109 protein-coding genes, 2 tRNA genes and 1 pseudogene (1 of these 112 running past the window's edge) are annotated in these 112,265 nt (G+C 63.9%); 31 read left to right on the forward strand and 81 right to left on the reverse strand.

Features of this window, described 5'->3' with window-relative positions; translation table 11 throughout:
* From RTQ83_RS10905 to RTQ83_RS10950, 10 genes and pseudogenes are all read left to right on the forward strand, one after another.
* Positions 1 to 455 (forward strand): annotated as a pseudogene (locus tag RTQ83_RS10905) (hypothetical protein); the annotation flags it as partial.
* 103 nt (positions 456 to 558) lie between these two features.
* Positions 559 to 957, forward strand: coding sequence for a hypothetical protein (locus RTQ83_RS10910; protein WP_312514269.1), 399 nt, complete (start codon positions 559 to 561; stop codon positions 955 to 957).
* Between the two features lie 12 nt (positions 958 to 969).
* Positions 970 to 1,656, forward strand: a complete 687-nt coding sequence (locus RTQ83_RS10915; RefSeq protein ID WP_312514271.1) for a C39 family peptidase — start codon at positions 970 to 972, stop codon at positions 1,654 to 1,656.
* Positions 1,657 to 1,667: 11 nt separating this feature from the next.
* Positions 1,668 to 2,216 carry a hypothetical protein gene (locus RTQ83_RS10920; RefSeq protein WP_312514273.1) on the forward strand — a complete coding sequence of 183 codons (549 nt, stop codon included), beginning with the start codon at positions 1,668 to 1,670 and terminating at the stop codon, positions 2,214 to 2,216.
* A 30-nt stretch (positions 2,217 to 2,246) separates the two neighbouring features.
* Positions 2,247 to 3,851: a hypothetical protein gene (locus tag RTQ83_RS10925; RefSeq protein ID WP_312514275.1), complete on the forward strand. Its 1,605-nt coding sequence runs from the start codon at positions 2,247 to 2,249 to the stop codon at positions 3,849 to 3,851.
* A gap of 204 nt (positions 3,852 to 4,055) precedes the next feature.
* Entirely contained in the window at positions 4,056 to 4,262 is a 207-nt protein-coding gene (locus tag RTQ83_RS10930) for a cold-shock protein (protein WP_312514277.1), read from the forward strand.
* 193 nt (positions 4,263 to 4,455) lie between these two features.
* The gene (locus tag RTQ83_RS10935; RefSeq protein WP_312514279.1) at positions 4,456 to 7,176 is read left to right on the forward strand and encodes a type VI secretion system Vgr family protein; all 2,721 of its coding nucleotides are present in this window, start codon (positions 4,456 to 4,458) and stop codon (positions 7,174 to 7,176) included.
* Between the two features lie 20 nt (positions 7,177 to 7,196).
* On the forward strand, positions 7,197 to 9,362 hold the full coding sequence (locus RTQ83_RS10940) for a hypothetical protein (RefSeq protein WP_312514281.1): 2,166 nt from the start codon (positions 7,197 to 7,199) through the stop codon (positions 9,360 to 9,362).
* Between the two features lie 29 nt (positions 9,363 to 9,391).
* Positions 9,392 to 10,867 carry a hypothetical protein gene (locus RTQ83_RS10945; RefSeq protein ID WP_312514283.1) on the forward strand — a complete coding sequence of 492 codons (1,476 nt, stop codon included), beginning with the start codon at positions 9,392 to 9,394 and terminating at the stop codon, positions 10,865 to 10,867.
* A 16-nt stretch (positions 10,868 to 10,883) separates the two neighbouring features.
* Positions 10,884 to 11,147 (forward strand): PAAR domain-containing protein, encoded by a 264-nt coding sequence (locus RTQ83_RS10950; RefSeq protein ID WP_312514285.1) that lies wholly within the window; start codon positions 10,884 to 10,886, stop codon positions 11,145 to 11,147.
* A gap of 42 nt (positions 11,148 to 11,189) precedes the next feature.
* Here the strand turns inward: RTQ83_RS10950 and RTQ83_RS10955 are convergent, their stop codons facing one another.
* From RTQ83_RS10955 to RTQ83_RS10975, 5 genes are all read right to left on the reverse strand, one after another.
* The gene (locus RTQ83_RS10955) at positions 11,190 to 11,645 is read right to left on the reverse strand and encodes a DUF971 domain-containing protein (RefSeq protein ID WP_290418595.1); all 456 of its coding nucleotides are present in this window, start codon (positions 11,643 to 11,645) and stop codon (positions 11,190 to 11,192) included.
* Positions 11,646 to 11,659: 14 nt separating this feature from the next.
* Entirely contained in the window at positions 11,660 to 12,094 is a 435-nt protein-coding gene (locus RTQ83_RS10960) for an HIT family protein (RefSeq protein WP_312514289.1), read from the reverse strand.
* The gene (locus RTQ83_RS10965; protein WP_312514291.1) at positions 12,091 to 16,104 is read right to left on the reverse strand and encodes a DUF3683 domain-containing protein; all 4,014 of its coding nucleotides are present in this window, start codon (positions 16,102 to 16,104) and stop codon (positions 12,091 to 12,093) included. The genes RTQ83_RS10960 and RTQ83_RS10965 overlap by 4 nt, the downstream gene beginning before the upstream one ends.
* Before the next feature lie 223 nt (positions 16,105 to 16,327).
* Positions 16,328 to 16,939, reverse strand: a complete 612-nt coding sequence (locus RTQ83_RS10970; RefSeq protein ID WP_312514293.1) for a flavin reductase family protein — start codon at positions 16,937 to 16,939, stop codon at positions 16,328 to 16,330.
* 92 nt (positions 16,940 to 17,031) lie between these two features.
* Entirely contained in the window at positions 17,032 to 17,535 is a 504-nt protein-coding gene (locus RTQ83_RS10975) for a YqaA family protein (RefSeq protein ID WP_312514295.1), read from the reverse strand.
* A 182-nt stretch (positions 17,536 to 17,717) separates the two neighbouring features.
* Here RTQ83_RS10975 and ilvA point away from each other — a divergent pair, with 182 nt between their 5' ends.
* The 5 genes from ilvA to rapZ all read left to right on the forward strand — a co-directional run bounded on the left by ilvA (position 17,718) and on the right by rapZ (position 22,925).
* Positions 17,718 to 19,256 carry a threonine ammonia-lyase, biosynthetic gene (gene ilvA / locus RTQ83_RS10980; protein WP_312514297.1) on the forward strand — a complete coding sequence of 513 codons (1,539 nt, stop codon included), beginning with the start codon at positions 17,718 to 17,720 and terminating at the stop codon, positions 19,254 to 19,256.
* A gap of 21 nt (positions 19,257 to 19,277) precedes the next feature.
* Positions 19,278 to 20,105: an NADPH-dependent 7-cyano-7-deazaguanine reductase QueF gene (gene queF / locus RTQ83_RS10985; protein WP_312514299.1), complete on the forward strand. Its 828-nt coding sequence runs from the start codon at positions 19,278 to 19,280 to the stop codon at positions 20,103 to 20,105.
* A gap of 365 nt (positions 20,106 to 20,470) precedes the next feature.
* Positions 20,471 to 20,953: a PTS sugar transporter subunit IIA gene (locus RTQ83_RS10990; protein WP_312514301.1), complete on the forward strand. Its 483-nt coding sequence runs from the start codon at positions 20,471 to 20,473 to the stop codon at positions 20,951 to 20,953.
* 44 nt (positions 20,954 to 20,997) lie between these two features.
* Entirely contained in the window at positions 20,998 to 21,933 is a 936-nt protein-coding gene (gene hprK / locus RTQ83_RS10995) for an HPr(Ser) kinase/phosphatase (RefSeq protein WP_312514303.1), read from the forward strand.
* Positions 21,934 to 22,046: 113 nt separating this feature from the next.
* Positions 22,047 to 22,925: an RNase adapter RapZ gene (gene rapZ, locus RTQ83_RS11000; protein WP_312514305.1), complete on the forward strand. Its 879-nt coding sequence runs from the start codon at positions 22,047 to 22,049 to the stop codon at positions 22,923 to 22,925.
* 28 nt (positions 22,926 to 22,953) lie between these two features.
* On the opposite strand, the gene RTQ83_RS11005 is transcribed toward rapZ, so the two are convergent.
* The 9 genes from RTQ83_RS11005 to RTQ83_RS11045 all read right to left on the reverse strand — a co-directional run bounded on the left by RTQ83_RS11005 (position 22,954) and on the right by RTQ83_RS11045 (position 30,804).
* Positions 22,954 to 24,024: a DUF5694 domain-containing protein gene (locus RTQ83_RS11005; protein WP_312514307.1), complete on the reverse strand. Its 1,071-nt coding sequence runs from the start codon at positions 24,022 to 24,024 to the stop codon at positions 22,954 to 22,956.
* A gap of 87 nt (positions 24,025 to 24,111) precedes the next feature.
* Positions 24,112 to 25,197, reverse strand: coding sequence for an enoyl-CoA hydratase/isomerase family protein (locus RTQ83_RS11010; RefSeq protein ID WP_312514308.1), 1,086 nt, complete (start codon positions 25,195 to 25,197; stop codon positions 24,112 to 24,114).
* A gap of 133 nt (positions 25,198 to 25,330) precedes the next feature.
* Entirely contained in the window at positions 25,331 to 25,684 is a 354-nt protein-coding gene (gene hpf, locus RTQ83_RS11015; RefSeq protein WP_312514310.1) for a ribosome hibernation-promoting factor, HPF/YfiA family, read from the reverse strand.
* Positions 25,685 to 25,758: 74 nt separating this feature from the next.
* Entirely contained in the window at positions 25,759 to 27,234 is a 1,476-nt protein-coding gene (locus RTQ83_RS11020) for an RNA polymerase factor sigma-54 (protein ID WP_312514312.1), read from the reverse strand.
* 14 nt (positions 27,235 to 27,248) lie between these two features.
* On the reverse strand, positions 27,249 to 28,016 hold the full coding sequence (gene lptB, locus RTQ83_RS11025; protein WP_312514313.1) for an LPS export ABC transporter ATP-binding protein: 768 nt from the start codon (positions 28,014 to 28,016) through the stop codon (positions 27,249 to 27,251).
* On the reverse strand, positions 28,013 to 28,573 hold the full coding sequence (lptA, locus tag RTQ83_RS11030) for a lipopolysaccharide transport periplasmic protein LptA (protein ID WP_312514315.1): 561 nt from the start codon (positions 28,571 to 28,573) through the stop codon (positions 28,013 to 28,015). Before lptA ends, lptB begins: the two co-directional genes overlap by 4 nt.
* 52 nt (positions 28,574 to 28,625) lie before the next feature.
* The gene (lptC, locus tag RTQ83_RS11035) at positions 28,626 to 29,231 is read right to left on the reverse strand and encodes an LPS export ABC transporter periplasmic protein LptC (protein ID WP_312514317.1); all 606 of its coding nucleotides are present in this window, start codon (positions 29,229 to 29,231) and stop codon (positions 28,626 to 28,628) included.
* A 9-nt stretch (positions 29,232 to 29,240) separates the two neighbouring features.
* Entirely contained in the window at positions 29,241 to 29,780 is a 540-nt protein-coding gene (locus RTQ83_RS11040) for an HAD family hydrolase (RefSeq protein ID WP_312514319.1), read from the reverse strand.
* Position 29,781: 1 nt separating this feature from the next.
* Entirely contained in the window at positions 29,782 to 30,804 is a 1,023-nt protein-coding gene (locus tag RTQ83_RS11045; protein WP_312514321.1) for a KpsF/GutQ family sugar-phosphate isomerase, read from the reverse strand.
* 133 nt (positions 30,805 to 30,937) lie between these two features.
* On the opposite strand from RTQ83_RS11045, the gene RTQ83_RS11050 reads away from it, so the two are divergent.
* Positions 30,938 to 32,917, forward strand: coding sequence for a cation:proton antiporter (locus RTQ83_RS11050; RefSeq protein ID WP_312514323.1), 1,980 nt, complete (start codon positions 30,938 to 30,940; stop codon positions 32,915 to 32,917).
* 59 nt (positions 32,918 to 32,976) lie between these two features.
* Here RTQ83_RS11050 and RTQ83_RS11055 read toward each other — a convergent pair whose 3' ends face one another.
* From RTQ83_RS11055 to RTQ83_RS11075, 5 genes are all read right to left on the reverse strand, one after another.
* Positions 32,977 to 34,122: a sensor domain-containing diguanylate cyclase gene (locus RTQ83_RS11055; RefSeq protein ID WP_312514325.1), complete on the reverse strand. Its 1,146-nt coding sequence runs from the start codon at positions 34,120 to 34,122 to the stop codon at positions 32,977 to 32,979.
* A 146-nt stretch (positions 34,123 to 34,268) separates the two neighbouring features.
* Positions 34,269 to 35,114, reverse strand: coding sequence for an MOSC N-terminal beta barrel domain-containing protein (locus tag RTQ83_RS11060; protein ID WP_312514327.1), 846 nt, complete (start codon positions 35,112 to 35,114; stop codon positions 34,269 to 34,271).
* 103 nt (positions 35,115 to 35,217) lie between these two features.
* Complete coding sequence (locus RTQ83_RS11065) at positions 35,218 to 38,313, reverse strand: DEAD/DEAH box helicase (protein WP_312514329.1); 3,096 nt, start codon at positions 38,311 to 38,313, stop codon at positions 35,218 to 35,220.
* Between the two features lie 127 nt (positions 38,314 to 38,440).
* The gene (gene ychF, locus RTQ83_RS11070) at positions 38,441 to 39,532 is read right to left on the reverse strand and encodes a redox-regulated ATPase YchF (protein WP_312514331.1); all 1,092 of its coding nucleotides are present in this window, start codon (positions 39,530 to 39,532) and stop codon (positions 38,441 to 38,443) included.
* A 143-nt stretch (positions 39,533 to 39,675) separates the two neighbouring features.
* Positions 39,676 to 40,782: a patatin-like phospholipase family protein gene (locus RTQ83_RS11075; RefSeq protein WP_312514333.1), complete on the reverse strand. Its 1,107-nt coding sequence runs from the start codon at positions 40,780 to 40,782 to the stop codon at positions 39,676 to 39,678.
* A 107-nt stretch (positions 40,783 to 40,889) separates the two neighbouring features.
* On the opposite strand from RTQ83_RS11075, the gene RTQ83_RS11080 reads away from it, so the two are divergent.
* Positions 40,890 to 42,755: a DUF3857 and transglutaminase domain-containing protein gene (locus RTQ83_RS11080; RefSeq protein ID WP_312514335.1), complete on the forward strand. Its 1,866-nt coding sequence runs from the start codon at positions 40,890 to 40,892 to the stop codon at positions 42,753 to 42,755.
* Positions 42,756 to 42,767: 12 nt separating this feature from the next.
* On the opposite strand, the gene pth is transcribed toward RTQ83_RS11080, so the two are convergent.
* The 7 genes from pth to RTQ83_RS11115 all read right to left on the reverse strand — a co-directional run bounded on the left by pth (position 42,768) and on the right by RTQ83_RS11115 (position 49,063).
* Positions 42,768 to 43,352, reverse strand: a complete 585-nt coding sequence (pth, locus tag RTQ83_RS11085) for an aminoacyl-tRNA hydrolase (RefSeq protein ID WP_312514338.1) — start codon at positions 43,350 to 43,352, stop codon at positions 42,768 to 42,770.
* A 206-nt stretch (positions 43,353 to 43,558) separates the two neighbouring features.
* Entirely contained in the window at positions 43,559 to 44,146 is a 588-nt protein-coding gene (locus tag RTQ83_RS11090) for a 50S ribosomal protein L25/general stress protein Ctc (protein WP_312514340.1), read from the reverse strand.
* 228 nt (positions 44,147 to 44,374) lie between these two features.
* Positions 44,375 to 45,325, reverse strand: coding sequence for a ribose-phosphate pyrophosphokinase (locus tag RTQ83_RS11095; protein ID WP_312514341.1), 951 nt, complete (start codon positions 45,323 to 45,325; stop codon positions 44,375 to 44,377).
* Between the two features lie 144 nt (positions 45,326 to 45,469).
* Positions 45,470 to 45,546 (reverse strand) — tRNA-Gln (locus tag RTQ83_RS11100).
* Between the two features lie 78 nt (positions 45,547 to 45,624).
* Positions 45,625 to 46,524, reverse strand: a complete 900-nt coding sequence (gene ispE, locus RTQ83_RS11105; RefSeq protein WP_312514469.1) for a 4-(cytidine 5'-diphospho)-2-C-methyl-D-erythritol kinase — start codon at positions 46,522 to 46,524, stop codon at positions 45,625 to 45,627.
* Between the two features lie 6 nt (positions 46,525 to 46,530).
* The gene (locus tag RTQ83_RS11110) at positions 46,531 to 47,133 is read right to left on the reverse strand and encodes an outer membrane lipoprotein LolB (RefSeq protein ID WP_312514343.1); all 603 of its coding nucleotides are present in this window, start codon (positions 47,131 to 47,133) and stop codon (positions 46,531 to 46,533) included.
* A gap of 88 nt (positions 47,134 to 47,221) precedes the next feature.
* A complete protein-coding gene (locus RTQ83_RS11115) occupies positions 47,222 to 49,063 on the reverse strand; it encodes a tetratricopeptide repeat protein (protein ID WP_409456104.1) in 1,842 nt (613 codons plus the stop codon).
* A gap of 137 nt (positions 49,064 to 49,200) precedes the next feature.
* On the opposite strand from RTQ83_RS11115, the gene mutM reads away from it, so the two are divergent.
* From mutM to mutY, 3 genes are read left to right on the forward strand one after another with little or no spacing between them, the layout of a single operon-like run.
* Positions 49,201 to 50,034, forward strand: coding sequence for a bifunctional DNA-formamidopyrimidine glycosylase/DNA-(apurinic or apyrimidinic site) lyase (gene mutM / locus RTQ83_RS11120; RefSeq protein WP_312514347.1), 834 nt, complete (start codon positions 49,201 to 49,203; stop codon positions 50,032 to 50,034).
* Positions 50,035 to 50,057: 23 nt separating this feature from the next.
* Positions 50,058 to 51,992, forward strand: a complete 1,935-nt coding sequence (locus RTQ83_RS11125; RefSeq protein WP_312514349.1) for a dynamin family protein — start codon at positions 50,058 to 50,060, stop codon at positions 51,990 to 51,992.
* A gap of 5 nt (positions 51,993 to 51,997) precedes the next feature.
* Positions 51,998 to 53,152, forward strand: a complete 1,155-nt coding sequence (gene mutY / locus RTQ83_RS11130; protein WP_312514351.1) for an A/G-specific adenine glycosylase — start codon at positions 51,998 to 52,000, stop codon at positions 53,150 to 53,152.
* A gap of 98 nt (positions 53,153 to 53,250) precedes the next feature.
* Here the strand turns inward: mutY and RTQ83_RS11135 are convergent, their stop codons facing one another.
* The 8 genes from RTQ83_RS11135 to RTQ83_RS11170 all read right to left on the reverse strand — a co-directional run bounded on the left by RTQ83_RS11135 (position 53,251) and on the right by RTQ83_RS11170 (position 63,219).
* Positions 53,251 to 54,384, reverse strand: coding sequence for a deoxyguanosinetriphosphate triphosphohydrolase (locus RTQ83_RS11135; RefSeq protein WP_312514471.1), 1,134 nt, complete (start codon positions 54,382 to 54,384; stop codon positions 53,251 to 53,253).
* Between the two features lie 14 nt (positions 54,385 to 54,398).
* Positions 54,399 to 56,015, reverse strand: coding sequence for a bifunctional shikimate kinase/3-dehydroquinate synthase AroKB (gene aroKB / locus RTQ83_RS11140; RefSeq protein WP_409456106.1), 1,617 nt, complete (start codon positions 56,013 to 56,015; stop codon positions 54,399 to 54,401).
* A 141-nt stretch (positions 56,016 to 56,156) separates the two neighbouring features.
* The gene (locus RTQ83_RS11145) at positions 56,157 to 58,082 is read right to left on the reverse strand and encodes an Ig-like domain-containing protein (protein WP_312514353.1); all 1,926 of its coding nucleotides are present in this window, start codon (positions 58,080 to 58,082) and stop codon (positions 56,157 to 56,159) included.
* Positions 58,083 to 58,153: 71 nt separating this feature from the next.
* Positions 58,154 to 60,364: a type IV pilus secretin PilQ gene (gene pilQ, locus RTQ83_RS11150; RefSeq protein WP_312514355.1), complete on the reverse strand. Its 2,211-nt coding sequence runs from the start codon at positions 60,362 to 60,364 to the stop codon at positions 58,154 to 58,156.
* Positions 60,361 to 60,900: a pilus assembly protein PilP gene (locus RTQ83_RS11155; protein WP_312514357.1), complete on the reverse strand. Its 540-nt coding sequence runs from the start codon at positions 60,898 to 60,900 to the stop codon at positions 60,361 to 60,363. Before RTQ83_RS11155 ends, pilQ begins: the two co-directional genes overlap by 4 nt.
* On the reverse strand, positions 60,900 to 61,577 hold the full coding sequence (locus tag RTQ83_RS11160) for a type 4a pilus biogenesis protein PilO (protein ID WP_312514358.1): 678 nt from the start codon (positions 61,575 to 61,577) through the stop codon (positions 60,900 to 60,902). Before RTQ83_RS11160 ends, RTQ83_RS11155 begins: the two co-directional genes overlap by 1 nt.
* Positions 61,574 to 62,197, reverse strand: a complete 624-nt coding sequence (locus RTQ83_RS11165) for a PilN domain-containing protein (RefSeq protein WP_312514359.1) — start codon at positions 62,195 to 62,197, stop codon at positions 61,574 to 61,576. Before RTQ83_RS11165 ends, RTQ83_RS11160 begins: the two co-directional genes overlap by 4 nt.
* Positions 62,197 to 63,219, reverse strand: a complete 1,023-nt coding sequence (locus RTQ83_RS11170; RefSeq protein WP_409456105.1) for a pilus assembly protein PilM — start codon at positions 63,217 to 63,219, stop codon at positions 62,197 to 62,199. The genes RTQ83_RS11165 and RTQ83_RS11170 overlap by 1 nt, the downstream gene beginning before the upstream one ends.
* 431 nt (positions 63,220 to 63,650) lie before the next feature.
* Here RTQ83_RS11170 and RTQ83_RS11175 point away from each other — a divergent pair, with 431 nt between their 5' ends.
* Positions 63,651 to 65,984: a penicillin-binding protein 1A gene (locus RTQ83_RS11175; protein ID WP_312514362.1), complete on the forward strand. Its 2,334-nt coding sequence runs from the start codon at positions 63,651 to 63,653 to the stop codon at positions 65,982 to 65,984.
* 74 nt (positions 65,985 to 66,058) lie between these two features.
* Here the strand turns inward: RTQ83_RS11175 and cyaY are convergent, their stop codons facing one another.
* The gene (cyaY, locus tag RTQ83_RS11180; RefSeq protein WP_312514364.1) at positions 66,059 to 66,388 is read right to left on the reverse strand and encodes an iron donor protein CyaY; all 330 of its coding nucleotides are present in this window, start codon (positions 66,386 to 66,388) and stop codon (positions 66,059 to 66,061) included.
* 41 nt (positions 66,389 to 66,429) lie between these two features.
* On the opposite strand from cyaY, the gene lptM reads away from it, so the two are divergent.
* Positions 66,430 to 66,618, forward strand: coding sequence for an LPS translocon maturation chaperone LptM (gene lptM, locus RTQ83_RS11185; protein ID WP_312514366.1), 189 nt, complete (start codon positions 66,430 to 66,432; stop codon positions 66,616 to 66,618).
* 4 nt (positions 66,619 to 66,622) lie between these two features.
* A complete protein-coding gene (lysA, locus tag RTQ83_RS11190) occupies positions 66,623 to 67,900 on the forward strand; it encodes a diaminopimelate decarboxylase (protein WP_312514368.1) in 1,278 nt (425 codons plus the stop codon).
* Positions 67,901 to 68,431: 531 nt separating this feature from the next.
* On the opposite strand, the gene RTQ83_RS11195 is transcribed toward lysA, so the two are convergent.
* From RTQ83_RS11195 to RTQ83_RS11215, 5 genes are all read right to left on the reverse strand, one after another.
* Positions 68,432 to 69,055 carry a protein-methionine-sulfoxide reductase heme-binding subunit MsrQ gene (locus RTQ83_RS11195; RefSeq protein WP_312514370.1) on the reverse strand — a complete coding sequence of 208 codons (624 nt, stop codon included), beginning with the start codon at positions 69,053 to 69,055 and terminating at the stop codon, positions 68,432 to 68,434.
* The gene (gene msrP, locus RTQ83_RS11200) at positions 69,055 to 70,029 is read right to left on the reverse strand and encodes a protein-methionine-sulfoxide reductase catalytic subunit MsrP (RefSeq protein WP_312514372.1); all 975 of its coding nucleotides are present in this window, start codon (positions 70,027 to 70,029) and stop codon (positions 69,055 to 69,057) included. The genes RTQ83_RS11195 and msrP overlap by 1 nt, the downstream gene beginning before the upstream one ends.
* Before the next feature lie 85 nt (positions 70,030 to 70,114).
* Positions 70,115 to 71,293 carry a c-type cytochrome biogenesis protein CcsB gene (gene ccsB / locus RTQ83_RS11205; RefSeq protein ID WP_312514374.1) on the reverse strand — a complete coding sequence of 393 codons (1,179 nt, stop codon included), beginning with the start codon at positions 71,291 to 71,293 and terminating at the stop codon, positions 70,115 to 70,117.
* A gap of 24 nt (positions 71,294 to 71,317) precedes the next feature.
* Positions 71,318 to 73,420 carry a cytochrome c biogenesis protein ResB gene (locus RTQ83_RS11210; protein ID WP_312514376.1) on the reverse strand — a complete coding sequence of 701 codons (2,103 nt, stop codon included), beginning with the start codon at positions 73,418 to 73,420 and terminating at the stop codon, positions 71,318 to 71,320.
* 122 nt (positions 73,421 to 73,542) lie between these two features.
* A complete protein-coding gene (locus RTQ83_RS11215) occupies positions 73,543 to 74,172 on the reverse strand; it encodes a c-type cytochrome (protein ID WP_312514377.1) in 630 nt (209 codons plus the stop codon).
* A 215-nt stretch (positions 74,173 to 74,387) separates the two neighbouring features.
* Here RTQ83_RS11215 and yihA point away from each other — a divergent pair, with 215 nt between their 5' ends.
* Positions 74,388 to 75,113: a ribosome biogenesis GTP-binding protein YihA/YsxC gene (gene yihA / locus RTQ83_RS11220; protein ID WP_312514379.1), complete on the forward strand. Its 726-nt coding sequence runs from the start codon at positions 74,388 to 74,390 to the stop codon at positions 75,111 to 75,113.
* Positions 75,114 to 75,133: 20 nt separating this feature from the next.
* Complete coding sequence (hemB, locus tag RTQ83_RS11225) at positions 75,134 to 76,147, forward strand: porphobilinogen synthase (RefSeq protein WP_312514381.1); 1,014 nt, start codon at positions 75,134 to 75,136, stop codon at positions 76,145 to 76,147.
* Positions 76,148 to 76,242: 95 nt separating this feature from the next.
* Here the strand turns inward: hemB and RTQ83_RS11230 are convergent, their stop codons facing one another.
* The 10 genes from RTQ83_RS11230 to RTQ83_RS11275 form a co-directional block, all read right to left on the reverse strand.
* Positions 76,243 to 76,476 carry a hypothetical protein gene (locus RTQ83_RS11230; protein ID WP_312514383.1) on the reverse strand — a complete coding sequence of 78 codons (234 nt, stop codon included), beginning with the start codon at positions 76,474 to 76,476 and terminating at the stop codon, positions 76,243 to 76,245.
* Between the two features lies 1 nt (position 76,477).
* Positions 76,478 to 76,669, reverse strand: a complete 192-nt coding sequence (locus tag RTQ83_RS11235) for a hypothetical protein (protein WP_312514385.1) — start codon at positions 76,667 to 76,669, stop codon at positions 76,478 to 76,480.
* 76 nt (positions 76,670 to 76,745) lie between these two features.
* Positions 76,746 to 77,276: a cytochrome b gene (locus RTQ83_RS11240; protein ID WP_312514387.1), complete on the reverse strand. Its 531-nt coding sequence runs from the start codon at positions 77,274 to 77,276 to the stop codon at positions 76,746 to 76,748.
* Positions 77,273 to 78,337, reverse strand: coding sequence for a catalase family peroxidase (locus RTQ83_RS11245; protein ID WP_312514389.1), 1,065 nt, complete (start codon positions 78,335 to 78,337; stop codon positions 77,273 to 77,275). Before RTQ83_RS11245 ends, RTQ83_RS11240 begins: the two co-directional genes overlap by 4 nt.
* A gap of 143 nt (positions 78,338 to 78,480) precedes the next feature.
* Positions 78,481 to 79,746 carry an HD-GYP domain-containing protein gene (locus RTQ83_RS11250; RefSeq protein ID WP_312514391.1) on the reverse strand — a complete coding sequence of 422 codons (1,266 nt, stop codon included), beginning with the start codon at positions 79,744 to 79,746 and terminating at the stop codon, positions 78,481 to 78,483.
* 372 nt (positions 79,747 to 80,118) lie between these two features.
* Positions 80,119 to 80,991, reverse strand: coding sequence for a hypothetical protein (locus RTQ83_RS11255; protein WP_312514393.1), 873 nt, complete (start codon positions 80,989 to 80,991; stop codon positions 80,119 to 80,121).
* Positions 80,992 to 81,256: 265 nt separating this feature from the next.
* Complete coding sequence (locus RTQ83_RS11260) at positions 81,257 to 84,379, reverse strand: efflux RND transporter permease subunit (RefSeq protein WP_312514395.1); 3,123 nt, start codon at positions 84,377 to 84,379, stop codon at positions 81,257 to 81,259.
* Positions 84,376 to 85,578: an efflux RND transporter periplasmic adaptor subunit gene (locus tag RTQ83_RS11265; protein WP_312514397.1), complete on the reverse strand. Its 1,203-nt coding sequence runs from the start codon at positions 85,576 to 85,578 to the stop codon at positions 84,376 to 84,378. The genes RTQ83_RS11260 and RTQ83_RS11265 overlap by 4 nt, the downstream gene beginning before the upstream one ends.
* A gap of 113 nt (positions 85,579 to 85,691) precedes the next feature.
* Complete coding sequence (locus RTQ83_RS11270) at positions 85,692 to 87,053, reverse strand: ATP-binding protein (protein WP_312514399.1); 1,362 nt, start codon at positions 87,051 to 87,053, stop codon at positions 85,692 to 85,694.
* A complete protein-coding gene (locus tag RTQ83_RS11275; protein WP_312514401.1) occupies positions 87,050 to 87,778 on the reverse strand; it encodes a response regulator in 729 nt (242 codons plus the stop codon). Before RTQ83_RS11275 ends, RTQ83_RS11270 begins: the two co-directional genes overlap by 4 nt.
* Positions 87,779 to 87,972: 194 nt before the next feature.
* Here RTQ83_RS11275 and RTQ83_RS11280 point away from each other — a divergent pair, with 194 nt between their 5' ends.
* Positions 87,973 to 88,515: a Spy/CpxP family protein refolding chaperone gene (locus RTQ83_RS11280; RefSeq protein ID WP_312514402.1), complete on the forward strand. Its 543-nt coding sequence runs from the start codon at positions 87,973 to 87,975 to the stop codon at positions 88,513 to 88,515.
* Positions 88,516 to 88,550: 35 nt separating this feature from the next.
* Here the strand turns inward: RTQ83_RS11280 and dsbD are convergent, their stop codons facing one another.
* The 30 genes from dsbD to RTQ83_RS11430 form a co-directional block, all read right to left on the reverse strand.
* Complete coding sequence (gene dsbD, locus RTQ83_RS11285; protein WP_312514404.1) at positions 88,551 to 90,383, reverse strand: protein-disulfide reductase DsbD; 1,833 nt, start codon at positions 90,381 to 90,383, stop codon at positions 88,551 to 88,553.
* A 132-nt stretch (positions 90,384 to 90,515) separates the two neighbouring features.
* Positions 90,516 to 90,911 carry a 50S ribosomal protein L17 gene (gene rplQ / locus RTQ83_RS11290; protein ID WP_005663400.1) on the reverse strand — a complete coding sequence of 132 codons (396 nt, stop codon included), beginning with the start codon at positions 90,909 to 90,911 and terminating at the stop codon, positions 90,516 to 90,518.
* A 182-nt stretch (positions 90,912 to 91,093) separates the two neighbouring features.
* Complete coding sequence (locus RTQ83_RS11295; RefSeq protein WP_005663401.1) at positions 91,094 to 92,071, reverse strand: DNA-directed RNA polymerase subunit alpha; 978 nt, start codon at positions 92,069 to 92,071, stop codon at positions 91,094 to 91,096.
* Between the two features lie 247 nt (positions 92,072 to 92,318).
* Positions 92,319 to 92,942, reverse strand: coding sequence for a 30S ribosomal protein S4 (rpsD, locus tag RTQ83_RS11300; RefSeq protein WP_312514406.1), 624 nt, complete (start codon positions 92,940 to 92,942; stop codon positions 92,319 to 92,321).
* 262 nt (positions 92,943 to 93,204) lie between these two features.
* Positions 93,205 to 93,609, reverse strand: coding sequence for a 30S ribosomal protein S11 (gene rpsK, locus RTQ83_RS11305; protein WP_005663404.1), 405 nt, complete (start codon positions 93,607 to 93,609; stop codon positions 93,205 to 93,207).
* A gap of 16 nt (positions 93,610 to 93,625) precedes the next feature.
* The gene (gene rpsM, locus RTQ83_RS11310) at positions 93,626 to 93,991 is read right to left on the reverse strand and encodes a 30S ribosomal protein S13 (protein ID WP_020655696.1); all 366 of its coding nucleotides are present in this window, start codon (positions 93,989 to 93,991) and stop codon (positions 93,626 to 93,628) included.
* Positions 93,992 to 94,005: 14 nt separating this feature from the next.
* Positions 94,006 to 94,119 carry a 50S ribosomal protein L36 gene (gene rpmJ / locus RTQ83_RS11315; RefSeq protein WP_005663407.1) on the reverse strand — a complete coding sequence of 38 codons (114 nt, stop codon included), beginning with the start codon at positions 94,117 to 94,119 and terminating at the stop codon, positions 94,006 to 94,008.
* 38 nt (positions 94,120 to 94,157) lie between these two features.
* Positions 94,158 to 94,376: a translation initiation factor IF-1 gene (gene infA, locus RTQ83_RS11320; RefSeq protein ID WP_005663428.1), complete on the reverse strand. Its 219-nt coding sequence runs from the start codon at positions 94,374 to 94,376 to the stop codon at positions 94,158 to 94,160.
* 21 nt (positions 94,377 to 94,397) lie between these two features.
* Positions 94,398 to 95,732 (reverse strand): preprotein translocase subunit SecY, encoded by a 1,335-nt coding sequence (secY, locus tag RTQ83_RS11325; RefSeq protein WP_290420445.1) that lies wholly within the window; start codon positions 95,730 to 95,732, stop codon positions 94,398 to 94,400.
* Positions 95,733 to 95,760: 28 nt separating this feature from the next.
* Positions 95,761 to 96,192, reverse strand: coding sequence for a 50S ribosomal protein L15 (rplO, locus tag RTQ83_RS11330; RefSeq protein ID WP_290420446.1), 432 nt, complete (start codon positions 96,190 to 96,192; stop codon positions 95,761 to 95,763).
* A 28-nt stretch (positions 96,193 to 96,220) separates the two neighbouring features.
* Positions 96,221 to 96,400 carry a 50S ribosomal protein L30 gene (gene rpmD, locus RTQ83_RS11335; RefSeq protein WP_005663436.1) on the reverse strand — a complete coding sequence of 60 codons (180 nt, stop codon included), beginning with the start codon at positions 96,398 to 96,400 and terminating at the stop codon, positions 96,221 to 96,223.
* An 11-nt stretch (positions 96,401 to 96,411) separates the two neighbouring features.
* Positions 96,412 to 96,930: a 30S ribosomal protein S5 gene (gene rpsE / locus RTQ83_RS11340; RefSeq protein WP_005663437.1), complete on the reverse strand. Its 519-nt coding sequence runs from the start codon at positions 96,928 to 96,930 to the stop codon at positions 96,412 to 96,414.
* A gap of 12 nt (positions 96,931 to 96,942) precedes the next feature.
* Positions 96,943 to 97,305, reverse strand: a complete 363-nt coding sequence (gene rplR / locus RTQ83_RS11345) for a 50S ribosomal protein L18 (protein WP_123069946.1) — start codon at positions 97,303 to 97,305, stop codon at positions 96,943 to 96,945.
* An 11-nt stretch (positions 97,306 to 97,316) separates the two neighbouring features.
* The gene (gene rplF, locus RTQ83_RS11350) at positions 97,317 to 97,850 is read right to left on the reverse strand and encodes a 50S ribosomal protein L6 (protein WP_312514417.1); all 534 of its coding nucleotides are present in this window, start codon (positions 97,848 to 97,850) and stop codon (positions 97,317 to 97,319) included.
* 10 nt (positions 97,851 to 97,860) lie between these two features.
* Positions 97,861 to 98,256: a 30S ribosomal protein S8 gene (gene rpsH / locus RTQ83_RS11355; RefSeq protein ID WP_290420451.1), complete on the reverse strand. Its 396-nt coding sequence runs from the start codon at positions 98,254 to 98,256 to the stop codon at positions 97,861 to 97,863.
* A 14-nt stretch (positions 98,257 to 98,270) separates the two neighbouring features.
* The gene (gene rpsN / locus RTQ83_RS11360) at positions 98,271 to 98,576 is read right to left on the reverse strand and encodes a 30S ribosomal protein S14 (protein WP_005663444.1); all 306 of its coding nucleotides are present in this window, start codon (positions 98,574 to 98,576) and stop codon (positions 98,271 to 98,273) included.
* A gap of 4 nt (positions 98,577 to 98,580) precedes the next feature.
* Positions 98,581 to 99,120 (reverse strand): 50S ribosomal protein L5, encoded by a 540-nt coding sequence (gene rplE, locus RTQ83_RS11365; protein ID WP_312514419.1) that lies wholly within the window; start codon positions 99,118 to 99,120, stop codon positions 98,581 to 98,583.
* A gap of 6 nt (positions 99,121 to 99,126) precedes the next feature.
* Positions 99,127 to 99,441 (reverse strand): 50S ribosomal protein L24, encoded by a 315-nt coding sequence (rplX, locus tag RTQ83_RS11370; protein ID WP_027867252.1) that lies wholly within the window; start codon positions 99,439 to 99,441, stop codon positions 99,127 to 99,129.
* A 9-nt stretch (positions 99,442 to 99,450) separates the two neighbouring features.
* Positions 99,451 to 99,819: a 50S ribosomal protein L14 gene (rplN, locus tag RTQ83_RS11375; protein WP_005663451.1), complete on the reverse strand. Its 369-nt coding sequence runs from the start codon at positions 99,817 to 99,819 to the stop codon at positions 99,451 to 99,453.
* Between the two features lie 238 nt (positions 99,820 to 100,057).
* A complete protein-coding gene (rpsQ, locus tag RTQ83_RS11380) occupies positions 100,058 to 100,330 on the reverse strand; it encodes a 30S ribosomal protein S17 (protein ID WP_005663453.1) in 273 nt (90 codons plus the stop codon).
* Positions 100,327 to 100,518 (reverse strand): 50S ribosomal protein L29, encoded by a 192-nt coding sequence (gene rpmC, locus RTQ83_RS11385; RefSeq protein WP_005663455.1) that lies wholly within the window; start codon positions 100,516 to 100,518, stop codon positions 100,327 to 100,329. The genes rpsQ and rpmC overlap by 4 nt, the downstream gene beginning before the upstream one ends.
* A gap of 12 nt (positions 100,519 to 100,530) precedes the next feature.
* Entirely contained in the window at positions 100,531 to 100,950 is a 420-nt protein-coding gene (gene rplP, locus RTQ83_RS11390; RefSeq protein ID WP_005663456.1) for a 50S ribosomal protein L16, read from the reverse strand.
* 3 nt (positions 100,951 to 100,953) lie between these two features.
* Positions 100,954 to 101,748 carry a 30S ribosomal protein S3 gene (rpsC, locus tag RTQ83_RS11395; protein WP_312514425.1) on the reverse strand — a complete coding sequence of 265 codons (795 nt, stop codon included), beginning with the start codon at positions 101,746 to 101,748 and terminating at the stop codon, positions 100,954 to 100,956.
* A gap of 10 nt (positions 101,749 to 101,758) precedes the next feature.
* Positions 101,759 to 102,091 carry a 50S ribosomal protein L22 gene (gene rplV / locus RTQ83_RS11400; protein WP_170976705.1) on the reverse strand — a complete coding sequence of 111 codons (333 nt, stop codon included), beginning with the start codon at positions 102,089 to 102,091 and terminating at the stop codon, positions 101,759 to 101,761.
* Entirely contained in the window at positions 102,088 to 102,363 is a 276-nt protein-coding gene (rpsS, locus tag RTQ83_RS11405; protein ID WP_005663463.1) for a 30S ribosomal protein S19, read from the reverse strand. Before rpsS ends, rplV begins: the two co-directional genes overlap by 4 nt.
* Before the next feature lie 9 nt (positions 102,364 to 102,372).
* Positions 102,373 to 103,200, reverse strand: a complete 828-nt coding sequence (gene rplB, locus RTQ83_RS11410; protein WP_312514427.1) for a 50S ribosomal protein L2 — start codon at positions 103,198 to 103,200, stop codon at positions 102,373 to 102,375.
* Positions 103,200 to 103,517 carry a 50S ribosomal protein L23 gene (gene rplW, locus RTQ83_RS11415; protein WP_312514429.1) on the reverse strand — a complete coding sequence of 106 codons (318 nt, stop codon included), beginning with the start codon at positions 103,515 to 103,517 and terminating at the stop codon, positions 103,200 to 103,202. The genes rplB and rplW overlap by 1 nt, the downstream gene beginning before the upstream one ends.
* The gene (rplD, locus tag RTQ83_RS11420; protein ID WP_290420457.1) at positions 103,514 to 104,134 is read right to left on the reverse strand and encodes a 50S ribosomal protein L4; all 621 of its coding nucleotides are present in this window, start codon (positions 104,132 to 104,134) and stop codon (positions 103,514 to 103,516) included. Before rplD ends, rplW begins: the two co-directional genes overlap by 4 nt.
* 2 nt (positions 104,135 to 104,136) lie before the next feature.
* Positions 104,137 to 104,793, reverse strand: coding sequence for a 50S ribosomal protein L3 (gene rplC / locus RTQ83_RS11425; protein WP_290420458.1), 657 nt, complete (start codon positions 104,791 to 104,793; stop codon positions 104,137 to 104,139).
* A gap of 278 nt (positions 104,794 to 105,071) precedes the next feature.
* Positions 105,072 to 105,148: transfer RNA gene (locus RTQ83_RS11430), tRNA-Val, on the reverse strand.
* Between the two features lie 375 nt (positions 105,149 to 105,523).
* Here RTQ83_RS11430 and ggpS point away from each other — a divergent pair.
* From ggpS to RTQ83_RS11445, 3 genes are read left to right on the forward strand one after another with little or no spacing between them, the layout of a single operon-like run.
* Positions 105,524 to 107,830, forward strand: coding sequence for a glucosylglycerol-phosphate synthase (gene ggpS, locus RTQ83_RS11435; protein ID WP_312514434.1), 2,307 nt, complete (start codon positions 105,524 to 105,526; stop codon positions 107,828 to 107,830).
* A gap of 54 nt (positions 107,831 to 107,884) precedes the next feature.
* Positions 107,885 to 109,003: a mechanosensitive ion channel family protein gene (locus RTQ83_RS11440; RefSeq protein WP_312514436.1), complete on the forward strand. Its 1,119-nt coding sequence runs from the start codon at positions 107,885 to 107,887 to the stop codon at positions 109,001 to 109,003.
* 44 nt (positions 109,004 to 109,047) lie between these two features.
* A complete protein-coding gene (locus tag RTQ83_RS11445; protein ID WP_312514438.1) occupies positions 109,048 to 109,950 on the forward strand; it encodes an AraC family transcriptional regulator in 903 nt (300 codons plus the stop codon).
* Between the two features lie 4 nt (positions 109,951 to 109,954).
* On the opposite strand, the gene RTQ83_RS11450 is transcribed toward RTQ83_RS11445, so the two are convergent.
* A complete protein-coding gene (locus tag RTQ83_RS11450; RefSeq protein WP_312514440.1) occupies positions 109,955 to 110,707 on the reverse strand; it encodes an SDR family oxidoreductase in 753 nt (250 codons plus the stop codon).
* A gap of 179 nt (positions 110,708 to 110,886) precedes the next feature.
* Between RTQ83_RS11450 and RTQ83_RS11455 the strand changes: the two genes are divergently transcribed.
* Positions 110,887 to 112,017 (forward strand): epoxide hydrolase, encoded by a 1,131-nt coding sequence (locus RTQ83_RS11455; RefSeq protein ID WP_312514442.1) that lies wholly within the window; start codon positions 110,887 to 110,889, stop codon positions 112,015 to 112,017.
* A gap of 174 nt (positions 112,018 to 112,191) precedes the next feature.
* On the forward strand, positions 112,192 to 112,265 hold the 5' portion of the coding sequence (locus RTQ83_RS11460) for a TerD family protein (protein WP_312514444.1). Its footprint extends 502 nt past the window's final position; only the first 74 of its 576 coding nucleotides appear in the window; it begins with the start codon at positions 112,192 to 112,194; its stop codon lies beyond the right edge, outside the window.

The following is a 112,265-nucleotide window of genomic DNA, read 5'->3' on the forward strand; positions in this document are numbered from 1 at the left end:
CCGGCGGCGCAGGCGGCGCGGGCCAGGGCGGCACGGCCGGCACCGGCGGCATGGGCGGTTCGGGCGCGGAAGCGACCGCATCGACCGGCACCGGCGGCGCGGGCGGCTCCTCGACCGGCGGCTCGGCCACCGGCGGTTCGGCCACCTCGGGTGACGCTACCTCGGGCGCCGGCGGCGCAGGCGGCAACGGCGGCGCCACCACCGGCGGCGCCGGCGGCAGCGGCGGCGAACTGGTTGCAGGCGCAGGCACCGGCGGCTTCGGCGGCGCGGGCACCGGCGGCAACGGCGGCACCGCCAACGTGAGCGCAGGCGAATTCAACATGTCGAACTCGATGAGCGGCATCGCCCAGTCGGCTGCAGGCATCTCGATCATCAGCCAGAACAACGGCTTCTCGTCGCTGATCCAGCAGAGCGTCAACGTGCAGTCGAACATGAACGTCGGCGGCCAGCAGTAATGGAGGATCCCGCCGGGTGCCACGCGGCACCTGGCGGGGTATTCGCCATTATCAATCCGCCACGCGCCTGTTGACGCGTGGCGGTTTTTTCGAGCGAGGCATCATGAAACGGATTACCCCTCTTCTGCTGGCGGCGCTGGTTGCCCTGCCGGTCGCGGCCCAGGCCGGCGAGCCGGACAAGCTGCCGGTGAACGTGAGCTTCCTGTCGAAGGTGCAGGTCGCGCCGAGCCAGGACGCGGATGCGGCCGACGGCTGGGGCAAGACGGCCGACACCGCGGCGCTGGGCGAGCTGCGCGGCGGCGCCGACACGGTGTTCACCGAAGCGTCGGCGACCCTGAGCGGCACGGTCGGCCACAACGTCGCCAACAACGTCACCACCGGCTTCAACGTGATCGACAACGGCTCGTTCTCGGGCGCTTCCGGCTTGCCGGTCGTGATCCAGAACAGCGGCGCGAACGTGCTGATCCAGAACGCCACCGTCATCAACCTGCAACTGCAATAAGCGATACCACGCATGAAACGAAGCCTCTTTCTTGCTGCACTCAGTGTTTCATGGGGCGGCTTCCTGCTGACGCCGACCACGGCGTCGGCACTCGACCTGGCGGTCCTGCCGCGCGTGAACGTGCCGGTGACCAGCCTCAAGGACATCAAATTCCAGCGCACCACGCGCCAGCAATACGACTACAGCTGCGGCGCGGCGGCGGTTGCCACGCTGCTCTCGCACCACTATTCCACCCCGACGCCGGAACAGGACGTGTTCCAGCAGATGTACGCCAACGGCGACAAGGCCAAGATCCACAAGGAAGGCTTCTCGATGCTGGACATGCAGCGTTTCCTGGCCACGCGCGGTTTCCGCGCCGACGGCTTCAAGCTGCCGATCGAAAAACTGATCAAGGAAAAACTGCCTGCCATCGTGCTGGTGACCGACCGCGGCTTCAACCACTTCGTCGTGGTCAAGGGCTCGGAAGACGGCCGCATCCTGCTGGGCGACCCGTCCACTGGCAACCGCGTGGTGAGCATGGAACGGTTCCAGGAAATCTGGCGCAACAAGCTGCTGTTCGTGATCCACAGCCACAAGGACAGCGTGGCCTTCAACACCCCCGAGGACTGGCGCGGCGCCCCGCGCGCGCCGCTCGGCACCGGCATGCACCAGGACCAGCTCAGCGCCTCGCTGCCGAAATTCGGCCCCGGCGATTTTTAAAGGAAATACCTATGCGCTGGACACGATTTACATGGGCAGGATGGGCCAGGGGAGTCGCCCTCGGCGCCGCCCTGCTGGCAGCGCTCGGCGCGCCGACGGTGCAGGCCGCGAACGACGGCGTGGCCGATGCCGCGCCGCTGTCCGCCTTCGGCGCACCGGTCGAAGCCGACACCCTGGACGGCGCACGCGGCGGCTTCGAAGTCGCCGGCGGCCTCAACCTGGCACTCGGTATCGAGCGCGTGGTGTCGGTCAACGGCGAGGTGCTGTCGCGCACCAATATCTCGATTCCCGATCTGTCGGCGATGACCTCGGAGCAGGCGCGCCTGGCGCAGGACGCGCTCGGCGCGGCCAAGCTGATCCAGATCGGCGGCAACAACTTCGTGGGCAGCGACATCGCGCTCAACAATGGCGCCACCTTCCTCCAGAACACGCTCGACGGCCAGGACATCCGCGCCGCCACCACCATCTCCTCCACCGTCAACAGCATGTCGCTGCTGAAGGACATGAATTTCCAGTCGACGATTCGTGACGGGCTGGTACGTTCAGCCGGAAACTTGTAATATTGTTAATTATAACTCTGGAGACTCCGGATGTACCCACATGTCGCGCGGCTCGGCGCCGCCGGCCTGGCTGCCGCCCTCCTGGCGCCGCCCGTCCTTGCTCAGCAATCCCCTCCACCTGGCGCCGAATCCGGCATCCAGGAACAGAAGAATGAACTGTCCCAACTGAAGAACGAACTGGCCGAGCAGCGCGCCCTGGTCAACCGCCTGGTGGAAGAACTGCAGGCCCAGCGCGCGCAGCTGCAGCGCATGCAGGCCACGGCGCCTGCGGGTGCAACAGCAGCAGCGCCGGCCCTGGCGGTGGCGCAGCAGGGGACCATCATCACCGATCCGACCCCGCTGGCCGGCGCCCCGTTCGCGCTGCCAACCGCCGGCGCCGACGGCGTCACGCTGTCGCAGCTGCGCGGTACCGGCGGTGCCGGCTTCATGAGCGGCGACATGAGCGGCCAGGCGCCGGTGGCCCAGCCGCCGCAACTGCCGCCGGCCGTGACCGGCGTGCCGGCCCCGGTGCCGCCGCAGCAGCGTCCGAATCAACCGACCGTGCCGGTCCCTGTCCCGGCCCCGGCCAACCCTGCAGCGCAGCAGCAGGCGCAGACCCAGCAGCGTCCGCCGCAACAGGGTCAGCAACCTCAGCAGAACCAGCAACCGCAGCAGGCGAACAACCAGCAGCCCAACAAGCCGCCCGAGATCGCGCCGATCACCGACCAGCCGGGCGTGCTGACGCCGCGCGGCACTTACGTGGTGGAGCCGGCGGCGCAGTTCGGCTACTCGTCCAGCAACCGGGTGGCGCTGGTCGGCTACACCGTGATTCCGGCGCTGCTGATCGGCCTGGTGGACGTACGCGAAATCAAGCGCAACACCTTCACTACCTCGATCACCGGCCGCACGGGCCTCTCCAACCGGATGGAGGTCGAGGTCAAGGTGCCGTATGTGTACCGCTCGGACGCCACGGTCAGCCGCGAGCTGTTCACCGGTACCGCGGTCGAGCGCGTGTTCGACACCACCGGCAAGGCGATGGGCGACATCGAAGTCGCCGGGCGCTACCAGCTCAACAACGGCGGCGCCGACAAGGGCTATTACATCGCCGGCCTGCGCTACAAGAGCCGCACCGGGCGCGATCCGTTCGAAGTCGTGACCGACTGCGACCGCCGCTGCATCGGCGAGAACGTGACCGGCACCGGCCTGCCGTTGACGCTGCCGACCGGCTCCGGCTTCCACTCGCTGCAGGGCAGCCTGACCTGGCTGTATCCGTCCGACCCGGCGGTCTTCTTCGGCAGCCTGAGCTACCTGCACAACTTCAAGCGCGACGACGTGACGCGCCTGGTGCGCAACGGCGAGCGCGAGCCGCTCGGCACGCTCGAGCCGGGCAATGTGCTGGGCTTTAACTTCGGCATGGGCCTGGCGCTCAACGACAAGGCTTCGCTCAGCCTCGGCTACGACCACAGCACGATCGCGCGCATGCGCCAGAACGGCACCATCGTGCCCGGCTCGGTACGCACCCAGCTCGGCACCCTGCTGCTGGGCTATTCGTACCGCCTCAGCCCGCAGCGTTCGCTGAACATCGCGGTGGGCGCCGGCGTCACCCGCGACACCCCGGACGTGACGCTGACGGTGCGCATGCCGATGACGTTCTGACGTGCCTCCGGCCGCCTGGACCTCACGGGAACCATGCGGCCGGGATGCATTGTGAAAAAAATGCCGCACGATTACAAAATCTTGCTGAAATTTTAAAAATACTCTCTATAATCAGATTTGCAACGTTGAGTGTTTCGCTGGTTCCAGTCCTCCGATTCGCCTGCGAAGCATTACAGAGACAACTTAAAAATTTGAGGGAATAACATGGCGACTGGCATTGTCAAATGGTTCAACGACGCAAAAGGTTTTGGCTTCATCACCCCTGACGGCGGCGGCGAAGACGTCTTCGCGCACTTCTCGGCGATCAACAGCACCGGTTTCAAGTCGCTGCAGGAAAACCAGCGCGTGACCTTCGACATCACCGCTGGCCCGAAAGGCAAGCAGGCTGCCAACATCCAGCCGCAAGCGTAATGTCGCTGCCCGCCTGATTCGGCGGGCACACAAACGAAAAGAGCACGTCCGAGGACGTGCTCTTTGTCGTTTACGGCAGCAATATCGGTACTTGCGCGATCGCATCACTTGAGCCGAGGGAATTGGTCACACTTGACGGGTTTTTGAATGTCAACATGCCTGCACCAGCGGGCGTTACTCAAGGACCCTGCGAATGAATGCTGCCATACCCGCCGCCATCCTGACCGACAGCAATCGACCGATCCGCCTCCGGATCTGGAACCAATCCGGCGTCAGCGAAGACGTCTTGCTGGTCAAGCATGTCAGCGGAACCGAGACGATGTGCGGCGGAATTGAATACCACCTCCTGTGCGTCGCGTCCCGCGTCGGCATGCCGCTCAAGGAATTCATCGCCAATCCTGTCGAACTGCAGTTCGTGACCGATACCGGCGACCTGCGGTCGGTACGCGGCATCGTCGCCGAAGCCGCCGAAGGACAGAGCGACGGCGGATTGGCGACTTATCAGCTGACCGTACGCGACGCCTTCGCGTTGCTCGACAAGACCTGCAATACCCGGGTTTTCCTCAACCTGAGTGAAGTCGATATCACCGCCATCCTGCTCAAGGAGTGGCGCATCGCCAATTCCATCGCCGCCACCGTCTTCGAATTCGACTTCCGGAATCTGAAATCCTATCCGGCGCGCCCATTCACCATGCAATACAACGAGTCGACCGCAGCCTTCCTGCGCAGGCTGTGGAAACGGCGCGGCATTGCCTGGTTCGTCCAGTCCGGCTCGTCGGTCGAAACGCGTGGCGACCATCCGCCGGTGCATACGCTGGTCTTGTTCGACGATGCATGGTCATTGAAAAAGAATGTCGCGGGAACGATCCGATTCCATCGGGACGACGCTACCGAGACCCGCGACACGATCACTGCGTGGCATGCCGTTCGTACGCTGGCGAGCGGTGTTGTCACACGTCGCAGCTGGGATGTTGCTCAGGCCCGGATGATCATGAGTCATGAAACCGGGTTGAACGACCAGGGCCCTTTCGGCAATCGCTTCGCCGCAGGGCTGGACGATTATCTGATCGATGCACCGCATGCGGGCAGTGACGGCACCGATTACCTCGACCTGGGACGGGCGCGAATCCAGCGTCATGAATACGCAGCCAAGTATTTTCACGGTGAAGGAAGCGATCGCAATATGTGCGTCGGCCAGTGGAACGGTATTGCCGGCCACCCCGAGCTCGATTCGCACGCTGCCACCGAGCGTGAATTCGTTGTCACCGAATTGCATGTCGAAGCCGAGAACAATCTGCCGAAAACGCTGGATGAACGCGTGCGGCATCTGTTTGCGCTGAACCACTGGCACAAAGGCAGCGCCAGCCTGCAACAAGCCAGCGCCGAGCGCGGAGTGCGCTATACCAACCGATTTACCTGCGTACGGCGCGGCATCCCGATCGTGCCGGCGTACGATCCCCGCGTCGATCTGCCTCGCACCACATTGCAGTATGTGACGGTGGTAGGGCCGGTGAATGAAGAAATCCATTGCGACGAATTCGGGCGCGTCAAGGTTCGCTTTCCCGGCTGCCGCGAAGAAGATCATGAGCATGCCCAAGGTGCTGGCGCATCAAACACCGACCGGGATTCGGCCTGGGTGCAGGTGGCGAATCCCTGGGCCGGTGCGCAATATGGATCGATTTCCCTGCCGCGCGTCGGGCATCAGGTCTTGTGCGCTTTCGTGGGGGGCGATCCGGATAAACCGTTGATCATCGGCCGTGCTCATGGCGGCCGCACGCCCCCGCCTTCGTTCAACCGTCGTAGCCGTCTGCCTGGCGACAGATACCTGTCGGGCATTGTCAGCAAGGAAGGCAAAGCCGAACGCCACAACCAGCTGCGAATGGACGATACGCCCGGACAAATCAGCGTCCAGTTGGCAAGCGCGCACGGCCAGAGCCAGCTCAATCTTGGTTACCTCACTCACCCGCGCTGCGATGGCGAGGCTACTGCGCGCGGCGCCGGTTTTGAATTGGCGACAAACGACAGTGGCGCGATTCGTACGGCGAAGTCGCTCCTGATTTCGGCATGGAAGCGGCTCGACGCATGCGGGATGCAATTGAGCGGCGAGGAGCATCTGGCGCTGATGCAGGATTGCCTCGACCTGTTCAAGTCGCTCGGACGATACGCTGCGGAACATCAGGCATTACCGGTCGATGCGGCGTCGCAAGAAGAGCTGAAATCGTACCTCGATGCCTCTGGGGGCGCTGAAAACAGCGATGGGAGTGACGAACCGACACTGAGCGTGACGGCGCCGTCAGGGGTCGCTTTCAGCACACCGAAAACCCTGGTCAGCTACGCGGGCACCAATATCGATTCGGTGGCGCAGCAGCACCTGCAGCTGACCAGTGGGGCGCGTTTCAATCTCAACGCCGGTAAGGGAATCTCGCTGTTCTCGCACATGGATGGCATCACCCAGGTAGCGCACAAGGGAAAGTTTGTCATGCAAAGCCAGCATGACGACATGGGGATCGATGCGGCCAAGGATTTAAAGGTCACGGCAGGCAAGCGCATGGTGTTCATGGCCGAGGATGAGATCACGCTGATCGTCAGCGGCGGCGCTTATCTCAAGCTCAAAGGCGGCGCGGTCGAAATCGGCGGGCCGGGGGCAATGACGATCAAGACCGATGGGCACCATTGGAATGGGCCGGCCAGCGGCAAGACCGAACTGCCGACCTTCAGCACCGGCGAATTCGGCCGTATTCCGCGGCTGTTGCGGGCGACCGATGGCAAGCCGGTGGAGGGCATGAAGGTGCATGTCGAACGCTCTGGTGACAGTCCTCTCTCAGGCCAGACCAACAGCGCTGGAGAGGGAGAAATGATTACGGTCGACCACTTGCAGCAATTGAAAGCGACATTCTACAAACCACTGAAATAGCATTCACTGGAGCAGACATCATGTCCTCGCCGTCCATTGCAGAAAGCCCATCGATCAGTCCTCTCGATGATCCAGAAAACCGCGTGCTAGGTTACCGGTGCGGTACGGTCTTGCTTACTCCAAAATATTTGGACGTGGTGATGCAGCTCCCACTACCTGGCATCGTTATTTTTGTTCATGGTGTCAATTCGGACGGCGAGTGGTATACGCAGACAGAGCAAGGCTTATGCGATGGCCTCAATGATCGTCTGAAGCGGCGTACGGAACACTTGGTACATCCAACGCCCGAAGGCGGGCAGCTACGACCGGCGCGGTACTTGTCTGAGCTCACCCCGGATGGGTTCATCAATCCCGAAAGAAAATCGGACAACTTTATCGAGTCAAGCAGTCACTTTTCTCCCGTCATCCAGTTTCGATGGGGATACAAGGCAAGCAGCGAAGAGTTGCAGGACTTTGGCGCTGGGATCTATTTGAACGAGAAAAACTATTGGGGCGGGGGGCCTTTTGCCAATGGCTGCACCGCATTGCCTGATTTATGGGGCGGCGGGCTATCTGACCAGCTATTTCTGTGGCTGCACGTGCAGCACATGAATCCAACCAACGACCGTAAAGTCTATGCCTGTCCGCCGCGGCCCTACTACGTCCTGGCAGCACTGCGCCTGGCCAAGCTAGTAGAGTCGATTCGCAAGAAACAGGCTGATGTGCCAATTACGATTGTCTGCCACAGCCAAGGCAACATGATTGGGATGGCAGCGGCATTTCTCGGCGATCGACTCGATTCGGTAACAGACATGTCAGGGAAAACCGGGCGCTGCGTCGCTGATAACTACGTGTTGTGCAACCCACCATATAGTCTGGTCAAAAAGAATGGTACGCAAGACTGGGTGGAACGCGGCATGACGGATGCCGCTGGCAATACTGGCCGTCAGAGTTGGGAAGCGCGCATCGGCACCTTGCGCGCATTCTTCGACATCATTCGACAACAAGCATCAGCCGCACAACCGATCGCGACCATCGACGAAGCGATGAAGAACGAAGTTCATGGTTTCGATGCGCAATCGGACCGGACGAAGTATGGGTATGGCGCCGCCCCATCGACTCACGGACGTGTAACCCTGTACTTCAATCCCCATGACCAAGTCATCTCGGCAACGACGATCCAAGGTATCGGTTGGCGTGGTCTGGACCAAGCCGAGATAGACGCTGCCAATGGGACAGGCGTGTTCTGCCAGCGAGTTTTTTCCCAAGGCTTCGAAGTGGGCAAACAAGGGAGTTACGACTTCTGGGCAAATCAGTATAACCAACCGAAACGTGGAACGCATGATTACTGGTACCCACCTTCGCCGGTTGCACGCTACTCGCTGGAAAAAGGATTGCAATCGAATACCGACGGGCTGGCGAAAATCATGACTATTGCAACGGCCCCCATCATGTACATCGTGACCAGTTTGGCAGGAACTCGCATCAACGCGCTGCCACCGAAAGACTGGAAAACACCGTTGTCGGGACCGGACCTGCCAGTTGGATTCAAGCCCGAAGGCATGCGATTTGGTTCATCGAGTACCGCGTTCGATCAAGGCATGGATGCCCCAGGGGAATATCGCGCAAAAGATCGTAAGCGTACAGCTGATGATCCATACGCGGGAGACCGTACCGTAAAGAAAGACGCTACTGCTGAAGCCAAGCGCAAGGGAACAGACGCGGCGGAGGGAGATGCGGAAAGTGAAGCGGCCCTGCTTTACGAACATCATGCCATGTTGCGCATGGAGGCCAGACGTGAAGGACTATACGACAAATCTGCCAAAGTAGAGAAAGAGGATGATCCGACAAAAGCCGATGATAAATATACAGAATGGCGTACCAAAAAAATCAAGGATGTCCTGGCAAAAAGTATCGACACCCATGCCACGGATCACTCAACCATCATGACCAATGCAATGCATGCGCAACGCGCGCTTGCGTATGACGTTGCAGTAGGCACTTGCCATATTAATGAACGGGACCTGAAAAAATTACGCATTGCTGCCGATTGGAGATTTTTGGAATCTTTAACTGATGACAATGCACATAAAGTTTATTTTGAATATTTCGACTCCGGACGTTTTGACAAAAAATCTCTCATTGAGTGGGCAAGCAAAGATAGTAGCGAAGGGAAAATTCCTTCAAAAATAGTTGACATCCGCTAGATCAATAAATAAGAGACTGGAACCGGCAGATGAAAAGACTTAAATTTGGCACCCGCAAACGCATTGCAATTAGCATAATTACTTTCGCCAGCATTCTTTTAATCTCAATATTTTTAGTCTGGCATATCGAAAAAAACGCTGCCACTGTCTTAACCGATGGAGAAATCATGATTCGCTTAATTATCATTCCAGCAATAATTTCCGTATCGATTTTTTTCTCAACAGCATCCGCAGAATCTTTACCTAAAGACGAAGTCGTCCACAAACAAAGCAATGTATCGAAGCATCGTACCCAACCTTTCGTTGCGCAGGTCATAGGATTGCAATGGCTAAATCCATTACAACGAATGGATTATCCAACGGAGTGGCAACTTCTATGGACAATGGGTCTAGTTGCACCCAATAAAAATGATGACATGGTCAAAACCAATCCTCAAAAATACGGCTCAGTACAATCCATATCATCGATTGCAGTTGGAAATGATGGGGAGGAAACTTTCGACGGGTATCACCGAAAATATCTGCGCGAGGTTTTTGTTCTCTATAGAGACAACTATTTTTCTGACTCTCGCTACTTTTATAATGCTCACTCTAAAAAAGACCGATCGACTTGGCGCGAATTGGCTGGCATACATATCGAGTATGCGCTTCCTGAAGAAAAAATAGATCCTATAAAAGCAGGAAAGGATCTTCAGGAATACGTTACTGACTATTTTGACATAGGCAACAAATCCTTTCCAAATTCATGGAGCAAAAGTACTCTTCCCGATATTAATGTAACTACCGGCGGCGCCAATGCGGGCTTTTCTTCACTAGCAAAAGGACTCGATTATTTACAAGCGCATCCATCTGAAACAGTATGGATCATGAATTGGGATGCGCCAAGCAGACCAAAAGACCGACAAATTGATGAGAATATTGTCCAACTAATACTCGCCGGACCAGACTACGAAACTGGGCGAGCGCCGCTAGCCTGGCTCTCTTATCCGGCCAGCGCAAAAGCGAGCGACTTCACGACCGAGTCAAAGCCATCGCCGCGATTGGTACAAGCATGGAAAACCGTCTTTGACAAAGCTGCGATCCATGCAGGCAAGCAAACGAGAGACATAGGTTTCGTGATCCACGATGCCAATGCTACTCATCCAGATTCAACAGAACGCCTAGCCCCTCTGGCACAGACCCTTACCGAACAGCTGCCTGAACTGGACTTTACCAAACAGACTTTCAATACTGCGGCTCTGCTCGGCGAAATGCGTGCAGGCAGTGCGCTTACAAACGTGGCGCTTGCCATTGCCTACGCTAATCACATCGGAAAAAACGTCTTGGTGGCCGGGACTACCGACCTGAACCAGCCCACAGCTACCGTCGTGATCCCTCCTGCCGTTGTCCGCCCCATCAATCCGGACGAGCCATGGTTCCGCGCCCGTGGAGGCAATACCACCTATCTGCCTTGGTGGGGATTACGCCACGATGCAACGAAAGGTTCCCAAGGCTATTCGCGCTGACTTAGAGGTGAATACGATGAAAAAAGTCATCCGGCTAGGCGACCCGACCACGCACGGCGGAAAAGTCATTGCCGCCGCGCCCAACACCACAGCGATGGGCGTCGCCGTGGCACGCAAGGGCGACCGCTGCTTCTGCCCGATACAGGGCCACCAGAGTTGTGTGATTGCAGAAGGAGACCCCATAGTGAAAATCGATGGAGTACCGGTCGCCTTCGAAGGTCACGCCACGAGCTGTGGCGCAAAGTTGATTTCCACTGTACCGAACAGTGGGCGCGGCTAGGCACGCTGCGCCGCTCGGGGCGAGCGACGCATCACTTAAGACTTACTTGCAGCCGCAGCTACCCGACCCGCATCCACCGCCACCGCCGCCCGACTTGGCAGCCCTGGCCGCCGCCACTTCCGGCAGCAGCGTGTCCGGCGCGCGGCCGGTGGCTTCGTCGAAGCCGGCGGCCTGCAGGCGGCCCAGGTACTGCTGCCACAGCGACTCCTGGCTGCGGCCCAGCTCATACAGATAGTCCCAGCTGAAGATGCCGGTGTCGTGGCCATCGGTGAAGACCGGCTTGATCGCGTAGTTTCCGACCTGCTCGACATCATTGATCCCGACTTCGCGCTTGCCCACTTGCAGCACTTCCTGGCCCGGGCCGTGGCCCTTGACTTCGGCCGACGGCGAATACACGCGCATCAGTTCGAATGGGATGGAGAAGGCGTTGCCGTCGTCGTAGGCGATGTCGAGCACGCGCGACTTCTGGTGGAGGGTCAGTTCGGTTGGATTAGGCATGATGACTTCTTTATTCAGTGAAAACGGCGCGCGATCGCGGCGCCAAGTTGGTTCGACAGCGTGCGGCGCGCCGCCAGGATAGCAGGGTCGGTCGAGCGCACCGCCTGCGCCCACACCGGGGCCGGGAAGTGCGCATCGTCCGCATAACGCGGGATCACGTGCCAGTGCAGGTGCGGCACCACATTGCCCAGGCTGGCCACGTTGACCTTCAGCGGCTGCATGACTTCGCGCACCGCCTGCTCGACCTGGAACACGGCCTCGTTCAGCAGCAGCCGGTCTTCGCGCGACAGGTCGCTCATCTCGCGCACGTGGTCGCGCCAGATCACGCGGCAAAAGCCGGGGTAGCCGGCATCGTCGACCACGATGACGCTGAACTTGTCGCCGGCCCAGACAACCGGCACCGACAGCGCGCACAGCTCGCAGCCAGGCTCACGCAACGCGGCCGTCATACCAGCACCCTTTCGATGCCGCCGTTGTTGGCGCGCTTGACGTAATCCGGCAGCCAGTCTTCGCCCAGCAGGTGCTTGGCGATTTCGACCACGATGTAGTCGGCGGTGGTGCCCGAGTCGTCGTTGTAGCGCGACAGGCCCTGCAGGCACGATGGGCAGCTGGTCAGGATCTTGACGTCGCCCTTGAAACCGTCGGCGCGCAGCTTATCCGCGCCCTTCTCCATCTCGACTTCCTTGCGCGAGCGGACCTGGGTCGCGATGTCCGGACGCGACACGGCGAAGGTGCCCGACTCGCCGCAGCAGCGGTCGTTCTTCTCGATCTTGACGTTATCCGCTGTGGACACCAGGGCGTTCACGGTCTTGAGCGAATCCTGCATCTTCATCGGCGTGTGGCAAGGGTCGTGGTACATGTAGCGGGTACCGTTCACGCCTTCCAGCTTGACGCCTTTTTCGAGCAGGTATTCGTGGATGTCCATGATGCGGCAGCCCGGGAAGATCTTCTCGAATTCATAGGTCGCCAGCTGGTCGTAGCAGGTGCCGCACGAAACCAGCACCGTCTTGATGTCGAGGTAGTTGAGCGTGTTGGCCATGCGGTGGAACAGCACGCGGTTATCCGTCATCATCTTGTCGGCCTTGTCGTACTGGCCGGCGCCGCGCTGCGGGTAGCCGCAGCACAGGTAACCCGGCGGCAGCACGGTCTGCACGCCGACTTCCCACAGCATCGCCTGCGTCGCCAGGCCGACCTGCGAGAACAGGCGCTCGGAGCCGCAGCCCGGGAAGTAGAACACGGCTTCGGTGTCGGCCGTGGTCTTCTTGGGGTTGCGGATGATCGGGATCACCTTGTCGTCTTCGATGTCGAGCAGCGCGCGCGCGGTCTTCTTCGGCAGGTTGCCCGGCATTTTCTTGTTGATGAAGTGGATCACCTGCTCGCGGACCGGCGCCTTGCCCGTGGTCGGCGGCGGCGCCGCGGTCTGCGGCTTGGCCAGGCCTTTCAACAGGCGGTTACCCAGGCGCTGGGCCTTGTAGCCCAGATCGACCATCGTCTTGCGCGTGGCGTTGATGGTGGTCGGGTCGGTCGCATTCAGGAAGAACATGGCCGCGCGGTTGGCCGGCTTGAAGCTGCGCTTGTCCATCTTGCGCAGCAGGTTACGCATGTTCATCGACACGTCGCCGAAGTCGATGTTCACCGGACAGGGCGTGACGCACTTGTGGCACACGGTGCAGTGGTCCGACACGTCCTCGAATTCTTCCCAGTGGCGGATCGACACCCCACGCCGCGTTTGTTCTTCATACAGGAAGGCTTCGATCAGGGCCGACGTCGCGAGAATCTTATCGCGCGGCGAATACAGCAGGTTCGCGCCTGGCACGTGGGTGGTGCACACCGGTTTGCATTTACCGCAGCGCAGGCAGTCCTTGATGCTGTTGGCGATCTCGCCGATATCGCTCTGCTGCATGATCAGCGACTCGTGGCCCATCAGGCCGAACGACGGCGTGTAGGCGTTGCGCAGGTCGGCGTGCGCACCTTCGAGATTGAGCAGCTTGCCCTTGTTGAAGCGCCCTTCCGGATCGACGCGCACCTTGTAGTCGCGGAACTCCTGGATCTCTTCGTCCATCAGGAATTCGAGCTTGGTGATGCCGATGCCATGCTCGCCCGAGATCACGCCGTCGAGCGAACGCGCCAGCCCCATGATGCGCTCGACCGCCTTGTGTGCGTCCTGCAGCATCGCGTAGTCGTCCGAATTCACCGGCAGGTTGGTGTGCACGTTGCCGTCGCCGGCGTGCATGTGCAGGGCGACGAACACGCGCGAGCGCAGTACGCGCTTGTGGATCGCGCTGCACTCGTCGAGGATGCATTTGTAGGCGGCGCCGTTGAAGATCTGGCGCAGTGGCGCGCGCAATTCCTGTTTCCACGACACGCGCACGGTATGGTCCTGCACCACGTCGAACAAGCGCGCGTCCGGCTGCACGGTCAGGCGCTGCGCCAGCGCCGCGTCCAGGTGATCGAGCCCGAACGATTCGAGCTGGGCGCGCGCATCGCTCAGCGGCATGTCGAGGTTGGCCAGGATGAAGCTCCAGCGCTTGCCGACCAGGTCGACCAGCGCGCGCGCCTGCAGCGGACGCTCGCCCATGATCTCGTCGCGGTCCACGCCGTCGCCGCTGGCGTCGTCGCTCTTCTCCAGCGGCAGGTGGTCGCTGGCCAGGTAGGCGGCCAGCTGCTCAACCAGTTGCAGCTTGTTCTTGATCGACAGCTCGACGTTGATGCGCTCGATGCCGTCGGTGTACTCGCCCATGCGACCCAGCGGAATGACGACGTCTTCGTTGATCTTGAAGGCGTTGGTGTGGCGCGCGATGGCCGCGGTACGGGCGCGGTCGAGCCAGAACTTCTTGCGCGCGTCAAGGCTCACGGCAACGAAGCCTTCGCCCACGCGGGTATTGGCCAGGCGCACCACTTCCGAGGCGGCCAGCGCCACCGCGTTCTCGTCGTCGCCGACGATGTCGCCGAACAGCGCCATCTTGGGCAGCACGCCGCGCTTGGATTTGGTGGCGTAGCCGACCGCGCGCAGGTAGCGTTCGTCCAGGTGTTCCAGGCCGGCCAGGCGCAGCGTGCTGAAGGCCGGATCGCCGTTCTTCGGCAGGCTGTCCAGGTAATCCTTGATCTCGACGATCGACGGGATCGCGTCGCGCGCCTGGCCGAAGAATTCGAGGGCCACGGTGCGCGTGAACTTCGGCATCTTGTGCAGGATCCAGCGGCTCGAGGTGATCAGGCCGTCGGTGCCTTCCTTCTGGATGCCCGGCAGGCCGGACAGGAACTTGTCGGTGACGTCCTTGCCCAGGCCTTCCTTGCGGAAGCGCTTGCCCTCGATGGTCAGGGTCTCGGTGCGGAACGGTTCACCTTTCGGCGCGCCTTTCGGGCTCGGATGGGTCCACTCCAGCAGGAATTCGGCGGTCGGCGCATCGTGGATCTTGCCCAGGTTGTGCTTGATGCGGGTGACGTCGAGCCAGTCGCCGTTGGGGTCGACCATGCGCCACGAGGCCAGGTTGTCGAGCGCGGTGCCCCATAACACGGCCTTCTTGCCGCCCGCGTTCATGGCGATATTGCCGCCCACGCAGGACGCGTGCGCCGAGGTCGGGTCGACCGCGAACACGAAGCCGGCCTTCTCGGCCGCCTGCGACACGCGTTGCGTCACCACGCCGGCATAGGTGTGGATGGTCGCGTATTCGCGCTCCACGCCCGGCAGCGCGGTCATCTCGACTTCGCCGATGCCGATCAGCTTTTCGGTATTGATCACGGCCGACATCGGCGTGAGCGGAATCGCGCCGCCGGTGTAGCCGGTGCCGCCGCCGCGCGGGATGATGGTCAGGCCCAGTTCGATGCAGCCCTTCACCAGGCCGGCCATTTCATCTTCGCTGTCGGGAATCACCACCAGGAACGGATACTCGACGCGCCAGTCGGTGGCGTCGGTCACGTGCGACGTGCGGTGCATGCCGTCGAAGCGGATGTTGCGCTTGTCGGTGTAGGCGCCCAGCACCTTCTGGGCGCGCTTGCGCAGGTCATAGGTATCGGCGAACTCGCGGCCGAAGTCGTCCACCGCACGGCGCGCGGCAGCGAGCAGCTGTTCGACCGCAGCGCTGCGGCTGGCCACCATCGCCGGATCATCGGCCGAATCGAGCGCATCGACCGTGGTGCGGCGCTTGTCGATTTCGGCCAGGCGGTGGTGCAAGGCCGCGATCAGTTCCGCGCGGCGCTTCGGGTTGTCCAGCAGGTCGTCCTGCAGATAGGGATTGCGGCGCACTACCCAGATATCGCCCAGCACCTCGTACAGCATGCGCGCCGAGCGCCCGGTCTGGCGCGCGCCGCGCAGGCTGTCGAGCAGCTCCCACGACGACTCACCGAGCAGGCGGATCACGATTTCGCGGTCCGAGAACGAGGTGTAGTTGTACGGGATCTCGCGCAGGCGCGCGGGAGCGTTATCGGCAAGCAGGGTATGGATATGTGCGGGTGCGTTCATTGGGTGCAGGCTGGAGATGCAGCTGGATGAGTCAACAGTCGGACGGGCCCGAAGGACGTTCATTCTAGCGTATTGCGATGCACCACGCTCGGGCAATGCCGGGTTTGCCATTCCTGGCAACGCAACAAAATGTTTATCCTAAAGATAAACTGCAAACTTTATTTGCCTTGGGATCAATCGCTGCAACGTTTATGCAGCGGGATCATCCGAATGGCATATCTCATCAGGTGGACTGCGCCGTGGTCGGGTCGCCGGCATCGGGCGCGGGTTCCCCGGCGCTGACCTCGAAGGCATCGCCGATCTCGAAGAAATGGCCACCGGCGACATAGTGGATGCTCTTCCTGCCGCCCGCTTCCATCTGCCAGTGGCCGTCGCGGAACGCCGCCGGATCGGCCCAGGCCGCCACCACTTCGCCCAGGAACAGGTCATAGGTTTCCTGGATGTGCGGCTCGGGGATCAGGCGGCATTCGAGCCAGGCGAGACAGCCGTCGAGCAGCGGTGCCGTGATGCGCTCACCGGTCCAGGCGCCGGCGCCGAAAGCGGCGAACTTGTCGATTTCACGGCCCGAGGTCGAGCCGACCTGCAGCGTCAGGCGCGCCAGTTCGCGCGACGGTACATTCAGGGCGAACTCGCCCGAGGCTTCGATCATGCGTCGCGTGAGCGTGCTCTTGTCGAGCACGACGGCGACCTTGGGCGGCTGGAAGTCGAGCGGCATCGACCAGGCGGCGGCCATCACGTTGACGGCGTCGCCGTGGCGCGCCGAGACGAGCACGGTCGGGCCGTGGTTCATCAGGCGGTAGGCTTTTTCGAGGGGAACGGGAAGGCGGTCGGTCATGCCATGCATCCTTGGAACGGCGTTAATAGGCTCAGTAAATGGGTTCAGGTAAAGAACCCATTATGACTGCGCTGCCAACCGCGTGCCGGACGCTAGCCGAAGATGCGCGTGAGCATGTCGCCGAGCGAATGCCAGAACCCGTCCGGGATGTACAGCAGCGCGATGGTCATGGTCAGATAGCGCGCGAACTTGCCGATCATCATGTACATCACGCTGGGCCAGAACGGCAGGTGCAGCCAGCCGGCCAGCGTGCACAGCGGATCGCCGATGCCCGGCAGCCAGGACAGCAGCATGGTCTTGGCGCCATAGCGCTTGAGCCAGTTGAACCAGCGGCTCTGGCGTTCCTTCGCGAAGGCCACCTTGGCGCGGTAGCCCAGGAAATAGTCGAAGGCACCGCCCAGCGTATTGCCCAGGGTGCCGACCAGGATCGCGGGCCAGAACATGTCGGGATTGGCTTTGATGACGGCGAACACCGCCGGCTCGGAGCCCAGCGGCAGCAAGGTGGCGGAAACGAAGCTGACAATGAAGATGGAGGTCAGACCTACGCTGGGTGCGGCGATGAGGTTCAGCAGCCACTGGACGGCGGATTCGATCATAAGCTTGAGCGTTGGTAATGTCGCTCCATTATAATGAAGCGCACATATCGTAACGACACGATACGTCCAGCCTGCAACCCAGCGCTGCGTATCGCCTGCAAGCAACGGTCACCCGCCCGAGCAGAACGGAACGCGTCGTCCGGATTTGCCAGCCATGCTGGCCAGACTTTTCCATCCCGACCATGACTACCGACTATCTCAAGAAAATCCTGACCGCCCGCGTCTACGACGTCGCCCAGGAAACCCCGCTCGACCTCGCTCCTACCCTGTCCCAGCGCATGGGCAACCGCATTTATTTCAAGCGCGAAGACATGCAGAGCGTGTTCAGCTTCAAGCTGCGCGGCGCTTACAACAAGATGGCGAACCTGACGCCCGAGCAGCTCAAGCGCGGCGTGATCTGCGCCTCGGCCGGCAATCACGCGCAAGGCGTGGCGCTGTCGGCCTGCCGCCTGGGCTGCCGCGCCCTGGTCGTGATGCCGACCACCACCCCGCAACTGAAAATCGACGCGGTCAAGGCGCGCGGCGGCGCCAGCGTCGAAGTGGTGCTGCACGGCGACTCGTACACCGACGCCTACAACCACGCGCTGTTGCTGGAAAAAGAACAGCGCCTGACCTTCGTGCACCCGTTCGACGATCCGGACGTGATCGCCGGCCAGGGCACGATCGGCATGGAAATCCTGCGCCAGCACTCGGGCCCGATCCACGCGATTTTCGTCGCCATCGGCGGCGGCGGCCTGATCGCCGGCATCGGCGCTTATGTGAAACAGATCCGGCCCGACATCCGCATCATCGGCGTCCAGACGCTCGATTCGGACGCCATGGCACGCAGCCTGCGCGCGGGCGAACGCGTGACCCTGAGCGACGTCGGCCTGTTCTCTGACGGCACCGCGGTGCGCCTGGTGGGCGAGGAAACCTTCCGCGTGGCCAAGGAAGTGGTGGACGAGATCATCCTGGTCGACACCGACGCCATCTGCGCCGCGATCCAGGACGTGTTCCAGGACACGCGCAGCATCCTCGAGCCGGCCGGCGCGCTGGCCGTGGCCGGCGCCAAAGCCTATATCGAGCGCGCACAGATGAATCGCGAACCGATCCGCGGCGAAACCCTGGTCGCGGTGGCCTGCGGCGCCAACATGAACTTCGACCGCCTGCGCTTCGTGGCCGAACGCGCCGAGCTGGGCGAATCGCGCGAAGCCGTGTTCGCGGTGACCGTGCCGGAGCAGCGCGGCAGCTTCCGCCGCTTCTGCGCCCTGGTCGGACCGCGCAACGTGACCGAATTCAATTACCGCATCAGCGATGCGAACGAGGCGCATGTGTTCGTCGGCGTACAGGTGGGCAACCGCAGCGAATCCGGCCTGCTGGCGCGCACCTTCGAAGAGCACGGCTACAAGACGGTCGACCTGACCCACGACGAGCTGGCCAAGCTGCACATCCGCCACCTGGTGGGCGGAAAAAGTCAGCTGGCGCACGACGAATTGCTGTATCGTTTCGAGTTTCCCGAACGGCCGGGCGCGCTGATGCGCTTCCTGGACAGCATGGCGCCGAACTGGAATATCTCGCTGTTCCATTACCGCAACCAGGGCGGCGACGTCGGCCGCATCCTGGTTGGATTGCAGGTGCCGAAGACCGAGATGGAAGAGTTCCGGCAATTCCTGGCGTCGCTCGGTTACCGCTACTGGGACGAGAGCGACAATCCCGTCTATAAATTGTTTTTGGGCTCGTAAGCCCTGTCTGTATTTTTTTCGATGAATACTCCTGATCAATCTCCTCTCGGCAAATCGTCGGCGTACCAGACCCAGTACGCCCCCGATTTGCTGTTCCCGATCCCGCGCCAGCAAAAGCGCGACGAACTCGGCTTGTCCGGCACCCTGCCGTTCTTCGGCGTGGACATCTGGAACGCCTATGAACTGTCGTGGCTGAACATGCGCGGCAAGCCGCAGGTCGCGATCGCGACTGTGACGGCGCCGGCCGATTCGCCGAATATCGTCGAGTCGAAATCGTTCAAGCTGTACCTGAACTCGTTCAACCAGACCCGCCTGGCCGGTCCCGACGCCCTGCTGGCGCTGCTGCGCGACGATCTGTCGGGTGCCTTCGGCGCGCCGGTCCACATCAGCCTGACGTCGCCGGAAAACTACGGCAGCCTCAAGATGGGCGAACTCGACGGTGAACTGCTCGACCGCCTGGATGTCGAAATCGACCAGTACTCGCCCTCGCCCGAGCTGCTGAGCGCCAACCACGACGAAGCGCCGGTCGAGGAGACCCTGGTGTCGCATTTGCTGAAATCGAACTGCCTGGTCACCGGCCAGCCGGACTGGGGTACGGTGCAGATCCGCTACGCCGGCCCGCAGATCGACCAGGAAGGCCTGCTGAAATACCTGATCGGCTTCCGCGAACACAATGAATTCCACGAGCAGTGTGTCGAGCGCATCTTCATGGACGTGTTGCGTCAGTGCAAGCCGAGTCAGCTGGCGGTGTATGCCCGCTACACCCGCCGTGGCGGCCTCGACATCAACCCATGGCGCGCCAACTTCAGCACCGGCAAACCATCCAACCTGCGTGGCGCGCGCCAGTAAATATCGATTCCGGGGCAGGATACGGCTGAGCGGCTGTGCGTTTTTGGCGACAGCCGCCCGCCGCGCGCAGCCCCTGGCCCGGCCGTGCCGGAGTTGCTGCCCTGCTCACGCTTTGAGCAAGGTGCGTGCAAAAATCGGAGAATTCGCGGCCCGGCAAGCATTTGCAGGTGCCGGCCGCGAATTTGTCTTAGAAATTGCGTGACACGTTCGATGAGCATCAATGGCTTATTCGGCATATTTGGCCAGGTGCCAAATGCCTGTCCGGCATGAACGGCAAACTGTCGCGAATTCGAGTGTCTTGGGCCGGAAACAGGCCTATAATCCGTGCTCGCTAGCACTCCCACTAGTGCATCGCACCACATGTCATGACGAATCTTAGCAAAATCCTTTCGCTCGAAAATGTGCAGCTCGACATCGAAGTATCGAGCAAGAAACGCGCTTTCGAGCAGGCTGGCCTGATCTTCGAGAACAACTGCGGCATCGCCCGCTCGACCGTGTCGGACAATCTGTTCGCGCGCGAGCGTCTCGGTTCCACCGGCCTCGGCCATGGCGTGGCCGTCCCGCACGGCCGCATCAAGGGCAGCAAGAGCCTGAAGGCGCCGCTGGCCGCCTTCGTGCGCCTGAAGGAGCCGATTCCGTTCGAGTCGCCCGACGGCCAGCCGGTCAGCCTGCTGTTCTTCCTGTTGATCCCGGACCATGTCACCCAGCAGCACCTGGAGATCCTGTCCGAGATCGCCGAGCTGTTCTCGGACGAGGCGGTGCGTACCGCCCTGGCCACCGACACCGATCCGAAGTCGGTGCACGAGCGCATCATCAACTGGCAACCCAGCCTGCAGGCCCTGGGTTAAACTGTCTGCTCGGCAATTGAGCCGCGCTTCCAACGACAATGCCCATGCTGCAGACTCCGCTGACCATCCAACGGCTGTACGACGATAATCGCGACAGCCTGCAACTCGGCTGGTTCGCGGGCTTTCCCGGCGGCGAGCGCCAGATCGCCGGCGACGCCGCGTCCGCGGCCGACCAGGTCGGCCACCTGAACCTGATCCACCCCGGGCGCATCCAGGTGTTCGGCCACCAGGAGCTGAACTATTACCACCGCCTGAAGTCCAATTCGCGCACCCATGTGATCGGCGAATTGATCGGCGGCGGCCCGCCGGCGCTGATCATCGCGCAAGGCCTGGAAACCCCACCCGACATCCTCGCCATCTGCGACGAGCAGAACATTCCGCTGTTCTCGACCCCGCTGCCGGCGGCGCAGGTGATCGACTTCCTGCGCGTCTACCTGTCCAAGAAACTGGCGCAGCGCGTCATCATGCACGGTGTGTTCATGGACGTGCTCGGCGTGGGCGTCCTGATCACGGGCGATTCCGGCCTCGGCAAAAGCGAGCTGGGCCTGGAGCTGATTTCGCGCTCGCACGGTCTGGTGGCCGACGACGCGGTCGAGTTCTCGCGCATCGCCCCCAACATGATCGAGGGCCGCTGCCCGCCGCTGCTGCAAAACCTGCTCGAAGTGCGCGGCCTGGGCCTGCTCGACATCAAGGCGATCTTCGGCGAGACCGCGGTACGGCGCAAGATGCGCCTCAAGCTGATCGTGCACCTGGTCAAGCGCGGCGCGATGGACGAAGAAGTCGAGCGCCTGCCGTTCCACTTCCCGACCGAAGACGTGCTCGGCCTGCCGATCCGCAAGGTCGTGATTCCGGTGGCGGCCGGCCGCAACATCGCGGTGCTGCTGGAAGCCGCCGTGCGCAATACCATCCTGCAACTGCGCGGCATCGACACGCTGCAGGAATTCATGGAACGCCAGCGCCAGGCGATGAGTTCGGACTGACACTCCTCATCGTATTGACCGGGTCGTTCTGACACGCCTCAATGATGTGAAAAGAGCATCGCAACGTGGTTTGCGATGTGCTCTTGCCCCTGCGGTTGCGGTATCATTCGCGCATGCACATCGTCCTCATTACCGGTATCTCCGGCTCGGGCAAATCGGTTGCCCTGAACGTCCTGGAAGACGCAGGCTACTACTGCGTCGACAACCTGCCGCCGGCCTTGCTGACGGCGCTGGTCGATACCGTGAACGAGACCGGCACCGGCAAGATGGCGGTGGCGGTCGATGCGCGCAGCGCCGAGTCGCTGGTCGAACTGCCGGTGAGCGTGCGCCGCCTGCGCGAGGACGGGCATTCGGTGAAGGTCATGTTTCTGACGTCGAGCACCCATTCGCTGGTGGCGCGCTTCTCGGAAACGCGCCGCAGCCACCCGCTGTCGCACGAGCTGCGCCCGGGCGAGAATCCCGCTTCGCGCCGCACCCTGATCGAATGCATCGCCGAAGAGCGCGAACGCCTGTCGGCGATCGAGAACCTGGGCCACGTGATCGACACCTCCGAACTGTCGGCCAATAAACTGCGCGCCTGGATCAAGGAACTGGCCGAGCTGGCGCATGCGCCATTGACGCTGTTCTTCGAATCGTTCGCCTTCAAGGTCGGCGTGCCGCTCGACGCCGACTTCGTGTTCGACGTGCGTGCGATCCCGAACCCCTACTACGACCTGGCGCTGCGCCCGCTGACCGGCAAGGACGCCCCGGTGATCGCCTTCCTCGACGCCCAGCCGAGCGCGGCCGAGATGCTGGAAGACATCCGCGCCTTCGTCGCCAAATGGCTGCCATCGTTCAAGACCGACAACCGCAGCTACCTGACGGTGGCGGTCGGCTGTACCGGCGGCCAGCACCGCTCGGTGTACATGGCCGAGCGCCTGGGCGCCTACTTCGGCGAGTCCGAGCGCGTGATCGTGCGGCATCGGGAGCAGCCGAAGAATCCGGCGGCCTGAGCCGCCCTAGTGCATCACATGGCGGCGTTCAGCGCAGCACGGCCGCCGCATCCACCACCTTTACGTCGTGCATCTGGTGCAGGTAGCTTTCCAGATATCCCTTGTGCGACGCGCCGACGATCACCAGCATGCGTTCGCCGGGCCGCGTGCCGATCGCCTCGCGGATGTTCGCCGCCATGCGCAGGTTGCGCGTTTCCCAGTAGCGCAGATAGCTGCGTCCGAAACGCTGCGGTGACGGCTCGTTCATGGCGGCGCCGAAGTCGCTGCGGAAGATGAGCTCTCCCTGGCCGGGTGCATTGTCCTCGCGATACATTTCCAGCACGCCTTCGGGGCTGTCGAGCCGCGCATTCTGTACCTTGTCGGTATCGAAGCGCTGCTTGGTTGCCGGGTTGTCCCAGGCTTTCGACAACGCATCGCCATAGGCCTTGCGGTCGTCCACCGCACTGTCGGCGGTATGGTCGTCCATCGGGACCAGACGTTCGTGACCGAGCCGGGCGGCCAGGCGTGCGCCGATCATCAGGCTTTCGTCGCGGCGCGTCTCCAGCGCCTGCAACTGAGCGACCAGGGCGGCGTCCAGACCGTCGCCGGCGCGCCGTTCGCCGGCCGGCAGGCGCAGCCATTGCACCAGGGCCGAACCCCGTTCGCCGCCCGCCAGGAACACGGCGGCCAGGCGGCGGCGCTGCGCGGCGCCGGGCGACTGCGGCATGGAAGCCAGCAGCGTCTCGGCTTGCGTGGTCGCCTCCATCACGTCGAGGCCGGTGGCAGTGCGGGCCGCCGTCGTATCGTGGCAGTAGGGATCGAGGCTGTCCTTGTAGCGGCGCGGATTGCGGCGCATGAAGTCGCATTGCACGCCGGACAGCGATTCGATCGCGATCGCATGCGGTTGCCAGCGCGCCAGCCGCTCGATCACGGGTTGCAGGGCCGCCTGCTGAACCTCCTTCGACAATTGCGACAGATGGGCCGAGCCCAGCACCAGCACTTCGCCGGCGCCGCCCGCGGCCGGCCCTTTCAAGCGCGATGGATCGAAGTCGGGCCGGTATTCCTGCGCCATGGCGGCGCTGCACAGGGTGATCGAAACCAGTAGTGGAAGCAGGCGCATCGCTCGGGTCCTCGTGAAGTCATGAAGGACCGATGCTCACACCCTATCCGGCGCAAGTCACGCGAAAATGGATATGCATGGACAACTTTATGCCAGCTGCCTGAGCGGATGCGCGGTGTCCGGCCACACCGGTTCGAAGAAGCGCGCCACCATCTGCGGCGTCACCTGCTCCAGCGTCGGCGGATTCCATTGCGGCAGGTTGTCCTTGTCGATCACCAGCGCGCGCACGCCTTCCAGCACTTCGCCGTGTTCGAAATTGCGGCGCACCAGCGAGCGCTCCAGGCGCAGGCAATCGGCCACGCCGAGCGCCGCACCGCGCTGCAACAGTTCGTGGGTCACGCACATCAGCAGCGGCGAGCGCTGGCGCATCGCCTTGAGTGCCCGCTGCGCGAATGGCGTCTCGTCGCCTTCGAGCGAGGCCATGATTGCCGCCACCGACGGTGCGCCGAAGTGGGTATCGATCAATGCGCGCTGCGCCTCCAATTCGGCGGCGCCGGCTTGCTCCGAGAATGGCGCGGCGAACGTGCGGATCGCGGCAGGCAACGCATCGCCCGGCGTGGCCGCGATCAGCGCCTGCAGCGCCGGCATCTGCTCGGCGGGGACGAACACGTCCGCCAGGCCGATGTACAGCGCATCGGCGGCGCCGATCGTCAGCCCGGTCAAGCCGAGATACATGCCCAGCTGGCCCGGCGCATGCGACAGGAAATGGCTGCCGCCCACGTCCGGGAACAAGCCGATGTTCACTTCCGGCATCGCCATTTTCGTGCGCTCGGTCACGATGCGCAGGCCGCAGTCGGGACCTCCCTGGGCGATGCCCATGCCGCCGCCCATCACCACCCCATCCATCAGCGCGATGTACGGCTTCGGATAAAAATGGATCAGGTGATTCAGCGCGTATTCTTCGGTAAAGAAATCTTCCAGCAGCGCGCTGCCGCCCTGCAGGCCGCCATGGCCGACGTCGTAAAAGAAGCGGATGTCGCCGCCGGCGCACAGCGCTTTCTCGCTGCTGCTCCTGAGCACTACAGCCGCCACCGACGCATCGTCCTGCCAGTCGCGCAGGATGGCGGCGAGCGCGCGCACCATCTCGAGCGACAGCGAATTCAGGGCCTTGGGACGATCGAGGGTGATGATGCCGGTGCCGTTGGCGACGTGGGTCAGGACGTGGTCGGTCATGGTACTTTCCAGATCAAGAAAGCATGCATTCTACCGAACGTGGAGGCGCACGAAAACGAAGGGACTGGATGCAAAAAGGGCGTCCCATTGGACGCCCTTAGCTATGCTGCCATTACGTCAGATTGCCCGGCAATCAGACCTCAATGGCGTCGCCGTTTTCCGGCAGGCGTTTGATCGCCGTACGACTATGGTCCTGCAGCATCTGCTTGTGCTTCAGGATCTGTCTATCCAGTTTATCCATCAGGGTGTCGATCGCGGCGTACAGGTCTTGCGCGACGCTGGCCACGTGCAGGGTCTTGCCAGACACCTGGACATTGATTTCAGCTTTCTGCCTTTTTTCTTTTTCAGTGAGGTTATCGACGGCCAGGAACACATGCGTGTCGATGACCTGGTCGAAATGGCGAATAATGCGCTCGAGCTTATTCTGAACGTATTCACGGATCGCTGGGGTAACTTCGAGATGGTGACCGCTGATTGTGAGGTTCATACACACTCCTTTGAAGATGTGGCGCCGCGTGGAATCACACCGGCTTGACAAGCACGTGGGTGTGAACGGCGCCGTTACAAGGCTTTGCGGAGACTGACCGGAGGAATCTTGAGCGCTTCGCGGTATTTGGCGACCGTCCTGCGCGCAATGACCATGCCTTGTTCCCCGAGCATCTCCGCGATCTTGCTGTCGGATAATGGGTTCCTAGGGTCTTCTGCTCCTGTCAATTGCGCGATGAGCGCGCGTATCGCCGTCGAGGATGCTTCTCCCCCCGCTTCGGTGGCGACATGGCTTCCGAAGAAATATTTCAGCTCAAACATGCCGTGCGGGGTCAGCATGTATTTCTGCGTTGTGACACGAGAAATTGTGCTCTCGTGTAGGCCTAGTGTATCAGCTATCTCGCGTAAAACAAGGGGCCGCATGGCAACCGCGCCGTGCGAAAAAAAGTTGCGCTGACGCTCGACGATGGCCTCGGCGACACGCAGAATCGTGTCGAAACGCTGGCGCATATTCTTGATCAGCCACTTGGCTTCCTGCAGCTGCGCACCCATCTGGCTCTCGCTCTTTCCTTGCTTGAGCAAGCTTGCGTATAAACTGTTTACACGCAATCGCGGCATTACGTCCGGGTTCAGCGTCACCGCCCAGCCGTTCTTGGCACGGCGCACGATCACGTCCGGCACCACGTAGTCGGACACGTTCGAGGCGAACGGCGCGCCCGGATGCGGATTGCACTGGCGGACCACCGCCTGCACCTCGCGCAGGTCGTCGTCGTCGCAGTCGAGCGCCTTTTTCAGCTTGCTGTATTCGCGCTGCGCGAACCAGCTCAGGTAACCTTCGACGATCCTCAAGGCCAGGCGCCGCGTCACCAGCGGCACGCCCGGCATGCGCCGGATCTGCAGCGCCAGGCACTCGGCCGCGCTGCGCGCGCCCACGCCGATCGGGTCCATGCTCTGCACCAGCGCCAGCGCGCAGCGCAGCTCGTCCATCTCGATCTCGAGTTCTTCCGGCAGCCGTGCATGGATGTCGTCGAGCGGCTCTTCCAGATAGCCGTTGTCGTCGAGCGCGTCGATCACCAGTTCGGCCAGCGCGCGGTCGCGCATGGCCAGGCTGGTGGCGCGTACCTGTTCCATCAGGTGCTCGCGCAGCGAGATGGCGCCCGCTTCCAGCTGCGGGCGGCCGTCTTCGTCGTCGCTGCCGGAGGCAGGGCCGGCGCTGTTCCAGTCGATGTCGCTATCGCCGCGTTCATGCTCCCCATCGAAGCCGTCGGCTTCCGGCGTTGTGCCGGCGCCCTCGCCTTCGGCGGTTTGCTGGCCGGGGGCCGGCGGCGCTTCGCCGTTCGCCGGCGCACTGTTGATGGCGCCGTCGGCCAGCAGTCGCACTGAGCGGTCGAGCGGGTCGTCGAGCCGTTCCAGCAAGGGGTTATCGCTCAGTATCTGCTCGATCTCCTGGTGCAGTTCGAGCGTCGACAACTGCAGCAATCGGATCGACTGCTGCAGTTGCGGCGTCAGCGCCAGGTGCTGCGAAGTGCGGAGTTGCAGGGACTGTTTCATTGCGCGCTGATCGATTACATCCGGAAGTGTTCGCCCAGGTACACGCGCCGCACCGATTCGTCCGCGATGATGTCGTCAGGGCGGCCCGATGCCAGCACCGCGCCCTGGTTGATGATGTAGGCGCGGTCGCAGATGCCGAGCGTCTCGCGCACGTTGTGGTCGGTGATCAGGACGCCGATCTTGCGCTCCTTCAGGAAGCGCACGATGCGCTGGATCTCGATCACCGCGATCGGATCGACGCCGGCGAACGGTTCGTCCAGCAGCACGAAGCGCGGATTGGTCGCCAGCGCGCGCGCGATCTCGACGCGGCGGCGCTCACCGCCCGACAGCGACAGCGCCGGGTTCTCGCGCAGCTTCTCGATCTGCAGGTCGGCCAGCAGGGTGTCGAGGCGTTCGTTGATCTGGTCCTTGGTGAGGCTCTTGCCGTTGTCCTTCTGCAGTTCGAGCACGGCGCGGATGTTTTCTTCCACCGTCAGCTTGCGAAACACCGAGGCTTCCTGCGGCAGGTACGACAGGCCCAGCACCGCGCGGCGGTGGATCGGCAGGCTCGAGATGTCGGTGCCGTTGATGTCGATGGTGCCGGCATCCGACGGCACCAGGCCGACGATCATGTAGAACGAGGTGGTCTTGCCGGCGCCGTTGGGGCCCAGCAGGCCCACCACTTCGCCGCATTCGACCTGCAGCGACACGTCGCGCACGACCAGCCGCTTGCCGTAGCTCTTTTGCAGGCCCTTGACGATCAGGGTGCTGCTGCCGCCCGCGTCGCTATGCAATACCGTCATTGAGCACTCCCTGCAGGGCTTCCGGTGGCTGTGCGCTTGGGCGACAGGATCAGGGTACCGCGGCCGCCGCCAACCTTGCTCTGGCCGCTGGCGTCATTACGCACGGCGGCCACTTCGCGCCGGTTGTCGTAGGAGATGAAGGGGCCGGTGATCTGGTTGGTCATGCGGCTGCCTTCGAGTTCCTTGACCAGGGCATTCGAATACAGGCGCACCAGCTCGGAACGCTCGTCGTATTCGATGCGCTCGGCCTGGCCTTCGATCCACAGATCGGGGCCGCCGTCGCGCTTCTGGCGGAAGTTGGTCAGCTTGCCGGCGTTGGCGGTCAGGGTCACGCTCATGTAGCCCTCCGGGGTTTCCTTGAGCAGGGCGCGGTCGGCCTTGAGCACCAGGGTGCCGCGGGTCAGGATCACGTTGCCGGTCAGGATGCGGGTGCCGCTGACTTCATCGACGTCGAGGGTGTCGTATTCGACCACCGCCTGCTTGAGCGAATCGGCGCGTTCGGCCGATGCCGTCAGCGACAGCAGGGAAAGGAGTACGGCAGCAAAGATTTTTTTCATGGTGGATGCTGGTCCTGGGTTAGCACGCGGGGCTGGCTCGATGCTCGAGCGTTCAGCGCGGGCGTGGCGGATAGACGATCTGGCCGCGGCTGGAAAGGTGCAGCTTCTGGGTCGCGTTGTTGGCGACCATGCCGGTGCCTTTCACGCTGGAGGCGCCGAGCTGCATGTCGATCGGCTGGTCGGTCTTCAAGATTTCTTCGTCGGGCAGCACGGTCAGCGCCTGGGTGCGCACGTGCAGCGCTTCGCTGGCGGCGGTCTTGGGGCGCTGCAGGTCGACGTCGCCCATCAGTTCGACGCGGTGCTCCTGGTGATGGATGCGCGCGCTTTTCGCGTTGACGGTCATCGGCGGGCGGCCCGGTTCGACGCCGCGCAGCAGGGGCGCGTCGACGTTCGAGACGTCGCCTTCCGGGATGTGCTCCAGGCGTTTACCCGACAGCACATAGCTCGGCTGGCCGTTTTCGGTCATGCGCACGAAGGAGAAATTCTCGACGATGTAATCGGGTTCATTCGGCGGGCCGCCCAGCTGCGCGTCCGGGTCCGACGCCTGCATCAGCTGCAGCAGCCAGAAGCTGCCGAAGGCGAAGAAGACGCCAAGCACGATCATCGCCAGCAGGTTCCAGCGGTGCGCGGTGCGCTTGTTGACGATATGGGTGGCCATCGCTTGCCCTTACGCGAAGTACGGCGCGAGCGCCTGTTCGTAGTTGCCCTGGGCGCGCATCACCAGGTCGCACACTTCGCGCACCGCTCCACGGCCGCCGCCGTTCTTGGTCACGTAGTGCGCGCGGTGCTGCACTTCCGGGTGGCCGGACGGCACCGCGACCGCGAAGCCGACCCGCATCAACAGCGGCAGGTCGATCACGTCGTCGCCGATGTAGCCGCATTCCTCGGCGGTGACGCCGGTAGCTTCCAACAATTTGGCGAAGCCGACGCGCTTGTCGTGGATGCCCTGGTAGACGTGCGAGATGCCCAGGTCGGCGGCGCGCTTGACCACGATCGGCGACTGGCGCGCACTGATGATCGCGGTCTGTACGCCGGTCTTGTTGAGCAGCTGGATGCCGAGGCCATCGAGCACGTTGAAGGTCTTGGTGACTTCGCCGTCCGGACCATAGGTCAGGCTGCCGTCGGTCAGCACGCCGTCGACGTCGAAGATCATCACTTTCACGCGCGCGGCGCGTTCCATGTGGGCCAGTACTGGGAATGCATTCATATCAGATCACCTTGGCGCGGGTCAGGTCGTGGATGTGCAGCGCGCCCACCAGGCGATCGTCCGCGTCGGTCACCAGCATCTGGTTGATGCGGAATTCTTCCATCACGGCGACGGCGTCCACCGCCAGCTGGTCCGGATGCACGCGGCGTGGATTGGCATGCATCACGTCGCGGATCAGGATGTTCGAGAAGTCGTGCATGCGTTCGATCAGGCGGCGCAGGTCGCCGTCGGTGAACACGCCGATCGGACGCCGTTCTTCGTCGACGATGGCGGTCATGCCCATGCCCTTCTGGCTGATTTCGAGCAGCGCTTTCGCCAGCGGCACGTCCGGGCCGACGGCCGGAATCGCGTCGCCACTGCGCATCACGTCGCGCACGTGGGTCAAGAGACGCCGGCCGAGGGCGCCGCCCGGATGCGACAGCGCGAAGTCCTGTTCGCGGAATCCGCGCACGTCCAGCAGCGCCACCGCCAGCGCGTCGCCCATCGCCAGCGTCACGGTGGTGCTGGTGGTCGGCGCCAGGTTCAGGGGGCAGGCTTCCTTGTCGACGTGGATGTTCAGGTGCACTTCGGCCAGCCTGGCCAGGCGCGACGCCGGTTTACCGGTCATCGCGATCACGGGCGTGCCCATGCGCTTGACGGCCGGCAGGATGTCGAGCAGTTCCGACGATTCGCCGGAATTGGAGATCGCGATCAGGACGTCTTTCGGCGTGACCATCCCCAGGTCGCCGTGCGCGGCTTCGCCCGGGTGCATGAAGAAGGCCGGGGTGCCGGTCGAGGCCAGGGTGGCGGCAATCTTGCGGCCGACGTGGCCCGACTTGCCCATGCCGGATACCACGACGCGGCCGGTGCAGGCGAAGATCAACTGCGCGGCGCGCACGAAACTGTCGTCGTCGCCCAGGCGCGCCTGCAGCGCGCGAATGGCGTCGGCTTCGATCGCCAGGGTCTCGCGACCCAGCTCCAGCACGCGCCGGGCCTGGGTCTCGTCAAAACTTTTCAACATTGTTTTTTGATCGGTTACACTCATTCTGGAAGTATAAACGAATTGAGAAAGCAAAAAACTTGCCAGTCGTAACAAACTACAACAGACACCACAATCCGGAGCCTGCCCACCCCTGCCGCGGCAAGCGCCCAGCCTTCCTTTCTCTCTCGTTTTCCCAATGCATTCCGGCCTTGAACTGACCTTGCTGCTGCTTGGCTGCGCCGTCCTCGGCGTGGTTGCCTTCCGCTCCCTGCACCTGCCGCCGATGCTCGGCTACCTGGCCGTCGGCGTATTGATCGGCCCCCACGCGCTGGCGCTGGCCGAAGACAGCCCCACCACCCACGCGCTGGGCGAATTCGGGGTGGTGTTCCTGATGTTCTCGATCGGGCTTGAATTCTCCCTCAACCAGCTACGCTCGATGCGCCGCATCGTATTCGGGCTCGGACTGGCGCAGGTGGTATCCACGCTCGTCGTAACCATGGGCCTTGCCCTGCTGGCCGCCTTGCTGCTGCCGCAACTGCACCTGGGCTGGCAGGCCGCGTTCGCACTGGGCGGAGCGCTGGCGATGTCCTCGACCGCGATCGTGGTCAAGCTGCTCACCGAACGGCTCGAACTCGAGAGCGAGCATGGGCGGCGCATCATCGGCATCCTGCTGTTTCAGGACCTGGCGGTGGTGCCGCTGCTGATCCTGATCCCGGCACTGGCGCGCGATCCGGAAGACCTGGCCGTCACGCTGGGGTACGCGGCGCTGAAGGCGGCGCTGGTGCTGGCGCTGCTGCTGTTCTTCGGCCAGAAGCTGATGGGACGCTGGTTCACGGTGGTGGCCAAGCGCCGCTCGCAGGAGCTGTTCATGCTCAACCTGCTCCTGGTGACGCTGGGCGCGGCCTGGATCACCGAGCAGGCCGGCCTGTCGCTGGCGCTGGGGGCATTCGTCGCCGGCATGCTGATCTCGGAGACGCCGTATAAACACCAGGTGGAAGAAGACATCAAGCCGTTCCGCGACGTGCTGCTCGGCCTGTTTTTCATCACCATCGGCATGCTGCTCGATCTGCGCATGGTGCTCACGCACTGGTGGGCGGTATTGCTGCTGCTGTCGCTGATCATCGGCCTGAAGTTCGGCCTGATCGCGCTGCTGGCGCGCGCATTCGGCGCGGCGCCGGGCACCGCCATGCGTACCGGCCTGGCGCTGGCGCAGGCCGGCGAATTCAGCTTCGTGCTGCTCAATCACGCGGCCGAATCGCGCCTGGTGGATCCATTCGTGATGCAGCCGGTGCTGGCGTCGATGGTGCTGTCGATGATGGTGGCGCCGTTCATCATCGCCCACATGGACCGGATCGCGATGAAGGTCGCGGCCAACGAATGGATGACGCAGTCGCTGCAGCTGACCCAGATCGCGGCGCGCACCATGAAGACCCAGAAGCACGTGATCATCGCCGGCTTCGGGCGCAGCGGGCAAAGCCTGGCCACGCTGCTGGGCGAGGAAAAGCTGTCGTGGTATGCGCTCGACCTCGAGCCCGAACGGGTGCAGGAAGCGCAGGCGGCCGGCGCCAGCGTCTCGTACGGCGACGCGGCACGCCGTGAAAGCCTGATCGCGGCCGGCATCAACCGCGCCAGCGCGCTGGTGATCACCTTCGCCGACACCCGTCTGGCGCTGCGCGTGCTGCACCTGGTGCACGAGCTGGCGCCGAACCTGCCGGTGATCGTGCGCAGCCACGACGACGGCGACATGGACGCCCTGAAGGCGGCCGGCGCCACCGAGGTGGTGCCGGAAGCGCTCGAGAGCAGCCTGATGCTGGCCTCGCACGCGCTGGTGACGATGGGCGTGCCGCTGCGGCGCGTGGTGCATCGGGTGCAGGCGGCGCGCGACGAGCGCTATGCGGCGCTGCGCGGCTACTTCCATGGCGCCAGCGACATCGGCGGCGACCTGGAACACAGCCAGGTGCGGCTGCATTCGGTGCGCCTGCATGCGCAGGCGATGGCGGTCGGGATGCGGCTGGCGGGGTTGCAGCTGGAAGACATCGGCGCCGAAGTGACAGCGCTGCGGCGTGGCGGCCACGGAATCGCTCTCGAGCCGGAGGTGGTCTTGTTGGCCGGCGACGTGATGGTGCTGCGCGGCGATGGCGAGGCGCTCAATCGCGCCGAGGAACGGCTCCTGTAGGGTTGGCCTAGGCGGCCCCGCGTTTCGCCGCCAACCCTACGATTCATGCATGAGCATGATCAGGCGAACGTCACGACCTTGTTACGCCCACCGGCCTTGGCCTGATACAGCGCCGCGTCGGCCGACGCCACCAGATCCTGCGCTACGGTTTCGATCGCGATGTCGCGCGCGCTTTCGATCGACTGCGCCGGGAACTGCGAGATGGCCAGCGCCGCCACCCCGATCGACACGGTCACGTCGACCCGCTCGCCCGAGCTCAGATCGACCGGCTGCGCCGCCACGCTGGCGCGGATGCGCTGCGCCACGGTGCTCGCGCTTTCGAGGTCGGCGTCGATCAGCAGCACCACGAATTCCTCGCCACCGAAGCGCCCCAGCGCGTCCGACATGCGCAGCTCGGCCTTGATGCGCCCGCACACTTCGCGCAGCACGTCGTCGCCGCCCTGGTGTCCGACGGTATCGTTGACCCGCTTGAAGTGGTCGATGTCGATGTACATGCACGACAGCCGGTAGCCCTGGCGCCGCGCGCGTGCAATCTCTTCCAGCAGGCGCCGGTCCATGTAGCGGCGGTTGTAGACACCGGTGAGCGAATCGGTGAGGCCGATGTACTTCAGCATTTCGTTGCTGATCACATTTTCCAGGCAGATCGCGATGATCGAACCCATGTGCTCGACGAAGTCGGTGCCCAGCTGCGGCGTGAAGCGGGTCGGATCGGCACTGCCCAGGTTCAGGCTGCCGATCAGGCGCGTGTTGCGCAGCAAGGGCACCAGCGCCACGCTCTGCAGGCCGACCGGCGGATGCGGGAAGGCGGCGCAGTGCTGCGCCGGCGCGTATGGTCCCAGCAGCGGACGCGGACGGCGCTCGGGCGACATGTCGAAACCGAGCTCGACCGCGTGCTCGCAGAACATCAGGTGCGGGAACTGTTCGAAATCCACGCCCAGGCGGTGCATCACGGTATAGATGTCGGCGTCCGGGTCGACCAGCGACAGCGTCACGATGTCCAGCTCCGAGATCACCGGCAGCGTGCGGAAGATGGTGCTGATCAGGTCGGGAAAGCTGCCGGCGCCGACGATCTGCAGGTCGAAGGCCTGGTGGCGGCACATGATTTCATGGTTGCGTTCTGCCTGTTCGAGCAGGTACGCCATGCGCGCGCGCAAGGTCTCGTTTTCCGCCATCAGTTCTCGCGCGGACGCGCTCGGCTCATGCATAAAGCATTCCTTTCAGCAATAACCGTAACATTACGCCATCCCGGATTGCTTGGATATGAAAAACGGATCGTCGTAGACGATTCGCTACACTGTGGCGGTGTTTGCGTCAGGTATCCGGCGTTTGACCCGCGATTTCGTCTGTCGGCTCAGAAGGCGAGCTCGGCATCGAGCTGCTGGCCGACGCGCACCGTGTGGCCGATACCGTCGACCACGATCACGTTCATGCCGACGGTGACGGCGCCGTCCATGCGCGCGTTGGCGCGGTAGGCTTGCAGGATGTCGAGCGGGTCGGGGCCGGGGATGCCGGTGGCCTGGTCGATGGACGGAATCGGGCAGCGCGCGCACGGCTTGACCGGATGCAGCGCCACGCCGTCGCCCGCGAATGCGCCGACGAAATCTTCTTCGAACGCATCGATGCCCGTCACCACCAGATTCGGACGGAAGCGGTTCATCGGCAACGGGGCGCGCCCTGCCCGGAGCAAGCGCGTGTTCAGGTCGTCGAGCGAGGACTGGCCGATCAGCAGGATCGGATAGCCATCCGAGAAGCGCGTGGCGGCGGGAATGCCGTTGGTCCACTTGGTGCTGGTCGGGCGCACCACGTCCGGGCGGAAGCGCACCAGCCGGCACGGCGTGCCGATAGCGCCGGAAAACCAGAGCGCCGCCGCCTCGCCGCAATCGGCGGCCAGCACATGGTCGTCCCAGATCTGCACCGCGCGCGACGCCGCGCCCGCGTCGTGCGCCAGCGGCAGCCGTAGCGGCGTCATGCCCGGCGCCTCGACCAGCAGCGTGTCGCCGTCGATGCGCGGCGCGATCACGGCCATGCGCGGATGTTCGCGCTGGGTCAGGAACAGGCCGTCCTGGGTGACCACCATCCATTCGCGGTCGTACATGCCGTGCGCCGCCAGGCCATCGATGCACAGCATGGCTTCAGGCACCGACAGGCCGGCGCAGGATTTGATCGGATACAGGACGAGTTCGGAAATGGTGGCCATGCTGGATACGAAAACCGGGAAAAGCCATCAGTATCGCAGCAATCGGCAGCGCCAAGTAAATTCCGGAAGACTGATTCTTCTTTCGGAATTCACTGGCGGCGCGTCAAGATGCAGTCGCTTCCGCGTCCGATTCGGACAAATAGGTCCCCAGCAACCCGGAAGGCAGGTGGCGCTTGTCCGCATCGAACAGCTTGCGGTTGCCGATGACGATGAAGCTGTCCCTGGCGCGCGACACCGCCACGTTGAGCATGTTCGGCTTCTGGTCGAAGAAGGCGCTGCCGTTGAAGCCGTCGCCATAAGCCGGCGAGAACAGCACGATGGCGCGCTCGGCGCCCTGCAGCGCGTGCACGGTGCCGATCGTCAGGCGGCTGTCCTTGCGCAGCAGCTCGGGCAGTTCGCGCCGCAGGCGGCGCTCGATGGCCGCGGCCTGGGCCGCGAACGGCGTCACGATGCCGACCAGTTTCCACAGCGGCGTCGGCTGGCCGTTGTCGTCCGCGTAATGGCGCTCGATGCGCGTGCGGTGCGCCTCGAGCCAGTCGACGACGGCCGCGGCTTCGGCTTCGTTGTAGCGGCTGCCGCCGCGCCGGCTGTCGGCGCCGCCGACGTGGACCAGCTCGAACGGCGGCAGAATGCGCTGATCAAGCGCAATCGCAGCGCGCTTCGGCTCCAGCCGGCCGCCATAGATCAGCTCGTTGCAATAGCCGATCAGCTCCGGCACGCAGCGGCGGTGCTCGGTCAGCATCAGGCCTCGCATGTCCTCGTACTGCTGCACCGCGCAGGCACGGTTGGCGATGCGCATCAGGTTGCCGCTGGCCGAGGTATAGCCGGCCTCGTCCAGATGATCGTAGGCCGGGTCGTGGGCATGCTGCGCCAGTCCGAACTTGGCCGCATTGGAGCGGTCAGTGGCTTCGCCGCTGTTCCACACCGGTTCGATCTGGAAAGTGTCGCCGACCACCAGCGCACGCCGCGCCAGCGCGAACATCGGCGCGCCGATGTCGGGCGACACCTGCCCCGCCTCGTCCACCACCAGCAGGTCGATCGTGTTCCAGAACGGCATGTCCTCGCCTTCCCAGGCGGTGAAGAACGACGGCGCCATGTGAAAGTTCGACACCAGGCACGGCGCCAGCTTGGCGAAGCGGCGGTACTTGCCTTCCAGCTTGCGCCGGCCCTTGCTGTCCTTGGCGGCGGTGCGAATGCGGTTGCGCACTTCCAGGATCCATTGCCCGGACCAGTACCAGTCGGCCACCGCGAACATGCGTGCGCGCAGGTGCTTGTCGAGATAATCGTTGAGGTTGGCGAGGCTGGTGTCGAGCAGTTCGGCGTCGTCGCCGGCCACGTCGCGCCAGGCGGCGAAGGCTTCAAGGATGCGCGCACGTTCTTTTTCGGCCTGGGCCACGGCGCGGCGCTGCTCGTCGATCCGGTCGGCCAGCGCCACCTTCTGCGTGGCCAGGCTCGCCACGGCATCGTTCTTTTGCTGCAGCGCTTCTTTCTTGAGCATCTGGAAGTGGCCGGGCACGCCGTCGGCGCGGTGCATCAGGTCCGCCGTCAGTGGATGGCCCAGCAACGCCTGGCGGTCGCGCGCCTGGCGGCGCCGGCGCAGCGGCGGAATGAAGCTCAGCACGTCGAGCCAGAGCGGCGCGTCGGCCAGGTAGGCGGTCCAGTTCTTCTCGGCCTGCACGATCTCTTCGCGCTGCGCTTCATAGACCCGCAACGCTTCCGCGCTGGCAGTGTCGCACCCGTCGAGCGCGGCGCGCAGCGCGGCCAGCGCGTCGCTGCAGCGCGCCAGTTCGGCGTCGCAGGCCGCCTGTCTCGCCTCGTACGACGCCACCGCGCCGCTGTCGGGATCTTCGCCCAGGGCCTGGAACAGCGCATGGCGCGCCCCCATCAGGATCTCGATCCAGCCGGCCAGGCTGACCAGCTCGGCGTGCAGGTCGTGCACCACGGTGCCGACGCCGTCGCTGCGCTGGCGGAAATGGCGCGCCGCGCACTCGAGGTAATAACGTTCGACGGCAGCCAGTCCCTGCGGGGATTCGAACTCCTCGAAGGGGTGGCTCTTGTTGCTGCACAGCGGATGCGCGCTCTGGCGCGATTCGGACGCCATGAACAGGCCGAAACCGCGCGCGTACGGGTGCCAGCGCTTGTGGCCGGTCTCGGCGGCGATGCGGGCAAAGCTGTCCAGTACGTTCTCGACGGCTTTCACGTTGGTCGATGCGACCACGATCAGGGGACACTCGGCGCCGGCCAGGGCGGCGTCGATCCACAGCTGGGCCACCACGCTTTGCAGCAGCGTGGTCTTGCCGGTGCCGGGCGGACCGTTCACCGCCAGCACCTTGCCCTCGCCCAGCAGCTGCAGTTCGGCCATCGCGTTGCGTTGGGACGGCGACAGCGGATACACAGGGCTCATGTGGCCGAAGGTCTTGGCGTGTTGCGGCGCCGCTTCCTGCAGCCTCAAGGGGGCGCGTGCCGGACGATCGGAGATCGTGCGCAGCGAGTCGAGCAGCGGCGTCGGCGGGCGCTCCTTGATGATGCTGTCGTACAGTTTGACCAGGTGGCGCGCCATCACCGGCGGCTCGTAGGCGATCCCGTGCCAACCCGACACCAGGTGGTGTTCGTCGAGCGCGAAGTCGGGCAGCGATTGTTCGCTGAAAGCCGCCAGCGCGGGCAGGCCGGCGCCGGTCACCGCTTCGAACAGGCGCGCCGCCAGCTGCAGAGTCGCCTCCATGCTGTCGGGCTGCAGCAGCAGGCTGCCGATGAATTCGTCGTAGTGTGCCAATGCGCCGACCGATGTACGGTTCAGCGTGGGCTCCAGCAGATCGCGCGGAATCCACGGCAGGCGCTCGGGATCGGGCTGCAGCCTGCCCTCGCGGTCCAGCAAACAGGGAATGCACAGCACCGACGCGCCCTTGTGCAGCTCGGCGCCATCGTGCTTGACGCCGTGGCTGGCCATCGGCGTCAAGCGCGCCGGCACCAGCACGAAGGGAATGCGGCCGCCGCGTTCGAGCTTGCTGGTGGCGAACTGCGCTTCGATCCAGCCGGCCACGTCCGGCGCGGCCTGGGTGACGCGCCAGTTGCCCTCCGTTTGTCCGATGGCGATCGGCCGGCTGTCCGGCGCCACTTCGGGATGCAACAGGCTGACTTCGGCCAGCGCGGCGCGCCAATACGGCAGGGGGACCATCTGGTTCGGTACGGTATTGCTCATTTGATTCGACGGCGCGCTGGCGAAAGCGCTTTATTGCTGCATGACAAGGGAAACAGAGGGCCAAAAAGCAACAAGCCCTTCCGGCTGGAAGGGCTTGCGCGGGGTGGGCGCCGTGGCGCCCGGTCAATCAGACGTTGAACAGGAAGTTCAGCACATCGCCATCCTTGACGATGTATTCCTTGCCTTCGGCGCGCATCTTGCCCGCTTCCTTGGCGCCCGCCTCACCCTTGTAGGTCAGGAAGTCGTCGTACGAAATGGTCTGGGCGCGGATGAAGCCGCGCTCGAAGTCGGTGTGGATCACGCCGGCCGCCTGCGGGGCGGTGGCGCCGATCGGCACGGTCCAGGCGCGCACTTCCTTCACGCCGGCGGTGAAGTAGGTCTGCAGGCCGAGCAGCTTGAAGGCGGCGCGGATCAGGCGGTCCAGGCCCGGCTCGTCCATGCCCATGTCGCCCAGGAAATCGGCCTTGTCGGCGTCGTCCATCTCGGCGATCTCGGCTTCGATGGCGGCGCTGATGGCCACGATCGGGGCGTTCTGCTTGTTGGCGAACTCGGTCAGCTGGTCCAGCAGCGGGTTATTGGTGAAACCGGTATCCGACACGTTGGCCACGAACATCGCCGGCTTGGCGGTGATCAGGTGCAGCGGATAGATGATCGCCATCTCTTCCTTGTCCAGACCCAGGGTGCGCACCGGCTGGCCTTCGTTCAGGTGCGGCATCAGGCGTTCCAGCAGCGCGACCAGCTTGGCCGCGTCCTTGTCGCCCGAGCGCGCTTTCTTGTTCTCGCGGTGGATGGCTTTCTCGACGGTGCCCATGTCGGCCAGCGCCAGTTCGGTCTGGATGACTTCGATGTCGTCGATCGGGCTGACCTTGCCGGCCACGTGGATCACGTTCGGGTCTTCGAAGCAGCGCACCACGTTGACGATGGCGTCGGTTTCGCGGATGTGCGACAGGAACTGGTTGCCTAGGCCCTCGCCCTTCGAGGCGCCGGCCACCAGGCCCGCGATGTCGACGAACTCGACGATGGCCTTGACCACGCGCTCCGGCTTGACGATGTCGCTCAGCGCGTCGATGCGCGGATCCGGCACTTCGACCACGCCCACGTTCGGCTCGATGGTGCAGAACGGATAGTTTTCAGCCGGGATGCCGGCCTTGGTCAGCGCATTGAACAGGGTGGACTTGCCGACGTTTGGCAGGCCGACGATGCCGCATTTGAGGGTCATGGAGATTTCTTTCGGATTCGGTAAACGCGAGCGGCCAGGCGGGCGCTCTCAAACCCCACATTGTAACCCCGGACGCCCCGCCCTGCCGCAAAAAACGGCGCGGCGCGCGCTGCCGTGCAACGCTTTGCGCTGCGCCTTCGTCCCTAGATCGGCAGGATGCACGCCAGATCGGGACGCTCGGCGAAGGCGGCCAGCTCGTCGCGCAGGCGCTCGCCTTCTGCGATCGCGCGTTTCCAGACGCGGATGCGCTCGTCGTGGTTCAGGCCGTAGAAGTGGAAATCATTGCGATCGGGCAGCTTGCCGTTCGGGAGCGTGCGCAGGAATTCTTGCGACGGCGACGCCAAGAGCATGTTGTCGAGCCAGCCGCGATTCGGGCCGCGTGATGCGCGCCGCCAGGGGAAACTCTTGTCGAGCCAGCCCGGAACGATGTGCGAGGTAAAGTGGGGATACAGCACCAGTTCGCCCTGCTCCTGCTCGTCTGTCGGCACGGCCCGCGAATACGGCAGGGCCAGGTGATAGTCGACGATGCCGCCGTCCCAGTAGCTGCCTTCGGGCGCGTCGGCGATGCCGGTGACCGCCTTCATGATCAGCGGCAGCGTACCCGAGGCCAGCAGGCCGGGCGCCAGGTTGTCGCGTGTGAGCGGCGTGAAGTGCGTGGTGAAGGCGTCGAACGGTTGGCGCAGCCATGGGGCCGGACTGCGTACGTCGCCAATCACGACCCGCTCCATCAGGCGCGCCAGCCAGGCACGCGACGCCGCGTTGTGCAGGGCCGCCGAAATAAAGCCGCGCAGCTCGGCATTGCGGTGACCGGGCGCCGCCAGCGAACGACGGCCGCGCGCGGCGATCAGGTGCATCCGGTAGTGGGGATGGTTGAGGATGTCGTCCTCGTGTCCGCGCACCAGCTCGGCCAGCAGCGCCTGCACCACCTCGTTGATTTCGTGCGGCGTGGGTTTCAGGCTGGTATAGCGCTGTCCCGCGTACAGTTCGCCCAGCAGCGCGAACGCTCTGGCCGGATCCTTCTGGCAGGCGGCGGCCATGCGCCAGGCGCCGATCGACGCGCCGATCAGGTCGCGCTCGCGCGGCGCGCTCGGGAACCATTCGCCGAACATCCAGCTGTCGAGCGCCTGGAAGATCAGGCCCTTGGGGCCGCCGGCGGCGCCGGGCACGATGGCGATGTCGCGTGCGCGCAGGCCGTACTGGGCGACGCGGGCCATGGCCAGCGGTCCGGCGTGGAATGTGAGTGCCTTCATGGCGAAATTATCGCAGGTATCGTGGCAGGACGAGAGCGCTTGCGCCGGATCAAGCGCGGCCTTGCGCCGCCCCGTAACATGGGTCGGTCGCGTGCCTGGAGAACACTATGTCCCTGCGCTTCATCGTCATGCTGAGCCTGCTTTTGTGGTCGCTATCCGGCCCAGCACTGGCGCGTGCACCCGGTACCGATCACGGCACCGACCATTCGGTGACGGTCGAGCGCCATGTCCAGCATTTCGTCGTCGAGCCGGACGGCAGCTATACGCTCACGGTCGAGCAGATCAAAACCATCGCCACGCGCGACGCCGTGCACGAGCATGCGCAGCACTACATCGGCTACAACCAGTCGCTCGACACCGTCGTTTCGGTCGAGGCCCACACCGAAAAAGCCGACGGCCGGCGACTGGCGGTGCAGCCGCACCAGATCCGCGACCAGCAGGAAGCCGCCTCGCTCGAGGCGCCGATGTTCCAGGACACGCGCCTCAAGATCGTGGTCTTCCCCGACGTCCAGCCCGGCGACCGGGTAGCGGTGCGCTACGTCGTGCGGCGCCACACGCCGCTGTTCCCCGGCCAGTTCGAAGACCTGACGACGGCGCGCTTCCACCGCCACCGCGACTTTCGCCTGATCTACGACATGCCGCCATCGCTGCCGCTGCACGCCGATGCGGTCGGGTTCGAGGCGCTGGCCGGTACCGGCCCGCCGGGCAAGCGGCGCTATCAATGGCGCTACGTCGATGGCGACAACGCGCGCATCGAAGCCGATTCGGTCAGCTACCTCGATTACGGCAAGCGGCTCGCGGTCTCGACCTTCCCAGACTATGCCGCGTTCGCGCACGCCTACCAGGAACGCGCCGCCGGCAAGGCGCTGGCGGACGACAGCGTGATGGCGCTGGCGCAACGCATTGCCGGCGGCATCGTCGACCGGCGCGAGCGTGCGATCGCATTGTCGGACTGGGTACGCAAGAACGTGCGCTACGTCGGCGTCTATCTGGGACCGGGTGGCGTGGTGCCGCACGCCGCGGCCAGCGTGCTGGCGAATCGCTACGGCGACTGCAAGGATCATGCGACGCTGCTCGAAGCCCTGCTGGGCAGCGCCGGCATCGACAGCACGGTGGCGCTGGTCAACAACGGCGACGCCTACCGGCTGCCCGAAGTACCCACGCTTGGCGTGCTGAACCACGCCATTGTCTACGTGCCATCGCTGCAGCTGTACCTCGACCCGACCGCCGAATCGGTGGCGGGCGGTTTCCTGCCGCCAAGCCTGCTGGGCAAGCCGGTGGTGCTGGCGCGCTCGGGCGAATTCGCGATGATCCCGTTCTTCCAGCCTGCGCGCAGCCGCACGCTGACCCGCTTCGACATCCGGCCCGACGGCAGCAGCGCTTTTCGCGTCACGCGCACCAGCAGCGGTGCCCAGGCCGAACCCTACCGGCGCGTGGTGCGCGCCACCGCGCCGAGCGAACGCGAGCGCTTCGTCGAACGCATGCTGCAGGGACTCGGTCACGTAGGCGGCGGCGTGCTCGAACCCGGCGACACCGACAGTGTCGGCGACGATTACACCCTGTCCTTCCGCGGCGCCAGCGACGGCTTTGCCCAGCTGCCCGGCCCCGCCGGGCTGGCGACCACCTACAATTTCTGGGGAGGATTGGGCGACGCGGTGCAGGCGTTTGCGCAGGAGCCGGAACGGCGCCAGGAATTCGTCTGTCCGGCGATCGACGCCGAGGACGAGCTGCAGTTCAGCCTGCCGAAGCGGGCGCGCGTGCTGGCGCTGCCGCGTGCAGTGAAAGTGGAGGATGCCAACTTCGCCTACCGCTCGCGCTATGAACGGCGCGGTGCGCTGGTGACCGTCAAGCGCCAGTTGAAGTTCCGGCATACGCAGGCGACCTGCTCGCCCGCCGACTACCGCCGCGTGCGGCCGGCGCTCGAGCGCATGCTGCGCGACCTGCGCACGCAGGTCGTGGTCAAGGGAGGCTAAACGCTGAACGCGTCAGGCGGTATGCAGCTGCATCGTCGCCGTATCCAGCTTGCCTTCGCAGCAGAGCGGGATGATGCGCAGGGCCTTGTCGATCGACTCTTCGATCAGGCTCTGCTCTTCGCGGCGCGGACGGTGCAGTACGAAGTCGGCCACCGCCTGCTGCAAATTCAGGCTGCGCGGATGGCCGATGCCAAGGCGCAGGCGCCAGTATTCCTGGGTGCCGAGGGCCGAGGTGATGTCCTTCAGGCCGTTGTGGCCGCCCGATGAACCGCCCTTCTTGAGCTTGGCGACGCCGGGCAGCAAGTCGAGTTCGTCGTGCACCACCAGCACTTCGTCCGGATTGATTTTATAAAAGCGCGCCAGCGCGCCGACCGACTGGCCGGAGCGGTTCATGTAGGTCTGCGGTTCGAGCAGCCAGACGTCGTTGCCGGAGATCGAGGTCTTGGCGACCAGCGCATTGAAACGCGATTCGCGCTGCAGGCGGCAACCCGGCAGGCTGTTGGCCAGGTTGTCCACCAGCCAGAAGCCGGCATTGTGGCGGGTTTGTTCGTATTCCGGGCCAGGGTTGCCGAGGCCGACGATCAGACGGATGGACATGCGTGCTTATCAATCTCAAGAAAAGGCGATTATCGCTCAAACATGGGGTCGGCGGCTTTCAGGTTTGCACCCTACGTTTCCCGCCACGACTGCGGCACGGATACCGATTACCAAATAAATGTGACCCCACAAAACAAAAACCCGCCGGGCAAGCCACGGCGGGTTTCGTTCGATGCGCCACCGAAGCGGCGCAATCCAAACCGAAATTACTCGGCAGCGGTTTCAGCCGAAGCTGCGCCGCGTGGGATCGACGAGGTGACGACGGTCAGGTTCTGGCCGTGGGTCAGCGCGGTCACGCCTTCTGGCAGGACCAGGTCGCCGGTGTGGATCGACTGGCCGGCTTCCAGCTTCGACAGGTCGACTTCGATGAACTCCGGCAGCTTGCCTGGCAGGCACGACACTTCCAGTTCGTTCAGCACGTGCGACACGACGGCGCTGCTCAGCTTGACGGCTGGCGAGATCTCGGCGTTCACGAAGTGCAGGGTGACCTTGGTGTGGATTGGCTTCGACGAATCAACGCGCTGGAAGTCAGCGTGCAGGACCAGTTGCTTGTATGCGTGCATCTGGAAGTCGCGCAGCAGGACTTGCTGGGCTTTGCCGTCGATTTCCAGGTCCAGCACGGAACCGTGGAATGCTTCTTTCTTGAGCGCGTGGTACAGGGCGTTGCCGTCCAGAGCGATCAGTTCCGGGGCGCCGGCGCCACCGTAGATGATGCCTGGGGTCTGGCCAGCCTTGCGCAGGCGGCGGCTCGCTCCGGTCCCCTGCTGAGTGCGGTTGAATGCGACTACTTTCATGTGAAACTCCAAAAATAAGGGTCCGAATGCCGGTCGATACCAGCCCGGTAACCCAGTGGTGACCATCCCCGCGACCAGGGACAGTCAAAAACGAGCGCCACGCTGCGCGCTCAAGAATCAGATACTTCTAAACGTCGTTCCCGCACAGCCGGGAACCTCAGTTCTACTTACGTCAACGGCGCGCCGGCTATTAGCCAGGCGCGCCGCGAAATTCAGCGTCGTTGTTGCTTAGTCGACGAACAGCGAAATGACCGAGTCACCCTTCACGATCCGCTTGAAGGTCTCAGCCAGCAGCGGTGCGCACGACACCTGGCGGATCTTGTCGCAAGCCGCGCCTGCCGCGCTCAGCGGAATGGTGTCGGTGACGACCAGCTCGTCCAGCGGCGAGTTGGTGATACGGTCGATTGCCGGACCCGACAGAACCGGGTGGGTGCAATACGCCACGACTTTCTTGGCGCCGCGCTCTTTCAGCACTTCGGCGGCCTTGCACAGCGTGCCGGCGGTGTCGACCATGTCGTCCATGATCACGCAGTTGCGGCCTTCGACCTCACCGATGATGTTCATGACTTCCGACACGTTCGCCTTTGGACGGCGCTTGTCGATGATCGCCAGGTCGCAGCCGAGGCGCTTGGCCAGCGCACGGGCACGCACCACGCCGCCGACGTCCGGCGACACGACCAGCAGGTCGTCGTAGTTGCGTTTCTGCAGGTCGCCCAGCAGGATTGGCGAAGCGTAGATATTGTCGACCGGGATGTCGAAGAAACCCTGGATCTGGTCGGCGTGCAGGTCCATGATCAGGACGCGCTCGACGCCGGCTTCTTCCAGCATATTGGCCACGACTTTGGCCGAGATCGCCACACGCGCCGAACGCGGACGGCGGTCCTGGCGGGCGTAACCGAAGTAAGGAATGGCAGCAGTGATGCGGCCAGCCGAGGCGCGCTTGAGAGCGTCGACCATCAGCATGATTTCCATCAGGCTGTCGTTGGTAGGAGCGCAGGTCGATTGCAGAACGAAGACGTCCTTACCACGGACGTTCTCGTTGATTTCGACCATGACTTCGCCGTCCGAGAACTTCGAGACGACTGCTTTACCGAGAGGAATACCGAGGCTCTTTGCGACCCCCTCTGCTAGTGCCGGATTGGCATTGCCGGTAAAAACCATCAGGTTTTCGTAAGCCATGGGAGTCCCAAATGAGTAGCGTTGATACAGTGGAAAAACAATCAGCCGGATATACCGGCTGATGTCATTGTACTGATGGGGCGCTCGGCACCGCATCGTATTTTTCTTGCTGGACGCATCCGCATCGACAGATCAAGAAAACTTTGGCAGGGGAACAAGGATTCGAACCTTGGAATGCCGGAATCAAAATCCGGTGCCTTAACCAACTTGGCGATTCCCCTACACGACCTTCACTTGCTTATCGCATCGTTTTACGCGTTACGCTCAACGCTGCGACAGGCAAAATTATATTCTCTAACTCACTGATTTGCAAGAGCGATTTCTTTATCGAAGAAATTCAGAGGATGTCTTTCAAGGGACTTCGCTTTCCATGCCGTCCATTTGGAGGGCACTTGCGCCAACACTTGGTTGGCGGCGAATTCGCCTGGAAACGCGCAAAACACACACGCCCCTGAGCCAGTCATCCTGGCATCGCCATGGCTGCCCAACCATTCAACCGCCTCTGCTACTGGCGGGAACAGGCGCATCGCCACGTCCTGCAAATCATTTTTCCCGAAACCAACCAAACTGCCTGAATTGGTGTCCCTGGAAAAGTCCGCTATTCTGACCGGCTTTGTATCTCTTGTCAAATCCTGCGCAGAAAAAATTGCAGGCGTCGGCACGGCGACACCCGGCTCGATCACGACGTACCAGCAATCCGGCCCCGGCACCGCCTGCAAATCCTCGCCCACGCCTTCCGCGAACGCGGTCTGCCCGAACAGGAAGAACGGGATGTCCGCGCCCAGCGGCAGGCCGAGCGCCATCAATTCTTCACGGCGCAAGCCTGCCTGCCACAGGTGATTCGCCGCCATCAGCGCGGTGGCCGCATCCGACGAACCGCCGCCCAGGCCGCCGCCCATCGGCAAGATCTTTTGAATCGCCACGTCGATACCCGGCGGCAGTTGCCCGTGTCGGCGCACATATTCCGCCTGCAGCAGGCGCAGTGCGCGCACGATCAGGTCCTGCTCCTGCGGCACGCCCGGCACCTCGTTGGTGCGTACGATCTCGTGATCGTCGCGCAGGTCGAAATGCAGGGTGTCGCCGCGGTCGATCAGTTGGAACACGCTTTGCAGCAGGTGGTAGCCGTCGGCGCGGCGCCCGACCACGTGCAGGAACAGGTTGAGCTTGGCCGGGGCCGGGCAATCATGGAGCGAACGCATCATGGATCAGGCCGCCGGATCGATGACGATGCGGATCGCCAGGTCCTGGATATCGCCCACCGCGGCGCGCTCGGCGCTGATGACGCGCGGCTTCGGCTGCGGCGCCGCTTCATCCTGCCAGCTCATGAAGCGCAGGCGCCAGCCGTCCTTGGTGACGATCTGGCTGTTGGCCGGCGACGCCTGGAAACGCTTGCCCTCGGCATCCACCGCATAGCCTTGCAGCCAGTCGCGCAAGCCCGACACCGGCAGCGGCCAGCCCAGCGTCTGCTGGCTCAGGCCGTCGATATCGCCCGCCGTGCGCGGCGCTTGCCCGGCCTGGGTCAGCGTGGCCGCTTCCGGCGTGACATTGACCACGGCCACGGTCTGCCCCAGCGGCGACACCATGGTGACGTCGATCGCCGCCGGACGCTGGGCCCAGGTGAAATTGCCGTTCAACGATTCTTTCCTGCCATCCTTCTGGTAATTGACCGACAGGCGACCCGACAGATCGATGGTTTCCTGGTAGGCGCCCACCGTGGCGCGCGACAGATTGGCAGTGCTGGTGGCGCAGCCGGCCAGCGTTGCGGCAAAGGAAGCGGCCACGGCAAACATGGCAAGGCGTCGGGTCATCGGCATCGGATCAATATCTAGAAAGGATTTATACGTGATCAACCGGACGCCGCTGGCGCCCGGTGCAAGACTGGATTATTTCACAAGGTCACAAAGACAGACGCAGGCGCGCCAGCGTCGTGCGCAGCGTGTCGTTGTCCGGATCCTTGGCGCGCGCTTCGCGCCACAGCTGCTGGGCCGCAGTCTTGTCGCCCTTCTGCCACAGCACTTCGCCCAGGTGCACCGCGATCTCGGGATCGCGCCGCAAGCCATAGGCGCGGCGCAGGAATTTCTCGGCCTCGCCCAGATTGCCCATGCGGTAGTGCACCCAGCCCATGCTGTCCATGATGAAGGGGTCGTCCGGCGCCATCTCCAGTGCCTTGGCGATCAGCCCATACGCTTCCTGCAGGCGCACATTGCGCTCGGCCAGCGAGTAACCGAGGGCGTTGTAGGCGTGGTGATTGTCCGGCGCCTGTGCCATCACTTCGCGCAATTGCACTTCCATCACGTCAACCCGGCCCAGCTTTTCGGCCAGCAGCGCGAAGTCGTACAGCAGGTCGGGATTCTTCGGGAAGCGTTTGGCTGCCGCTTCCATCAGCACATACGCTTCCTGCAACTGGTTGGCGTCGCGCAGCAGTTGCGCCTCGGCCGCCATCGCCTGGGCCTGGCGCGCCGGCTCCGACGGCTTCAGGGTGGTGAGCAGGCGCCGCGCGCCAGCCAGATCACCCTGCTTGGCCACCAGCTGGGCGCGCCGCAATTGTGAATTGAACAGGACTTGCGGATCGGCTCCCTCCGGCACCTTGTCCAGCCACTGCAGGGCGCCGGCCAGGTCGCCCCGCTCTTCCGCCAGTTGCGACAGGATCAGCAATGCACGCGACGGATCGCGTTCGTCGTCCGGATTGCGGCCCAGCACCTCGACGAAGCGGGTGAAGTAGCGCTCTGCACCAGGCGCGTCGTTCATCTGGGTCGCCAGGATACCCAGCGCATACAAGTGGGCGGCATTGTCCGGCTGGTCCTTCAGCAGGCGCTCGAATTCCTGGCGCGCGCGCGGATAGTCCTTGCGGTTGACCAGCACCCGGGCCTGGGCCGCGCGCACCTCGCGCGCTTCGGGATACTTTTGCAGGAAGCCATCGAGCAAGCGCATTACCGCTTCGTCGTCCTCGGTCACCTGGGCCAGCATCAGCACCGCGATCTCGGAATTCGGCCGCACCGCCAGTGCCGCCTGCGCCTCGGTGCGCGCTTTTTCCTTGTCGCCGCGCACCAGCGCCACCTGGGCGCGCACGATGTGCGCTTCCATTGTGCCCTGGTAGGGCGCGATCAGGCGCTCGAGCATCGCCACCGCCGCTTCCTTATCCTTGGCGCGGCCCAGCAACTGCTGGACCTGGAACATCAGCACGCCGCGCCGGTTGGGCGGCGCTTCGCGCAAGCGTTGTTCGAACACCGGTTCCAGTTCGGCGATATTGTCGGACGTGACCACCATGCCGACGAAGTATTGGGTCGCTTCGTCCGATTGCGGATCGAGCCGGTACCATAGCCGCACCGCGGCCAGCGTGTCGTCAGCCTGCTTGGCCGCCACTGCCATCTCGGCCGCGCGCCGCGCCAGACGCGGGTCTTGCGTTTGCTGCGCCAGGCTCAACATGGTGAGGTAAGGACCTTGCCAGTCGCCGTTACGGAAAGCGAATTCGGCCTTGAGCAATTGCTGCAGCATGGTCGGTGTCAGCTCGACCTTGGGCAGCCGCGCTTCTTCCTCGGCCTTGGTCTTGGCGGCCTGCTCTTCCTCGTCCAGCTCGGGTTTTGCTTCCGCATCGGCGTCACCGTTGTCCTGCGCCTGGACCTGCCCGAAACGGTCGCTGTCGGCCTCGCCGCCGGACGTCGCCAAGTGCTGTTGCGGCGCGACAGCGCATGCCGTCAACAGGCCGGAGAGAGTTACAATGGCGAAAGCGTTTTTCAAAGCAAGTCCAAGTGTCCGAGTTGTTGTCAAATTCTACGCTCAACCGTCTGCGCCTGCCGCGCCGATAGCTGAGCCCGGACCGGCGCTGCGGCCGAGATGGCAGCATCCCTTCCGACTTTACACGAATCCCCTCCCCCATGCCTGAACTGCCAGAAGTAGAAGTCACCCGGCGCGGTGTCGCGCCCCATATCGAAGGCCGCGTCGTCGAGCAGGTCGTGTGCCGGCGCGAAGGCCTGCGCTGGCCGTTCCCGGCCGGCCTGTCTGAACTGCTGGCCGGCCGCCGCATCCTGGGCACCGGCCGGCGCGGCAAATACCTGCTGGTGCATTTCGAGCACGGCACCCTGATCGTCCACCTCGGCATGTCCGGCCACCTGCGCGTGCTGCCGCCGGGGATCGAGCCACGCACCCACGACCATTTCGACCTGGTGGTGAACGGCCCCGAAGGCCGCCAGGTACTGCGCCTGCACGACCCGCGCCGCTTCGGCGCCGTGCTGTGGCATGCCAGCGAAGACGGCCCGCTGGAGGATCACGTGCTGCTGCGCGGCCTGGGCGTGGAGCCGCTTGGCGACGATTTCGACGGCGCCTTGCTGTTCCGTGAAACGCGGCGCCGCAGCGCGCCGATCAAGCAGGTGCTGTTGGCCGGCGACATCGTGGTCGGGGTCGGCAATATCTACGCCTGCGAAAGCCTGTTCCGCGCCGGCATCAGCCCCAAGACCCCGGCCTCGCGCATCAGCCGCGCACGCTACGACCGGCTGGCCGAAGCGATCCGCGACATCCTGGCCGCCGCCATCGTGCAGGGTGGCAGCACACTGCGTGACTTTATTGCCGTAAATGGCCAATCTGGATATTTCCAGCAGACGTATTTCGTCTATGATCGTGCTGGTGTTCCCTGCAAGCAATGCGAGGCGCCCGTCCGCCAGATCAAGCAGGGCCAACGTTCCACCTTCTATTGCGCCAAGTGCCAGCGCTGAGCACCATCTTCGGGTAAACAAACATGCAGGACTTACAACAGTATGGCGCGTGGCGCCTGCAAGTCGCGGACTCCCTGGCGAGCCACGGCGCCGCGCTGCGCCAGGCCGGGCTGATCGACGCCGCCGGCGAACAGATCCTCGAGCGGGCGCTGGCGCGCCTGCGCGACGACCGCCTGACGGTCGCCTTCGTGGCCGAGTTCTCGCGCGGCAAGACCGAGCTGATCAACGCCCTGTTCTTCGCCGACTACGGCCAGCGCATCCTGCCTTCCAGCGCCGGCCGCACCACCATGTGCCCGACCGAGCTGCTGTGGGACCCTGCGCTGCCGCCCTGCATCCGCCTGCTGCCGATCGCCACCCGCGCCGGCCAGCTAGCCACCGGCGACTACCGCGACGATCCCGCTGCCTGGACCGTGCTGCCGCTCGAGCTCGACAATCCGGCGCGCATGCAGGAGACGCTGCGCCAGGTCAGCCAGACCTGCCGGGTGTCGGCGCAGGAAGCCGAGCGCTACGGCCTGTATGACCCGCAAGATCCCGACCTGGCCGCCGGCCTCGCAGCCGATGGCACGGTCGAGATCCCGCAATGGCGCCACGCCCTGATCAACCTGCCGCACCCGCTGCTGAAACAGGGCCTGGTGATCGTCGACACCCCGGGCCTGAACGCGATCGGCACCGAACCGGAACTGACGCTGAACCTGATCCCGAACGCACACGCGGTGCTGTTCGTGCTGGCCGCCGAAACCGGCGTCACCCGCAGCGACATCGAAGTCTGGCGCACCCACATCGGCGCCGGGCCGGGCCGCCTGGCGGTGCTGAACAAGATCGACGCCATGTGGGATGAGCTCAAAAGCGACGCCGCGATCGAGGCCGAGATCGCACGCCAGCAGCACGACGTGGCGCGCCTGCTCGGCCTCGACGACGGCCAGGTGTATCCGGTCTCGGCGCAGAAGGCCCTGGTGGCGCGCGTCGGCGGCGACATGGCGCTGTTCGAACGCAGCCGCCTTGGCGCCCTCGAAACGGCGCTGTACCGGCACCTGATTCCCGCACGGCGCGAGATCGCCGCGCGCCAGCTACGCGCCGACCTGGAAGCATTGCTGGTGTCGTCGCAGACGCTGGCCGCAGGCCGCCTGCGCGAACTGGTCGAGCAGCTGCAGGAACTGCGCAGCCTGCGCGGCAAGAACCGCGGCGTGATCGCGCACATGGTCAAGCGCGTCGAGCTGGAAAAGAAGGAATTCGACGCCGGCCTGTTCAAGCTGCAAGGCACGCGTGCGGTATTCACGCGCCTGTCCACCGACCTGTACACGACGCTGGGCATGGACCTGCTGCAGGAACGTACCGATGCAGTTCGATCGGCGATGACGGCGGCGCGCTTCGCCACCGGCATGCGCGGCCCGGTACGAGATTACTTCAATGCCGTGCGCGCCACGCTGGATGCGGGCCAGGCCAGGATCGACGAGATCAAGGCCATGATGGAAGCGATGCAGCGCAAGTTCGCGACCGAACACGGCCTGGGCCTGAATCCGCCGCCGGCGCTGTCGCTGGCGCGTCAGCGCGACGAGATCGACGCCGTCGAGCTGCTGTTCGCGCGCCAGTTCGGCACCGCCACGCTCCTGATGACCAGCCGCGCCACCCTGCTCGAGCGCTTCTTCGATTCGATCGCCTCGCGCGTACGGCGCGTGCTGCGCGCGGCAAATGCCGAAGTCGAAGCCTGGCTGAAAGTGGTCAACGCGCCATTGGAAGGCCAGATCCGCCAGCACCGCGACGGCCTGCGCCAGCGCCAGGCCTCGGTGCAGCGCATCCACGACGCCACCGACAGCCTGGAGCAAAAGATCGCCGCCTTCGAGCAGGGCCAGGTCGATCTGGAAGACACGCGCACCCGCCTCGCGGCCAGCGCGGCCCGGGTCGACGCCACGCTGGCGCTGGAGCCGGCAAACGAAGCGACGCAACCCGAAACCGCATAAACGATATGAAACGATTGAACGACTTCGGCCCCGCTGTCTCGGGGCTGGGCAACCTCGACGACCTGGCCGACCCGAGCTTCTCGCAAGCGGTGGTCGACTGGCAGCGCAGCCACGGCCGCCACACCCTGCCATGGCAGAACACGACGGATGCCTACCGCGTGTGGCTGTCCGAGATCATGCTGCAGCAGACCCAGGTCGCGGCGGTGCTGGGCTACTACGCGCGCTTCCTGGAACGCTTCCCGACCGTACAGGCGCTGGCCGAAGCGCCAAGCGAAGACGTGATGGCGCACTGGAGCGGCCTCGGTTACTACACGCGCGCGCGCAACCTGCACGCCTGCGCAAAGCGCGTGGTGCAGGACTACGACGGCGTGTTTCCGAGCGACCCGGCACTGCTGGCCGACCTGCCCGGCATCGGCCGCTCGACCGCGGCGGCGATCGCCGCGTTCTCCGGCGGCGTGCGCGCCGCCATCATGGACGGCAACGTCAAGCGCGTGTTCGCGCGCGTGTTCGGGATCGACGCCTACCCGGGCATCAAGCCGATCGAGGATGCGATGTGGCGCCGCGCCGAAGCGCTGCTGCCGGAGACGCAGGACAATCCTGGCGCGATCGAGGCCTATACCCAGGGCCTGATGGACCTGGGCGCCACGCTGTGCACGCGCTCGCGGCCCGACTGCGGGCGCTGTCCGCTGCAGGACCGCTGCGTGGCCTTCGCCACCGGGCGCACCGCCGAACTGCCGGTGCGCAAGCCGAAGAAGACGACGCCGGAAAAGCGCACCGCGATGCTCGTGATCGTCGATGGCGGCCAGGTGCTGCTCGAGCAGCGGCCGCAGACCGGCATCTGGGGCGGGTTGTTGTCGCTGCCGGAAGTCGGCGGGCATGTGCCGATGGAAGAAGATGAAGAACCGGTCTGTACCTCGGATGTCGCCGCGGCGGCCAGCGCCTTCGGCACGCTCGACGAAGTACGCGCGCTGCGTCCGCTGGTGCATGTGTTCACGCACTACAAGCTGCACATCGCGCCGTTCGCCGTGACGCTGGCGTCGCGCGCCGATGCCGACAGCCGTTATCAGTGGTGGGACATGAGCGCCATCAGCGACGCCCCGCTGCCGGCGCCGGTCAAGAAGCTGTTGCTGGATCTGGCAGCGCCTAGCCTCTTCGCATAGCAATATTTCAAGCGTCCCCCAAATTTCATTTTTTAAGTCTTTTCACGCTCCGTGAAAAGCCAAATAAATTGAAAATCAGGGACTGCTTGGCTCGTACCTCAGAAATGATCGAGCGAGAAAATCCGCCGATGCTCGCGGATCGCATAGCGGTCGGTCATGCCCGCGATGTAATCGGCGATCTTGCGCGCCTGCTTCATCGGATCGTCCGCCACCTGATAATCGTTCGGCAGCAGCACCGGATCGTTGAGGAACGCTTCGAACAGCTCGCGCACGATGCGGCTGGCTTTCACCCGCATGCGATTGACCTGGAAATGGCGATACAGGTTCGCGTACAAGAAGCGCTTCAGCGCCGTGGTCTCGGCCCGCATCTCGCTTGAAAAACGAATCAACGGCGGCCCGGCCCGAACTTCGTCGATGCTCTTCGGCGCCGCTTCCAGCAGCAAGGCACTCGACGTCTCCACCAGATCGGCCGTCATCGCCGTGATCATCAACCGGATCGTCTCGTACAACGCGCGCCGCCCCGCCAGCCCCGGATACGCCTGCTCCACCGCATGCCGGTGGCGCGCGAACAGCTCCACTTCTTCCATCTGCGCCATCGTGAGGAGGCCAGAGCGCAGCCCGTCATCGATATCGTGGTTGTTGTACGCGATCTCGTCGGCCAGGTTGGTCAGCTGCGCTTCCAGGCTGGGCTGCGTGCGGTCGATGAAGCGCTGGCCGAGTTCTCCCAGCTGGCGCGCGTTGTTCAGCGAGCAGTGCTTGAGGATGCCCTCGCGCGTCTCGAACGTCAGGTTCAGCCCGTCGAAGGCGCCGTAGTGCTCTTCCAGGTGGTCGACCACGCGCAGACTTTGCAGGTTGTGTTCGAAGCCGCCATAGTCCGCCATGCATTCGTTGAGCACGTCCTGGCCGACGTGGCCGAACGGCGTGTGGCCCAGGTCGTGCGCCAGCGCGGTGGCTTCGACCAGGTCTTCGTTCAGGCGCAGGCTGCGCGCCAGCGTGCGGCCGATCTGCGCCACCTCGATCGAGTGCGTCAGGCGGGTGCGGAACAGGTCTCCTTCGTGGTTCAGGAAGACTTGCGTCTTGTATTCCAGGCGCCGGAACGCGGTCGAGTGGATGATGCGGTCGCGGTCGCGCTGGTATTCACTGCGCGAACCGGGTGCAGGCTCGGCGTGCTTGCGCCCGCGCGATTGCGAGGAATGGGCCGCGTACGGGGCCAGGCCGGCGTCGAAGTCCATCATCGCCCTCCCCTTCAGCCGCTGCAGGCCGCCAGCGTCGAGCGCAGGTGCTCGATCGGCGCGGTGGTGATCGACGGGCTGCCGAGCGGTTTCAGAAGAATGAAGCGGATTTCGCCGCCCTCGTTCTTCTTGTCCACCGCCATCAGCTCGATCCAGCGCGCCTCGCCCAGGTCGGGCGCGCTGGCCGGCAGGCCGGCGGCGCGCACCAGGGCGCGCATGCGCTCCACGCTGGCCGGATCGATCAGGCCCAGGCGCGCTGACAGGTCGGCCGCCATCACCATGCCGCAGCCGACCGCTTCGCCGTGCAGCCAGGCGCCGTAGCCGAGACCGTTCTCGATCGCGTGGCCGAACGTGTGGCCGAAGTTCAGCACCGCACGCAGGCCGCCTTCGCGCTCGTCCTTGCGCACCACGTCGGCCTTGATCTCGCACGAACGCGCGATGGCGTGCGCCAGCGCGTCGGGGTCGCGCCCGACCAGTTTGTCGATATTCGCTTCGATCCAGTCGAAGAAGGCGGCGTCCAGCACCGCGCCGTGCTTGATTACTTCGGCCAGGCCGGCGGCCAGCTCGCGCGCCGGCAGCGTGTCCAGGGTGGCGGTATCGGCCAGCACCGCGCGCGGCTGATAAAACGCGCCGATCATGTTCTTGCCCAGCGGGTGGTTGATGCCGGTCTTGCCGCCGACCGAGGAATCGACCTGGGCCAGCAGCGTGGTCGGGATCTGCACGAACGGCACGCCGCGCATATAGCTCGAGGCGGCGAAGCCGGTCAGGTCGCCGATCACGCCGCCGCCCAAGGCCACCAGCGTGGTCTTGCGGTCGCATTTATTCTGCAGCAGCGCGTCGTACACCAGGTTCAGCGACTGCCAGTTCTTGTGCTCTTCGCCGTCCGGCAGCACGATCTCGACCACTTCGCGGCCGGCCGCGCGCAGGTGGCCGGCGACCTTGTCCAGGTACAGCGGCGCGACCGTGGTGTTGGTGACGATGGCCACCTTCTGGCCCTGGATATGGCGCGCCAGCAGTGCGCCATCGTCCAGCAGGCCGGGGCCGATCGCGATCGGGTAGCTGCGCTCGCCGAGATCGACGTTGAGGGTGAGGTGGGTCTGTGCCTGTTCGTTCATCGCTGTCCTTGCAAGCCGGCGCGCGCGTGCGTTTTCCTGCGCCGCCAGCTGGTCCAATATGGTTTGTACCATCGATTGTACGTTAGGACGGCCGGTGTCGATGACCAGGTCCGCGATCTCGCGGTACAGCGGATCGCGCTGCTCGAGCAGCTCTTCCAGCTTGGCGCGCGGGTCGGCGGTCTGCAGCAGCGGACGGTTCTTGTCATGCGAGGTGCGCTGCAGGATGCTGCCGATCGAGGCGCGCAGGTAGATCACGGTGCCGCGCTCGGCCAGCAGGGCGCGGCTTTCAGGATTCAGCACGGCGCCGCCGCCGGTGGCCAGCACCAGGCCGTCCTGGGCGGTCAGGTCGCGGATCACGTCGGCTTCGCGCTTGCGAAAGCAGGCCTCCCCTTCGATCTCGAAGATCCAGGGAATGGTGGCGCCGGTGCGCGCCTCGATCTCGTGGTCGGAGTCGATGAAGCGGCGGTTCAGCTTGCGCGCAAGCAGCCGGCCGATGGTGGTCTTTCCCGCCCCCATCAGGCCGACAAGGAAAATATTGTTGTTCTTGGGATGTGGCACTACCAAGCCCGCTCAAATGAAAAGGCGACCAGTATAGACTGGCAGCCTCTCATTTCGTCAAATCATCGCGTCAAGCTATCCCCGACGCGTAGCGCGGAATCACGGGCAGGTGAAGTTCATGGTGAACGCCTTCGAGCTGGTGTCGCCGCGCGGCGTGGTCACCGACACGTTGAAGGTCGCCTTGGCCGCCGCGGTGCACGGCTTGGTGGCGGCGTTCAGCGTGACGCGGTGGGTCGAGCCGTTGGGCGCGGTGCCGCTGCTGTGGACGGCGAAGATGTTGCCCACCTTGGCCGGAGTGATCTCCACCAGCGTGGCGCCGGACAGGCCGGTGATCGCCACCACCGAGTCCGCTGGCAGCGGATTGCCGTTAAGATCGGTCAGCTGCAGCGTAAACACCTTCGGATCGGCGGCCGGCGCATCGCCCAGGTCGATCGGATCGCCGCTGGCCGGGGTGGTGCTGCCATTCACGTAGACCCGGGCCAGGATGTTGTCGCTCAGGGTGATGGTGGTCTTGGCGAACTGGGTATTGGTGCCGTCGGTGGTGCTGGCGCAGATGGTCGCCACGCCCGGACGGGTGCTGTCCGGCGAGACGCCCGGGCCGCTGCCGGTGTTGCATGGCGTGGCCGGCAGGTTCGGCAGCGCGGTGCGCGGGTTCTGCACGCGGAAGTCGACCGAGCAGCCGCCGTTCACGGTCAGGCAGCCGCCGCGGTCGGACGAACCGATGGCGCCGATATTGGTCTGGAACACCACCGGGGTACCGTCCGCCACCGGGTTGCCGAACCCGTCGGCGATCAGGATGTTGGCGACCGAGGCCGGGGTGCTGGTGCCGCTGTCGAAGGTGCCGTCGACATTGGCCTTGGTCACGCTCAGCGAGAAGGCGCGCTGCACCAGCTGGCCGGTGGTCACCACGATCGAATCGGACGCGGTGGTGATGTCGGGACGGTTGGCGGTGGCGGTGCCCGGCAGCGTGGCGTGGACGCGGAAGCTGGTCGGCATCGTGCCCGAGTTGACGGTGGTGATCACTTCACCGTTGGCGTCGGTGTTGTCGCGCGCCTTGTTCAGGGTGACCACGCCTTCTGGCATCACCCGGAAATCGACCGCTTTGCCGGCCAGCGGACGGCCGAACACGTCGAACACGCGGAAGCGCAGGGTGGCGGTCTCGGTGCGGTTGATGCCGCCCTGGCCGCGGATCACGATCGATTTGTCGTTTGGTACTGCTTCAGCGAACTGGACCGAGGCGGCGCTCGGCGCCGCGATCGCCAGCGAGGCGGCGGCCGGAGTGGCGACGCCGTCGGACGAGACGGTGATCACGTCGTTGTTGCCGCAACCCTGGTCGCGATATACGGTCTGGGCGGTGCCCATATTGGTGGCGACGCTGGCTGCCAGGGTCGCCTTGCCGGCGGTCACGCAGGCCGAGCTGAAGCTGACGTTGACCTGCTGGCCGGTGTACTTGGCGCCGTTGGCCAGCAGATCGACCGACACCAGGGTCGAACCATAGGCATCGATGCTGGCCGTATCCAGGCGCACCGCGCTGAAGCTGAGCGCGGTGGCATTGACGGAATAGTTGGCGCTGCCGCTGACGGTGGTCGCGGTGCCGGGCAAGGTGGCGGTGGCGGTGACGCTGCCGGCGCCGCCCGCGGCCAGGCTGGCGGCGCGCATGGTGATGCTGGCGGTCCCGCTGGCGTCGGTCAGCGCGGTGCCGGACTCGGGCGCGAACACGGCCAGGGTGGCGCTCGAGGTGAAAGCGACCAGGGCATTGGGCACCGGCTTGTTGCTGGCGTCGAGCACGACCGCGCGCACGGTCAGTGGCGTGGCGCCGCTGAGCGCGCCGCTGGCCTGGCCATTGGCGCCGACCAGGGTCACGCCGACGCTCGGCGCCGCCGGCGTGGTAGTGCCGCCGCCGCTGCCGCCGTTGCCGGTGTTGCCGACGGTGGTGCCGGGGCTGCCGCCACCGCCGCCGCAGGCGCTCAGGGTGGCCGCCAGGAGCAGGGCCAGGGTGCCGTAGGTAAAGTTCGGGTTTTTCATATCAGGACTTGTTGTTGTCGGTTGTTGTGATGGATGAAATTCCTGGCCCGGCAGCGCTGCTCTCTGCTACATCAGCGCACGCCGGCCACGTTCTCGTTGACGATCTTGGGCGTGATGAACACCAGCAATTCGGTCTTGGTGCTCTCGCGTCCGGTCGTCTTGAACAGGTAGCCCAGCAGCGGGACGTCGCCCAGCAGCGGGGTCTTGGTCACGTTGTTGCGCTCGGTCTGTTGGTAAATGCCGCCCAGTACCACGGTGCCGCCGTTCTCGACCATGACCTTGGTCTTGACGTGCTGGGTGTTGATGGCGAAGCCGGCGCGGGTCTCGTCGCCCTTGGAATCCTTGTTGACGTCGACTTCCAGCACCACGTTGCCGTCCGGCGTGATCTGCGGGATCACTTCCAGGCGCAGGTTGGCTTTCTTGAAGCTGATCGAGGTGGCGCCGCTGCTGGTGGCCTGTTCGTACGGCAGCTCGACGCCCTGCTCGATCACGGCGACCTGCTTGTCTTCGGTGACCACGCGCGGCGACGAGATGATCTTGCCCTTGCCGTCGGCTTCCAGCGCCGACAGTTCCAGGTTCAGGAAGCGGTTGGCGGCCGACGAGAACAGCGAGAACGCCAGCGAGGTCGGGGCGATGCCGCCGATATTCGCGGCCGGCAGGTTGACCATGGTGGTGTTGGCGAAACTGTTCTCGCTCGAGACCTGGCCGGTGACCTGGCCCACGCCGTTCAGGTTGCCGCCGATGGCGATGCGCTCGTTGCCGCTGACCTGCCAGCCCGAGTCGCCGCCGCGCAGGGTGCGCATGTCGGCGAAGCCGAGCTTGGCGCCCAGGTTGCGCGAGAAGCCGTCGTTGGCTTCCACCAGGCGCGCCTCGATCAGCACCTGCTTGGAGGCGATGTCGGTCTTCTGGATGAGTTTACGGATATCCTCGATCTTGGAGGCGATGTCGGTCACGAACAGCTGGTTGGTGCGCGGGTCGATGATGGCGCTGCCGCGCTTGGACAGCACGCGGTTCTTGTCGTTGGCGCTGGCGCCGCCGTTGGCGTCGAGGCCGAACACGTTGCGGAACGATTCCGCCTTCTGGTAGTTCAGCTGGAAGATCTCCGAGCGCAGCGGCTCGAGTTCGGCGATCTGGGCGCGCTGCTCGAGCTCCAGCTTTTCCTTGGTCAGCAGTTCTTCTTTCGGCGCGATCCACAGCACGGTGCCGTTCTTGCGCATGTCCAGGCCCTTGGCGGTCAGGATCACGTCCAGCGCCTGGTCCCACGGCACGTCGCGCAGGCGCAGCGTCAGGTTGCCGGCAACCGAATCGCTGGTGATGATGTTCAGGCCCGAGATGTCGGCGATTGCCTGCAGTGCGGCGCGCACTTCCACGTTCTGGAAGTTGAACGACAGCTTTTCGCCGTTGAAGCCTTGCGGATTGTTCGCCGAGCCCTGGCTGACGCGGTTCGGATCGACCGCCACCTTGCGCACCTCGACCACCAGCTGGGTGTCGCTCTGGTACACCGACTGCTCCCAGTTGCCCTGGGCGGCGATGGTCATGCGGGTGTTGTCGCCGTGGCTGGTGGTGGTCACGCTCGAAACCGGGGTGCCGAAGTCGGTCACGTCCAGGCGGCGGCGCAGGTTTTCCGGCAGGCGGGTGCCGGCAAAGTCGACCACCACGCCGCTGGCGGTCTGGCGCACGTCGACCGCGACCTGGCTGTTGGGCAGGTCGACCACCACGCGGCCGGCGTTGTTGGCGCCGCTCTTGAAGTCGAGGCCGCGCAGGGCCGGACGCACGCTGGCGGCCGGAGCCGCAGCAGCAGCCGGCAAGCCGTCGGCATTCACCGCGCGCGCCACGGCGCCGGTGCCTTCGACAGTGACGATCACCGACTTGCCGTCGATCGCGGTGGCGTAGTTGAGCGGACGCGACAGGTTCAGCACCAGGCGCGTGCGTTCGCCGGCCTGCACAAGGTTCACGCCGCGCACGTCGCCCAGGTTCAGTTCCTGGGTCGATTTGCCGGTCGCGTTGGCGGTGGCGCCGAAATCGAGCGCGATGCGGGCCGGGTTGGTGATCGCGAAACCGATCGGCGCGCGCGCCGGCGCCTGGCGCATGGCGACATTGATGACCACGTTGGCGCCCTGCTGGTTGGCGGTGATCGATTCGATCGCATTCTGGGGCGTCGACTGGGCCTGCGCCAGCGCGGCGCCGGCCGTCAGCAGCAGTGCGGCGGCAGCGCGCGCCAGGGCCGCGGGCACGGCAAAGCTGAAGCGCGAACGCGGACGCATGTTAAAACCTGGGGTCATTTCCCACTCTCCTTGTTTTCCTGCAGCTCGATCGTTGCCATGCGTTCGGTCCAGTCGCCGTTCGAATCCTGCACGGCTTCGCGCAGTTCGATGGCGCCGTCGGTGATGCGCACGATGCGGCCATAGTTCTGTCCCATCCGCTGGCCGGCGCGCACGTGGTACAAGGTGCGTTCGACCTGCACCAGCGCGTAGCTGACGCCGCCTTTATGGAGCGTGCCGACCATCTGCATCGTGTCCAGCGGGAAGTTTTCGAGCAATTCTTTGGGCCGGTTCACGTCCGGCTGATACGGGTTGCGGCGCGTGGCGCCGGCCTGGGTCGCGTCGCCGCTGAGCTTGGCGATGTTGAACGGGTCCAGCGCTTCGCCCGGCACATAGCCTTGCGGCACGAACTGGGTCGGCGCCGGCAGCGGCTCGACCTTGGCCGCGGTGCGCGCTTCGACCTGACGCATCCAGTCCTGGATCTCGCCCACGCCGCCGTCGCCGCAGCCGGCCAGCAACAAGGCCGCCAACGCCGGCGCAAACTGTTTAACGTGCATCACGAGCCGCCTCCGCGCTTGCGCTTGTTCTTCTTCTCTTCCGCGCGCGCCTTGCGCTGCGCCGCCAGTTCTTCCTGGTCGAGGTAGCGGAAGGTCTTGGCGATGGCTTCCATTTCCAGCACGCCGTCCTTATCAAGGATCGCCAGATTGTTCAGCGTGACGATGCGCGGCAGGTTCGCCATGTCGGCGGCAAACGCGCCCATGTCGTGGTAGCGGCCATTCACACGGATGTCGATCGGCAGCTCGGCGTAATAGTCGCGCAGCACTTCCTGGCCCGGCTTGAACATCTGGAACTGCAGGCCGCGGCCGACGCCGGCCTGGTTGATGTCCGACAGCAGATCCGCGATCTGCGATTTGTTAGGCAGCTGGCGTTCCAGGCGCGCCACGTACTGGTCGACCTGGTTCTTCTGTTCCTTGAGCGCTTCCAGGTTGATCGCCTGCGCCATCTTGGCTTCGTATTCGGTGCGCAGGGTCTGTTCCTGGGCGGCGCCGCTGTCCTGCTGCGCGAACTGTTCGCTCCAGTAGAAGAAGTAGCCCAGGCCAATCACCGCCGCCATCACACCGGCCGCGCACAGCAGACGCGGCGCCAGCGGCCACTGGCCCGGCTGGCGTCCCTGCAAGTCCTGGAACTGGGCCGCCAGGTCGGCGAACAGCTCGTTGAGATCGATATTCTTCATGTGCTGCTCTTGGCACGTTTGACCGGCTTGCCATCCTTGCCGGCCTGTTCTTCGTCGCGGCTGCGCTTGATCGCAACGGTCAGGGTGAACTCGACCACGCGGCGCACGCTGGTTCCCTTGGCGCCGCCGACGGTCGCGGCGCGCACCTCGACCAGCTCGGGCGTCTGCAGCCAGGGCGAGGCGCCGGACAGGTTGCGCAGCAGTTCGGCCACCCGCTCCTGCGACTGGGCGCTGCCGCCCAGGGTCACGCGGCGGCCATCCTGCTTCACGCTTTTCAGCTGCACGCCTTCCGGAGTCTGGCGCACCAGCTCGTCGAGCAGGTGCACCGGCTGGTTGCGGTCGCCCTGCAGGTCTTCCACCGCCTGCTGGCGCGCCTGCAGGGCGGCGATGTCTTCCTTGAGGGTCTTGATCTCGGCAATTTTCTTGTCGAGGTCGGCGCTGGCCTGGGTCAGCACGGCGTTGCGCTGTTCCTGGACCGAGATCTGGCGCGCGTTGTAGCCGCCCACCAGCAGCACCACAGCCGCGCCCACCACGCCGCCCAGCGCCAGCAGGGCCACGAAGGCTTGCTGCTTCTGCTTGCGTTTGGCTTCGCGGTGCGGGAGAAGGTTAATCCGGATCATCAGCCGAACCTCCGCAGCGCCAGGCCGCAGGCGACCAGGAAGGCCGGGCCCTCCTGGCGCAGCTGGTGTTCGCGCACGCTCGGGCCGAACTGCATGCCGTCGAACGGCGCGACCAGGGCAGTGTTGATGCGGGTACGGCTGGCAACGATGTCGAGCAGGCCCGGCAGCAGCGCGCAGCCGCCGGCCAGGTACAGCCCGTCGATCCGGGTGTACGGGGTCGAGGTGTAGAAGAACTGGATCGCGCGCGTGATTTCGAGCGCCGCGTTTTCCAGGAACGGCGCCAGCACGTCGGGGCCGTAGTTCTCGGGCAGGTCGTTGGCTTTCTTGCGGGTTTCCGCTTCCTCGAACGCCATGCCGTAGGCGCGCACGATGTCCTGGGTCAGCTGGTTGCCGCCGAACGGCTGCTCACGCTCGTAGACGGTGTCGGCGCCGACCAGCACCGAGACGTGGGTGGCCTGGGCGCCGATCTGGAACAGGGCTGTGATCTGGCCGGCGCGCGGCATCACCGCGTGTTCCAGTGCGCTGCGGGCGGCATACGATTCGATGTCCATCACGGTGGCGATCAGGCCCGAGGCTTCGGCGATCGCGACCCGGTCTTCGACTTTTTCGCGGCGTGCGGCGGCCAGCATGACTTCCATGTCTTCGGCGGAATTGGGAGCGGCGCCGATCACGTCGAAGTCGAGGCTGACCTCATCGAGCGCGAACGGGATATACTGGCTGGCCTCTGACTCGACCTGCACTTCCAGCTGGTCTTCCGACAGCCCGGCCGGCAGGATGATCTTCTTGGTAATGACAGCGGCCGGCGGCATGCCGAGCGCCACGTGGCGGGCACGGGTGCCGCTTTTTTTCCAGACCCGGCGCACCGCATCGGTGACCTGCTCCAGGTTTTCGATATTGCCGTCGACCACAGCGCCGCGCGGCAGCGCTTCGGTAGCGTAGCGCTCGAGGCGGACGACACCTTTGCCGGCATCGGCCAGCTCGACCAGGCGGACACCCGACGTGCTGATATCGAGCCCGACCATTGGCGGTGTCGATCGTCCGAACAAGGAACCCAGATTGATCACTCAAACTCCCCTTAGCTACTCTTCAGCTGCTCTTCAATTAGACAGGTCACTGCAATGAACGCCCGCGAAGGGGAAGTTGTCTCGGATGCCACAGGTGTGTATTTCTTATAAAAATCCGATACTTACGTCAAATACAGAGGCAAATCGTAGCAACAAAAGATGACTGGGGACAAGATATTTCTACCTGGGAAGAATAGAATCCGGCGCGTGCGCGCCACACTTTCCGGTTTCCATTGCAAGGCCAATATTCCTCTTGTGTTTTTAGTCTTAAGACAATGTCATTAGCCTTGCCATTAAGTTCTTGCTGCTAGGATTTATTGAGCTCAAGTGAGTATCAGGCGCAAAACCGCTGCCTTATAATGAGGCGGATCAACAAAGCGAAAGTCAGCATGAAAGAGAAACAAGCTTCATCCTCTTCCTCGAAGTTCAGCCCCAAGCGTCTGTTGTTGCTTGGCATCGCTGGCGTGTTTGGTCTGGGCGCGATCGGCGTGCTGGTCGTGGTCTTCGCCCTGGCGATGGCCTACCCGAACCTGCCGGCGCTGGACACCATCACCGATTACCGGCCCAAGATGCCGCTGCGGATCTTCACCGCCGACAACGTCCTGATCGGCGAGTTCGGCGAAGAGCGCCGCACCCTGGTGCATTTCAAGGACATCCCGGACGTCATGAAGAAGGCGGTGCTGTCGATCGAGGACGACCGTTTTTATGAACACAGCGGCATCGACTACTGGGGCATCCTGCGCGCGACCGTGCACAACGCCACTAGCAGCAGTGCGCGCCAGGGCGCCTCGACCATCACCCAGCAGGTGGCGCGCAACTTCTTCCTGTCGTCCGAGCAGACCTTCAAGCGCAAGGCGTATGAAGCGATGCTGGCCTGGAAGATCGAGAAGAACCTGAGCAAGGACCAGATTCTCGAGCTGTACATGAACCAGATCTACCTGGGCCAGCGCGCCTTCGGCTTCCAGTCGGCGGCCCAGATCTATTTCGGCAAGGACCTGCGCGACATCAGCGTGGCCGAAGCGGCAATGCTGGCCGGCCTGCCGAAGGCGCCATCCGCCTACAATCCAGTGGTCAATCCGACCCGCGCCCGCACCCGCCAGCAGTACATCCTGACCCGCATGCACTCGCTCGGCTACATCACCGACGCCCAGTTCGCGCAAGCCAAGGACGAGCCGCTCAAGATCAAGTCGGACAGCACGGCCTTCGGCGTGCACGCCGAATACGTGGCCGAGATGGCGCGCCAGCTGGTCTATGAACAGTTCAAGGAAGACACCTACACCCGCGGCCTGAACGTGTTCACCACCATTACCAAGGCCGACCAGGACGCCGCCTACCTGGCGCTGCGCCGCGGCGTGATGGACTACGAACGCCGCCGCCCGTACCGCGGCCCCGAGTCGTACATCGAGATCCCGGGCGCCAAGGGCGAAGCCGACGAAGCGATCGAAGCCGAGCTGGCCGAGCATCCGGACAGCGACAACATCATCGCCGCCGTGGTGCTGGAGGTGACCGGCACCCAGGTGAAGGCGACCATCGCCTCGGGCGAGACCATCACCCTGAGCGGCCCGGGCCTGACCTTCGCGCGCGCCTGGCTGTCCGACAAGGCGGCGCCGAACCGCCGCATCCGCCGCGGCGCGGTGATCCGCGTGACGCAGGACGACGAATCGAAATGGCTGATCACCCAGATGCCGGAAGTCGAATCGGCGTTTGTTGCGGCCGATACCGAAAGCGGTGCGATCCGCGCGCTGGTGGGCGGCTTCGACTTCAACCGCAACAAGTTCAACCACGTGACCCAGGCCTGGCGCCAGCCGGGTTCTTCGTTCAAGCCGTTCATCTATTCGGCCTCGCTCGAGCGCGGCCTGTCGCCGGCCACCGTGATCAACGACGCGCCGATCTCGTTTGACGCCGGCCAGACCGGCGGCCAGGCGTGGGAACCGAAGAACTACGACAACAAGTACGACGGCCCGATGACCATGCGCCGCGGCCTGATGCAGTCGAAGAACATGATCTCGATCCGCATTCTGAACAAGATCGGCGCCCGCTACGGCCAGGAATTCGCGAACCGCTTCGGTTTCGATCCGGAACGCAATCCGGCGTATCTGACGATGGCGCTGGGCGCGGGCTCGACCACGCCGCTGCAGATGGCCGGTGCCTACGCCGTGTTCGCCAACGGCGGCTACCGCATCAGCCCGTACCTGATCTCGAAAGTGACCGACAGCGATGGCAAGGTGCTGTCGGAAGCGCGTCCGGCCAAAGCGGGCGACGAAGCCAACCGCGTGATCGATGCGCGCAACGCCTTCCTGATGGACAGCATGCTCAAGGACGTGGTGCGCCACGGCACCGCGGTCAAGGCGATGTCCCTGAAGCGCACCGACCTGGCGGGCAAGACCGGCACCACCAACGACTCGATCGACGCCTGGTTCGCCGGCTACCAGCCGAAGCTGGTCGGTATCGCCTGGATGGGCTACGACAAGCCGCGCAACCTGGGCAACCGCGAAACCGGCGGCGGCCTGGCGCTGCCGATCTGGATCGGCTACATGCAGAAGGCGCTCAAGTCGGAACCGATGGTGGAACGCGAAGTGCCGGCCGGGCTGGTGCAGTATGGGAACGAGTTCTACTACGCGGAGACGCCGCCGGGAATGGGCGTCGAGACGCTGGACGTGGGACCGCCGCCGGCGCCGAGCGAGCAGAAGGTGCGCGACGCGGTGCGGAACGAATTGTTCTGATCTGATCGTTAGATAGCAAAAAGGGGCAGCCAAGTGGCTGCCCCTTTTTTATACGATCGGCCAACCCTACGCGATCACGTCAGGGATACGTTCGCCCCGCTCTGCTCGCTCGCATACTTCGACAGCGACGCGAAGAACTCGCTGTCATCGCGCGTATTGCGCCATTCCCCATCCACGCGCTTGTAGTGGAACCCGCCCGAGCGCGCCGCCACCCACATCTCCTGCAGCGGGGCCTGGCTGTTGACGATGATCTTGGACCCGTTGTCGATGAATTCGATCTCGAGCACGTTGCCGCTGCGCTTGCACTCGACATCGACCACGTCCTCGTCGTTGAGGCGGTCGAAGGCTTCCTCGATCTGGCTGAGGGTACTGTCGGCAAGGTCCAAAAATTCGGTTTCGGTCATGCTACACTCCAAAATCTGCTAATCAAACCGTGATTCTAATCGTGAAGTCCACCCTTGCGCTTCTTTCCGGCTCGGCTTTGTTGGCCGGCCTGCTGGCAGGCTGCGGCCAGACCGGTCCGCTGTACATGCCGAACCCGCCGTCGCGCCCTGCGCCGACGCCAGCCCAGACCGAACAGCCGCCTCAACCGGTGCCTTCGAATAACGCTTCCACCCCTGCCCCGCACCGTTAATTCAATGTCGCAATTTACTATCCAGGACGGCGTCCTGCACGCCGAAGGCGTCTCCCTGTCCGCCATCGCCGACCAATTCGGCACACCGACCTACGTGTATTCGAAAACCGCGCTGCTGGAAAATTTCAGCGCCTACCATGACGCCTGCCAAGGGCGCGATGCGCTGGTCTGCTACGCGATGAAGGCCAACTCCAACCTGGCCGTGCTCGACCTGCTGGCGCGCCAGGGCGCGGGCTTCGACATCGTCTCGGGCGGCGAACTGCTGCGCGTGATCGCGGCCGGCGGCGATCCGGGCAAGACCATTTTCTCGGGCGTGGGAAAAACTGTGGAAGAGATGCAGTTGGCGCTGGAAAAAGGCATCCTCTGCTTCAACGTGGAGTCGATCCCCGAACTGCACCGCCTGAACGACGTCGCCGGCAAGCTCGGCATGCGCGCGCCGGTCTCGCTGCGGGTGAATCCGAACGTGGACGCCAAGACCCACCCCTACATCGCCACCGGCCTGAAGGCGAACAAATTCGGCGTCGCCTTCGACGATGCGCTCGACACCTACCGCAGCGCCGCCGCCCTGCCCCACCTGGACCTGGTCGGCATCGACTGCCACATCGGCTCGCAGCTGCTGGACGACGCGCCGCTGCTGGAAGCACTGGATAAACTGATCGAACTGATCGACACCCTGCACAGCGAAGGCATCCACATCCACCACCTCGACATGGGCGGCGGCATCGGCGTCGACTACGGTGTCGCCGGCGACAAGCCGGCGGTGCCGGTGGGCGACTATGTGAAACGCCTGTTCGCCCGCATCGACGCCTGGCGCACTGAAAAGCACGATGGCAAGCCGATCAAGGTCATCTTCGAGCCGGGCCGTTCGATCGTGGCCGACACCGGCGTGCTGCTGACCAAAATCGAGTACCTGAAGCCGGGCGTGGAAAAGAACTTCTGCATCGTCGACGCCGCCATGAACGACCTGATGCGCCCAGCCTTGTACGAAGCCTGGATGGGTGTGCAGCAGGTAACGTCGCGCGGCGGCGAGGCCGTGACCTATGACGTGGTGGGCCCCGTATGTGAATCGGGCGACTGGCTGGCGCGCGAGCGCGAGCTGACGGTGGAAGCGGGCGACCTGCTGGCGATCATGACCGCCGGCGCCTATGGCATGACGATGGCATCGAACTACAACACCCGCGGCCGCGCCGCCGAGGTGATCGTCGATGGCGAGCAGCCGCACCTGGTGCGCCGCCGCGAAACGCCGGCCGAGCTGTTCGCGCTGGAAACGATGCTGAAGTGAAGGTTTGACCGACCTGAAATCTGAAATGACACCACCCCGAAATCACCAGCGTTCGGCGTAAACTGCCCGCTCAAAGTTTGAGCAGGCAGCTTCCGGGGTCGCTATGGCTGAAGACGATGCAGCGGGACCGTCCCTGGTGATCTGCGGCAATGGCCAGCCCGCGATTCCGTTCCTTCAAACTTACGTAAAGCCATTACAGCTGGCTTTACCGTTGAATTCCTGCTTCGTCGAAGCTGGTTTCACCCTGCAATGTTGCAGGGCCAGAGCCTTCTTCTCCACAGGCTGACACGGTGGAACTCACCGCCGTATGATAAGACTACTCAAGTTTGAATGAGTTCCAAGCTAACTGCAAAACCCTCTACCTGGTGTCGCTCGACAAGCAGGGCCGCTGCACCTCGCCGCGCACGCAGGCGGCGGTGCTGGCCGACGCCAGGAGCGAAACTCTAGCTGCAGCTTTGGTATTCGAAAGCAGTGGGCGGTGGCGAGTCTGGTGCGCCAGGCAATCGCCGCGGAAACGCTCATTCGAGAGCATCAGGCGCGTGCAGCGGCACGCGCCTTGGTCCGGCTCCACACCACGCGCAAGCCGAGCAACACGGCCACGATAATGCCGAACAGGATCGGCTGCGCGAAGTCGTTCTTGCCCGCCTTCATCCACCAGAAATGCAGGATCGCCAGCGGCGCGATCAGGTAGATCAGGCGGTGCAGCCACTGCCAGCGCTTGCCGCCGAGGCGCTTGATCATGCCGTTGGTGCTGGTCGCGGCCAGCGGAATCAGCAGCACGAAGGCGATGAAGCCGACCAGGATGAACGGCCGCTTGACCACGTCGCGCAGCATCTCGCCCACGTCGAAGAAATGGTCGAACCACAGGAAGGCGATGAAGTGCACCAGCGCATAGAAAAAGGTAAACAGCCCCAGCATCCGGCGCAGGCGCACCACCCAGTTCCAGCCGGTGAAATGGCGCAGCGGCGTCACCGCCAGCGTGATGCACAGGAAGTACAGCGCCCACTCGCCGCTGCCTTGCGTGATCGCGGCCAGCGGATCGGTGAACGCCCCGCTCGCCGTGCCCCACACCAGGCGCGCAAACGGCAGCAGGCCCAGCACGAAGATCGCCGCCTTGACCCACCCCACCTGTTTGTTGGAAAGCTGGGCCGCCATCAGAAGAAGCGCTTCAGGTCCATGCCCGAATACAGCGACGACACCTGGTCGTAGCCATTGAACATCAGCGTCTTGCGCTTGGGCTGGAACAGCCCGCTCTCGCCGATGCGGCGCTCGCTCGCCTGCGACCAGCGCGGATGGTCGACGTTCGGGTTCACGTTCGAATAAAAACCGTATTCGCGCGGCGCAGAATCGTTCCAGGCGGTGCGCGGCTGGCGCGATAGCAGGCGGATGCGCACGATCGACTTGGCCGATTTGAAGCCATATTTCCAGGGCACGATCAGGCGCACCGGCGCGCCGTTCTGGTTCGGCAGCACCTGGCCATACATGCCCATGGTCAGCAAGGTCAGCGGATGCATGGCTTCGTCGAGGCGCAGGCCTTCGACGTACGGCCAGTCGAGCACGCCGCTACGCAGGCCCGGCATCTGCTTGCTGTCGGCCAGGCTGGTGAATTCGACGAATTTGGCGTTGCCGGTCGGCTCGACCTGCTTGAGCAGGCTCGACAGCGAATAGCCGAGCCATGGGATCACCATCGACCAGCCTTCGACGCAGCGCAGGCGGTAGATGCGTTCTTCCATCGGCGCCAGCTTGAGCAGGCTGTCGATGTCGAGCGTAATCGGCTTCCTGACCTCGCCCTCGATGCGCAAGGTCCAGGGCCGGGTGCGCAGTGTGTGCGCGTTCTCGGCCGGGTCGCCCTTGTCGAGGCCGAACTCGTAGTAGTTGTTGTAGTTGCTGGCGTCCTTAAACGAGGTCAGTTTCTCGTCGGTGGACAGGGCGGCGTTGCGGCGTGCCGCCAGCTTCTGGCCATCCTGGGCCATCGCTTCGCGGTTGGCCATTTCCCAGATGCCGCTGCCGACGGCGGCGGTGGCCGCCATGCGGGCGATGAATTTGCGCCGGCCTTCGTACACGTCCTGCGGCGTGATTTCGGACGAAAACGGCAGGTCGATTCCGTTTGGATTGCGTTTGATGAGCATGGCGGCCCCGCGAACTGAGAGAACCTTTACCTTACAACAGTTCTCCTTAAGCGAGCGTTAGGCCGCCAACTTTGAACCGTTATCCTTACAGTTCTCCGTAAGAATGCAAGCCGGACAGGAACATGTTCACGCCAAGGAAGGCGAAGGTCGTCACCAGCAGGCCGACCAGCGCCCACCACGCCGCGGCCCGGCCGCGCAGGCCGCTCATCAGGCGCATGTGCAGCCAGGCCGCGTAGTTGAGCCACACGATCAGCGCCCACACCTCTTTCGGGTCCCACGACCAGTAGCCGCCCCAGGCTTCGGCGGCCCACAGCGCGCCGAGGATGGTGGCCACGGTGAAGAAGGCGAAGCCGACCGAGATCGACTTGTACATGATGTCGTCCAGCACCTCGAACGACGGCAGGCGGTCGGCCAGGATGCCGTGCGACTTGAGCAGGTAGGCAGTGGCGACCATCGCGGCCAGGGCGAAGGTGCCGTAGCCGATGAAGTTGGCCGGCACGTGGATCTTCATCCACCAGCTCTGCAGCGCAGGCACCAGCGGCTGGATCTGGGCGGCGTCGCGCGACACCGTGTACCACAGCAAAAAGGCGACCGCGGCCGAGATGATCAGCATCACGAACGGGCCCAGCTGGCGGGTGGCGTAGCGCTCTTCGTAGTACAGGTGGAACAACGCAGTGATGATGGCGAACAGGATGAACACTTCGTACAGGTTCGACACCGGGATGTGGCCGACGTCGGGACCGATCAGGTAGCTCTCGTACCAGCGCACCATCATGCCGACCGCACCCAGCAGCACGGCGGTCCAGCACAGGCGCGCGCCGACGCCGCCGCCGAACTTGCCGCGGCTGAACAGGCCGACCCAGTAGAACACGGTCGAGAACACGAACAGCGCGCTCATCCACAGGATCGCGGACTGGCTCGACAGCATGTACTTGAGGAAGAATTTCTGGTCGGCCGCGGCCAGGTTGCCGTCGTACATGGCGATCGCGCCGAGCGACAACAGGCCAACCCCGACCAGCAGCGGCCGCATCGGCTTCCAGTGCCAGCCCAGCGCCGCGAACACCGGCGCCGTGCACACCAGGATCACTTCTTCGTACACGTCCATGAAGTGGCCGTAGCGATTCAGCGCGAACAGCGCCGCCGCGCACAGGGCGACGGCGTACAGCCAGTCGAGCGCGCCCAGGCGGCGGAAATAGCCGGGCGCTTCGGTGTAGGTGCGCGTGGCCTCATTGCCCGCGACTGCTTTGGTTTGCGATAGTTCCATTGTTTCCTCCTGGCCGTGGCTAGATTACGCCGTCTGCGGCAGCTTTGTCTTCAAGTCGTCGTACTCGCGCTCGAAGTCGAGCGTCTTGCGCTGGGTGCTCATTGCCATCAGCGCCTCGGCGCCGCCGTCCGGCCCACCTTGCCCGTCCTTCACCCAGATCCACACGCGCCGCTCGCGGATGTAGAACATCGCGAACACGCCGGCCACCAGCAGCAGGCAGCCGAAGTAGACCACGTTCTTGCCCGGCGAGCGCGTCATCTGCAGTACCGAGGCCTTGACCTCGGTGAACTCGTCCAGCTGCAGGTAGACCGGGGCGCCGTACAGGAAGCTGTCCGACAGCGCATTGGTGGCCAGCTGCAGGAAGCGGCCGTTGGCGTCGCTGGCCTCGACTGCGGCGTCGCCGTGTTTTTCACGCGCCACCTGCCACAGTTCCCACAGCGCGCCGTTGAGCATCTTCATGAAGATGCCGGCTGCCTTTTCCTGCTCGGCCGCCGGCACCCCTTCCAGGAAGCGCGCCACGCCGACGAAGCCGCCGCGTCCGCCCTCGCCGGCGAAGATCGCCAGCGTGCGCGCCGCGGACTCCTGCAGCTGGCCGGCCAGCGCGCTCGACTGCTGCTGCGGCGACAGCGCGCGCCGCGCATAGCGCTCGGCGGCCAGCGTACGCGCGCCCGGGTCGGCCAGCGCCGCGCGCAGGCGCATCCAGTCGCCCACGCCATACTTGTCGTCGACCGGGATGCGCAGGAAACTGAAGTTCTCGGACGGATTGGCGCGCACGCCGGCCAGGTAGACCTGGCTGCCCTCGAGCGTCACCGGCTGCATGTAGTTCATGAATTCGCGCGCCTGGCCGGTGTGGTCGCGCAGCTTGTACTGCACGCTGGGGCCGACGTTCTTGAGGTCCTTGTTGGCGTCGAGCTTGGCGGCCGCACCCGAGGCCTTGCCCAGGGTGGCGGCGAACTGCTGGTTGAACGACTGGCCCTTGCTTACCGCGCGCACGTCGTTGCCCTGCGCCGTGTTCTCGACGTTGAAGGGACGGAAGCCCGACCACTCGACCGAATAGGTGTCGGCGCCGACCTTGAGCTCGGTGGCGCCGTTGACCTGGCCGGCGATCGGGAACGAAGCGCTGTCGCTGCCGCTCATCGGGAAACCGGTCAGTTTCAATTTGCTGCCGCCATCGTCAAAGCTCGACTGGTAGACGGCAATGCCCTTGTAGATCAGCGGCTGGTTGACCTTGATCGTGGCCGGGAAGGTATTGCCGTCCTGCAGATCGCGCACCACGACATCGCTGGCGAACAGCTTCGGCATGCCGGTCGAGTAGAACTCGATGTGGAATTTCTTCAGCTCGATCGAGAACGGCAATTCCTGGATCAAGACGCCGGTCGACTGGTTCAGGATCGCGGTGCGGCTGCTCTGCCCTTCGGCGATGGCGGTATTGCCGCGGAAGGTCGGGTTGCCGATGCCGAGGCGGTGCTGGGCCGGAATGTCGGCGATCACGCCGTCGCCGGTGAATGGCGTCTTATTGAAGATCCATTGCTGCACGCGTACCGGCAGTTCGGAATCGAGCATGCCGCCGAGCAGGATCACGATGATGGCCGAGTGCGCGAAGATATAGCCGAACTTGTTGCCGGCGCCCTTTTTTGCCGTCACCAGGATGCCGCTGTCCTTGTCGACGATGCGGGTGGCGTAGCCGGCGTGGCGCAGGCGCAACGCGCTCTGCTCGGCCAGCGCAGTGCGGTTCAACGGGGTTTGCCAGGCCAGCTTGTGGTGGAAATTGCGCAGCGAATCTTCGCGCACATTGTCGCGCCAGCTGCGCATGTCGCGCACCATGCGCGGCGCATTGCGTACCACGCACAGTCCGGTCGAGGTGATCAGCACCACCAGCGTTATCAGGAACCAGGGACTGGCGTACACGTTGTACAGGCCGAGCTTGCCGAACACCTCGAACCAGAACGGCCCGAACTGGTTCACGTAGTTGGTCATCGGCTGGTTCTGCTGCAGCACGGTGCCGATCGCCGAGGCGATCGCGATCAGTGTCAGCAGGCTGATCGCGAAGCGCATCGACGAGACCAGCTCGACGGTTTCGTCCAGCCAGCGGCGGCGGGTATTCAGTTCAATTCCGGTGGTACTCATTTTGTATACAATCTGGTCCAGGGCGGCAGTGTACCTGTGCCCGCGAAAAAAAGGGCGACGGCTCGATGCCGGCGCCCTGTTTTTTCTTGCTGTAATTACCTGGCAAACTACCCGGCAAACCGTCAGCGCAGGCCGGCGATGTAGTCGGCCACCGCCTTCATTTCTTCCGGCGACATGCGCTGCGCCAGCGTCGTCATCTGCGGGCTGTTCTTGCGCGCCCCTAACTTGAAGGCGTCGAGCTGGGCCACTGTGTAGTCCTGGTGCTGTCCGGCCAGGCGCGGGTATTGCGCGGGGATGCCGTTGGCGGTGGCGCCGTGGCAGCTGGCGCACGCCGCCACGCCCTTGTCGGCGATGCCGCCTCGATAGATCTTGCGGCCCAGTTCCACCGTATCCTTGTTCTTGGCCGCGCCCGGTTTTTGCTTCTGGGTGGCGAGCCAGGCCGCGATGTCCTTTTTCTCGGCATCGGTCAGCATCTTGGCATAGGTGGTCATGATCGGCTGCTGGCGGTTGGGCGTGGTGAAGTCGACCAGCTGCTTGTGGGTGTAGCTGGCGAACTGGCCGGCCAGCTTGGGATTGGCGACGATCGACGAGTTGCCGGCGGCGCCGTGGCACGACAGGCAGGACGGCAGGCCGCGCGCCGCGTCGCCACTGTCGTACAGGGTGCCGCCGCGGGCCGGATCGACTTTCACGGCGCCGGCCGGGGCGGCGGGCGCAACTGCCGCCGCCGCCGCCAGTGCGGGACCGGGGGCCATCAAACCGCTGCCGAAGACTACTGCCGTCACAACCAACAAGGATCTCAACGCCAAGCGATTCATACTAGCACCCTGAAAAAGTCAAACACGATTGGAATGTCCAGTGCAGCGGTCCTTTGACTGGGCCCGGCCAGGCCGGAGCAGCAATCAACCCCTTATTGTACAATAGCTTTGTTTCTCCATCGCCATTCCCTTGTCATTTAAACCTTTTCCCCATGTCCAGACTTTGGCAGGCCCGGTTCTTCACGACCGTTAATCAGTTGCGCGATTTGCCCGGCACCACGGTGCCCGAAATTGCCTTCGCCGGGCGCTCGAACGCGGGCAAATCCACGGCGATCAATATCCTTACCAACCAGAAGGGCCTGGCGTTCGCGTCCAAGACCCCTGGTCGTACCCAGCACATCAATTACTTCTCGATCGGCGGCGCCCACGTTGGCCAGCACCGCAAGGACGCGGTGCGCGTCGACGAGATCGAAGCGCTGCTGGTCGACCTGCCCGGCTATGGCTACGCCGAAGTGTCGGGCTCGGCCAAGCTGCACTGGCAGAAACTGCTGGGAGATTATGTCCAGCGCCGCGATCAATTGGCCGCGCTGATCCTGATCATGGATTCGCGCCGCCCGTTCACCGACCTGGACGTGCAGATGCTGGAATGGTTCGCCCCGACCGGCAAACCGATCCACTGCATCCTGACCAAGGCCGATAAGCTCAACCGCAACGAATCGACCAACGCCCTGCGCGAAGCACGCGCCGTGCTCGACAGTTATGTCGACGAGGAAGGCAATGGCTTCCCGTTCACAGTGCAGCTGTTCTCGGCCCTGAAGCGCATCGGCCTGGAAGAAGCCGACGCAAAAATCATCGAATTGGCGGGCCTCACGCAGAACGAAGAAAATGCCCCCACCAACGGAGACACGCCGCCGGCGGACGACGCAAGTTCCGTCTGATCTTTAAGGGACTCCACAAGATGACCATCATCACTCCAGCCGCCTACCCGGCGGCCCGCCTGCGCCGCATGCGCCGCGATCCGTTCTCGCGCGCCATGATGCGCGAAAACACCATCACCGCAGCCGACCTGATCTATCCGGTGTTCGTGCTGGAAGGCGAGAACCAGCGCCAGCAAGTGGCCTCGATGCCGGGCGTCGAGCGCCAGTCGCTCGACCTGCTGCTGCAGACCGCCGAAGAATGCGTCAAGCTGGGCATCCCGGCGCTGGCCCTGTTCCCGCTGGTGGACCAGTCGGTCAAGACCTACGACGGCATCGAAGCGACCAACCCGGACGGGCTGGTACCGCGCGTGATCCGCGCGCTGAAAAAGAACTTCCCGGAACTGGGCGTGATCAGCGACATCGCGCTCGACCCGTACACCACCCACGGCCAGGACGGCCTGCCGGACGAGAACGGCTACATCGTCAACGAAAAGACGATCGAGATGCTGGTCAAGCAGGCGCTGACCCATGCCGAAGCCGGCGTCGACGTGGTGGCGCCATCGGACATGATGGACGGCCGCATCGGTGCGATCCGCTCGGCGTTCGAATCCAAGGGCCTGATCCACACCCGCATCATGGCCTATTCGGCCAAGTATGCCTCAAGCTTCTACGGCCCGTTCCGCGACGCGGTGGGCTCGAGCGCCAACCTGGGCAAGGCCGACAAGAACACCTACCAGATGGACCCGGCCAACAGCGACGAAGCGCTGCGCGAAGTGGCGCTGGACCTGGCCGAAGGCGCGGACATGGTGATGGTCAAGCCGGGCATGCCCTACCTGGACGTGGTGCGCCGCGTGAAGGACGAATTCAAGGTGCCGACCTTTGCCTACCAGGTCAGCGGCGAGTACGCGATGCTCAAGGCCGCGGCGATCAATGGCTGGCTCGATCACGACAAGGTCATGATGGAATCGATGATGGCGTTCAAGCGTGCCGGCGCCGATGGCGTGCTGACCTATTTCGCCATGGATATCGCGCGCAAGCTGAAGGCCGGCTACTGATCGCTGCCGTCGCTGCTCGCAATAAAAAAACCGTGCTCTGGCACGGTTTTTTTATGTCCTGGCGCATTCCGGATGGCCGGTAGCGCAACGTCTTTCTAGCGGTCTTCCGGATGCAGACGCCGTTCAGGCGGATCGCCCTCCTCGAAGCCGGCGACGAATACCATCAGCATCTCGTTCGCCACTTTCCGGTCCCCTGCTTCCAGCAAGGTATTCGCAATCTTCGACAAGCCGGCCGGGTCGACCTTGCCGTTGGTCCGATCGAAGGCGCGGCGCGTTACCTTGCCCAGCTCGAATACCAGTTCGGCAGTCGTGTTTTCGCGCTCTGTCATATCACTTCTTCCCTTTCGGCGTTTTGGTGGAGAGAAGATCGTCTATGGAAAGCCCGGCGTTTCTGGCGATGTGCAGGATCTGCTCACGCGCCTGGCTGATTCCCAGAAAGTGCCGCTTCTTTAACTCTTCGCCAACCTGGGCTTCCAGCTTGCGCAATTGAGAAAGTGAATATTTCGACAGATCCTGCATCATGAGCCTCATTAAAAGTAACACGGCCATCATACGCGATCGGTGCGTATCTGCTTCACACAGGTCGATGTACAGCGTCTCAATCGCCCCTGGCCATCTGCCCGAACACGCCGTCGCGCCGCACCCACGCGTGGTACAAGGCCGCGCCCAGATGGGCCAGGATGGTGAAGAACAGCACATACGCCAGCACGCCGTGCAGCGGGCGCAGGATGCCGTACATGACAGGACTGTGCGGCAGGATCGGCGGCAGGCTGACGCCGTCGAACAGCAGCACCGGATAGGCGCCGGCCGACAGCATCGCCCAGCCGATCAGCGGCATCGCCAGCATCAGTACGTACAGCGCCCAGTGCGAGGCCTTGGCGGCCCACACCTGCAGGCGCGGCAAATCGGCGGGCAACGGTGGCGGCGCATGGCGCAGGCGGTTCGCCAGGCGCACGATGGCCAGCAACAGGATCGCCACGCCGAGCGGACGATGCAGGTCGAGCAGCGCCTCGCGGTGGCGCAGCGAGACCACCATGGCGGCGCCGACAAACAGCATGGCCAGGATCGCGACCGCCATCGACCAGTGCAGCACGCGCGCCAGCAGATTGAAATGGCGTGGACGGTTCATCGTGCGCTCCCGTGTTGTGCCGCGCCCTGGCTGACTTCGCGTTCGCGCCGATTGAACGATACCGAATAGACCGACGAGCGTGCGTGCAGCACCGGGTCGTCGGTTGCCGCAATACCTTGCGGCAGGATCAGGGGATCGAAATTCAGGTCGCGGCAAGCGCCGTCCGCCTGTGGTTCGGCGCGCACCAGCGTCAGCGTGCCGGCCACGGTTTCAGGGCGGGACTCTGGCCAGGCCCTGGATGGGTCTTCGATCGGATCGCCCGGCGCCGCAAACTGCATCACCATGTCCCAGCGCAGCGGGCCGGCGGCCAGACGGCGGTCGAGGTCGGCCGCCAGGAAGTCGTTCGCCGCGCCTTGCAGCTGCGCCGGATCGGCGGCCACGAAGGGCGCATGCGGGCGCATCGACCAGCGCACGGCGCGCGTCTCGCCCTGGGCGTTGGTCAGGCGGAAGGCATTGACGCCATTGAAACGGGTATTGGCCAGGCTGTCGGGTGTCGGTGCGCTTTTCGACCACGCCATGAAGTTGGCGATTTCAGGATAGCGCGCCAGCACCGCCTTCATTTTCTCCGGGTCCGGCTTGCCGGTCGCCGGATCCGGCAAGCGGGCCGCATTCATGGCCTGGAAGCCTTGCGGCGTGGAGGACGCGAAGAACGGGAAACTGTTCATCGCCATGCGCCACTCCTGGCCGTCGTCGGTCTTCAGTTGCAGCGCCATGCCGCGCACGGCGGCCTTGTTGTCCGGCGCGTGCGGATCGTTGCCCGGATTGGAGAAGCGGCCCAGTACCGGCGTCGACGGCTGCGCGAACACGCGCGCCGTGGACAGCTGCGCGGCGGCGGGCGTGGGCGTGAAGGTGCCGGCGATACAGATGCCTTTGGCGTGCGCCCGGCGAAAGCCCGGCGGCGTACCGGATGCCTCGGCGGTATTGACCATGGTTTGCGGCGTCACGCCGTGCTCGCCGATCCAGCCGCCGGTCCATGCGAACAGCAGGGCCAGCGCAATCACGATCAGCGCAATGGGCAGCAACAAGAGCGGGGAGCCGCGGCGCGGCGTGGGAGTCGGCATCGTCAAACGCTTTCGTCAGGATTCAGGCCGGCGCATCAGCCGGTGCGGGCCGGATTGTCGCATGACTAACAAGTTAACGTCGTACCGGACTCCGGTTCAGCGCGGTGCCCTGGCAGGCGCCAGCCGCGCCCGCTCTCGTCGCCTCAGCACATCAATCCCAGCAAGCCCTCGACATCCTTGATCGACGTGCGCGCCGGCCCCAGCTGCAGCGCCAGGTCGCGCCCGATGTCGCGCACGCGCCAGCTGATTTCGCTCAGCGCCAGTTCGCTCTCGAAGATCTCGGCGGCACCCGGCGGCGCCCCTTCCGTCACCGCGATGCGCATGTCGAGGCCGGTGGCCATGAAGGCGCGCTGCACCAGCGCCAGGCGTTCGCGCGTGCGCAGCAGCAGGTCGAGGTGCTTGGGGGCGACCGCGCCACTGCGGGCGATCTGGGCCGCCAGCTCGGTGGCCTGGTTCATCCGTTCGGACAGCCGGATGATCTCGTCGTCGCCGATCCCCGCTACTTCCAGCCCGAAGTCGTCGCCGCCGAGCTTGCGGCTGGCCTGCGACATCAGGGCCGAGATCGTACGCGGGTGTTCGCCGCTGATCACCTTCAGCGCCATGTCGGCGCGCTGCAGCGGGTTCGGTTCGTGCAGCAGCCCGGCGATCAGTTCGGCGCCGGCGACCAGCTGGCCGGCGGTACTGCTTTGCCCCACCACCATGGCGCGCGGGTAACCGGTGCCGTTCAGGCGCTCATGGTGTTCGGCCACCGCGATCGCCACCGCCGGCGGGCAGTCGCCCAGGTCCTGGATCAGCAGGCGGCCGATCTGCGGGTGGACGATGACGTGTGCCCATTCTTCCGGCGCCAGCACGTGGGTTGCGCGCAGCAGCTCCGGGTTGATGTACAGCTCGCCGATATCGTGCAGCACACCGGCCGTCACGCTGGTACGGCGTATGTCCGGCCCCTGGCCGGCATGCGCAGCGAAGGCCAGCGCCAGCGTCGCCACCTCGGCCACGTGGCGCAGTCCGTTCGGATCGCCGCGGTCGATCATGGTCAGCATCATCGCCAGCGGCGGGGAGAATTCGAGTGCGTCGAGCTCGCGCCGCAACGTGTCGCCGGTGATCCCCGACAGACCGAGAATCGCGCCCAGCGCGGCCGACTCTTCGACCGCGCGCGCGGCGCGATCGGCCAGCGAGCGCGCGTCGATGGCGCCATCGACGGCGATGCAGGATTCGATTGGTTTACGCAGCCGGTGCACGATCAGCCGCTCCTGCAGTCTGCGCGACACCTGGGCGCCCTTTGCCAGCAACTTGTTGCCGTGGGTATCGTAGATGTCCTCGGTCGCGGTCACGCCGACTTCTTCGGAAAGCGCCAGCACCTTGTCGAGATAATGCTCGTTGACGACGGCGCCTGATCGGTGATCGGTCATGGAGTGCCTGTGTGATGACCGCTAGCGATCAATGAAAATTTGCTATTTGCCTTTCGACAATTAGCCCACAAGCAATCATATAACATTTGCCAAAAAGATGTCGTACGGCAACAAGAGATAATATATTTACATTGGCCGAAAAGTGGGACATTTGCGGGCCAGAAAATTGCCTGCCGGAGTAACAAACAAGGTCGAGACAGACCAATGCGGTGTACTAAGCGCCGGACTGGGGTCAGGTCCGAAAAGTGGACACAGGCTGAGCATTACCTAACGCGGCAACTTGAAACTACAGCAACCAATGCTCAGCTCGTGTCGACTTGTCGGATCTGACCCCACGGATATAAAAGGGTGATGGGCGTCGGTACCGACGCCTTAGCGTCCGGGCGGCGCCTTGTAGTCGGGGAACATCTCTTTGTAGAGGAAGGCCATCAGCTGGTCGGTATCCTGCGGACGGGCGCTGAGCTTGACCACGCGGCCCAGGCGGTGCGAGTCCCACTCGAAGTCGCCGGTCTTTTCGCGGCGGATCAGCTCGATCATCTTCTTGATCACCGCCGTTTCGACATCCGGCTCGCTGCCCTGCTCCACCGTCACCGCCGTCAGCCAGCGCCGCTTGAAGCTCGGGTTCCAGCCGCGGAACTTCAGGTCCATGCTGTGGAAGGTCTTGTTCGAGACCGAGAAGATGCCGCCGCTCTCGTTGCTGTCGTCACGCCCGCGTCCGTTGATAGCGGCGATGTTCGCCAGCGCGTTGCGGGTGCCGCGCGCGGCTTCGCTTTCCTCGCTCGGGGTTTCGCTGCCGGTCGGGGCGCCGCGCTGCTTGCGGCGCGCTTCGATGTAGGCGGCCATGTCGGTCTCGGGCGGGACCTCGGTCTTCGGCTGTGGCGCCGGAGCCGGCGGCGGTTGCTCGGCCGGCTGCTCGTCGGGGATCGTGATCGTGTCCGGCAGGCGCTGCACGATGACGCGCTCCTGCTGCGGGCGCGGCGTGCTCTTCGGTGTCGGGGTCTTGGTCGGGGCCGGCGTCGGACGCGGCTTGGGCGCCTGCTCGCGCGGCGCCGGGGTCGGTTGCGACAAGGGCGCCACGTACACCACTTCGCTTTCGCGGTCGGCGGCCGGCTTGGCGCGCTTTTCCTGGTCTTCCTCGGGCTGGAAGAAGTACAGCGCCACCAGCAGCAAGTGCAGCGCGATCGTGCCGACCAAGCCCAGCCGGTTCGGTCCCTGGCGCCCATAGGATGGGGCGGGACGCGTCAAAGGCTGCCCGCAGTGGGAGCACACGTCACTGTCCGCATCGAAGGTATGGGAATGGTCGCGCAAGGTAGATCGGGTTCCTGGAAGCGGCGTGTCGAAAAAACGGCAGAGAGCCGAAGTCTAACCGTTTTGCGTCGCGGACGCATCACGCGAGCGGCGCGGCCGGTGTGGTCAACTCATTAATGGATGTTACCAAATGTTTCCGGCCGCCATAGAGGATCCGGTTGCGATCCCCGATGGCGGCCGGCTGACTCCCCTTGCCTATGTTTCAAGCAGGATGCGCGGGATGATGCATGCCTGGTGCCGCTTCGTCGAGCTTGACCATCTGCTCGTCGCTCATCGGTCCGGTGCCGCTGTACTTGTCCAGGTACAGGTAGATCACCGGGGTGATGTACAGCGTGATCACCTGCGAGAAGATCAGGCCGCCGCACACCGCCAGGCCCAGCGGCTGGCGCAGCTCGGCGCCGGCACCGATGCCGAGCGCGATCGGCAGCGCGCCCATCAGCGCAGCCAGCGTGGTCATCAGGATCGGGCGGAAACGCAGGATGCAGGCCTCGCGGATCGCCGCTTCCGGCGTCATTCCCCCATTGCGCTGGGCGTCGAGGGCGAAGTCGATCATCATGATCGCGTTCTTCTTGACGATACCGATCAGCATCAGGATGCCGATCATGGCGATCAGGGTCAGGTCCATGTCGAACAGCCACAGCGTGAGCAGCGCGCCCACCGCCGCCGACGGCAGGCCGGCGAGGATGGTCAGCGGGTGGATATAGCTTTCGTACAGCACGCCGAGCAGCACGTAGATCACGCCGATCGCGGTAATGATCAGGATCAGCTGGCTCGACTGGGTGTCCTGGAACACCGCGGCGTCGCCGCCGTAGTTGGTGATCACCGATGCCGGCAGCTTCATTTCGGTCTTCATCGCCTCAATGGCGTCGGTGGCGTCGCCCAGCGGCACGCCCGGCGCCAGGTTGAACGACAGCGTGATGGCCTGCAATTGCCCCTGGTGATTCACCTGCAGCGGGCCGACGGTGCGGCGCACGCTGGCGATGCTCGACAGCTTCACCAGCTCGCCGCTCTTGCTGCGCACCGAGACGCGCGACAGCGCTTCGTCGTAGTAGCGGTCGCTGGCCGCCGCTTCCAGGATCACGTAGTAGCTGGCGGCGGTCGAATAAATCGTCGAGACCTGGCGCTCGCCGAACGAGGCGTACATCACGGTACGGATGTCGGCCATCTGCACGCCCAGCAGCGCCGCCTTGTCGCGGTCGATATCGACCGTGGCTTGCAGCGCCTTGTTCTGCGAGTCGCTGTTGACGTCGCGGAAGCGGTCGTCGGCGCGCATGCGCTCCAGGAATTGCTCGGCCCAGCCGCCGATCTCGCCGCCGGATACGCTCTGCAGCGTGTACTGGTAACGCGATTTGCTCTGGCGCCCGCCCAATTGAAGGTTCTGCACCGGGGCCAGGAATACCTGCACGCCGGCGACCGAGCGCGTCGCCTTGCGCAGATCGTCCACCACCAGGTCCATCGGCGGACGCTCGCCGCGCGGTTTGAGCACCAGGAACATGCGGCCGGTATTGCCGCCGCCGCTGAACGAGGTCGTGTCCTGCACGTACGGGTTGGCGCGCACGATGTCGACCACTTTACCTTGCAGCTCGGCCAGCGCCACCGACGAGGTGTCTTCGGACGCTTCCACCGTCACGCGGATCTGGCCGATGTCTTCCTCGGGGAAGAAGCCCTTCGGCATGCTCATGTACAGCACGGCGGTCAGGGCGAAGGTGCCGGCGGCCAGCAGCAGCACCAGCGGCTTGACGCGCAGCGCTTTATCGAGCGAGCGGCCATAGGCGTCGCGCACATTGACGAACATGGCTTCGAAGCGGCGCCCGATCCACGACATGTCTTTCGGATCGACGTGGCCGCCATCCTTGAGCAGGCGCGAGCACAGCATCGGCACCAGTGTCAGCGACACCGCCGCCGACACCAGCACCGCCAGGCCGACGATCACCGCGAATTCGCGGAACAGCAGGCCGATCACGCCCGGCATGAAGAAGATCGGGATGAACACCGCCACCAGCGAGATCGAGATCGAGATGATGGTGAAGCCCATCTCGCGCGCGCCGATCAGCGACGCGGCCAGCGGCTTCTTGCCCATCTCCATGTGGCGCACGATGTTTTCCAGCACCACGATGGCGTCGTCGACCACCAGGCCCACCGCCAGCGTGATACCCAGCAGCGAGATGTTGTCGAGGCTATAGCCCAGCCAGTAGAGCAGCGACAGCGCGCCCAGCAGCGAGATCGGCACCGTCACCGCGGGAATGAAGGTGGCGGCGGCGCGGTGCAGGAACAGGAAGATCACCAGGATCACCAGGATCACGGTGCCCAGCAGGGTCAGGTTGACGTCGTGGATCGCTTCGCGGATCGACAGCGAGCGGTCGTTGACCAGGTCGATCTTGATCGACGAAGGCAATTGCTCCTGGAAGCGCGGGATCAGCGCGCGCACGGCGTCGACCACCTGCACCGTGTTGGCATTCGGCTGGCGCTGCACCATCAGCGAGATCGAGCGCTCGCCGTTCAGGCTGCCCATCGCCTTCACCGACTGGTAGCTGTCCTGGACGTCGGCGATGTCCTTCAGGCGCACCGCCAGGCCGTCGCGGCTGGCGACGATCAGGTTGGCGAAGTCGGCCGCCTTCATCAGCTGGCCGCCGCCCTGGATCGTCAGGGCCTGGGTCGGACCGTCGAGCAGGCCGAGCGGCGTATTCGAGTTGGCCGAGCGCAGCGCCGCGGCCAGTTCATCCATCGAGATATTGCGCGCGTTCATCAGGTCGGACTTGGCGCGCACCCGCACGGCAAAACGCTTGCCGCCGTTGATCGAGACTTGCGACACGCCCGGCACGGTGGAAATGGCCGGCGAGACCAGGTTCTCGGCGTAGTCGTTCAGCTCCGACAGGTCCATCGACGGCGAGGTCATGTGCATGAACAGGATCGGGGCGTCGGCCGGATTCACCTTGCGGTAGGACGGCAGATCGGTCATTTCCAGCGGCAGCTGGCGCTGGGCGCCGAGCAGCGCGGCCTGGACGTCGACCGCCACCTTGTCGACATCGATCGAGGTGTCGAATTCGAGCGTGACCGAGGTGTTGCCCTGGGTGCTGGTCGAGGTGATCAGCTTGATGCCGGCGATGGTCGAGAACTGCTTTTCGAGCGGCAGCGCCACCGACGAGGCCATCGTTTCCGGGCTGGCGCCGGCCAGGTTGGCGTTCACCTGGATCACCGGCGTGTTATAGCTGGGCAGCGCCGCGACCGGGATGTTCATATAGGCCAGGATGCCGACCAGCACCAGGCTGATCGACAGCAGCACCACCATCACCGGACGGCGGATACACAGTTCGGACAGATTCATGCCTGTTCGCCCTTTTTGGCTGCAGGAGCGGCCGCGCGCTTGCTGCCACCGGCGGCGGCGGCCAGTTTCACCTTGCCGCCCGGGCGCAGGTTCTGCTTGCCTTCGGTGATGACCTGTTCATTGCCGTTCAGCCCGGTGACCACGGCCTGGTCGCCATACGCATACACGCGCTTGACCGGCACCTGGCGCGCCGCGTTGCCTTCGCCGACCACGTACACGAAGTTGCCCTGGTTCTGGGTCACGATCGCGCCCTGTGGGATCACCACCGCATCCTTGAGCGTCTGCACCGTGACGTGAGCGGTAACATACTGGCCCGGCCACAGGCGGGTGTCGCGGTTGGCGAATTCGCCCTTCACGCGGATGGTGCCGGCCTGGGCGTCGACGGCATTGTCGATGAAGCTCAGCTTGCCCAGCGCCGGGACGCTGTCTTCGGTGGCGCCATTGCCGGTGTTCACACGCACCTCAACCTGGCCGCTCTTCTGCGCCGCCAGCAGCGCGCCGAGTGACGATTCCGGCAGCGTGAACGAGACATTGATCGGATCGAGCTGGGTGATGCTGGTGAGCGAGGTCGTCATCTGCACCAGGCTGCCCGGATGCACGTCGATGGCGCCGACCCGGCCCGACATCGGGGCGCGGATCGCGGTGTAGCTGGCGCTCACTTGCGCCGAGCGTGCCGCGGCCTGGTTCGACTGCACCAGCGCGCGCTGCGCTTCCACCTGGCTCAGCAGCGAATCGAGCGCGCTCTGAGCCAGGAAGTTCTGCGACACCAGTTCCTGGCTGCGCTTGTACTGGCGCTCGAGGTCGGCCAGGGTGGCGCGGTCGCGCGCCACCTGGGCATCGGCGCGGGCCACGTTGGCCTGGTCGGCGCGGTCGTCGAGCGAGAACATCAGCTGGCCTTCCTTGACGAAGTCGCCTTCGCGGATGTGGACCTTGCGGATGGTGGAGGTGGTCTGGGGATGCAGGTCGACGGTGCGCAGCGGGGTCACGGTGCCGTTGGCGAACAGTTCGACGCCGACGTCGCGTCGCTGCGGCGCCACGACGTTGACCGTTACCGGGGGACGGGCGCCGCCGGCACCGGGCCCGCCTGGACCGCCCTTGCCGCTTTCGGCATGGGCGTCGTTGCCCTGGTTGAAGTACCAGCCGCCGGCCACGACCAGCGCCGCCACCACGGCGATGACGCCGACATTCTTCTTTTTCATTCTCGTCCCTCGCCGCCCGTGCCGACGGCTTCTGTCAATGTTCAAGTGATGCGTGCAGCCAAATGAGCGCCGCATTGTCTCACAGTAATATTACTGAGTTATTAATTCTGTCTTTACTTGTTCGGGTAATACTCGGGCAGCATCAGCGTCACTTCCAGCCCGCCTTCAGGATGGTTCGCCAGCGTGATGCTGCCGCCGTGGTGCTCGGCGATATTGCGCGCGATCGTCAGGCCCAGGCCGGTGCCGCCGGATTCGCGCGAGCGCGAGGTCTCGACCCGGTAGAACGGATCGAACACGCGGCCCAGCTCGGTTTTCGGAATGCCCGGCCCGTTGTCGCGGATGCGGATCCGCGCAGCGCCGTTGATGCGGTCGACCGTGACGCGCGCCTCGCGCCCGTACTTGACCGCGTTGTCGATCAGGTTGCCCAGACAGCGGCGCAGGTCGAGCGGGCGGCCCAGCAGCGCCATCGCGGCGCGGCCGGTGAGCGTGACTTCCTGGCCGGCGTCGCTGGCGTCGGCGCACACCGCCTCCAGCAGCGAATCGAGGTCGAGCGCCTGCATCGTTTCGGTGGTGTCCATGCTGCGCGCCAGCACCAGGCCTTCGCGCACCATCTGCTGCATCGCCGACAGGTCGCCGATCAGGCGTTCCTGCAATTCTCCGTCGGACACTTTTTCAAGGCGCAGGCGCATCCGCGTGAGCGGGGTCTGCAAATCGTGGGTGATCGCGGCCAGCATCTGCGTGCGCTGGAAGATGTACTGGCGGATGCGCGCCTGCATCGCATTGAAGGCGGCGCTGGCCTGGCGGATCTCGCTGGCGCCGGTGAGGTCGAGCGGCGCGCGGTTGATGTCCTGGCCCAGGTCTTGCGCGGCCTGCGCCAGCTGCTTGAACGGACGCACGGTCATGCGCGCCACCAGGTAGGCCAGCACGGCGATGCTGAACATGAACAGCAGCACCAGCGCGCGCAGGTCGGTGTCGCCGCTGATCAGCGAGCCGCGCGGCGGCAGCACCGACAGGCGCAGCTCGGCGCCGTCGCGCAGGTGGATATTGAGCGATTCGCAGGCGCCGCCGTAATCGAGATTGAGCAGGCCGTACATCAGCGGCTGGCTGACCGCGCTGTCGCAGGCCGGCGGACGGGTGGCGGCCGAGGCCACCTGGTAGCCCTTGCCCAGGCGCGTCGACAGCAGCCTGGCGAACGGGGTGATGGCGCCGTCCGGCGGCAGGCCTTCGCTGACCTGCAGTTCCAGGCCCGGACGGTTGGCGACGTCGAGGTAGATCGAACGGGCCGAGGCCGGCACGATCTCAGTGGCCATGATCAGTTGCTCGGCGCGTTCCAGCAGGTGCTGGTCGCGCTGGCGTTCCCAGTCGCGCAGGCGCTGGTAGTCGGCCGCCAGCTGGGTCAGCGTGGCCGAGATCAATACCCCTAGCAATAGCGTGATGAACACGCGCCCGGTCATGGAACCGAGAAAGGCTTTCACGCCGCCGGCTCCACCGTCACCTGGCCGGCCAGCACGTAGCCGCCGTTACGCACCGTCTTGATGATTTGCGGCATGCGCGCGTCTTCGCCCAGCTTCTGGCGCAGGCGGCTGATCTGGATGTCGATCGAGCGGTCGAACGGGTCGGCATCGCGCCCCTGCGTCAGGTTCAGCAGCTGGTCGCGGTTCAGCACGCGGTTCGGATGCTCCAGGAACACGCGCAGCAGGCGGAACTCGGCGCCCGAGAGCATGATGACAATGCCGTCCGGGTTGACCAGGTGGCGCGCGGTCAGGTCCAGGGTCCAGTTGGAAAAACGCATCTGCTGCACGTTCTCGGACGGCGCATTGGACGGCATCGCGTGCGAGCGGCGCAGCACGCTGCGGATACGCGCCAGCAGCTCGCGCGGCTCGAACGGCTTCGGCAGGTAGTCGTCGGCGCCCATCTCCAGGCCCAGGATGCGGTCCAGCGGTTCGTTGCGGGCGGTCAGCATGATCACCGGCAGGGTCGAAGTGGCGCGCAGCTTGCGGCACAGGGTCAGGCCGTCGTCGCCCGGCATGTTCAGGTCGAGCACGATCAGGTCGGGACGGGCATCCTCGAGCGCTTTCCACATGCCGATGCCGTCGGCGGCCGCCAGGGTGCGGTAGCCGTTCGACTCGAGGTAATCGGCCAGCAGCGTGCGGATGTCGCGGTCGTCGTCGACGATCAGAATCGTAGAGGGATTGTCCATAACCTCAATTATCCGAGTTTATGACAAGACTGCGGCAGCATTTTGTATCGCTGTGTATAAGCCGAAAGGCGCGAAACATATTGATACAAAGTACGAGACAGGGGAAATCCAGCGGTTACAACTTTTGGTGAAGATGGGTCCTGTGCACAGCGAGTTTCGACTGCACGACACCCATCTCACACAAAGGAACCGCCATGAACACCCTTCGCAAGCACCTCGTGATCGCCTTCACCGCAGCCGGCCTGTTCGGCGCCGCCGTCGGCGCGCAAGCCCAGAGCACCGCGGCCCCGGCCGAAGGCCGTCACGCCCACGCCATGACCCAGGAACAGCGCGCCGCCAAGAAAGCCGAATGGCAGGCCAAGCGCGCCGAGCGTCATGCGCAGATGCAGGCCAAGCGCGCCGAACACCAGGCCAGGCTGCGCGACGCACTCAAGCTCAACGCGCAGCAGCAGCCGGCCTGGGACGCCTTCGTTGCCAGCATGACGCCGCAGAAACGTGGCGAGGGCCAGCGTGCCGGCCGTCCGGACCGCGCCGCATTCGCCAAACTGAGCGCACCACAGCGCATGGAACGCCACATCGCCATGCAGAAGCAGCGTACCACGCGCATGGAAGCGCGTCTGGCGGCGCTGAACAACTTCTACTCGGTGCTGACGCCGGAGCAGCGCAAGACGTTTGACGAGCAAAGCAAGCATCGTCGCGGTGGCCGTCATCATCAGCATCAGCAGCGCGCTGCCTGATCACCGCCGTGGGGTTGGCAGCTTCGCTGCCAACCCTACTCCAAACGCTGCAACGAATTCAGGAACTTCTCCGCATTCTGGTAGCCGATCACCCGGCTATCCGCGATCTCCTTCCCCTGGGCGTCGAACAGGATGATGCCCGGCGGCCCGAACAGGCCGAAGCGCTTGAGCATCGCCTTGTCCTCGGCATCGTTCGCCGTCACATCCACCTGCAGCAGCACCGTCTCGGCCAGCCGTGCCTGCACGGCCGGATCGACGAAGGTGAACTTCTCCATCTCCTTGCACGACACGCACCAGTCGGCGTAGAAGTCGAGCATCACGGTCTTGCCGCTGTTGGCGGCCAACGCCGCGTCGAGCTGGTCGACGGTCTTGATGCGGGTGAAGCTCAAACCATGCTGCTGCGTGCCGCTCAGGTGCGCCAGCGGCGCCAGGGCGTCGCGCCCGCCGCTGGCCACGCCGACCAGCTGCATCGCCCCCAGCAGCGCGAAGGCAGCACCGGCCGCCATCGCCGCCCACCAGCGCGTCTGGCGCAGCAGATAGAAGCCGTGGCCGAGCAGCAGCGCGGCCCACAGCAGCATCGCGGCTGCAGCCGGAATCACCGGCGACACCAGCCAGATCGCCATCGCCAGCATCAGGACACCGAACAGGCGCTTGACCGACTCCATCCAGGCACCCGCGCGCGGCAGCAGCGAGCCGGCCGACAGGCCCACCAGCAGCAGCGGGATGCTCATCCCGATCGCCATCGAGAACAGCGCCGCGCCGCCGATGAACACGTCGCGCGTCTGGCTGATGTAGACCAGCGCGCCGGCCAGCGGCGCGGCCACGCACGGGCCCACGATCAGGGCCGAGATCGCGCCCATCGCGAACACGCCGGCGAGTTTACCGCCCTGCTGGCGGTTCGACGCGGCGCTCAAACGGGTCTGCAAGGTGTTAGGCAGTTGTAACTGATAGAAACCGAACATCGACAGCGCCATGGCCACGATCAGCAGCGCGACCGTGCCCAGCACCCAGGGATTCTGGAGTGCCGCGGCTAGGCCCTCGCCGGCCAGGCCCGCAGCCACGCCCAGCAGCGTGTAGACGATCGCCATGCCGAGCGAATACGCGAGCGACAGCACGAAGCCGCGCGCGCGTGTCACGCTGCCCTCGCCGACGATGATCGAGGACAGGATCGGCACCATCGGCAGCACGCACGGCGTGAACGCCAGGCCCAGGCCAAGCAGGATGAAGGCGGGAACGATGGCCAGCAGGCTGCCGCCGCCGAGCAGACCGGCGATGCCGGCCATGTCGGATGCGGGTGCGGATGGCGCGGCGGGAGCGGACGTGACCGGCGTGGCGGGTGCGCGGTCGACCTGCGGCGTCGACGACAACGGCGACGATTGCAGCGCGCCCTGCCCAATCGGCAATGCCGGCGCGGCATCGGCGCCGCCCGCGCCCAGGGCCACGCTGTGATCCTGCGGCGGATAGCACAGGCCGGCGTCGGCGCAGCCCTGGCTGGTGGCGACCAGCGTGAATGGACCGCTGCCCTCGACCGGAATGCGGATCGTCAGCCGGCCTTTATAGGTCTCGACATCCTTCTCGAAGGTCTGGTCGTACTTGACCTTGCCCGGCGGGATCTGCGGCTCGCCGAGGGTGACGCCGGCGCCGGTTGCCTTGAACGCGAAGCGCTCGCGGTACATGTAGTAGCCGTCGGCGATCGTATAGCTGACCTCGGCCGTCTGCGGGTCCGTCATGCGCGCCTCGAAGCGGAAGGCGACGGCGGGATCGAGGAAGTCTTCGGCGGCGCGGCCCGGTGCGGCCAGGAGGGAAGCGAAGACGGCGAACAGCAGCAGGCAGGCCTGCATCAGGCGACGGGCGGAGAATCGGTGCATGGGTGTCTGGTGGTTATCAAGCGCATCGGCATGGTACACCGGCCCGGCATGTCGTGTTGGAACGATGACAGCTGCGACAGGCGAAAAAAAACCAGGCCGAAGCCTGGTTTTTTTCAAGTACTGACCCGTCGATTACTCGGCGGTCGGTGCTTCTTCAGCCGAAGTGACTTCCGGACGGTCCAGCAGTTCGACGTAAGCCATCGGTGCATTGTCGCCAACGCGGAAACCCATTTTCAGGATACGCAGGTAGCCACCGTTACGGTTGGCGTAGCGTGGGCCCAGTTCAGCGAACAGCTTCTGGACCATTTCGCGGTCGCGCAGGCGAGCGAAGGCCAGGCGCTTGTTTGCCAGGGTGTCGGTCTTGCCCAGGGTCAGGATCGGCTCGATGACGCGGCGCAGTTCCTTAGCTTTAGGCACGGTGGTTTTGATGGCTTCATGACGCAGCAGGGAGACGGTCATGTTGCGCAGCATTGCCAGGCGGTGGGACGAAGTACGGTTCAGCTTGCGAAGGCCGTGACGGTGACGCATGGTATTTCCTTTCGGGTGTTTTCAAATCCAGTTCTTCGATCGTCCGTGTTTTGAGGCACGTCCGCGGACCGGTTCAGTTTAGGTTTTTACTGCGGTTTTATCTTCCAAAAAGGATCTGGCTCTGCCAGTCCTTTTTGGCTGATTCCACCCAAAAGTAGGTGTGTACTTTCGGGTGAATATTCTTACTTTTCCAGACCAGCAGGCGGCCAGTTTTCCAGCTTCATGCCCAGGGTCAGACCACGGGAAGCCAGGACTTCCTTGATCTCGTTCAGCGACTTGCGGCCCAGGTTCGGGGTCTTCAGCAGTTCGTTCTCCGAACGCTGGATCAGGTCGCCGATGTAGTAGATGTTTTCTGCTTTCAGGCAGTTTGCCGAACGGACGGTCAGTTCCAGGTCGTCGACCGGACGCAGCAGGATCGGATCGACCAGCGGAGCGCGCGACGGCGCTTCGGCGGCGGCTTCGGTGCCTTCCAGGGCGGCGAACACGTTCAGCTGGTCAACCAGGACGCGGGCCGACTGGCGGATCGCTTCTTCCGGGGTGATGACGCCGTTGGTCTCGATGTTGATGATCAGCTTGTCCAGGTCGGTACGCTGTTCGACACGTGCCGATTCCACTGCGTACGACACGCGGCGCACTGGCGAGAACGAAGCGTCCAGGATGATGCGGCCGATGGTCTTGTTGGTGTCTTCCGACAGGCGACGCACGTTACCAGGAACGTAGCCGCGGCCCTTCTCGACCTTGATCTGCATGTCCAGCTTGCCGCCGGCGGTCAGGTGAGCGATCACGTGATCCGGGTTGATCAGCTCGACGTCGTGCGGCAGGTCGATGTCCGATGCCAGGACGGCGCCTTCGCCTTCCTTCTTCAGGGTCAGAGTGACGGAATCGCGGTTGTGGACTTTGAAGACCACGCCCTTCAGGTTCAGCAGCAGGTCGACGACGTCTTCCTGCACGCCATCGAGCGACGAGTATTCATGCACGACACCGGCGATGGTCACTTCGGTCGGGGCGTAGCCCACCATCGACGACAGCAGCACGCGGCGCAGCGCGTTGCCCAGGGTGTGGCCATAACCACGCTCGAACGGCTCCATCACGACTTTCGCGTGGCCGGCGCCCAGTGCTTCGACGTCGATGATACGTGGCTTCAACAAACTATTTTGCATGAACGTAGTCCTTTTCAATACCCTCGGCTCGTTACACCGATAAGGCTGATGGCTTTAAAGAGAACGCCTGCATCAGCAGGCGGTAAAACGAATTCTGTGCGGCGGGAGTGCCTGGGTGCCGAGACTCGCTGCGGAGCCAACCCGGGGTTGCTGCATCCGCACCACCACTCCCGCCGTTTCCGCAAAGACCGTAAAGATCCGGCGGAGAAGACGAAAAGGGAACGGCAAGCCGTCCCCTTCGCATCCATTAACGCGAGTACAGTTCGACGATCAGCGCTTCGTTGACGTCAGCAGCGATTTCGTTACGCTCTGGGAACGAACGGAAGGTGCCTTCCAGCTTCTTCGCATCGACCGAGACCCAGCTCGGGAAGCCGACTTGCTCGGCCAGCGACAGCGCTTCAGCGATACGCACTTGCTTCTTGGCCTTTTCGCGCACGGCGATGACGTCGCCGGTCTTGACCTGGTACGACGCGATGTTCACGACGTTGCCGTTCACGGTGAAGGCCTTGTGGCTCACCAGCTGACGCGCTTCAGCGCGGGTCGAGCCGAAGCCCATGCGGTAAGCGACGTTGTCGAGACGCGCTTCCAGCAGCTTCAGCAGGGTTTCGCCGGTGTTGCCCTTGCGGCGCGACGCTTCAGCGAAGTAGCGGCGGAACTGGCGCTCCAGCACGCCGTAGATACGCTTGACCTTCTGCTTTTCGCGCAGCTGGTTGCCGTAGTCCGAGGTGCGGGCACCCGATTTCACGCCGTGCTGGCCTGGCTTGACGTCCAGTTTGCACTTCGAATCGAGCGAGCGGCGTGCGCTCTTCAGGAACAGGTCAGTGCCTTCACGGCGTGCCAGTTTTGCTTTTGGTCCGATATAACGTGCCACGTTAGATTTCCTTTAATATTTGATCACGCCCCAGCGATGCATGAGCGAACCCCATGCACCCAGGCGCTAGTCCAGCTCTGCAATCGAGGCCGGACGTGGCTTACAACAGCGCCCGCCATCGAGATGGCAGGCGACAAGAGCCGGGCAGTATAACCCATTTCTGGGCAACTGCACCGGCATTCTCTTGAAACACAACAGGGCTTGCGCCCGATGCGTCGTGATCCAGACACAGGCGGGTGGTTACCCACCCTGCCCTGACGTCTTAGATACGGCGACGCTTCGGCGGACGGCAGCCGTTGTGTGGAACTGGGGTGACGTCCTGGATCTCGGTGATCTTGATGCCGAGGTTGTTCAGAGCGCGCACAGCCGATTCACGGCCTGGGCCTGGGCCCTTGATACGCACTTCCAGGTTCTTCACGCCCGATTCCTGAGCGACCTTGCCTGCAGCTTCGGCAGCGACCTGAGCCGCGAACGGGGTCGATTTACGCGAACCCTTGAAGCCGGCGCCGCCGGAAGTTGCCCACGACAGAGCATTGCCCTGACGGTCGGTGATGGTGATGATCGTGTTGTTGAACGATGCGTGCACGTGGGCGATGCCCTCGGCGACGTTCTTCTTCACTTTCTTGCGCACACGTGCTGCTGCTGCGCTGCTTTGTTGCTTGGCCATAGGTCAGGTTCCTAGATTATTTCTTGAGCGATTGAGCTGCCTTGCGCGGACCTTTACGGGTACGAGCATTGGTGCGGGTACGCTGACCGCGGACCGGCAGGCCCTTGCGGTGACGCATGCCGCGGTAGCAACCCAGGTCCATCAGACGCTTGATGTTCATGGACAGTTCGCGGCGCAGGTCGCCTTCCACGACAAACTTCGCGACTTCGTCACGCAGCTTCTCGAGTTCGTTATCGTCCAGGTCCTTGACCTTTTTGTTGGTCGGGATACCGGTTGCATCGCAGATCTTCTGCGAACGCGGACGGCCAACACCGTAGATAGCCGTCAGGCCGATAACGGTGTGCTGATGATTTGGGATGTTAACCCCTGCAATACGTGCCATTCGTTATTCCTCGATTAACCTTGACGCTGCTTGTGACGCGGCTCGACGCAGATCACACGGACCACGCCCTTGCGCTTGATGATCTTGCAGTTGCGGCAGATCCGCTTGACTGAAGCGTTAACTTTCATTTTGCACTCTCTTCGGTTCGTTTACTTGATGATGTTTTTTACTTGGTGCGGAACACGATGCGGGCCCGGGACAGGTCGTACGGGGTCAGTTCCACCGTCACCTTGTCACCCGGGAGGATGCGGATGTAATTCATCCGCATTTTACCCGAGATATGCCCCAGAACAACATGCCCGTTTTCCAGCTTCACGCGGAACGTCGCGTTCGGGAGATTCTCCAGAATCTCCCCCTGCATTTGGATGACGTCGTCTTTTGCCATTCGCTCTATGCACTCCCCCGCTTATCGCGAAGGAATTCCACCCTTGAAGTTAGCCTTGCGCAGCAGCGAATCATATTGCTGCGACATGACGTAGTTCTGCACTTGTGCCATGAAGTCCATCGTCACCACCACGATGATCAGGAGCGACGTGCCACCGAAGTAGAAAGGAACTTTCCACTGGGCGGTCATGAACTCCGGCACCAGGCACACCAGGGTGATATAGACTGCACCGGCCAGGGTCAGGCGCATCAGGATCTTGTCGATGTAGCGTGCGGTCTGCTCGCCCGGACGGATGCCCGGAACAAACGCGCCGCTCTTCTTCAAGTTGTCCGCCGTTTCCTTGCTGTTGAATACCAGCGCGGTGTAGAAGAAGCAGAAGAACACGATCGCCACCGCATACAGCAACGCGTGGATCGGCTCGCCTGGTGCCATCGACGCCGCCAGGTCCTTCAGGAAGCCGATGACCGGTCCCGAAGAATCCTTGCCGCGCGTGAACCAGTCGACGATCGTCGCCGGGAACAGGATGATCGACGAAGCGAAGATCGGCGGGATCACGCCTGCCATGTTCAGCTTCAAGGGCAGGTGGCTGGTTTGGCCACCATAGATCTTGTTGCCGACCTGACGCTTGGCGTAGTTCACCAGGATCTTGCGCTGTCCGCGTTCCACGAACACCACCGCATACGTCACCGCAGCCACCAGGACCACGATCAGGATGGCCGAGAAGCTGCCGATCGAACCGTTCGAGACCAGGGTGAACAAGCCGCCCAGGGCCGAAGGCAGACCTGCTGCGATACCGGCAAAGATGATGATCGAAATACCGTTACCAAGACCACGCTCGGTGATCTGCTCGCCCAGCCACATCAGGAACATGGTGCCGGTCAGGAGGGTCACGATGGTCACGAAGCGGAAGCCCAGGCCCGGGTCGATGACCAGGTTGGGTTGCGCCTCGAGCGCGACAGCGATGCCGAACGCCTGGAACAGAGCCAGCGCAACCGTCAGGTAACGGGTGTACTGGGTGATCTTGCGGCGGCCGGCTTCGCCCTCTTTCTTCAGTGCCTCGAGTTGCGGCGAGACGATCGATCCAAGCTGCATGATGATCGAAGCCGAAATGTAAGGCATGATGCCGAGCGCGAACACGGTAAAGCGGGACAGGGCGCCGCCCGAGAACATGTTGAACATGCCCAGGATGCCGCCCTCGTTCTGCTTGAACAGCGCAGCGAGCTGCACCGGGTCAATCCCGGGAACCGGGATGTGAGCACCGATGCGGTACACGACCAATGCGCCAAGCAAAAACCACAGCCGGCCCCAGGGGAATCCGGAAGCGGCGCTTTTACCAAGTTGTGAATTAGTCGCCAATTTTTGCTCCGATCAGGCAGCGGCCGCTTTACGCGACCGAGCCGCCAGCTGCTTCGATCGCCGCTTTCGCGCCGGCGGTCGCTTTCAGGCCCTTGAGGGTCACCGCTTTGGTGATCTCGCCGGACAGGATGACGCGCACGTCGCGTGCCACGACCGGCAGGATACCTGCCTGCTTCAGAACCAGGATGTCGATTTCGCCGACGGCCAGGTTGTTCAGGTCGGACAGGCGCACTTCAGCCTTGAACGATGCGTTCAGCGACTTGAAGCCGCGCTTCGGCAGACGACGCTGCAGAGGCATCTGACCGCCTTCGAAGCCGACTTTGTGGAAGCCGCCCGAACGCGATTTCTGACCCTTGTGGCCACGACCAGCGGTCTTGCCCAGGCCCGAGCCGATGCCGCGACCGACGCGACGCTTGGCGTGTTTCGCGCCTTCAGCTGGTTGAATGGTATTGAGTTCCATTGATTTCTCCGTTCGCAAGCCCGAGGGCTTACGACACAACTTTCACGAGGTACGCGACTTTGTTGATCATGCCACGCACGGCTGGGGTGTCTTGCAGCTCGGAGACCGAGTTGACGCGACGCAGGCCCAGGCCACGCACGGTGGCGCGGTGGTCTTGACGGGTACCGATCAGGCCCTTGACGAGCTGAACTTTAACGGTGTTTGCCATGTTAATTCCCCTTAACCGACGATGTCTTCGACCGACTTGCCGCGCTTGGCAGCGATGTCAGCCGCGGTGCTCATCTTCGACAGGCCGTCGAGAGTTGCGCGCACCAGGTTGTACGGGTTCGACGAACCGGTCGACTTGGCGACCACGTCGGTCACGCCCATCACTTCGAAGATAGCGCGCATTGCGCCACCAGCGATCACGCCGGTACCAGGCTTGGCCGGCATCATCATCACGCGCGAGGCGCCGTGGCGGCCCGACACGGTGTGGTGCAGGGTACCGTTCTTGAGAGGCACCTTGATCAGGTTGCGGCGGGCTTCTTCCATCGCTTTTTGCACGCCGACTGGAACTTCCTTCGACTTGCCTTTGCCCATGCCGATGCGGCCATCGCCGTCACCGACAACGGTCAGCGCTGCAAAACCCATGATACGACCACCCTTGACCACTTTGGTCACGCGGTTGATCGCGATCATTTTTTCGCGCATGCCATCATCCGGCTTGTCGCTTGCCATTTTCGCTTGCATTTTTGCCATGACGATTCTTCCTTAGAACTTCAGACCGGCTTCGCGCGCGGCTTCCGCCAGCGCCTTCACACGACCGTGGTAACGGAAACCCGAGCGATCGAACGCGACTTCGGTGATTCCTGCTTTCAGTGCTTTTTCTGCGACGCGCTTGCCGACCAGAGCAGCTGCTGCAGCGTTGCCGCCGGCGCCGGTCTGACCTGCCAGTTCGGCGCGCACTTCTGCTTCCAGGGTCGAAGCCGACACCAGTACTTTTGCGTCCGGGCTGATCAGGTTCGCGTAGATGTGCAGGTTGGTGCGGTGAACCGACAGACGGTTCACGCCCAGCTGGGCAATCTTGATACGGGTCTGACGGCCACGACGCAGACGGGATTGTTTCTTGTCCATGTCTGCTCCGATTATTTCTTCTTGGTTTCTTTAAGCTTGACCACTTCGTCCGAATAACGGACGCCCTTGCCCTTGTATGGCTCAGGAGCGCGGTAAGCACGCACTTCGGCGGCGACCTGACCGACCTTTTGACGATCGATACCCTTGATCAGGATTTCGGTCGGGGTCGGGGTCACTGCGGTGACGCCTTCAGGCATCGCGTGCAGCACCGGGTGCGAGAAGCCCAGCGACAGGTTCAGGGCGTTGCCCTGCACTGCTGCCTTGTAACCCACGCCGACCAGGTTCAGCTTCTTCTCGAAGCCCTTGGTGACGCCGGTGACCATGTTGTTGACCAGGGCGCGCAGGGTGCCCGACATGGCGTTCGATTCACGCGAATCGTCGATCACGTCGAAGGTCAGCGTGCCATTGTTGTTTTCCACTTTGACCAGGCCGTTCAGGGCTTGGGTCAGGGTGCCCAGCGGGCCCTTGACGGTGATCGACGACGCGTTGATCGCGACTTCGGCACCGGCAGGGACGGCGATTGGCATCTTAGCTACTCGAGACATCGTCTACTCCTTAAGCCACGTAGCAAATCACTTCGCCACCGACGCCGGTAGCACGTGCTTTGCGGTCAGTCATGACGCCTTGCGGGGTCGAGACGATTGCCACGCCCAGGCCGTTCATGACGGTTGGGATCTCGTCCTTGCCCTTGTAGATACGCAGGCCTGGACGGGAAACGCGCTCGAGGCGCTCGATGACCGGACGGCCAGTGTAATACTTCAAACCGATTTTCAGTTCCGATTTGCCGCCTTCCGACGACACTGCGAAATCTTCAATGTAACCCTCGTCCTTCAGGACGTTGGCAATGGCAACCTTGACTTTCGACGACGGCATTGCGACCGAGGTTTTCTGAACAACTTGTGCGTTGCGAATGCGGGTCAGCATATCGGCGATAGGATCGCTCATACTCATTGCTTATTCTCCTATTACCAGCTAGCTTTGGTCATACCCGGAATTTCGCCCTTCATGGCGAATTCGCGGAGTTTGGTACGGGCCAGACCGAATTTACGGAAAGTGCCACGTGGACGGCCGGTCATGGCGCAGCGGTTACGCTGGCGGGTCGGGGCCGAGTTGCGCGGCAGAGCCTGCAGCTTCAGGCGCGCTTCGTAACGTTCTTCTTCCGACTTCGACTGGTCGTCGATGATTGCTTTCAGAGCTGCACGCTTTGCGGCGAATTTCTCCACCAGGTCTGCACGCTTCTGTTCGCGGTTAATCAGTGCAAGTTTTGCCATGCTCTTAGTTCCTGAACGGGAATTTGAAGGCGGCGAGCAGCGCTTTGGCTTCTTCGTCGGTCTTAGCAGTCGTGGTGATCGAGATGTTCATGCCACGCAGCGCATCGATCTTGTCGTAGTCGATCTCTGGGAAGATGATCTGCTCTTTGACACCGATGTTGTAGTTGCCACGACCATCGAACGATTTGCCGTTGACGCCACGGAAGTCACGCACGCGCGGCAGGGCCACGGTGATGAAACGATCCAGGAATTCGTACATGCGGGCGCCGCGCAGGGTCACCATCGTGCCGATCGGGTAGCCTTCGCGGATCTTGAAACCTGCGATTGCCTTGCGTGCCTTGGTGACCACTGGCTTCTGGCCTGCGATCTTGGTCAGGTCGCCGGTTGCGTGCTCGATGATCTTCTTGTCGGCGACTGCTTCCGACAGACCCATGTTCAGGGTGATCTTGGTCAGGCGCGGCACTTCCATCACCGACTTGTAGCCGAATTTCTCGGTCAGTTCAGCGACGATCTTGTCTTTGTAAATTGCTTGGAGACGGGCCATTTATTCTTACCCCTTCACTACTTCGCCGTTCGACTTGAAGACGCGGACTTTTTTGCCGTCCTGGTCTTTGAAGCCTACGCGGTCTGCCTTGCCGGTCGCAGCGTTGAACAACGCGACGTTCGACACGTGAATCGGCATGGTCTTGTCGACGATACCACCAGTAACACCGGTCATCGGGTTCGGCTTGGTCGCTTTCTTAGCGACGTTGACGCCTTCGACGATGACGTGTTCAGCGTCTACACGCTTCTGAACGACGCCACGCTTGCCCTTGTCCTTACCGGCCAGAACGATGACTTCGTCGTTTTTACGAATCTTATCCATGTCGAATCCTTACAGAACTTCAGGTGCCAGCGACACGATCTTCATGAACTTCTCGGTACGCAGTTCGCGCGTCACCGGTCCGAAGATACGGGTGCCGATCGGCTCCAGCTTGGCGTTCAGCAGCACGGCGGCATTGCCGTCGAACTTGACCAGGGAACCATCCTGGCGGCGCACACCCTTGGCGGTACGCACGACCACGGCGTTGTAAATTTCACCTTTCTTGACGCGACCACGTGGGGCTGCGACTTTCACGGTGACCTTGATGATGTCGCCAATGCTCGCGTAACGGCGCTTCGAGCCGCCCAACACCTTGATGCACAGAACTTCCTTGGCACCGGTGTTGTCGGCTACTTCGAGCCGGCTTTCGGTTTGAATCATAGTATTTTCTTTCCCAACTTAAGCCGTAGAAAACCCCACGGAAACCCATGGGCCTGCGGTCAGTCTTGGTCCCGCCGTACCGCCCCTGCTGGAGCAATACGATTGGGTGATTGGACTTTCCAATAACGCATTCGTTACAGGCCGCACTTGCCGAGGGGACAAACTGCGGCAACACATGAACGAAGCCCGCTAGTATCTCAGATACCAGCGGGCCACGCAAGACAAATTTTCTAGATACTTACAGTACCTGTGCGACTTGCAACACTTTGGTCACAGTCCACGCCTTCGTCTTCGAGATCGGGCGACCTTCTGCGATCTCGACGGTGTCACCGATTTTCGCTTCGTTCGCTTCGTCGTGCGCGTGATACTTGTTCGAGCGCACGATGATCTTGCCGTACAGCGGGTGCTTGACGTGACGTTCGATCAGCACGGTCACCGTCTTGTCCATTTTGTCGGACACGACTTTGCCGACCAGCGTACGCTTCAGCGCCGTTTTAGTGGTGTCGTTCATTTGGCTTCCTTCTGGTTCATCACAGTCTTCACACGCGCGATATCGCGACGTACTTTCTTCAGCTGCGCGGTGTTACCGAGCTGCTGGGTAGCGACTTGCATGCGCAGGCCGAACTGGGCCTTCAGCAGCTCGTTCAGCTCCTTTTGCAGCGCTTCCTGGTCCTTGCCGCGGAGTTCCGATGCTTTCATATTCAACTCCTGTTATTGGCCGACTTGACGGACCACGAAAGTGGTAGCCAGTGGCAGTTTGGCAGCGGCCAGGCGGAACGCTTCGCGCGCCAGTTCTTCAGCAACGCCGTCCATCTCGTACAGGACTTTGCCTGGCTGGATTTCAGCGACGTAGTACTCCGGGTTACCCTTACCGTTACCCATACGGACTTCGGCCGGCTTGTTCGAAATCGGCTTGTCCGGGAAGATACGGATCCAGATACGACCGCCACGCTTGATGTGACGGGTCATGGCACGACGAGCCGCTTCGATCTGGCGTGCGGTGATACGGCCGCGGGCAACTGCCTTCAGACCGAATTCGCCGAACGAGACCGCGGTGCCGCGGGTGTGCGAAATGCCGGTGTTACGGCCTTTCTGCTCTTTACGATACTTCCTGCGCGATGGCTGCAGCATCTTTTATTCTCCTGCTTTCTCGGCCGGCTTGGCAGCGGCGCGACGACCTGCTGGAGCGGCTCCTGGTTTGGCGCCTGGGCGCGGACGGCTGCCCGGCTTGCCGTCGTCACGGCGTGGGCCGCGTGGCTTCTTCTCGTCCGGCGGGACGTCGATGACAGGTGCTTCACCGGTCGGCGAACGGTCGCCCTTGTAGACCCAGACCTTGACACCGATGATGCCGTAGGTGGTCGAGGCTTCGCTGGTGCCGTAGTCGATATCGGCGCGCAGGGTGTGCAGAGGCACACGGCCTTCGCGGTACCATTCGGTACGTGCGATTTCGATGCCGTTCAGGCGGCCCGACGACATGATCTTGATGCCGACGGCGCCCAGGCGCATTGCATTTTGCATCGCGCGCTTCATGGCGCGACGGAACATGATGCGCTTTTCCAGCTGCTGCGAGATCGAATCGGCGATCAGCTGCGAGTCGATTTCCGGCTTGCGGATCTCTTCGATATTGACGTGCACCGGCACGCCCATGATCTTGGTCAGCGACGACTTCAGCACTTCGATGTCTTCGCCTTTTTTACCGATCACGACACCTGGACGCGACGAGTAAATGGTGAAGCGTGCGTTCTTGGCAGGACGCTCGATGACGATGCGGCCGACCGAAGCGTTCTTCAGCTTCTTTTTCAGGAAAGCGCGCGCTTCCAGGTCTTCCTTCAGCATTTCGGCGAAGTTGCCGTTGCCAGCGTACCAACGCGATGCCCAGTTACGGGTGACCGCCAGGCGGAAGCCGGTTGGGTGGATTTTCTGACCCATCGTATGCCCCTTAGTTACCGACAGTCACGTAGACGTGACAGGATTGTTTCGAAATGCGATCGCCGCGGCCCTTCGCACGTGCGGTGAAGCGCTTCAGGATCGGGCCCTTTTCGACGTAGATCTGAACGACCTTCAGTTCGTCGATGTCCGCGCCATCGTTGTGCTCTGCATTGGCGATTGCCGATTCCAGAACCTTCTTGATGATGGTCGCGCCCTTTTTCGGGCTGAACTGCAGAATGTTGAGTGCTGCGTCAACTTTCTTGCCGCGGATCAGGTCGGCGACCAGGCGGCCTTTTTGTTCCGACAGGCGCACGCCTTTGAGGATTGCTTTAGTTTCCATTATCGTTTCGCCTTCTTGTCAGCGGCGTGGCCCTTGAACGTACGGGTCAGCGCGAATTCGCCGAGCTTGTGGCCGACCATGTTCTCCGACACGTACACAGGCACGTGCACTTTACCGTTGTGGACGGCGATCGTCAGACCGATGAAGTCCGGGGTGATCGTCGAGCGGCGCGACCAGGTTTTGACTGGCTTCTTGTCTTTGGTCGCTTGCGCGGCTTCGACTTTTTTCACCAGGTGGGCGTCAATGAACGGCCCTTTTTTCAATGAACGAGTCATGATTTATCCTTATTTCTTGCCGCGGCGCGAGACGATCATCGACGAAGTGCGCTTGTTCGAACGCGTCTTCTTGCCCTTGGTCTGCTGGCCCCATGGCGACACTGGATGACGACCAGCTGCCGTACGGCCTTCACCACCACCGTGCGGGTGATCGATCGGGTTCATGACCACACCGCGGACGGTAGGACGAACACCGCGCCAGCGCATCGCACCGGCCTTACCGATCTTGCGCAGGCTGTGTTCGGCATTGCCGACTTCGCCCACGGTCGCGCGGCACTCGATGTGCACGCGACGGACTTCACCCGAGCGCAGGCGAACCTGGGCGTAGGTACCTTCACGGGCCATCAGCACGACGCCGGCGCCGGCGGTACGGGCCATCTGGGCACCCTTACCTGGCAGCATTTCGACGCAGTTCATCACGGTACCGACCGGGATGTTGCGGATTGGCAGGCAGTTACCGGCCTTGATCGGTGCTTCCGCGCCGTTCATGATGGTGTCGCCGACCGACAGACCCTTGGTGGCGATGATGTATTGACGCTCGCCGTCCGCGTAGCACAGCAGTGCGATGTGCGCGGTACGGTTCGGGTCGTATTCGATACGCTCGACCTTGGCAGGAATGCCGTCCTTCTGGCGCTTGAAGTCGACCAGACGGTAGTGCTGCTTGTGACCACCGCCCTTGTGACGGGTGGTGATGTGGCCGTTGTTGTTACGGCCGGCAGTTTTCGATTTCTTTTCAACCAGGGCTGCGAACGGACGGCCTTTGAACAGGCCCTCGGTCACAACTTTCACCATGCCGCGACGGCCTGGGGAGGTTGGCTTCATCTTAACGAGTGCCATTATTTAGCCTCCTCGACAAAATTGATTTCCTGGCCTGGCTTCAGGCACACGAAAGCACGCTTGGTGTGGTTGCGACGGCCGTTGAAACGACCCGAACGCTTCTGCTTGCCTTCGCGGTTCACGGTTTGCACCGATTCCACTTCGACCTTGAACAGCAGTTCGACGGCAGCCTTGATTTCTGGCTTGGTCGCGTCAGGCATGACCTTGAACACGATCTGCTCGTTCTTTTCCGCGACGAAGGTAGCCTTCTCGGAAATGATCGGAGCCAGCAGCACCTTCATCAGGCGCTCTTCGCTGAATTTGATTGCGGCGCTCATGCGTACATCTCCTCGATCTTGGCCAGAGCAGCTTTCGTGACCAGGACTTTTTTGTAGAACACCAGCGACATCGGATCAGCGTGCTTCGGCTCGACGACCAGCACGTGCGGCAGGTTGCGCGATGCCAGTTCCAGGTTCTCATCGATGGTGTCGGTGATCACCAGGACCGATTCCAGGCCCATGCTCTGCAGCTTTTGCGACAGCAGCTTGGTCTTTGGAGCTTCGATCGACAGGTTCTCGACCACGTTCAGGCGGTCTTCGCGGGCCAGTTGCGAGAAGATCGAGCAGATACCTGCACGGAACATCTTCTTGTTAACTTTGTGCGAGAAGTTCTCGTCCGGGGTGTTCGGGAAGATACGACCACCGCCGCGCCACAGAGGCGACGACGACATACCAGCACGAGCGCGGCCGGTACCTTTCTGGCGCCATGGCTTCTTGGTCGTGTGGTGGACTTCTTCACGGTCCTTCTGCTTGCGGTTGCCGCTACGTGCGTTGGCAGCGTAGGCGACGACGATCTGGTGAATCAGGGCTTCGTTGTATTCACGACCGAACACTTCGTCGGTTGCTGCAACGTTGGCGCCAGCTTGACCTTGCTCATTCAGGAGCTTCAGTTCCATGCTTACGCTCCTTTCTTGGCTTTGGTTTTGACAGCTGGCTTGACGACCACTTGGCCGTTCTTCGCGCCAGGAACGGCACCCTTGATCAGCAGCAGCTGACGTTCGGTGTCGATGCGAGCCACTTCCAGGTTCTGGGTGGTGACGGTAACGTCGCCCATGTGACCGGTCATGCGCTTGCCTGGGAACACGCGGCCTGGATCCTGGGCCATACCGATCGAGCCAGGAACGTTGTGCGAACGCGAGTTACCGTGGGTCTGGCGACCCGAGGCGAAGTTGTGACGCTTGATGGTACCGGCGTAGCCCTTACCGATCGAGGTGCCTTGCACGTCGATTTTCTGGCCCACTTCGAACATCGAAGCATCGATGGTGTCGCCGGCTTTGAGTTCGGCGGCTTTGGTGGAATCGATGCGGAATTCTTTCAGCATCGTACCGGCTTCGACGCCAGCTTTGGCGTAGTGACCGGCAGCGGCCTTGTTCACGCGGGAAGCGCGACGCTGACCGTAGACGACCTGAACTGCAGTGTAGCCATCAGTTTCAGGGGTTTTGACTTGTGCGACACGGTTGTTCGACACGTCCAGCACAGTGACAGGGATCGAATCGCCGTCATCCGTGAAGATACGCATCATGCCAACCTTGCGACCGAGAAGGCCCAGGCTCATTTTTTCTCCATTCCCACCTACGATTGGGCGGGGGTAGTTGAACTACTAAAAAAGTACAGACGGAAAAAGACGTGTCCATACCGAAGCCGGCTAGTATAGCGCGCAAACGGCAACGGCGCAACAGGAAAAATCGGGGATGAAACCGGCCTGTTGCGCTTTTCGCAGTATCTGGAGAAAGAAGAAATCCGTTCGAGCTGAACGGCACAGAAAAGGCACACCGCTGCGCCTTTTCTCTGCAGGCTACGACCATTGCTAGGAGCCTGCGACATATGGAAGTCTGGTGGGCGGTGCAGGATTCGAACCTGCGACCCCTTGGATGTCGACCAAGTATTCTAACCAGCTGAACTAACCGCCCGGGGAGCCGAATTATACGAGGGCTTCTTAAAGTTTTGCAATAGCTTTTTTCACCGGTGCATCGATTTGTGGCTCGCACTCCCCCACCCTTCTACGGAAGCGCTGGCGAATCGCGGGTTGTCGATGCCGCCATGAAATGCTATTGTACAAATCTATTTCGAGGGCGACCGGCGTCGCGCGCACCTGGCGCACGTGATCTCCGGCATCCATGCCGGCGCCATCCACCCTCTTCCGCCGGCGACCGCCGATGCGCATCTCCGATGTGCTCCGTCGCCTCCTCCGGTCCGCGCGCCTCCCCGGCGACCTGCGCAGACCCAGACCCGGTCCGCCGCCTCACCCAACGGCAATGGCGGACGCATCGCTGTAAAGGATGAGCATGACAGTTATCACCTCCGACCGCTGGCCGCGCCAGCTGGACCCTGCGCGCCTGGTACTGGCTACCGACCTCGACGGCACCCTGCTGGCTGGCACCCACGAGGCGCGGCGCCGCGTGCGCGAGCTGTTTTCCGGCGTCCTGCCGGAGGCGAAGCTGGTGTTCGTCACCGGCCGCGGCCTGGAGACCGTGATTCCCCTGCTCAGCGACCCGACCGTGCCGCGTCCGCACTACATCATCGCCGACGTCGGCGCCACCATCGTCGACGCCGACCTGCGCCCGGTCGAGCCGCTGGCGCACGAGGTTGCCGCCACCTGGCCCGGCAGCCAGGCGGTGCTGCGCGCATTGGCCGGCTTTCCCGGCCTGGTGCGCCAGAGCGTGCCGCAGGAACGGCGCTGTTCGTTCTATGCCAGCGAAGAAGCGCTCACGCCCGAATTGAAGCAGGCGGTCGACGCCCTCGGCTGCGACCTGCTGTTCTCGGCCGGGCGCTACCTGGACGTGCTGCCGCGCGGCGTCGGCAAGGGCGTGGCGGTGCGGCGCCTGGCCGAAGTCGCCGGTTTCGATCCGGCCCATATCGTGGTGGCCGGCGACACCCTGAACGACCTGTCGATGTTCGAAGCAGGTCTGCGCGGGGCGGTGGTCGGCGCCGCCGAACCGGCGCTGGTGGAAGCGGTGCGGAAAATGCCGCGCGTGGTGGTGGCCGACGCCGCCGGCTGTGGCGGCATCCTGGAAGCGTTCGAGCGCTTCGGCCTGCGCTGCGGCGCCGCGGCCGCGCCGGAACAGGCGGTGTCGTACGGCGAGGCCGAGCTGGTGATGGTGTATCACCGCCTGCCGTACGACGAAGTGATCGAGGGCGGCGTCACGCTGCAGCGCCGTCCGAAAAGCCCGAACGGCATCATGCCGACCCTGCTCAGCTTTTTCGCGGGCGGGCGCAAGGGGTCGTGGGTGGCGTGGTCGCAGCAGGACAGCCGCGCACCCGCGCTCTTTCAGTCCCACCTGCCGGTCGACCCGCAGCGCTATCCGCGCCTGAAGGCGGCGCGCGTGGCGCTCACGGCGGACGACGTCGACCAGTTCTACAAGAAGTTCTCGAAAGAGGCGTTCTGGCCGATCATCTTCTCCTTCCCCGACAAGGCCGAATTCCGCCAGGACCACTGGGAGCGCTTCCTTGAAGTCAACCGCCTGTTCGCCGAGCAGACCGCGCGCGAAGCGGCGCCCGGCGCCACCGCCTGGATCCACGACTACAACCTGTGGATGGTGCCGGCCTTCTTGCGTCCGCTGCGGCCCGATCTGAAGATCGCCTTCTTCCACCACACCGCGTTCCCGTCGTCGGACGTGTTCAACATCCTGCCATGGAGGCGCGACATCATCGGCAGCCTGCTGCAATGCGACTACGTGGGCTTTCACATCCCGCGCTACGTCGAGAACTTCGTCGACGCCGCGCGCTCGTGCGCGCCGGTGCAGGCGATCGACAGCATGCCGTGCGCGCCGCGCTTTCTCACCTTCGGCTGCGCGCTCGGCGTGGATCACATGACCACGGCGCTCGAAGTGGGCGGACGCCGGGTGGCGCTGGGCGCGCATCCGGTCGGCACCAACGTCGATCTGATCGACCAGCTGGTGGGGAGCAGCGACGTGCAGCGCCAGATCGCGGAGCTGGACGGCTACCTGGCCGGGCGCACCGGCATCGTCTCGATCGAGCGCCTGGATTACGTCAAAGGCTCGCTCGAGAAACTGCAGGCCTACGAGCGCATGCTCGAGCAGCATCCCGAACTGCTGGGCAAGGTCACCCTGCTCAACATCATCACGCCGGCGGCATCGGGCATGGAGATCTACGACAGCCTGCGCGAAGAGCTGGACCGCACCGTGGGCCGCATCAACGGGCGCTTCTCGACGCTGGACTGGGTGCCGGTGCGCTACTTCTACCGCTCGCTGCCGTTCGAGGAAGTGGTGGCGCACTACGCCGCCTGCGGCATCGCCTGGATCACGCCGCTGCGCGACGGGCTGAACCTGGTGGCCAAGGAGTACGTGGCCGCGTGCCATGCCGCCCGGCGGCCTGGCGTGCTGGTGCTGTCCGAATTCGCCGGCGCGGCGGTCGAGCTGCACGGCGCGCTCTTGGTCAATCCCTATGACGCGAATGCCATGAGCGCCACGCTGTACCAGGCGCTGACCATGGGCGCGGACGAAGTGGCGTACCGCGCCGGGCGCATGGCGATGATCGTCAATGAGCACGACGTGGCGCGCTGGGGCGACGGGTTCCTGGCGGCGCTGGAGGAAGCGGACGGCATTCCGCTGGACGAGCGCTCCGCGGCGTAAACCGGACCCTACGCATTTATTTTTTGTAATCGACTGAAAGGACTTGAACGAGGCATGGATTACACCATCCTGGGCAACACGACCGCCGACTGGCTGGTCGCACTGGTCACGGCACTGGCCGTGGCGGTCGGGCTGGACGCCCTGAAATCGATCCTGGTGCGGCGCCTGACGATCCTCGCCGCCCGCACCGAGACCAAACTCGACGATATCGCGGTCGCCGCGCTGCGCTCGACCAAATTCGTGGTGCTGGCCATCGTCGGCATCTACGCCGGCGCCAGCCTGCTGGTGCTGCCGGACCGGGTGCAGCTGTTCATCGGCCGCGCCGCCATCGTCGCCACCCTGGTGCAGATCGCGATCTGGGGTGACCATGCGCTGCGCACCTGGCTCGCCGCCACCCGCGCCCAGAGTAGCAGCGTGGACCCGGACCGCATCACCTCCTCGGCCGCGATCACCTTCCTGGTGCGCGTCGCGCTATGGGCCATCGTGGCGCTGATGGTGCTCGATAACCTGGGCGTGAACATCACCACCCTGGTGGCCAGTCTCGGTATCGGCGGTATCGCCATCGCGCTGGCGGTGCAGAGCATCCTGGGCGATTTGTTCGCGTCGCTGTCGATCGTGCTCGACAAGCCGTTCGTGGTGGGCGACTTCATCATCGTCGACAAGATGCTCGGCACGGTCGAAAAGATCGGCCTGAAGACTACCCGCGTGCGCAGCCTGGGCGGCGAGCAGATCGTGTTCTCGAATAACGACCTGCTGAAAAGCCGCATCCAGAACCTGCGCCGCATGGAGTCGCGCCGCATCGTGTTCGGCTTCGGCGTGTCGCACCTGACGCCGGCGCCAGTGCTGCGCGAGCTGCCCGAGATGATCAAGGAGATCGTGCTGGCCCAGCCGCAGGTGCGCTTCGACCGCGCCCACCTGAACGGCATCGCGGCGCCGACCTTCAACTTCGAGGTGGTGTACTACGTCGACAATACCGACTACACGGTCTACATGAACGTGCAGCAGGAGATCTACCTGTCCCTGATCGCAGGGCTGGAAGCACGCGGCGTGGCGCTGGCGCTGCCGGTGCAGACCGTGCACCTGGCGCGCGCTGTACAGGGGCAAGGGCAAGGGCAGGGGCAGGCGCAGCCCGATGCGACGACGTGGAGCGAGACCGACGCCAGGGCGGCGTAAGCGCCGGCATCCGGTTTCCATGACCGTGGATTACACTGGCGGTCATGGAAACCACGCTTCTCGGCGCCGTGCTGCGCCATGCGAACGCTCACGCCGACGGCGACGGCATCGCGCCGACCGCCATCCGAGGCTTGACGGCGATCCGTTCGACCGTCCGCACCACCCTGGCCTATCAGGTCCAGCGTCCGCTTGCCTGCCTGGTTCTGCAGGGCAGCAAGCACGTGCCGATGGGCGGACAATCGTTCATCTTCCGCGCCGGCGATTCGCTCCTGATCATGGCCGACGTGCCGACCGCCAGCCAGATCGTCGAGGCCAGCAGCGCCGTGCCGTATTGTTCGCTGGTGCTGGACCTCGATCCGGCCATCATCGCCGCACTGGCCGCCGAGATGGCGGCGCTGGATGAGCCGCCGGATAGCGGCGACAACGCCCCGGTGCGCCTGGAACCGACCGATGCCCACGTCGCCGATGCCGCCCTGCGCTTGATGCGCCTGATCGAGCGGCCGGCGTCGATTCCGCTCCTGAAGGACGCGCTGTTGCGCGAACTGCACTACTGGCTGCTGACCGGGCGCCATGGCGCGGCGATCCGGCGCCTGGGCCTGCCCGACAGCCATGTGCGCCGCATCGGCCGCGCCATCGCGCTCCTGAAGGCCGGCTATGCCGGGCGCCTGCCGGTGGGCCAGCTGGCCGATGCCGCCGGCATGAGTCCTTCTTCCTTTCACGCGCACTTCCGCGCCGTGACTTCGCTCACGCCGCTGCAGTTCCAGAAGCAGCTGCGCTTGATCGAAGCGCGCCGTTTAATGCTGGCCGAAGGCGCCGGCGCCGCACCCGCGGCGCACGCGGTCGGCTACGAGAGCGTTCAGCAGTTCACGCGCGAGTACGGGCGCCTGTTCGGCATGCCGCCGGTGCGCGATGTGGCCGCGCTGCACGGGCGCCTGGCCACGGCCTGAAGCCTCAGATGGTCTGCCCGCCCGAGACTTCGATGCGCTGGCCGTTGATCCAGCGGTTGTCCTCGCCCAGCAGGCCGGCGATCATCGGGCCGATATCGTCCGGCACCCCGACCCGTCCCAGCGCCGTCATGCCGGCGAAGACGGCGTTCAGGTCCGGCATGTCGCGCACCGCGCCGCCCAGGAAATCGGTCTCGATTGCACCCGGCGCCACCGTGTTCACGGCAATGCCGCGCGCGCCCAGCTCCCTGGCCAGGTACACGCTCAGCACCTCGACCGCGCCCTTGACCGCCGCGTAGGCGCCGAAGCCCGGATACGACACGCGCGTCAGCCCGCTCGACAGGTTGACGATACGCCCGCCGTTGGCCAGCAGCGGCAGCAAGGCCTGGGTCAGGAAGAACACGCCCTTGAAGTGGACGTCGACCAGGCGGTCGAACTGCGCCACGGTGGTCTCTTCGATGGAAGCCATGTCGCCGTGGCCGGCATTGTTGACCAGGTGGTCGAAGCTGCTGCGCCCCCACTCGCCCAGCGCCGCGCGCAGGTGCTCGGCAAACAGCGGGAAGCCGGCCACGTCGCCGACATCGAGCCGCAGCGCCAGCGCCCGCCGTCCCATGGCGCGGATCTCGCCGACCACCGCTTCGGCCTCCTGGGCGCGGCTTTGGTAGGTGACGATCACGTCGCCGCCGCGGCGGGCGATGTGCAGTGCGGTGTTGCGGCCCAGGCCGCGGCTGGCGCCGGTAACGAGTGCGATTTTTGTCATGCCGTTCTCCTTGTGGGTTGGTAGTGCACCCAGTATCGGAGCGGCGGCCTGCCTGCAGTTGCCGGAAGCTGGCGGCTCTTTGCCCGATCCTCCAAACAGGCTCCGCGGACCCGGGCGCCACGACACTGCCGGGCGCATTACCATCGATTGCTCCCCTTACTACTACGCCGGAGCCTTCCGTGGACATCGAACCATTCAGCATCGCCATTCCCGAGGCCGACCTGGCCGACCTGCACGAGCGCCTGGCGCGCACCCGCCTCGCTCCCGGCCTCCCCGGCCAGGGCTGGAGCGAAGGCACCGATCCCGACTACCTGGAGCGGCTGCTGGCACACTGGCGGCACGGCTTCGACTGGCGCGCGGTCGAAGCGCGCCTGAACCGGCTGCCGCAATACCGCGCCCGCATCGACGAGCACACGATCCACTTCGTGCACCAGCCGGGCAGCGGTCCCGATCCGCTGCCGCTGGTGATCACCCACGGCTGGCCCGGCTCCTTCATCGAGATGGAAGCCATCATCCCCCTGCTGGCCGATCCCGGCGCCCACGGCGGCGACCCGGCCGACAGCTTCCACGTGGTGGCGCCGTCGCTGCCCGGCTACGGTTTCTCGTCCAGGCCCGCGCACAAGGGCATCGGTCCGTATGAAACGGCCGGCCTGTGGAAGACGCTGATGGAAGGCCTGGGCTATCCGCGCTTCGGCGCCCAGGGCGGCGACATCGGCGCCGGCGTCAGCGCCTGGCTCGGCCAGCGCTTCCCGGAGCAGATCGCCGGCATGCACCTGAACATGATACCCGGCTCGCTGCGCCCGCCGGGGCTGGACCGGCGCGAGCCCACCCAGGAAGAACAGGACTACCTGCGCCGCATGGCCGAATTCCAGGACAAGGAAGGCGCCTACGCCCACCAGCAATCGACCAAGCCGCACACGCTGGCGGCCGGCCTGTACGATTCGCCGGCCGGCCTGGCGGCCTGGATCGCCGAGAAGTTCCATACCTGGACCGACCGGGATGTCGACTTCGACACCCTGCTAACCAATATCAGCCTGTACTGGTTCACCGGCACCATCGGCTCGTCGTTTCGCATGTACGTCGAAAGCCGCGCGCGGCCGATGGCGCCGCAGGAAGCGGTCAAGCCGCCGCTCGGCGTGGCCCTGTTCCCGGGCGAGATCGCGATGCCGCCGCGCAGCTGGGTCGAGCGCTGCTTCGACCTGCGGCGCTGGGAGCAGATGCCGGCGGGCGGCCACTTCGCCGCGCTGGAGCAGCCGGCGCTGCTGGCCGAAGAGATCCGCGCCTTCTTCCGGCCTCTGCGTGGCCGATAAAACCACGTGCGCCGCCGATGTAAGGACGTACCAACGTCTTAAGGAAACGCGGGTTTCGGGCCCTGTTCGCCCCATGTACAATTGATCAATTACCGCCTATATTGGCGGAGACAAATCTGGCGCACCGCGCGCGGCGCGCCGGCCGTTTCACCTCTCAACGGAAAAGGAGTTCGCATGGCAATCAGTCTGCAAAAAGGCGGCAACGTCAACCTGAGCAAGGAAGCCCCCGGCCTGACCAAGGTCATCAT

It is taken from the genome of Massilia sp. (assembly GCF_031995545.1).
GTDB lineage: Bacteria > Pseudomonadota > Gammaproteobacteria > Burkholderiales > Burkholderiaceae_D > Telluria.

Excerpts from the sequence above, each read along its gene's own strand:
- rplE (WP_312514419.1), bottom strand. The coding sequence starts at position 99,120 with ATGGCCCGTCTCCAAGCAATTTACAAAGACAAGATCGTCGCTGAACTG.
- msrP (WP_312514372.1), bottom strand. The coding sequence starts at position 70,029 with ATGCTCATCAAACGCAATCCAAACGGAATCGACCTGCCGTTTTCGTCC.
- RTQ83_RS11080 (WP_312514335.1), top strand. The coding sequence starts at position 40,890 with ATGTCCCTGCGCTTCATCGTCATGCTGAGCCTGCTTTTGTGGTCGCTA.
- rpsC (WP_312514425.1), bottom strand. The coding sequence starts at position 101,748 with ATGGGTCAGAAAATCCACCCAACCGGCTTCCGCCTGGCGGTCACCCGT.
- RTQ83_RS11265 (WP_312514397.1), bottom strand. The coding sequence starts at position 85,578 with ATGAAAAAGAAGAATGTCGGCGTCATCGCCGTGGTGGCGGCGCTGGTC.
- rplX (WP_027867252.1), bottom strand. The coding sequence starts at position 99,441 with ATGGATAAGATTCGTAAAAACGACGAAGTCATCGTTCTGGCCGGTAAG.
- RTQ83_RS11155 (WP_312514357.1), bottom strand. The coding sequence starts at position 60,900 with ATGCACGTTAAACAGTTTGCGCCGGCGTTGGCGGCCTTGTTGCTGGCC.
- RTQ83_RS10975 (WP_312514295.1), bottom strand. The coding sequence starts at position 17,535 with ATGATCGAATCCGCCGTCCAGTGGCTGCTGAACCTCATCGCCGCACCC.
- RTQ83_RS11235 (WP_312514385.1), bottom strand. The coding sequence starts at position 76,669 with ATGATGCAGGATCTGTCGAAATATTCACTTTCTCAATTGCGCAAGCTG.
- RTQ83_RS10960 (WP_312514289.1), bottom strand. The coding sequence starts at position 12,094 with ATGACGGCCGCGTTGCGTGAGCCTGGCTGCGAGCTGTGCGCGCTGTCG.
- RTQ83_RS11240 (WP_312514387.1), bottom strand. The coding sequence starts at position 77,276 with ATGAACCGTCCACGCCATTTCAATCTGCTGGCGCGCGTGCTGCACTGG.
- RTQ83_RS10935 (WP_312514279.1), top strand. The coding sequence starts at position 4,456 with ATGAATGCTGCCATACCCGCCGCCATCCTGACCGACAGCAATCGACCG.
- ychF (WP_312514331.1), bottom strand. The coding sequence starts at position 39,532 with ATGACCCTCAAATGCGGCATCGTCGGCCTGCCAAACGTCGGCAAGTCC.
- rpsS (WP_005663463.1), bottom strand. The coding sequence starts at position 102,363 with ATGACTCGTTCATTGAAAAAAGGGCCGTTCATTGACGCCCACCTGGTG.
- rapZ (WP_312514305.1), top strand. The coding sequence starts at position 22,047 with ATGCACATCGTCCTCATTACCGGTATCTCCGGCTCGGGCAAATCGGTT.
- RTQ83_RS10930 (WP_312514277.1), top strand. The coding sequence starts at position 4,056 with ATGGCGACTGGCATTGTCAAATGGTTCAACGACGCAAAAGGTTTTGGC.
- ccsB (WP_312514374.1), bottom strand. The coding sequence starts at position 71,293 with ATGGAACTATCGCAAACCAAAGCAGTCGCGGGCAATGAGGCCACGCGC.
- RTQ83_RS11280 (WP_312514402.1), top strand. The coding sequence starts at position 87,973 with ATGAACACCCTTCGCAAGCACCTCGTGATCGCCTTCACCGCAGCCGGC.
- rpsE (WP_005663437.1), bottom strand. The coding sequence starts at position 96,930 with ATGGCAAAAATGCAAGCGAAAATGGCAAGCGACAAGCCGGATGATGGC.
- lysA (WP_312514368.1), top strand. The coding sequence starts at position 66,623 with ATGTCGCAATTTACTATCCAGGACGGCGTCCTGCACGCCGAAGGCGTC.
- ilvA (WP_312514297.1), top strand. The coding sequence starts at position 17,718 with ATGACTACCGACTATCTCAAGAAAATCCTGACCGCCCGCGTCTACGAC.
- rpsK (WP_005663404.1), bottom strand. The coding sequence starts at position 93,609 with ATGGCCAAGCAACAAAGCAGCGCAGCAGCAGCACGTGTGCGCAAGAAA.
- RTQ83_RS11445 (WP_312514438.1), top strand. The coding sequence starts at position 109,048 with ATGGAAACCACGCTTCTCGGCGCCGTGCTGCGCCATGCGAACGCTCAC.
- RTQ83_RS11210 (WP_312514376.1), bottom strand. The coding sequence starts at position 73,420 with ATGAGTACCACCGGAATTGAACTGAATACCCGCCGCCGCTGGCTGGAC.
- RTQ83_RS11010 (WP_312514308.1), bottom strand. The coding sequence starts at position 25,197 with ATGACCGACCACGTCCTGACCCACGTCGCCAACGGCACCGGCATCATC.
- RTQ83_RS10950 (WP_312514285.1), top strand. The coding sequence starts at position 10,884 with ATGAAAAAAGTCATCCGGCTAGGCGACCCGACCACGCACGGCGGAAAA.
- ggpS (WP_312514434.1), top strand. The coding sequence starts at position 105,524 with ATGACAGTTATCACCTCCGACCGCTGGCCGCGCCAGCTGGACCCTGCG.
- lptA (WP_312514315.1), bottom strand. The coding sequence starts at position 28,573 with ATGAAAAAAATCTTTGCTGCCGTACTCCTTTCCCTGCTGTCGCTGACG.
- RTQ83_RS10965 (WP_312514291.1), bottom strand. The coding sequence starts at position 16,104 with ATGAACGCACCCGCACATATCCATACCCTGCTTGCCGATAACGCTCCC.
- mutM (WP_312514347.1), top strand. The coding sequence starts at position 49,201 with ATGCCTGAACTGCCAGAAGTAGAAGTCACCCGGCGCGGTGTCGCGCCC.
- RTQ83_RS11260 (WP_312514395.1), bottom strand. The coding sequence starts at position 84,379 with ATGAATCTGTCCGAACTGTGTATCCGCCGTCCGGTGATGGTGGTGCTG.
- RTQ83_RS11060 (WP_312514327.1), bottom strand. The coding sequence starts at position 35,114 with ATGGCCACCATTTCCGAACTCGTCCTGTATCCGATCAAATCCTGCGCC.
- RTQ83_RS11090 (WP_312514340.1), bottom strand. The coding sequence starts at position 44,146 with ATGAAAGTAGTCGCATTCAACCGCACTCAGCAGGGGACCGGAGCGAGC.
- RTQ83_RS11160 (WP_312514358.1), bottom strand. The coding sequence starts at position 61,577 with ATGAAGAATATCGATCTCAACGAGCTGTTCGCCGACCTGGCGGCCCAG.
- RTQ83_RS11135 (WP_312514471.1), bottom strand. The coding sequence starts at position 54,384 with ATGGACTTCGACGCCGGCCTGGCCCCGTACGCGGCCCATTCCTCGCAA.
- rplR (WP_123069946.1), bottom strand. The coding sequence starts at position 97,305 with ATGGACAAGAAACAATCCCGTCTGCGTCGTGGCCGTCAGACCCGTATC.
- rpsN (WP_005663444.1), bottom strand. The coding sequence starts at position 98,576 with ATGGCAAAACTTGCACTGATTAACCGCGAACAGAAGCGTGCAGACCTG.
- RTQ83_RS10945 (WP_312514283.1), top strand. The coding sequence starts at position 9,392 with ATGAAAAGACTTAAATTTGGCACCCGCAAACGCATTGCAATTAGCATA.
- rpsQ (WP_005663453.1), bottom strand. The coding sequence starts at position 100,330 with ATGAACGACACCACTAAAACGGCGCTGAAGCGTACGCTGGTCGGCAAA.
- dsbD (WP_312514404.1), bottom strand. The coding sequence starts at position 90,383 with ATGCACCGATTCTCCGCCCGTCGCCTGATGCAGGCCTGCCTGCTGCTG.
- RTQ83_RS10990 (WP_312514301.1), top strand. The coding sequence starts at position 20,471 with ATGACGAATCTTAGCAAAATCCTTTCGCTCGAAAATGTGCAGCTCGAC.
- rpmJ (WP_005663407.1), bottom strand. The coding sequence starts at position 94,119 with ATGAAAGTTAACGCTTCAGTCAAGCGGATCTGCCGCAACTGCAAGATC.
- RTQ83_RS10910 (WP_312514269.1), top strand. The coding sequence starts at position 559 with ATGAAACGGATTACCCCTCTTCTGCTGGCGGCGCTGGTTGCCCTGCCG.
- pth (WP_312514338.1), bottom strand. The coding sequence starts at position 43,352 with ATGTCCATCCGTCTGATCGTCGGCCTCGGCAACCCTGGCCCGGAATAC.
- rplQ (WP_005663400.1), bottom strand. The coding sequence starts at position 90,911 with ATGCGTCACCGTCACGGCCTTCGCAAGCTGAACCGTACTTCGTCCCAC.
- hpf (WP_312514310.1), bottom strand. The coding sequence starts at position 25,684 with ATGAACCTCACAATCAGCGGTCACCATCTCGAAGTTACCCCAGCGATC.
- RTQ83_RS11020 (WP_312514312.1), bottom strand. The coding sequence starts at position 27,234 with ATGAAACAGTCCCTGCAACTCCGCACTTCGCAGCACCTGGCGCTGACG.
- RTQ83_RS11075 (WP_312514333.1), bottom strand. The coding sequence starts at position 40,782 with ATGAAGGCACTCACATTCCACGCCGGACCGCTGGCCATGGCCCGCGTC.
- RTQ83_RS11450 (WP_312514440.1), bottom strand. The coding sequence starts at position 110,707 with ATGACAAAAATCGCACTCGTTACCGGCGCCAGCCGCGGCCTGGGCCGC.
- RTQ83_RS10955 (WP_290418595.1), bottom strand. The coding sequence starts at position 11,645 with ATGCCTAATCCAACCGAACTGACCCTCCACCAGAAGTCGCGCGTGCTC.
- rplN (WP_005663451.1), bottom strand. The coding sequence starts at position 99,819 with ATGATTCAAACCGAAAGCCGGCTCGAAGTAGCCGACAACACCGGTGCC.
- RTQ83_RS11050 (WP_312514323.1), top strand. The coding sequence starts at position 30,938 with ATGCATTCCGGCCTTGAACTGACCTTGCTGCTGCTTGGCTGCGCCGTC.
- RTQ83_RS11045 (WP_312514321.1), bottom strand. The coding sequence starts at position 30,804 with ATGAGTGTAACCGATCAAAAAACAATGTTGAAAAGTTTTGACGAGACC.
- RTQ83_RS11230 (WP_312514383.1), bottom strand. The coding sequence starts at position 76,476 with ATGACAGAGCGCGAAAACACGACTGCCGAACTGGTATTCGAGCTGGGC.
- RTQ83_RS11125 (WP_312514349.1), top strand. The coding sequence starts at position 50,058 with ATGCAGGACTTACAACAGTATGGCGCGTGGCGCCTGCAAGTCGCGGAC.
- rplW (WP_312514429.1), bottom strand. The coding sequence starts at position 103,517 with ATGAGCGCCGCAATCAAATTCAGCGAAGAGCGCCTGATGAAGGTGCTG.
- RTQ83_RS11040 (WP_312514319.1), bottom strand. The coding sequence starts at position 29,780 with ATGAATGCATTCCCAGTACTGGCCCACATGGAACGCGCCGCGCGCGTG.
- rpsH (WP_290420451.1), bottom strand. The coding sequence starts at position 98,256 with ATGAGTATGAGCGATCCTATCGCCGATATGCTGACCCGCATTCGCAAC.
- RTQ83_RS11170 (WP_409456105.1), bottom strand. The coding sequence starts at position 63,219 with ATGGTCGGGCTCGATATCAGCACGTCGGGTGTCCGCCTGGTCGAGCTG.
- RTQ83_RS11065 (WP_312514329.1), bottom strand. The coding sequence starts at position 38,313 with ATGAGCAATACCGTACCGAACCAGATGGTCCCCCTGCCGTATTGGCGC.
- RTQ83_RS10970 (WP_312514293.1), bottom strand. The coding sequence starts at position 16,939 with ATGACCGACCGCCTTCCCGTTCCCCTCGAAAAAGCCTACCGCCTGATG.
- RTQ83_RS11275 (WP_312514401.1), bottom strand. The coding sequence starts at position 87,778 with ATGGACAATCCCTCTACGATTCTGATCGTCGACGACGACCGCGACATC.
- rplO (WP_290420446.1), bottom strand. The coding sequence starts at position 96,192 with ATGGAACTCAATACCATTCAACCAGCTGAAGGCGCGAAACACGCCAAG.
- RTQ83_RS11295 (WP_005663401.1), bottom strand. The coding sequence starts at position 92,071 with ATGCAAAATAGTTTGTTGAAGCCACGTATCATCGACGTCGAAGCACTG.
- RTQ83_RS11055 (WP_312514325.1), bottom strand. The coding sequence starts at position 34,122 with ATGCATGAGCCGAGCGCGTCCGCGCGAGAACTGATGGCGGAAAACGAG.
- RTQ83_RS11095 (WP_312514341.1), bottom strand. The coding sequence starts at position 45,325 with ATGGCTTACGAAAACCTGATGGTTTTTACCGGCAATGCCAATCCGGCA.
- RTQ83_RS11175 (WP_312514362.1), top strand. The coding sequence starts at position 63,651 with ATGAAAGAGAAACAAGCTTCATCCTCTTCCTCGAAGTTCAGCCCCAAG.
- aroKB (WP_409456106.1), bottom strand. The coding sequence starts at position 56,015 with ATGGGGGCGGGAAAGACCACCATCGGCCGGCTGCTTGCGCGCAAGCTG.
- rplP (WP_005663456.1), bottom strand. The coding sequence starts at position 100,950 with ATGCTGCAGCCATCGCGCAGGAAGTATCGTAAAGAGCAGAAAGGCCGT.
- rpsM (WP_020655696.1), bottom strand. The coding sequence starts at position 93,991 with ATGGCACGTATTGCAGGGGTTAACATCCCAAATCATCAGCACACCGTT.
- RTQ83_RS11250 (WP_312514391.1), bottom strand. The coding sequence starts at position 79,746 with ATGACCGATCACCGATCAGGCGCCGTCGTCAACGAGCATTATCTCGAC.
- RTQ83_RS10920 (WP_312514273.1), top strand. The coding sequence starts at position 1,668 with ATGCGCTGGACACGATTTACATGGGCAGGATGGGCCAGGGGAGTCGCC.
- hemB (WP_312514381.1), top strand. The coding sequence starts at position 75,134 with ATGACCATCATCACTCCAGCCGCCTACCCGGCGGCCCGCCTGCGCCGC.
- infA (WP_005663428.1), bottom strand. The coding sequence starts at position 94,376 with ATGGCAAAAGACGACGTCATCCAAATGCAGGGGGAGATTCTGGAGAAT.
- hprK (WP_312514303.1), top strand. The coding sequence starts at position 20,998 with ATGCTGCAGACTCCGCTGACCATCCAACGGCTGTACGACGATAATCGC.
- lptC (WP_312514317.1), bottom strand. The coding sequence starts at position 29,231 with ATGGCCACCCATATCGTCAACAAGCGCACCGCGCACCGCTGGAACCTG.
- rplD (WP_290420457.1), bottom strand. The coding sequence starts at position 104,134 with ATGGAACTGAAGCTCCTGAATGAGCAAGGTCAAGCTGGCGCCAACGTT.
- RTQ83_RS11110 (WP_312514343.1), bottom strand. The coding sequence starts at position 47,133 with ATGACCCGACGCCTTGCCATGTTTGCCGTGGCCGCTTCCTTTGCCGCA.
- pilQ (WP_312514355.1), bottom strand. The coding sequence starts at position 60,364 with ATGACCCCAGGTTTTAACATGCGTCCGCGTTCGCGCTTCAGCTTTGCC.
- RTQ83_RS11195 (WP_312514370.1), bottom strand. The coding sequence starts at position 69,055 with ATGGCGGCCCAGCTTTCCAACAAACAGGTGGGGTGGGTCAAGGCGGCG.
- RTQ83_RS10940 (WP_312514281.1), top strand. The coding sequence starts at position 7,197 with ATGTCCTCGCCGTCCATTGCAGAAAGCCCATCGATCAGTCCTCTCGAT.
- mutY (WP_312514351.1), top strand. The coding sequence starts at position 51,998 with ATGAAACGATTGAACGACTTCGGCCCCGCTGTCTCGGGGCTGGGCAAC.
- RTQ83_RS11440 (WP_312514436.1), top strand. The coding sequence starts at position 107,885 with ATGGATTACACCATCCTGGGCAACACGACCGCCGACTGGCTGGTCGCA.
- queF (WP_312514299.1), top strand. The coding sequence starts at position 19,278 with ATGAATACTCCTGATCAATCTCCTCTCGGCAAATCGTCGGCGTACCAG.
- rpmC (WP_005663455.1), bottom strand. The coding sequence starts at position 100,518 with ATGAAAGCATCGGAACTCCGCGGCAAGGACCAGGAAGCGCTGCAAAAG.
- RTQ83_RS11215 (WP_312514377.1), bottom strand. The coding sequence starts at position 74,172 with ATGGCCCCCGGTCCCGCACTGGCGGCGGCGGCGGCAGTTGCGCCCGCC.
- RTQ83_RS10925 (WP_312514275.1), top strand. The coding sequence starts at position 2,247 with ATGTACCCACATGTCGCGCGGCTCGGCGCCGCCGGCCTGGCTGCCGCC.
- rpmD (WP_005663436.1), bottom strand. The coding sequence starts at position 96,400 with ATGGCAAACACCGTTAAAGTTCAGCTCGTCAAGGGCCTGATCGGTACC.
- yihA (WP_312514379.1), top strand. The coding sequence starts at position 74,388 with ATGTCCAGACTTTGGCAGGCCCGGTTCTTCACGACCGTTAATCAGTTG.
- RTQ83_RS11005 (WP_312514307.1), bottom strand. The coding sequence starts at position 24,024 with ATGCGCCTGCTTCCACTACTGGTTTCGATCACCCTGTGCAGCGCCGCC.
- rplF (WP_312514417.1), bottom strand. The coding sequence starts at position 97,850 with ATGTCTCGAGTAGCTAAGATGCCAATCGCCGTCCCTGCCGGTGCCGAA.
- ispE (WP_312514469.1), bottom strand. The coding sequence starts at position 46,524 with ATGCGTTCGCTCCATGATTGCCCGGCCCCGGCCAAGCTCAACCTGTTC.
- rplC (WP_290420458.1), bottom strand. The coding sequence starts at position 104,793 with ATGAGCCTGGGCCTTCTCGGTCGCAAGGTTGGCATGATGCGTATCTTC.
- lptB (WP_312514313.1), bottom strand. The coding sequence starts at position 28,016 with ATGACGGTATTGCATAGCGACGCGGGCGGCAGCAGCACCCTGATCGTC.
- RTQ83_RS11165 (WP_312514359.1), bottom strand. The coding sequence starts at position 62,197 with ATGATCCGGATTAACCTTCTCCCGCACCGCGAAGCCAAACGCAAGCAG.
- rplB (WP_312514427.1), bottom strand. The coding sequence starts at position 103,200 with ATGGCACTCGTTAAGATGAAGCCAACCTCCCCAGGCCGTCGCGGCATG.
- cyaY (WP_312514364.1), bottom strand. The coding sequence starts at position 66,388 with ATGACCGAAACCGAATTTTTGGACCTTGCCGACAGTACCCTCAGCCAG.
- RTQ83_RS11245 (WP_312514389.1), bottom strand. The coding sequence starts at position 78,337 with ATGCCGACTCCCACGCCGCGCCGCGGCTCCCCGCTCTTGTTGCTGCCC.
- RTQ83_RS10915 (WP_312514271.1), top strand. The coding sequence starts at position 970 with ATGAAACGAAGCCTCTTTCTTGCTGCACTCAGTGTTTCATGGGGCGGC.
- RTQ83_RS11145 (WP_312514353.1), bottom strand. The coding sequence starts at position 58,082 with ATGAAAAACCCGAACTTTACCTACGGCACCCTGGCCCTGCTCCTGGCG.